Annotated in this window: 87 protein-coding genes, 2 tRNA genes, 2 pseudogenes and 1 riboswitch (2 of these 92 only partly in view); of the genes and pseudogenes, 54 read left to right on the top strand and 37 right to left on the bottom strand. The window is 66.7% G+C overall.

The window, feature by feature from the left end; genetic code table 11:
- Positions 1-757: pseudogene (locus NIBR502772_RS08775) on the bottom strand (DUF2867 domain-containing protein) (it extends 973 nt beyond the left edge of the window).
- Between NIBR502772_RS08775 and mfd the strand changes: the two are divergent.
- Together mfd and NIBR502772_RS08785 are read left to right on the top strand one after the other, a co-directional pair.
- A complete protein-coding gene (mfd, locus tag NIBR502772_RS08780) occupies positions 756-4448 on the top strand; it encodes a transcription-repair coupling factor (RefSeq protein ID WP_141139896.1) in 3693 nt (1230 codons plus the stop codon). The pseudogene NIBR502772_RS08775 and the gene mfd sit on opposite strands and share 2 nt — an antisense overlap.
- A gap of 6 nt (positions 4449-4454) precedes the next feature.
- Entirely contained in the window at positions 4455-5276 is an 822-nt protein-coding gene (locus NIBR502772_RS08785; RefSeq protein ID WP_141139897.1) for a metal-dependent hydrolase, read from the top strand.
- A 96-nt stretch (positions 5277-5372) separates the two neighbouring features.
- Here the strand turns inward: NIBR502772_RS08785 and NIBR502772_RS08790 are convergent, their stop codons facing one another.
- From NIBR502772_RS08790 to nirB, 6 genes are all read right to left on the bottom strand, one after another.
- Positions 5373-5618, bottom strand: a complete 246-nt coding sequence (locus NIBR502772_RS08790) for a hypothetical protein (protein ID WP_104061027.1) — start codon at positions 5616-5618, stop codon at positions 5373-5375.
- 52 nt (positions 5619-5670) lie between these two features.
- On the bottom strand, positions 5671-6396 hold the full coding sequence (gene deoC / locus NIBR502772_RS08795) for a deoxyribose-phosphate aldolase (protein ID WP_141139898.1): 726 nt from the start codon (positions 6394-6396) through the stop codon (positions 5671-5673).
- Between the two features lie 101 nt (positions 6397-6497).
- The gene (locus NIBR502772_RS08800; protein WP_141139899.1) at positions 6498-7406 is read right to left on the bottom strand and encodes an FAD-dependent oxidoreductase; all 909 of its coding nucleotides are present in this window, start codon (positions 7404-7406) and stop codon (positions 6498-6500) included.
- Between the two features lie 206 nt (positions 7407-7612).
- Positions 7613-8767, bottom strand: coding sequence for a uroporphyrinogen-III synthase (locus NIBR502772_RS08805; RefSeq protein ID WP_141139900.1), 1155 nt, complete (start codon positions 8765-8767; stop codon positions 7613-7615).
- 14 nt (positions 8768-8781) lie between these two features.
- A complete protein-coding gene (cobA, locus tag NIBR502772_RS08810; RefSeq protein ID WP_058929605.1) occupies positions 8782-9816 on the bottom strand; it encodes a uroporphyrinogen-III C-methyltransferase in 1035 nt (344 codons plus the stop codon).
- A 2-nt stretch (positions 9817-9818) separates the two neighbouring features.
- Positions 9819-12449, bottom strand: a complete 2631-nt coding sequence (gene nirB / locus NIBR502772_RS08815) for a nitrite reductase large subunit NirB (protein WP_141139901.1) — start codon at positions 12447-12449, stop codon at positions 9819-9821.
- 262 nt (positions 12450-12711) lie between these two features.
- Here nirB and nirD point away from each other — a divergent pair, with 262 nt between their 5' ends.
- Positions 12712-13074 (top strand): nitrite reductase small subunit NirD, encoded by a 363-nt coding sequence (gene nirD, locus NIBR502772_RS08820; RefSeq protein ID WP_104061033.1) that lies wholly within the window; start codon positions 12712-12714, stop codon positions 13072-13074.
- Positions 13075-13081: 7 nt separating this feature from the next.
- Here nirD and NIBR502772_RS08825 read toward each other — a convergent pair whose 3' ends face one another.
- A complete protein-coding gene (locus tag NIBR502772_RS08825; RefSeq protein ID WP_141139902.1) occupies positions 13082-14848 on the bottom strand; it encodes a phospho-sugar mutase in 1767 nt (588 codons plus the stop codon).
- A 111-nt stretch (positions 14849-14959) separates the two neighbouring features.
- Here NIBR502772_RS08825 and NIBR502772_RS08830 point away from each other — a divergent pair, with 111 nt between their 5' ends.
- The gene (locus tag NIBR502772_RS08830) at positions 14960-15445 is read left to right on the top strand and encodes an Rrf2 family transcriptional regulator (RefSeq protein ID WP_141139903.1); all 486 of its coding nucleotides are present in this window, start codon (positions 14960-14962) and stop codon (positions 15443-15445) included.
- A gap of 77 nt (positions 15446-15522) precedes the next feature.
- Here NIBR502772_RS08830 and NIBR502772_RS08835 read toward each other — a convergent pair whose 3' ends face one another.
- Positions 15523-16341, bottom strand: a complete 819-nt coding sequence (locus NIBR502772_RS08835; protein WP_141139904.1) for a purine-nucleoside phosphorylase — start codon at positions 16339-16341, stop codon at positions 15523-15525.
- A 128-nt stretch (positions 16342-16469) separates the two neighbouring features.
- On the opposite strand from NIBR502772_RS08835, the gene NIBR502772_RS08840 reads away from it, so the two are divergent.
- Entirely contained in the window at positions 16470-17885 is a 1416-nt protein-coding gene (locus tag NIBR502772_RS08840; RefSeq protein ID WP_141139905.1) for an NAD(P)H-quinone dehydrogenase, read from the top strand.
- Positions 17886-17908: 23 nt separating this feature from the next.
- Entirely contained in the window at positions 17909-18094 is a 186-nt protein-coding gene (locus NIBR502772_RS08845; protein WP_056348113.1) for a PspC domain-containing protein, read from the top strand.
- Positions 18095-18122: 28 nt separating this feature from the next.
- On the opposite strand, the gene NIBR502772_RS08850 is transcribed toward NIBR502772_RS08845, so the two are convergent.
- From NIBR502772_RS08850 to NIBR502772_RS08865, 4 genes are all read right to left on the bottom strand, one after another.
- Positions 18123-18818, bottom strand: coding sequence for a hypothetical protein (locus NIBR502772_RS08850; RefSeq protein WP_141139906.1), 696 nt, complete (start codon positions 18816-18818; stop codon positions 18123-18125).
- An 81-nt stretch (positions 18819-18899) separates the two neighbouring features.
- Positions 18900-20462: an FAD-dependent oxidoreductase gene (locus NIBR502772_RS08855; RefSeq protein WP_141139907.1), complete on the bottom strand. Its 1563-nt coding sequence runs from the start codon at positions 20460-20462 to the stop codon at positions 18900-18902.
- Complete coding sequence (locus NIBR502772_RS08860) at positions 20459-22684, bottom strand: molybdopterin oxidoreductase family protein (RefSeq protein ID WP_141139908.1); 2226 nt, start codon at positions 22682-22684, stop codon at positions 20459-20461. The genes NIBR502772_RS08855 and NIBR502772_RS08860 overlap by 4 nt, the downstream gene beginning before the upstream one ends.
- Position 22685: 1 nt before the next feature.
- Positions 22686-24158 carry an MFS transporter gene (locus NIBR502772_RS08865; RefSeq protein WP_141139909.1) on the bottom strand — a complete coding sequence of 491 codons (1473 nt, stop codon included), beginning with the start codon at positions 24156-24158 and terminating at the stop codon, positions 22686-22688.
- 270 nt (positions 24159-24428) lie between these two features.
- Between NIBR502772_RS08865 and NIBR502772_RS08870 the strand changes: the two genes are divergently transcribed.
- Positions 24429-25841, top strand: a complete 1413-nt coding sequence (locus tag NIBR502772_RS08870) for an MFS transporter (RefSeq protein ID WP_141139910.1) — start codon at positions 24429-24431, stop codon at positions 25839-25841.
- Positions 25842-26003: 162 nt separating this feature from the next.
- On the opposite strand, the gene NIBR502772_RS08875 is transcribed toward NIBR502772_RS08870, so the two are convergent.
- From NIBR502772_RS08875 to NIBR502772_RS08900, 6 genes are all read right to left on the bottom strand, one after another.
- Positions 26004-26735: a glutamine amidotransferase gene (locus NIBR502772_RS08875; RefSeq protein ID WP_141139911.1), complete on the bottom strand. Its 732-nt coding sequence runs from the start codon at positions 26733-26735 to the stop codon at positions 26004-26006.
- Positions 26736-26837: 102 nt separating this feature from the next.
- On the bottom strand, positions 26838-27278 hold the full coding sequence (locus tag NIBR502772_RS08880) for a nuclear transport factor 2 family protein (protein ID WP_141139912.1): 441 nt from the start codon (positions 27276-27278) through the stop codon (positions 26838-26840).
- 19 nt (positions 27279-27297) lie between these two features.
- On the bottom strand, positions 27298-29112 hold the full coding sequence (locus NIBR502772_RS08885) for a biotin carboxylase N-terminal domain-containing protein (protein ID WP_141139913.1): 1815 nt from the start codon (positions 29110-29112) through the stop codon (positions 27298-27300).
- 129 nt (positions 29113-29241) lie between these two features.
- Entirely contained in the window at positions 29242-29928 is a 687-nt protein-coding gene (locus NIBR502772_RS08890; RefSeq protein ID WP_141139914.1) for a nucleoside triphosphate pyrophosphatase, read from the bottom strand.
- A gap of 9 nt (positions 29929-29937) precedes the next feature.
- Positions 29938-32463 carry an MMPL family transporter gene (locus NIBR502772_RS08895; RefSeq protein WP_141139915.1) on the bottom strand — a complete coding sequence of 842 codons (2526 nt, stop codon included), beginning with the start codon at positions 32461-32463 and terminating at the stop codon, positions 29938-29940.
- Position 32464: 1 nt separating this feature from the next.
- The gene (locus NIBR502772_RS08900; RefSeq protein ID WP_141139916.1) at positions 32465-33154 is read right to left on the bottom strand and encodes a TetR/AcrR family transcriptional regulator; all 690 of its coding nucleotides are present in this window, start codon (positions 33152-33154) and stop codon (positions 32465-32467) included.
- Between the two features lie 160 nt (positions 33155-33314).
- Between NIBR502772_RS08900 and NIBR502772_RS08905 the strand changes: the two genes are divergently transcribed.
- Complete coding sequence (locus NIBR502772_RS08905; protein WP_141139917.1) at positions 33315-33884, top strand: hypothetical protein; 570 nt, start codon at positions 33315-33317, stop codon at positions 33882-33884.
- Between the two features lie 95 nt (positions 33885-33979).
- Here NIBR502772_RS08905 and NIBR502772_RS08910 read toward each other — a convergent pair whose 3' ends face one another.
- From NIBR502772_RS08910 to NIBR502772_RS08925, 4 genes are all read right to left on the bottom strand, one after another.
- Positions 33980-35443: a dicarboxylate/amino acid:cation symporter gene (locus NIBR502772_RS08910; RefSeq protein WP_141139918.1), complete on the bottom strand. Its 1464-nt coding sequence runs from the start codon at positions 35441-35443 to the stop codon at positions 33980-33982.
- A gap of 187 nt (positions 35444-35630) precedes the next feature.
- Positions 35631-37316, bottom strand: coding sequence for a DUF885 domain-containing protein (locus NIBR502772_RS08915; protein ID WP_141139919.1), 1686 nt, complete (start codon positions 37314-37316; stop codon positions 35631-35633).
- 9 nt (positions 37317-37325) lie between these two features.
- On the bottom strand, positions 37326-37589 hold the full coding sequence (locus NIBR502772_RS08920) for an acyl-CoA carboxylase subunit epsilon (RefSeq protein ID WP_371706826.1): 264 nt from the start codon (positions 37587-37589) through the stop codon (positions 37326-37328).
- Positions 37586-39169 (bottom strand): acyl-CoA carboxylase subunit beta, encoded by a 1584-nt coding sequence (locus tag NIBR502772_RS08925; protein ID WP_141139920.1) that lies wholly within the window; start codon positions 39167-39169, stop codon positions 37586-37588. The genes NIBR502772_RS08920 and NIBR502772_RS08925 overlap by 4 nt, the downstream gene beginning before the upstream one ends.
- A 235-nt stretch (positions 39170-39404) precedes the next feature.
- On the opposite strand from NIBR502772_RS08925, the gene NIBR502772_RS08930 reads away from it, so the two are divergent.
- The 20 genes from NIBR502772_RS08930 to NIBR502772_RS09025 all read left to right on the top strand — a co-directional run bounded on the left by NIBR502772_RS08930 (position 39405) and on the right by NIBR502772_RS09025 (position 76640).
- The gene (locus tag NIBR502772_RS08930; protein ID WP_141139921.1) at positions 39405-40292 is read left to right on the top strand and encodes an NAD(P)-dependent oxidoreductase; all 888 of its coding nucleotides are present in this window, start codon (positions 39405-39407) and stop codon (positions 40290-40292) included.
- A gap of 68 nt (positions 40293-40360) precedes the next feature.
- On the top strand, positions 40361-41269 hold the full coding sequence (locus tag NIBR502772_RS08935; RefSeq protein ID WP_141139922.1) for a biotin--[acetyl-CoA-carboxylase] ligase: 909 nt from the start codon (positions 40361-40363) through the stop codon (positions 41267-41269).
- Positions 41262-41861: a PH domain-containing protein gene (locus NIBR502772_RS08940; protein ID WP_141139923.1), complete on the top strand. Its 600-nt coding sequence runs from the start codon at positions 41262-41264 to the stop codon at positions 41859-41861. Before NIBR502772_RS08935 ends, NIBR502772_RS08940 begins: the two co-directional genes overlap by 8 nt.
- A complete protein-coding gene (locus NIBR502772_RS08945) occupies positions 41851-42975 on the top strand; it encodes an adenylate/guanylate cyclase domain-containing protein (RefSeq protein WP_141139924.1) in 1125 nt (374 codons plus the stop codon). The genes NIBR502772_RS08940 and NIBR502772_RS08945 overlap by 11 nt, the downstream gene beginning before the upstream one ends.
- A gap of 119 nt (positions 42976-43094) precedes the next feature.
- The gene (locus NIBR502772_RS08950; RefSeq protein ID WP_141139925.1) at positions 43095-49289 is read left to right on the top strand and encodes an Ig-like domain-containing protein; all 6195 of its coding nucleotides are present in this window, start codon (positions 43095-43097) and stop codon (positions 49287-49289) included.
- Between the two features lie 157 nt (positions 49290-49446).
- Positions 49447-55578 (top strand): Ig-like domain-containing protein, encoded by a 6132-nt coding sequence (locus NIBR502772_RS08955; protein WP_141139926.1) that lies wholly within the window; start codon positions 49447-49449, stop codon positions 55576-55578.
- 64 nt (positions 55579-55642) lie between these two features.
- Positions 55643-56614 carry a MoxR family ATPase gene (locus NIBR502772_RS08960; RefSeq protein WP_141139927.1) on the top strand — a complete coding sequence of 324 codons (972 nt, stop codon included), beginning with the start codon at positions 55643-55645 and terminating at the stop codon, positions 56612-56614.
- A 53-nt stretch (positions 56615-56667) separates the two neighbouring features.
- Positions 56668-57999: a DUF58 domain-containing protein gene (locus tag NIBR502772_RS08965; protein ID WP_141139928.1), complete on the top strand. Its 1332-nt coding sequence runs from the start codon at positions 56668-56670 to the stop codon at positions 57997-57999.
- On the top strand, positions 57996-60614 hold the full coding sequence (locus NIBR502772_RS08970) for a transglutaminase-like domain-containing protein (RefSeq protein WP_141139929.1): 2619 nt from the start codon (positions 57996-57998) through the stop codon (positions 60612-60614). The genes NIBR502772_RS08965 and NIBR502772_RS08970 overlap by 4 nt, the downstream gene beginning before the upstream one ends.
- Positions 60611-62086 carry an RDD family protein gene (locus NIBR502772_RS08975; protein ID WP_168223509.1) on the top strand — a complete coding sequence of 492 codons (1476 nt, stop codon included), beginning with the start codon at positions 60611-60613 and terminating at the stop codon, positions 62084-62086. Before NIBR502772_RS08970 ends, NIBR502772_RS08975 begins: the two co-directional genes overlap by 4 nt.
- Entirely contained in the window at positions 62083-62982 is a 900-nt protein-coding gene (locus tag NIBR502772_RS08980) for a PP2C family serine/threonine-protein phosphatase (RefSeq protein ID WP_141139930.1), read from the top strand. The genes NIBR502772_RS08975 and NIBR502772_RS08980 overlap by 4 nt, the downstream gene beginning before the upstream one ends.
- A 1-nt stretch (position 62983) precedes the next feature.
- Positions 62984-64726, top strand: a complete 1743-nt coding sequence (locus NIBR502772_RS08985; protein WP_141139931.1) for an FHA domain-containing protein — start codon at positions 62984-62986, stop codon at positions 64724-64726.
- Positions 64723-66519 (top strand): serine/threonine-protein kinase, encoded by a 1797-nt coding sequence (locus NIBR502772_RS08990; RefSeq protein ID WP_141139932.1) that lies wholly within the window; start codon positions 64723-64725, stop codon positions 66517-66519. Before NIBR502772_RS08985 ends, NIBR502772_RS08990 begins: the two co-directional genes overlap by 4 nt.
- A 61-nt stretch (positions 66520-66580) precedes the next feature.
- Positions 66581-67285 (top strand): hypothetical protein, encoded by a 705-nt coding sequence (locus NIBR502772_RS08995; protein ID WP_104061062.1) that lies wholly within the window; start codon positions 66581-66583, stop codon positions 67283-67285.
- Positions 67282-71727 carry an FtsK/SpoIIIE domain-containing protein gene (locus tag NIBR502772_RS09000; protein ID WP_141139933.1) on the top strand — a complete coding sequence of 1482 codons (4446 nt, stop codon included), beginning with the start codon at positions 67282-67284 and terminating at the stop codon, positions 71725-71727. Before NIBR502772_RS08995 ends, NIBR502772_RS09000 begins: the two co-directional genes overlap by 4 nt.
- A 121-nt stretch (positions 71728-71848) precedes the next feature.
- Positions 71849-72415: a hypothetical protein gene (locus tag NIBR502772_RS09005; protein WP_141139934.1), complete on the top strand. Its 567-nt coding sequence runs from the start codon at positions 71849-71851 to the stop codon at positions 72413-72415.
- A 178-nt stretch (positions 72416-72593) separates the two neighbouring features.
- Entirely contained in the window at positions 72594-74864 is a 2271-nt protein-coding gene (ligA, locus tag NIBR502772_RS09010; protein WP_141139935.1) for an NAD-dependent DNA ligase LigA, read from the top strand.
- Positions 74861-75679 (top strand): inositol monophosphatase family protein, encoded by an 819-nt coding sequence (locus tag NIBR502772_RS09015; protein WP_141139936.1) that lies wholly within the window; start codon positions 74861-74863, stop codon positions 75677-75679. Before ligA ends, NIBR502772_RS09015 begins: the two co-directional genes overlap by 4 nt.
- Positions 75680-75705: 26 nt before the next feature.
- The gene (locus NIBR502772_RS09020; RefSeq protein ID WP_056348181.1) at positions 75706-76218 is read left to right on the top strand and encodes a GNAT family N-acetyltransferase; all 513 of its coding nucleotides are present in this window, start codon (positions 75706-75708) and stop codon (positions 76216-76218) included.
- Positions 76219-76256: 38 nt separating this feature from the next.
- On the top strand, positions 76257-76640 hold the full coding sequence (locus NIBR502772_RS09025) for a RidA family protein (protein WP_141139937.1): 384 nt from the start codon (positions 76257-76259) through the stop codon (positions 76638-76640).
- A 29-nt stretch (positions 76641-76669) separates the two neighbouring features.
- Here the strand turns inward: NIBR502772_RS09025 and NIBR502772_RS09030 are convergent, their stop codons facing one another.
- Together NIBR502772_RS09030 and NIBR502772_RS09035 are read right to left on the bottom strand one after the other, a co-directional pair.
- Positions 76670-77332 carry a response regulator gene (locus NIBR502772_RS09030; protein WP_141139938.1) on the bottom strand — a complete coding sequence of 221 codons (663 nt, stop codon included), beginning with the start codon at positions 77330-77332 and terminating at the stop codon, positions 76670-76672.
- Positions 77325-79109, bottom strand: a complete 1785-nt coding sequence (locus tag NIBR502772_RS09035) for an ATP-binding protein (RefSeq protein ID WP_210412413.1) — start codon at positions 79107-79109, stop codon at positions 77325-77327. The genes NIBR502772_RS09030 and NIBR502772_RS09035 overlap by 8 nt, the downstream gene beginning before the upstream one ends.
- 163 nt (positions 79110-79272) lie before the next feature.
- On the opposite strand from NIBR502772_RS09035, the gene NIBR502772_RS09040 reads away from it, so the two are divergent.
- The 5 genes from NIBR502772_RS09040 to NIBR502772_RS09060 all read left to right on the top strand — a co-directional run bounded on the left by NIBR502772_RS09040 (position 79273) and on the right by NIBR502772_RS09060 (position 85128).
- On the top strand, positions 79273-80775 hold the full coding sequence (locus NIBR502772_RS09040) for a CitMHS family transporter (protein ID WP_141139939.1): 1503 nt from the start codon (positions 79273-79275) through the stop codon (positions 80773-80775).
- A 145-nt stretch (positions 80776-80920) separates the two neighbouring features.
- Positions 80921-81217: an Asp-tRNA(Asn)/Glu-tRNA(Gln) amidotransferase subunit GatC gene (gene gatC / locus NIBR502772_RS09045; protein WP_141139940.1), complete on the top strand. Its 297-nt coding sequence runs from the start codon at positions 80921-80923 to the stop codon at positions 81215-81217.
- A gap of 2 nt (positions 81218-81219) precedes the next feature.
- Complete coding sequence (gene gatA / locus NIBR502772_RS09050; RefSeq protein ID WP_141139941.1) at positions 81220-82779, top strand: Asp-tRNA(Asn)/Glu-tRNA(Gln) amidotransferase subunit GatA; 1560 nt, start codon at positions 81220-81222, stop codon at positions 82777-82779.
- Positions 82779-84287: an Asp-tRNA(Asn)/Glu-tRNA(Gln) amidotransferase subunit GatB gene (gene gatB / locus NIBR502772_RS09055; RefSeq protein WP_141139942.1), complete on the top strand. Its 1509-nt coding sequence runs from the start codon at positions 82779-82781 to the stop codon at positions 84285-84287. Before gatA ends, gatB begins: the two co-directional genes overlap by 1 nt.
- 214 nt (positions 84288-84501) lie before the next feature.
- Positions 84502-85128, top strand: coding sequence for a hypothetical protein (locus NIBR502772_RS09060; RefSeq protein ID WP_141139943.1), 627 nt, complete (start codon positions 84502-84504; stop codon positions 85126-85128).
- Between the two features lie 58 nt (positions 85129-85186).
- On the opposite strand, the gene NIBR502772_RS09065 is transcribed toward NIBR502772_RS09060, so the two are convergent.
- A complete protein-coding gene (locus NIBR502772_RS09065; protein WP_141139944.1) occupies positions 85187-86101 on the bottom strand; it encodes a LysR family transcriptional regulator in 915 nt (304 codons plus the stop codon).
- Positions 86102-86237: 136 nt separating this feature from the next.
- Between NIBR502772_RS09065 and tdh the strand changes: the two genes are divergently transcribed.
- From tdh to NIBR502772_RS09090, 5 genes are all read left to right on the top strand, one after another.
- Positions 86238-87284 (top strand): L-threonine 3-dehydrogenase, encoded by a 1047-nt coding sequence (gene tdh / locus NIBR502772_RS09070; RefSeq protein ID WP_141139945.1) that lies wholly within the window; start codon positions 86238-86240, stop codon positions 87282-87284.
- A gap of 8 nt (positions 87285-87292) precedes the next feature.
- Positions 87293-88489 (top strand): glycine C-acetyltransferase, encoded by a 1197-nt coding sequence (locus NIBR502772_RS09075; protein ID WP_141139946.1) that lies wholly within the window; start codon positions 87293-87295, stop codon positions 88487-88489.
- Between the two features lie 83 nt (positions 88490-88572).
- Positions 88573-89694 carry an FAD-binding oxidoreductase gene (locus NIBR502772_RS09080; RefSeq protein WP_141139947.1) on the top strand — a complete coding sequence of 374 codons (1122 nt, stop codon included), beginning with the start codon at positions 88573-88575 and terminating at the stop codon, positions 89692-89694.
- Between the two features lie 12 nt (positions 89695-89706).
- Positions 89707-90918, top strand: a complete 1212-nt coding sequence (gene hutI / locus NIBR502772_RS09085; protein WP_141139948.1) for an imidazolonepropionase — start codon at positions 89707-89709, stop codon at positions 90916-90918.
- Between the two features lie 97 nt (positions 90919-91015).
- Positions 91016-91804, top strand: a complete 789-nt coding sequence (locus tag NIBR502772_RS09090; RefSeq protein ID WP_141139949.1) for a DeoR/GlpR family DNA-binding transcription regulator — start codon at positions 91016-91018, stop codon at positions 91802-91804.
- Between the two features lie 17 nt (positions 91805-91821).
- Here NIBR502772_RS09090 and NIBR502772_RS09095 read toward each other — a convergent pair whose 3' ends face one another.
- Positions 91822-92478 carry a histidine phosphatase family protein gene (locus NIBR502772_RS09095; protein ID WP_210412414.1) on the bottom strand — a complete coding sequence of 219 codons (657 nt, stop codon included), beginning with the start codon at positions 92476-92478 and terminating at the stop codon, positions 91822-91824.
- A gap of 168 nt (positions 92479-92646) precedes the next feature.
- Between NIBR502772_RS09095 and NIBR502772_RS09100 the strand changes: the two genes are divergently transcribed.
- Complete coding sequence (locus NIBR502772_RS09100; RefSeq protein ID WP_141139951.1) at positions 92647-93426, top strand: CPBP family intramembrane glutamic endopeptidase; 780 nt, start codon at positions 92647-92649, stop codon at positions 93424-93426.
- Positions 93427-93551: 125 nt separating this feature from the next.
- Here NIBR502772_RS09100 and NIBR502772_RS09105 read toward each other — a convergent pair whose 3' ends face one another.
- Entirely contained in the window at positions 93552-94190 is a 639-nt protein-coding gene (locus NIBR502772_RS09105; RefSeq protein WP_141139952.1) for a VOC family protein, read from the bottom strand.
- A gap of 237 nt (positions 94191-94427) precedes the next feature.
- On the opposite strand from NIBR502772_RS09105, the pseudogene NIBR502772_RS09110 reads away from it, so the two are divergent.
- Together NIBR502772_RS09110 and NIBR502772_RS09115 are read left to right on the top strand one after the other, a co-directional pair.
- Positions 94428-94601 (top strand): annotated as a pseudogene (locus tag NIBR502772_RS09110) (O-acetylhomoserine aminocarboxypropyltransferase); the annotation flags it as partial.
- An 89-nt stretch (positions 94602-94690) separates the two neighbouring features.
- A riboswitch (SAM riboswitch) is annotated at positions 94691-94805 on the top strand.
- Positions 94806-94817: 12 nt separating this feature from the next.
- Complete coding sequence (locus NIBR502772_RS09115; RefSeq protein WP_210412415.1) at positions 94818-95933, top strand: homoserine O-acetyltransferase; 1116 nt, start codon at positions 94818-94820, stop codon at positions 95931-95933.
- Between the two features lie 97 nt (positions 95934-96030).
- Here the strand turns inward: NIBR502772_RS09115 and NIBR502772_RS09120 are convergent, their stop codons facing one another.
- The 3 genes from NIBR502772_RS09120 to NIBR502772_RS09130 are packed head-to-tail and all read right to left on the bottom strand — an operon-like array spanning position 96031 to position 98686.
- Positions 96031-96576 (bottom strand): hypothetical protein, encoded by a 546-nt coding sequence (locus tag NIBR502772_RS09120; RefSeq protein ID WP_141139953.1) that lies wholly within the window; start codon positions 96574-96576, stop codon positions 96031-96033.
- Between the two features lie 13 nt (positions 96577-96589).
- Positions 96590-97825 (bottom strand): winged helix DNA-binding domain-containing protein, encoded by a 1236-nt coding sequence (locus NIBR502772_RS09125; RefSeq protein ID WP_371706827.1) that lies wholly within the window; start codon positions 97823-97825, stop codon positions 96590-96592.
- Between the two features lie 12 nt (positions 97826-97837).
- The gene (locus tag NIBR502772_RS09130; protein ID WP_141142009.1) at positions 97838-98686 is read right to left on the bottom strand and encodes an SGNH/GDSL hydrolase family protein; all 849 of its coding nucleotides are present in this window, start codon (positions 98684-98686) and stop codon (positions 97838-97840) included.
- Positions 98687-98781: 95 nt separating this feature from the next.
- Here NIBR502772_RS09130 and NIBR502772_RS09135 point away from each other — a divergent pair, with 95 nt between their 5' ends.
- The gene (locus NIBR502772_RS09135) at positions 98782-99432 is read left to right on the top strand and encodes an alpha/beta hydrolase (RefSeq protein WP_141139954.1); all 651 of its coding nucleotides are present in this window, start codon (positions 98782-98784) and stop codon (positions 99430-99432) included.
- An 82-nt stretch (positions 99433-99514) separates the two neighbouring features.
- Here NIBR502772_RS09135 and NIBR502772_RS09140 read toward each other — a convergent pair whose 3' ends face one another.
- Entirely contained in the window at positions 99515-99748 is a 234-nt protein-coding gene (locus NIBR502772_RS09140) for an RNA-binding S4 domain-containing protein (protein ID WP_104063054.1), read from the bottom strand.
- 33 nt (positions 99749-99781) lie between these two features.
- Between NIBR502772_RS09140 and NIBR502772_RS09145 the strand changes: the two genes are divergently transcribed.
- The 3 genes from NIBR502772_RS09145 to NIBR502772_RS09155 all read left to right on the top strand — a co-directional run bounded on the left by NIBR502772_RS09145 (position 99782) and on the right by NIBR502772_RS09155 (position 103340).
- Positions 99782-100795, top strand: coding sequence for a DMT family transporter (locus NIBR502772_RS09145; protein ID WP_141139955.1), 1014 nt, complete (start codon positions 99782-99784; stop codon positions 100793-100795).
- Positions 100796-100923: 128 nt separating this feature from the next.
- Complete coding sequence (locus tag NIBR502772_RS09150) at positions 100924-102309, top strand: glycine--tRNA ligase (protein WP_141139956.1); 1386 nt, start codon at positions 100924-100926, stop codon at positions 102307-102309.
- A 2-nt stretch (positions 102310-102311) separates the two neighbouring features.
- Positions 102312-103340, top strand: coding sequence for a GNAT family N-acetyltransferase (locus NIBR502772_RS09155; RefSeq protein ID WP_141139957.1), 1029 nt, complete (start codon positions 102312-102314; stop codon positions 103338-103340).
- Positions 103341-103426: 86 nt separating this feature from the next.
- Here the strand turns inward: NIBR502772_RS09155 and NIBR502772_RS09160 are convergent, their stop codons facing one another.
- Positions 103427-104227, bottom strand: a complete 801-nt coding sequence (locus tag NIBR502772_RS09160; RefSeq protein WP_141139958.1) for a DUF1295 domain-containing protein — start codon at positions 104225-104227, stop codon at positions 103427-103429.
- Positions 104224-104964, bottom strand: a complete 741-nt coding sequence (locus NIBR502772_RS09165; RefSeq protein WP_141139959.1) for an alpha/beta hydrolase — start codon at positions 104962-104964, stop codon at positions 104224-104226. Before NIBR502772_RS09165 ends, NIBR502772_RS09160 begins: the two co-directional genes overlap by 4 nt.
- A gap of 80 nt (positions 104965-105044) precedes the next feature.
- On the opposite strand from NIBR502772_RS09165, the gene NIBR502772_RS09170 reads away from it, so the two are divergent.
- The 6 genes from NIBR502772_RS09170 (at position 105045) to NIBR502772_RS09195 (ending at position 111376) form a co-directional block, all read left to right on the top strand.
- Entirely contained in the window at positions 105045-106508 is a 1464-nt protein-coding gene (locus NIBR502772_RS09170; protein ID WP_141139960.1) for a YibE/F family protein, read from the top strand.
- 76 nt (positions 106509-106584) lie between these two features.
- Positions 106585-107763, top strand: coding sequence for a tRNA dihydrouridine synthase DusB (dusB, locus tag NIBR502772_RS09175; protein WP_141139961.1), 1179 nt, complete (start codon positions 106585-106587; stop codon positions 107761-107763).
- Entirely contained in the window at positions 107747-109045 is a 1299-nt protein-coding gene (locus tag NIBR502772_RS09180) for a deoxyguanosinetriphosphate triphosphohydrolase (RefSeq protein WP_141139962.1), read from the top strand. Before dusB ends, NIBR502772_RS09180 begins: the two co-directional genes overlap by 17 nt.
- Positions 109046-109097: 52 nt before the next feature.
- Positions 109098-111038 (top strand): DNA primase, encoded by a 1941-nt coding sequence (gene dnaG, locus NIBR502772_RS09185; RefSeq protein WP_141139963.1) that lies wholly within the window; start codon positions 109098-109100, stop codon positions 111036-111038.
- A gap of 67 nt (positions 111039-111105) precedes the next feature.
- Positions 111106-111178: transfer RNA gene (locus NIBR502772_RS09190), tRNA-Asn, on the top strand.
- A gap of 125 nt (positions 111179-111303) precedes the next feature.
- Positions 111304-111376: transfer RNA gene (locus NIBR502772_RS09195), tRNA-Asn, on the top strand.
- Positions 111377-111428: 52 nt separating this feature from the next.
- On the opposite strand, the gene NIBR502772_RS09200 is transcribed toward NIBR502772_RS09195, so the two are convergent.
- The 3 genes from NIBR502772_RS09200 to NIBR502772_RS09210 form a co-directional block, all read right to left on the bottom strand.
- Entirely contained in the window at positions 111429-111836 is a 408-nt protein-coding gene (locus NIBR502772_RS09200; protein WP_056348253.1) for a hypothetical protein, read from the bottom strand.
- A gap of 87 nt (positions 111837-111923) precedes the next feature.
- The gene (locus tag NIBR502772_RS09205; RefSeq protein ID WP_371706828.1) at positions 111924-112115 is read right to left on the bottom strand and encodes a hypothetical protein; all 192 of its coding nucleotides are present in this window, start codon (positions 112113-112115) and stop codon (positions 111924-111926) included.
- A 13-nt stretch (positions 112116-112128) separates the two neighbouring features.
- The gene (locus NIBR502772_RS09210) at positions 112129-113352 is read right to left on the bottom strand and encodes a multidrug effflux MFS transporter (RefSeq protein WP_210412416.1); all 1224 of its coding nucleotides are present in this window, start codon (positions 113350-113352) and stop codon (positions 112129-112131) included.
- A 189-nt stretch (positions 113353-113541) separates the two neighbouring features.
- On the opposite strand from NIBR502772_RS09210, the gene NIBR502772_RS09215 reads away from it, so the two are divergent.
- The 3 genes in view from NIBR502772_RS09215 to NIBR502772_RS09225 are tightly spaced (at most 60 nt apart) and all read left to right on the top strand, a layout consistent with a single transcriptional unit that may run on beyond the window.
- Entirely contained in the window at positions 113542-114396 is an 855-nt protein-coding gene (locus NIBR502772_RS09215; RefSeq protein WP_141139964.1) for a phage holin family protein, read from the top strand.
- Between the two features lie 60 nt (positions 114397-114456).
- Positions 114457-115080 (top strand): CDP-alcohol phosphatidyltransferase family protein, encoded by a 624-nt coding sequence (locus NIBR502772_RS09220; RefSeq protein ID WP_141139965.1) that lies wholly within the window; start codon positions 114457-114459, stop codon positions 115078-115080.
- Positions 115080-115343, top strand: partial view of a DMT family transporter gene (locus NIBR502772_RS09225; protein WP_141139966.1) — the start only. Its footprint extends 645 nt past the window's final position; 264 of the gene's 909 nt are visible here — the first part of the coding sequence; its start codon is at positions 115080-115082; its stop codon lies off the right edge, out of view. Before NIBR502772_RS09220 ends, NIBR502772_RS09225 begins: the two co-directional genes overlap by 1 nt.

Consider the following 115343-nt stretch of genomic DNA (forward strand, 5'->3'; position numbering starts at 1 on the left):
GCACCCAGCTCGGGGCCGGCATCAGCGGAAGCGTTTCGGACAGGTGGCGGATCATTTCGAAGGACGCGGACCCGGAGCCGATCACCACCCCGGCCTGGAAGACCACCGAGTCCACCGCGCCGTCCAGGAACACCTCTCCCACGGCTTCCCGGGACCGCATGTGGGTGGACAGTTCCACGTTGGCCGGGTGCAGGCCGCCCAGGTAGACGATCCGGCCTACGCCGGCCGCGGCGGCTGTGGCGGCCGTTTCCGCCATGGACTTTTCCTTGGACTCGAAGCCGGCGCCGGAAGCCATGGAGTGGACGAGGTAGTAGAGCACGTCGACGCCGGCCAGCGCCTGCTCCAGGGCTCCGCCGTCGTCGAGACTGCTCTCGATGACCTCAACCTTGCCCAGCCACGGCACGCCGGCGATCTTTGCCGGGGTTCTGACCAGGACCTTGACGGTGTGCCCGGCCTCCAGCAGCCGGGGGACCAGGCGGCCGCCGATGTAGCCGGTGGCGCCGGTCACCAGGACGGTTCGCGCCGTCCCCGGTGCCACGGTGGGGGGAGTGTCGCTCGGGCTGTTGCCATCGCTCACTGAAAGCTCCTCAGGCCGGCAGGCGGAGGCGCGCAACAGGCGCGCTTCCTCAGCAAGCTTAGCAACGGGGTGCCCGCCGGGCCCCGGGGCAGGGGTAGGCTGGGATGACCCGGGATTCGAAGTGAATTTCGGGCTTTCGTGTTGCCTGCGATCCCATGAACCCACAGGAGTTTCCGCCATGAGCCCCACTGGCCCGTCCCATCCTGGCCCGTCCATCGGTGGTCCCTCGCTGACCGGACTGCGCCGTGTCCTGGCAGAAGACCAGACGTTCGCGCGGGTCCAGGCGGAGGCGGCCAGGGGTTTTGACGTCCGGGGCCAGGACTACCAGATCAGCGCGCCGGCCGGACTCCGCGCCGTCCTGCTGGCGGAAATGGCAGACGGCCTGGACGCCGGCGCCGACGAAGGAACTCCCGACGGCGGGCTCCCTCCTGTGGTGCTGGCGGTCACCGCGACAGGACGCGAAGCAGAGGATCTGACAGCGGCCCTGCGCGCTTACCTGCCGGCCGATTCAGTGGCCGAGTTCCCCAGTTGGGAAACCTTGCCACACGAACGGCTCTCGCCCCGCTCCGACACGGTGGGCCGCCGGCTGTCCGTCCTGCGCCGCCTGGCGCACCCGGAAAGTTCGACGGCGGGCCGGCTGCGTGTGGTGGTGGCACCGGTGCGCGCGGTGGTCCAGCCGATCGTCGCCGGGCTGGGTGACCTGGTTCCGGTCACCCTGAAGGTGGGACAGGACATGCCGTTTTCCAGCGTGGTGCGGAGCCTTGCCGATGCCGCCTACGCACGCGTGGACATGGTCACCCGCCGTGGCGAGTTTGCCGTCCGCGGCGGCATCATCGACGTCTTCCCGCCCACCGAGGACCATCCCATCCGGGTGGAGTTCTTCGGCGACGAGGTGGACCAGATGCGCTGGTTCGCGGTGGCCGACCAGCGCTCGCTGTCGGCGCCCGGGGTGCACCACCCCGCCGAGCTCCACGCCCCGCCCTGCCGCGAAATCCTCATCACGCCGTCGGTGATGTCGCGCGCAGCCACCCTGAAGGCGCAGCTTCCCGCGGCCGCGGACATGCTGGAGAAGATCGCCGGCGGCATCGCGGTGGAAGGGATGGAATCCCTGGCCCCGGTGCTGGTGGACGCCATGGTCCCGTTCGTGGAGCAGCTGCCCGCCGGGTCCATCTCGGTGATCATTGAACCGGAAAAGGTCCGCCGGCGCGCACATGATCTTGCGGCCACCAATGAGGAGTTCCTGGAAGCAGCCTGGTCCACGGCCTCGGATGGCGGCACGGCTCCGCTGGACCTCAGTTCGCAGGCGTCGGCAGCGTTGCACTCAGCCAGCTTCCGTTCCCTGGCCGAAACGCGGAGCTTCTCGCTGGAGCACGAGGTGTCCTGGTGGTCCATCACGTCGCTGGCCACTGACGAGGAGCTGCTGCCCGAGATTGACGTCCTGAACCTCCGCGCCCGCGAACCGCGCGGGTACCAGGGTGATGTGGCCGAGATGATGGACTTCATCGGCTCCCACGTCCGGGACCAGTGGCGGATCGTGGTGGCCACGGAGGGTCCCGGCCCGGCGCAGCGCCTGGCGGAACTGTTCCACGACGCCGACATCCCCTGCGCCCGCGTGGACACCCTTGAGAAGGAGCCGCAGGCGGGCATCATCGAGGTGACCACTGCCGCCGTCGGACGCGGTTTTGTCCTGGACAGCCTCAAGCTGGGGCTGCTCACGGAAGCGGACCTGTTGGGACGGACGTCCGCGGGCTCCACCAAGGACATGCGGCGCATGCCGTCCAAGCGGCGGAACGCCGTTGACCCGCTGCAGCTGGTCAACGGCGATTCCGTGGTGCACGAACAGCACGGCATTGGCCGCTTCATCGAACTGATCCAGCGCAAGGTGGCCGGCGGCGGAGACGGCGTCCGCGAGTACCTGGTCCTGGAATACGCCCCGTCTAAGCGCGGCGCCCCCGGGGACCGCCTGTTTGTCCCGACCGACCAGCTGGACCAGGTGACCCGCTATGTCGGCGGCGATACCCCGGTGCTCAGCAAGATGGGCGGCTCCGACTGGGCCAGCACCAAGTCCAAGGCACGCAAGGCCGTCAAGGAGATCGCCGGCGAGCTCATCCGGCTGTACTCCGCGCGGATGGCCTCAAAGGGCCATGCCTTCGGGCCGGACACTCCGTGGCAGCGTGAGCTGGAGGAGGCCTTCCCGTACGTGGAGACGCCGGACCAGCTGACCACCATCAATGAGGTCAAGGCGGACATGGAGCGCGAGATCCCCATGGACCGCCTGGTGTCCGGCGACGTGGGCTACGGCAAAACCGAGATCGCCGTCCGGGCCGCGTTCAAGGCGGTCCAGGACGGGAAGCAGGTGGCGATCCTGGTGCCCACCACCCTGCTCGCCCAGCAGCACTTCGAAACGTTCACCGAGCGCTTCTCCGGCTTCCCCCTGCGGGTCAAGGCCCTGTCGCGGTTCCAGGGGGCCAAGGAAACCAAAGAGACCGTGGAGGGCGTCAAGAGCGGCTCCGTTGACGTCGTCATCGGCACCCACCGGCTGCTGTCGAAGGACTTCGCGTTCAAGGACCTGGGCCTGGTGATCGTGGACGAGGAGCAGCGCTTCGGTGTGGAGCACAAGGAAGCATTGAAGAAAATGCGGACCAACGTGGACGTGCTGGCCATGAGCGCCACCCCGATCCCGCGTACGCTGGAGATGTCGTTGACCGGCATCCGGGAAACCTCCACGCTGGCCACGCCGCCGGAAGAACGCCATCCCGTGCTGACATATGTGGGACCGTACACGGACAAGCAGACCTCGGCGGCCATCCGGCGTGAGCTGATGCGCGAAGGCCAGATGTTCTTTGTGCACAACCGGGTGTCCACCATCGACCGGACGGCCGCGAAGATCCGTGAACTGGTTCCGGAAGCACGTGTTGAGGTGGCGCACGGGCAGATGTCCGAGAGCCGGCTGGAACAGATCATTGTGGACTTCTGGGAAAAGCGGTTCGACGTCCTGGTATGCACCACCATCATCGAGACCGGCCTGGACATCTCCAACGCCAACACCCTGATCGTGGACGGGGCGGACAAGTACGGCCTCTCCCAGCTGCACCAGCTCCGCGGCCGGGTGGGCCGCGGCCGTGAACGCGCCTATGCCTACTTCCTGTACCCGTCCGAGAAGCCCCTGGGCGAGGTGGCCCTGGAACGCCTCAAGGCCGTGGCCACCCACAACGAGCTCGGAGCCGGCATGCAGCTGGCCATGAAGGACCTCGAAATCCGCGGCGCCGGCAACCTGCTGGGCGGCGAGCAGTCCGGCCACATCCAGGGCGTCGGCTTCGACCTTTACATCCGCCTGGTGGGTGAGGCGGTGGCCGACTTCCGCGGTGACGCCGAGGAAAAGGCCGCCGAAATGAAGATCGAGCTGCCGGTCAACGCCCACCTCCCGCACGATTATGTGCCGGGGGAGCGGCTCCGCCTGGAGGCCTACCGGAAGCTTGCCTCCGCATTGACGTACGAGGCCATCGAGGAGGTCCTGGCCGAGCTTGTGGACCGTTACGGCGAACCGCCGCTGCCGGTCCAGAACCTCATCGCCGTGGCCCGCTTCCGGGTGGGGGCCCGCGAAGCCGGCCTGTCCGACGTCGCGCTGCAGGGGAACTTCATCAAGTTCTCCCCGGCGCAGCTGCCGGAGTCGAAACTGATGCGGCTGACCCGGATGTACCCGGGTTCCCAGTCCAAGCCGGCCCTTGACGCGGTGCTGATTCCGAAGCCCAAGACGGCGAGGATCGGCGGCCGCGACCTGCAGGACGCCGAGATCCTGGAGTGGGCCAACGGGGTTATCCGCAACATCTTCTCCGACGCGCCGCTCGCCGCTCCGGCAGTAAGAGGTTAGACCTTGATGGGAGGACATCACGCCGCGTCGGGGGCCGCGGCGTGGGTAGCCATTGCCTCAACAGGGCCGTACACGCTGGGCTGGTATCCGCTGGACGCTACGGGGATCCTCATCGGCGGGATGGCGACGGCGGGGACGGCGCTCGTGTGCGACTGGGACCACCGCCACAGCACGGTGGCCAACTCGCTGCCGCCGCTGTCCAACCTGATTGCCGTGGGGATTGAGAACGCCAGCGGCGGGCACCGTCAAGGCACCCACTCGGTGCTCGGGGCGGCGTGCTTTGTGCTGCTGGCCATGATGGCCGGGCAGTTCCAGCTGCAGACGGACTGGGGCCTGCTGTCCGTGGGTGCAGGCCTGCTGTGCATGTTCATGATCAACATTGCGGCCAAGGCACTGAAGCTGTTTCCCAAGTCCGGATTCATCAGCAACTGGATTTTTGCCCTGACCATGGCCGGACTGGTGACCTGGTTCGCGCCGGAACAGTGGACCTGGCTGCCTGTCTCGATGCTGACCGGGGTGGTAGTGCACATTGTGGGGGACATGATCACCACCGGGGGCGTGCCGCTGCTCTGGCCGATCGTCATCAAGCCACCGAAGTTCCTCCGGAAGCTGCCGGTGCTCAACGACGTCTGGAAAGCCAACGGCGCCTTTTCCCTGCCGCTGCTGGGCCGCGCCGGTTCCAAGCGCGAGTGGCTGGTCCTGATCCCGGTCAGCGCCTACGCGATGGTGGGCATGTGCGTAGCGGCGTGGTCGTTGGCAAAGGCACATTTCCCCGCCGCCATGGCGATCGGAAAGACCGCGGTCAGCCGCCTGCTTGGCGCGGGCTGACACGGGCTGTGCTTGAGCGGCCAGTCCAGTTCATGACTTAAAAGGCTGCGGCCCCGGAATATCCGGGGCCGCAGCCTTTTAAGTTACCGAGGGTTCTTACTTGCCGCCGGCTGAATCGGAGCGGCCCATGATGGTCTGCGGGATCCAGAACGCCAGGAAGAACATGCCCAGGCAGGCGGCCATCGGCCACGGGTTGCCGAGCGTCAGGAAGGACAGGGAGTAGATGGAGCCCAGGAACAGCGCCATCATGGGTACAAACAGAAGGACGCTGCCCAGAAGGCTGTTCTCGTTCTGTGGGGTCTGTACCGTGGTGTTGCCGGACTCGGTGGTCTTGCTGGACATTGTTTCCTCCTTGGCCCCGCGGGGCTCAAACTGTGGCGGCTCCGGGCCCGCGTCAGTAGCTGGCTGAACCCTGTTCACCGTTGACGATGGCGATGCCGGAGCTGGCACCAATACGTGTTGCACCTGCAGCAATCATAGCCTGCGCGTCGGCAAGGGAACGTACGCCGCCGGACGCCTTGACGCCGAGATCGGGGCCGACGGTGCGGCGCATCAGGGCGATGTCCTCGGCCGTGGCGCCCCCGCCATTGAACCCCGTGGACGTCTTGACGAAGTCCGCCCCGGCTTCAACGGACGCCTGGCAGGCAAGAACCTTCTGGTCATCATTGAGCAATGCGGTTTCGATGATGACCTTCAGGATGGCGCCGCTGGCGTGCACCGCTTCCGCGACTGAGGCGATGTCCTCGACCAGGGCGCCTTTGTCGCCGGCACGGGCAGCGGCGATGTTGATGACCATGTCGACCTCGTCGGCGCCGTCCAGGACGGCTCCGCGGGCTTCAAAGGTCTTGACATCGGTGGGAATCGCCCCCAGCGGGAACCCGACCACTGAGCACGTCAGAACGCCGGACCCCTTGAGGGCGGTCTTGACGGTCTTGACCCAGATGGGGTTAACGCAGACTGACTTGAAGTGGTATTCGGCGGCCTCGGCACACACTTTGAGGATCTCTGCTTCGCTGGCCTCAGGCTTGAGCAGCGTGTGGTCAATGTAGGAAGCAATGTTGCCCGACGCTGAGACCGTACCGGCTCCAGTTTGGTCGGTAGGAGTGGCTGAGTTGCTCATGATGGTCCTTTCCATGTGGCCTTGTGGGCCGCCGGAGCCACGCGGTGCGTGGCTGTTCAGGTGACCATCTTGTCACAGCGGGTGTCGCGGCGGGCGGACGCTTACGCGGCCGCAGGCACACGCTCCGCCACACCCGCGGCCACGCCTTCCACAGCGTGGGCTGCCAGGCTTTCCGCCGCTGATGTAGCCGTCATCAGCTGCGCGGCGCAGGCTCCGGCGGCAGAAGCCGCGGCGACCAGCAGTCCCAGCCGGACGCCGTCGAACGCTGCGGCGTCACCAATCGCCCAGATGCCGGAGACCGATGTCCTGAAGTCCTTGCTGATGGCGATTCCGCCGTTGGGGGCGGTGGCGAGTCCGGCGCTGGCGGCGAGTCCATCGCGGGCAACCCGCTCTTCGGCCAGGACAACCAGATCCCCGTTCATGCTGCTGCCGTCCTCGAAAACAACGCCGGAGGCGGTCAGGCCTGAGCCGTGGATGGAGTGCACCACGGCGGCCGGCCGGACCGTTGTGCGGATGGGCCTGACGCCGCGGGCCCGCAGCACCGCTTCGGCCTGGCCCGCCGCCGCGCCGGTTCCCACGAGGATTCCCAGTGGCCGCCGGCCCAGTTCCCGCGTCACTTCCTTGACGGCGTCGCCGATCCGGGCGGCGTCGTCGATCGTGGAGTAGCTCAGGCAGCGGCCGGCGCCCGCCACGGGGGACGCGACGGGCGCTGATCCGGTGGCGATGACCAGTTCGTCGTAGCCCAGTTCCATGCCGTCGGCGGTGGTGACGGAGCGGTTCCCCGCGTCAATGAAGCTCGCTGGCTGGCCTAAGCGGACGGATACCTGTGGCAGCTCTGCGAGCTCCAGGAGTTCGGCGGGAGCGTCGTCCCGGTTGCTGAGGACGGTGACGGTGCCGCGGAAGCGGGCACCGTCCAACTGGCGGACCAGCGCCTGTGCGGCGGGCCCTGCCCCGGCGATGACGATGCGCGGAGCCGGGGAAACTGAGGTGGACGGTGCCGGAGCGGACATGTGCTGGCCCTTTCGCTGGCGGCCGCTGGAGCGGCCGGGACTTCGTGATGAATCCCAGCGTAGGCGGCGGGCTTTTCAGGCGTGTTTCCCCGCTGTTGCTGGGAAAACACCCTTTGTTCGCCAGCGTTTACCGGCCGGTAACAAAACCCGTGACGGACCTCTCCCTGCGCTCCGGACTGACACAAAGGCGGCCTGGGCCCGCGTCCCTAGACGCGGATCCGGTAACCCCTCTTGACCACCGTCTCCACCAGGCGGCCGTCCGGCAGTGATGACCGCAGGCGGCTGACAGTCATGTCCAGGGCGTGGACTGAGCCCTTCAGCTCGAGCAGCTCCGACAGCGATTCCCGGGAAAGCACGGCCCCACCGGCCCCCAGGAGGGCACGCAGCAGCAGCAGCGGCGCAGGGGCCAGCTCAACCTGCGCCCCGTCGACCCGCAGGCTGCGGCCGCGCAGCTCAAGGTTGCCGGACGCGGTGTCCAGCCGCCGCACATGGTTCAGGGCGAGGTGCTCGCACACCAGCCGGATGAGGGCGCCCATCCGGAACCGTTCCGGAACGAGCGGCGAGATACCGGCGTCGAGCAGGGGCTGGGCCGTGACGGGCCCCACCACCGCCGTGGTGACGTTGGTTTTCAGGCTTTCGATGAGCTGCTTGTAGACGCCCATTTCGTGGGCGGTGCTCCACACGGCATCGACGGCGGGGGCGCTCGTGAAGGTGAGCACATCCAGATTGCCGCTGCACACAGCCTCGATGAGGCGTGGAAGCCGGTCTTCGCCGTCGGGCTTTACCCAGCGGTAAGGGGTGACCGTCAGGACCGTGGCGCCGGACATGCGTAGCCGTTCCAGCTGCCGGACGTCCGTGTAGCCGTGCAGCTGCACGGCCACGGTCTTGCCCCGCACGCCTTCGGCGAGCAGCATGTCCACCAGCGTTGCGGTGGTTTCGTCGCTGCTGATTCCGACGTCGGCGAGTCCGGCCGCGCGGACGGCGCCGCGGGCTTTGGGGCCCCGGACGAACATCCGGCACGCCCCAAGTGTTTCCAGGAGCTGTTCACCGATCCCAAACGAATCAGCAGCTTCGCACCAGCGGCGCATGCCGTACGCCGTAGTGGCGATGCACAGGTCCGGGCGTGCGTCGATGATGGCCTTGGTGTCCTCGATGAGGCGGATGTCCTCCTGCACCGGGGCGATCTTGAGGGCCGGCGCGTGCAGTACTTCCGCGCCGCGGCGTTCCAGTGCCTCGATGAGGTCCCGGGAGCGCCGGTGCGAGGTGACTCCAATGCGGAAGCCCTCCAGCGGGGAGTCCGCAGCCTCCGGCCCGGACGTCGCGTCAAGCTGGGCAGGTTCAGCTGGTGCCAGTGCGTTCATGGGGGTCAATCCTTTCATGAACCGAGCAGCGAGGCCGCCAGCCGGTCGAGGTCGGCGGCGGCCTCAGCATGCCCGCGGTTGGCTTCTGCCACGCGAACCACCTCGCCAATGACCAGCACGGCGGGATTGCTGCACCCGGCAGCGGCGGAGGTGATGGTGCCCAGGTCCGCGATGGTGGTGCGCTGGCCGGGGCGGTAACCGCGTTCGACGACGGCCATGGGCATGTCCGGGCGCATGCCGGCTTTGCGGAGTCCGGCCGCGAGCTGGTGCAGTGTGCCGATGCCCATCAGGACCACAATGGTGCCTCCCAGGCCGGCCAGGTGCGTGTGTTCCTTTTCGGTCAGCGGCGCGTGGCCGGAGACCACGGTGAACATGTGGCTGACCTCGCGGTGGGTGACCGGAATGCCGGCGGCCGCCGGCACGGAGATCGCGCTGGTGACACCCGAGATGACACGGACGGGCACACCCGCCGCCACACAGGAAGCCACTTCCTCGCCGCCACGGCCGAAGACGTAGGGGTCGCCTCCCTTGAGGCGGACCACGTTGTTGCCGGCGAGAGCGCTCTCAACCATCAGCTTTTCGATGTCGGCCTGGCCCACCTTGTGGTGGCCGGGCTTCTTGCCCACATCCACCAGTTCGGCGGAGGTCAGGTCCGGCAGGTCCTGGCAGGGAGCCAGCCGGTCGAAGAACACCACGTCCGCATCGCGGAGGGCCTTCACGGCGGCGACGGTCAGCAGCTCGGTGGTGCCGGGTCCGCCGCCCACCAGGGTGACGTGGCCGACCGGTCCGGCGGCCGGCTCGGCCGCCACCGGGATGCCGGTGGCGGCGCAGCGCTCGAGCAGGGACTCCCAGCCGGGCTGGCCGTCGTCGACCGCCGCGACCAGGAACGGACGCTCGGGGAGCGGGCCGTCATGCGCTGCACCTGCCGGGGTGCTGAGGCGGTAGACGACGGCGCCCGCGGCCGCGTAGCGGCGGACCGCCTGGCGGGCGGCGTGGTCGGATCCGGTGACCAGGACTTCGCGGCCGGTGAGATCAATGCTGAGCTGCATGGCTATACCTCGTTCTCGGCGCGGGGCCGCATGGGGATGGAGGCGCCGATCAGGACCTTGCCTTTTTCCTCCGCAGTGGCAGGGCGCATCTGGCCACGCTCGTCGGAAACGAAGGTGATGGAGTCATCCTTCTGGTCAGGCGCGTTGACGAAGGAACGGAACCGGCGCAGACGCTCGGGGTCCTTCAGCGTGTCTGCCCATTCGTCCACGTAGGTGTCAACGTGCTTGGCCATGGCGGCTTCAAGTTCCTCGGCGATGCCCAGGGTGTCCTTGACCACCACGTCCTCGACGTGCTTGATGCCGCCGTCGAGCTCTTCCTGCCAGCGCGCGGTGCGCTGCAGGCGGTCCGCCGTGCGGATGTAGTACATGAAGTAGCGGTCGATGTACTTGATCAGGGTTTCGTCGTCGAGGTCCTTGGCCAGCAGCTGGGCGTGGGCCGGGGTGGCGCCGCCGTTACCGCCGACGTACAGGTTCCAGCCGTCGGCCGTGGCGATAACGCCGACGTCCTTGCCGCGGGCCTCGGCACATTCGCGGGCGCAGCCGGAGACGCCCATCTTGAGCTTGTGCGGGCTGCGGAGGCCGCGGTACCGGAGCTCGAGCTGGATGGCCATGGCCACCGAGTCCTGGACACCGAAGCGGCACCAGGTGGAACCAACACAGGACTTCACGGTGCGCAGGCTCTTGCCGTATGCCTGGCCGGACTCGAAGCCGGCGTCCACCAGTTCCTTCCAGATTTCCGGCAGCTCTTCCAGCCGGGCACCGAACATGTCGATCCGCTGGCCGCCGGTGATCTTGGTGTACAGGTTGTACTTCTCGGCCACGGCGGCGATGACGCCGAGCTTCTTGGGGGTGATTTCGCCGCCGGCGATGCGGGGGACCACCGAGTAGGTGCCGTCCTTCTGCATGTTGGCGAGGGCGCGGTCGTTGGTGTCCTGCAGCGTGCCGCGGCCGGCGTCCAGGACGTAGGCGCTGTTCTGGCTGGCCAGGATGTTGGCGATGGTGGGCTTGCAGATGTCGCAGCCGGCGCCGGTGCCGTACTTGGCCATGATCTCCTCGAAGGAGGTCAGTTCCAGGACGCGGATGGCGTCGAAGAGTTCCTGGCGTGACAGTTCGATGTGCTCGCAGAGGGCCTTGGAGACCTCGACGCCGGACTTGGTGAGTTCGGTTTCCAGCAGCTTCTTGAGCATCGGGACGCAGGATCCGCAGCTGGTTCCGGCGCGGGTGCAGCCCTTGAGTTCGCCAAGTTCCTGGACGGGGGCGTTGCCGTCGCAGGCGCCGCAGCCGTTGACGGTGTCGCGGATGGTTCCGGCGGAGACGTTGTTGCAGGAACACAGGATGGCGTCGTCCGGCAGTTCGGTGTCCGGGGCGTCGCCGCCGCCGGCCGCCGAGAGGTACGCGCCGGGCTCGGCGCTAAGTTCGCGGCCCAGGAGCGGGCGGAGGCTGGTGTAGGGGCTGGCGTCGCCCACAAAGATGCCGCCCAGGAGGGTCTTGGCATCGTCGGTGGTGACGATTTTTTGGTAGACACCGCGGGCGGGGTCGGCGTAAACGATTTCGAGCGAGTGCTCGGTCTTGGCGAAGCCGTCGCCGAAGCTGGCTACGTCCACACCGGAGAGCTTCAGCTTGGTGGCGGTGTCGAAACCGGGGAAGGTGGCCCCGCCGCCGTGCAGGCGGTCGGCCACGATCTCTGCCATGGTGTTGGCAGGGGCAACCAGGCCCAGGCACATGCCTTCGAAGTTGGCCACCTCGCCGATTGCCCAGATTCCGTCGACCTCGGTGGCGCAGGAGTCGTCGATGACCACACCGCCACGCTGGCCCAGGCTGAACACCTGTTCGTCGCCCTCGGCGGCGCGGAAGAGTTCGTCGCGGGGCCGGACGCCGATGGCTACGATCACCATGTCTGCTTCGATGATGCGGCCGTCGGCCATAAGGACACCCGTCACCTGGCCCTCGTCGTCGGACAGGACTTCCGAGGGGAAGACACCGCCGTGGACTGCAAAGCCCTTGGCCTTGATGAGCCGGCCCATTGCCTGGCCCGCGCCTTCATCCAGCTGGGTGGCCATCAGCCACTGCGAACCGTCGATAACGATCGGGTTGGCGCCGAGCTGCTCCGTGCCGGCGGCCGATTCGAGCCCCAGGAGGCCGCCACCGATGGTGACGGCATTAACCTTGCGACCGAGCTTTTCCGTGAGCTCGGTGATGGACTTGTTGATGGCCCAGACGTCTTCGAGCGTGCGGTAGACGTGGGTGAGCTCGTTGCCGGGGATGGGCAGGCGGGCGGCATTCGAGCCGGTTGCGACCACCAGGTCGTCGTATTCGAAGGTGTTGCCGGCGGCGGTTTCCACCGTCTTGGCTTCGGCGTTGATCTTCACCACGCGCTCGCCGGTCTTCAGTTCAAGGGAAGCGTGGTCCCACATCGACGCGGACCCCAGCGTCAGGTCGACACCGGTGTCCGTGAGGGCCTTGGAGAGCGCTACCCGGTCATAGGGCAGGTGGGCTTCCTCCGTGAGGACCGTGACGTGCCAGCCTTCGAGGCCACGGGAATGCATGGCATCGGCGAAGCGGTGGGCGGCGGGGCCGCCACCGGCGACGACGATGCGGCGCGTGTTCTCTGAGCTTGAAGTCTGTTCGGTCACTGTGGGCCTTTCGCATGGGCCGCAGACGGAATTCTGCGACCTTCTCTGACGAGGTATGCATTCAGACTAGGTAGTCGCAGTTTCGCTTCAGTTTCCCTTATGTTTCGTAGGCTTAACTTCTGCATCACGAACGCGTTTCCGATCGGGTGAGGTCTCTTTTACGCGCCGGACACATTCACTGCACGCCTTTGAAACACCCGTTGCCTAAATTGTTTGGTACGGCCATAAAGGTGGCCAATCAAGCACGGGGAGAGGAGCCGACATGACGGCAACACTGGAACTTGGGGCGCTCGCCGCCGACACCGCGACGTGGCACCGGGTCTGCGCCGTGGACGAGCTTGAGCTTGCCTGGGGCGAAGCAGCCCTCATTGAAGGCCGCCAGGTGGCACTCTTCCGGACCGGCCCCAGTGAGGTTTTTGCCGTGGCCCACGAAGATCCGGCCACCGGCGCCCACGTGATGGCCCGCGGCATTCTGGGTTCACGCGGCACCCGTCCCACCATCGCTTCGCCGCTGCACAAAGAGGTCTACGACCTGGAGACCGGCGAATGCTTCGGAACCGCCGCGGTGCGCCTGGAAACGTTCAGCACCCGCATTTCCGACGGTTTCATCGAGGTCGCGGTCTAACGACCCGTCAGAGCCCGAGGGCCTCGCGGACATCGTCGAGCACATTGTCCAGGGCTGTCCGGGCTGCCTGCCGGGCTTCCGGCAGCTCGGCCGCTGACTCAACCGGGAGGATGACTTCCAGGTAGCACTTGAGCTTGGGCTCGGTGCCGCTGGGCCGGATGATGACCCGGGTCTCGTCCCGGGTCAGATACAGCAGGCCATCGGTGGGCGGCAGGTGCTCGCTCCCTTCGGCCAGGTCTACGAAAGTCTCAACAGCGGACGAACCGAACGAATCGGGCGGGCTCACCCGGAGCCGGTTCATCATCGCGTCCAGCAGGCCCAGATCAGCCACCCGGATGCTCAGTTGGTCGCTGGCGTGAAGCCCGTGCTGAAGGTAGAGCTCGTCCAGGGTGTCGAAGATGGTTTTCCCGTCCGCCTTGGCGGCGGCAGCCATTTCCGCGATGAGGACAGCGGCGGAGATCCCGTCCTTGTCCCGGACCAGTTCAGGTGCAACGCAATAGCCCAGGGCTTCCTCGTAGCCGTAGACCAGCCCGGGCACCCGGGAAATCCACTTAAACCCGGTCAGCGTTTCCTCGTGCGCGTAGCCTGCCGCGGCGGCGATGCGGGAGAGCAGGCGCGAGGACACAATCGAATTGGCGAAGACGCCGGCCCCTTCGTCGCTGGCTGCTTCAACCGTACTGGTGGTTTCGTCGGAGCCGGCCGCCAGCCGGGCCACAATGTGTGCCCCCAGCAGCGCGCCCACCTCGTCGCCGCGCAGCATGCGCCACGCGCCGGTGTCAGGATCCTTCGCCGCCACTGCAACGCGGTCAGCATCCGGATCGTTGGCCAGGACAATATCGGCCTCGACACGGGCGGCGGTCTCCAATGCCAGGTCCAGGGCGCCGGGTTCCTCCGGATTCGGAAAGTTCACCGTGGGAAAGTCGGGATCCGGCTCAGCCTGTTCGGCCACCAGCGTGACATCGGCAAAGCCGGCAGCATTCAGCACCGCCACGGCAGTCTCGCCGCCGACGCCGTGCATGGGCGTCAGGACAATCCGCAGGTCGCGGGACGGGAAGCGGGCCGCATCGGCGAGTCCCGCCGTCGCGCGTTCATACTCCGCCGCAACCGACGGGTCCAGGACCGTCCAGCCGTCCGCGGCAAGGGTGATGGATTCCAGTGCGCCCACGGCATCGATCCGCGCGGCGATCCGGGCGTCGTGGGGCGCCACGATCTGCGCTCCGCGGCCGCTGCCCTCCACGGCATGGCGGCCCAGGTATACCTTGTATCCGTTGTCCTGCGGGGGATTGTGGCTTGCCGTCACCATTACACCGCCATCGCAATCGAGGGACCGGACGGCGAAAGCGAGCAGCGGGGTGGGCAGTGCGGACGGCATCAGGAAGGTTTCAATCCCGGCGGCGGTGAAGATGGCCGCCGTTTCCTCGGCGAAGATGTCCGAGCTATGGCGGGCGTCATAGCCGACGACGGCGCGTGGCCGGGTCCTGGGGGCAGCCTCACCCACCGCATCAACCAGGAAGTCGGCGAGGCCGGCGGCGGCGCGGCGCACCACCACGCGGTTCATCCGGTTCGGCCCGGCGCCCAGGGCGGCACGGAGGCCTGCGGTGCCGAACTGCAGCGTGCCGCTGAAGCTGTCGGCCAGTTCCTGCAACGCTGCCGGTGAGCCCTCTTCCGCGAGTTGCAGCAGTTCGGTGAGCTCTGCGGCTGTGGTGGGATCCGGATCTTTGGCCGCCCATTCGCGGGCGTGGCGGAACAAGGAGGCGGCATCGGAGGACGTCATGCGGTCAACGCTATCGTCATTGCTTCAGGAACGGCGCCTGAACACTCGCCTGTGATAGCGGAAGCAGCGAAATCCTTGCAGTAAATTTTCTGGACAAGTAATGTCGCGAATATGAAACTGGGGCAGGGTGTTGAGTGGGGGCTGCATAGCTGCGTCAACATGTCCTGGACCCCGCCGGGGGAGGCCGTCAGCAGCGCACGGCTGGCCGAGTTCTACAAGCTTCCCGCCGCATATCTGAACAAACAGCTCCAGGCCCTGGTGCGGGCCGGGATCCTGACCTCCGTATCCGGCCCGCGCGGCGGCTTCTCGCTGGCCCGGCGTCCGGACCGGATTTCCGTCCTTGATGTGGTCCTGGCCATCGAAGGAAACGACCATGCCTTCCGGTGCGAAGGCATCGCCAAGGACGCCCCGGGTGCGAGCATGGACGCCGACTACGCGCGCACCTGCCTTATCTCGCAGACGATGCGCCACGCCGAAGTCACCTGGCGGACTGAGCTGTCCCGGCAGAGCATTGCCGGGATCGCCCAGTCCATCGAGCGCCGCTTTCCCGATGCCCGGGAGTCCACCGTCCTGCAGCTGGTCGGTCCGCGAACCTGACCCGCCCTACAGCAACGCGGGGTCACTAGACGCCCATGGGAAAGCCTCCATTGGGCGCTTAGTGACCCCGCGTTGGCCTAAAGCTTGGCGATGATCCCAGCCAGCAGTTTGGAAATCCGCGGTCCGGCGGCCTGGCCGGACTCGATGACTTCCTGGTGGCTGAGCGGCATGGCGCTGATCCCGGCTGCGAGGTTGGTGACCAGCGAAATTCCGAACACTTCCATGCCTGCGTGCCGGCCGGCGATCGCTTCCAACGCGGTGGACATGCCCACCAGGTCCGCGCCGATCCGCTTGGCGTACTGGACTTCGGCCGGCGTTTCGTAATGCGGTCCGCTGAACTGGGCATAGACGCCTTCCTCCAGCGAGGAGTCCACTTCACGGGCGAGGGCACGGATGCGCGAGCTGTACAGATCCGTCAGATCAACAAACGTTGCGCCTTCCAGCGGGGACGTGGCGGTGAGGTTGATGTGATCTTTGATGAGGACCGGAGTGCCCGGCGTCCAGCTTTCGTTCAGCCCTCCGCATCCGTTGGTGAGGACCAGGGTTTTGCAGCCGGCAGCGGCAGCGGTGCGGATGCCGTGGACCACGGCGCGGACGCCTTTGCCCTCGTAGTAGTGCGTCCGTGCGCCCAGGACCAGCGCGCGTTTGCCCTCTTTGGTCAGGACCGAGCAGATGGTGCCCACATGTCCTTCCACGGCCGGGGCGTGGAAGCCCGGGACAGTGTCGGCGGTCAGGGTGGCCGTGGTCTCGCCGATGAGGTCGGCGGCTTCAGCCCAGCCTGAGCCCAGGACGAGCGCGACGTCGTGATTGTCCACCCCGGTCTCCTGCGCGATGTACTCAGCGGCGGAGCGCGCCGCGGCGAAAGGGTCCGTGTTCTGGAAGTCTGTATTACTCACTGGTACAAGTTATCGTGCCGGTGCCGCTGTGCACAGTGGCAACAGCGTCGCGCCGGGCCGCAGACGGCACCGTGACGGGCCACTCTTTTATTGGTGGTCCCTGCGCAGATGCGCGAGAATGGTTGATTGTGACTACGCACCCTGATTTCAGCTCCCCCCGGATCGCAATCCTCGGAGGTGGCCCCGGCGGATACGAAGCCGCTATGGTCGCTGCCTCGCTGGGAGCGCAGGTCACCATCATCGAACGCGCGGGCATGGGCGGCTCGGCCGTGCTGACCGACGTCGTGCCTTCGAAGACCCTGATCGCGACGGCGGACCTGATGACCCGCGTCGGGGAGGCGGGCGAGCTGGGCGTGAAGTTCGACGTCGACGGTGGCGACTTTGTGCCGGCGATGCGCGCCGACCTCAAACACATTAACGACCGACTGCTGGGCCTTGCCCGCCAGCAGTCCACCGACATCTCCACTGGGCTGGAGCACCAGAACGTCCGCATCCTGCTGGGTTCGGGCAAGCTCCTGGACAGCCACACCATCGAGGTCCTGACCGCTGACGGCACCGAAATCGTGGAAGCGGACACCATTCTGCTGGCCGTCGGCGCGCACCCCCGCGAGCTGCCCACCGCGCGGCCGGACGGGGAACGCATCCTGAACTGGGCGCAGATCTACAACCTTGACGAGCTTCCCGAGGAACTGATTGTGGTGGGCTCCGGTGTGACCGGTGCCGAGTTCGCCTCCGCCTACAACGGCCTGGGCTCCAAAGTCACCCTGATCTCCAGCCGCGACAGGGTGCTCCCCGGTTCGGACACGGACGCCGCGGAGGTGCTGGAGGAAGTCTTCGAGCGCCGCGGTGTGCGCGTGCTGTCCCGCGCCCGTGCCGAAACCGTCGAGCGGACCGACGACGGCGTGGTGGTCACCCTCGGTGACGGATCAAAAGTCACCGGCAGCCACTGCCTGGTCTGCGTGGGTTCCATCCCGAACACCGCCGGCATAGGCCTCGAAGAGGCCGGCGTGGCCCTCACCGAGAGCGGCCATATAAAGGTCGACGGCGTCTCCCGCACCACGGCGCCGAACATCTACGCAGCGGGAGACTGCACCGGCGTGCTGGCTTTGGCCTCGGTGGCCGCAATGCAGGGCCGGATCGCGATCGCCCATTTCCTGGGCGACAGCGTTATGCCGCTCAAACTGCACCAGGTGGCGTCCAACATCTTCACGTCACCCGAGATCGCGAATGTGGGGGTCTCCGAGGCCGAGATCCAGTCCGGCAAATACCAGGGCGACATCATCAAACTCTCGCTCAAGAGCAATGCCCGCGCCAAAATGCGCAACCACAAGGACGGCTTCGTCAAGATCTTCGCGCGTAAGGGCTCCGGCACCGTGATTGGCGGTGTTGTGGTGGGGCCGAACGCTTCCGAGCTGATCTTCGCCATCTCCCTTGCAGTCACCCAGAAGCTCCACGTCGACGACGTCGCCAACACTTTCACCGTCTACCCGTCGCTGAGCGGGTCCATCTCCGAAGCGGCCCGGCGCCTGCACGTCCACATGTAAGTGAGTTGCGGTAGCGTGGCCGCATGACTACAGCACTGGAGCGGCCACGCCGCGGAAAAATCATCGGCGGCGTCTGCGCCGCCCTTTCAGCCCGATTCGGGATCCCGAAGTTCCTGGTCAGGCTCGGCTTTGTGATCTTTGGCTTGGTGGGGATCGGCGAACTGGTCTACATCGCCCTGTGGATCATGATCCCCAAGGCTCCGGCCTAAAGACCGCCCGGATTCCCGGCCTCGACGCCTAGGCCAGGGCGTAGGGCGGCACGGTGCTGCCGGAAGTAAAGGGGGTGAACCAGCCCTCGATACTCAGCTTCCCGGCGTCGATCTCCGGAATGCCGGGGCTGTCCGAGTAGAGGGCTGGACTCTCCGCCTCCTCCAACAGGACTTCCTCGACCTGTGCACGCCAGTCTTCCGGGAGGCCGAGTTCATAGATGTCCTCGGTGATTTCCGCCTGATCGAGCAGGCAGCGGACGGCGAGTTCGGCTGCGAGGCATCCGGGGGCTGTCCAGCCGCGGACCAGAGATGCCGTCACATCGGAAGCGACGACGATGAACTTCCGGGTAAACGTCGCGTCGTAGCTGGCGGCGAACTGAGGCGGCAGCGAGGACAGCACAGCGGAACCGGCGACGTCAGACGGAGTAACCGCATCCAGTGCGGTCAGGGTCCCCAGATCGCGGAAGAGCTGGTCAACGAGAACGCCCGACGAGTTCCAGAGAAGGCCTGCCAGCAGGCGGGTCTGGGTCACAGCCGTTTTCCGGTCTTCCGGCGAGACAGCCGCCATTTCGTCCAGGTCTTCCGGCTCGAACTGCAGCCGCTGTTCCGGCGTCATGTCATCCGGGTGCGGATCAAGGCCCAAGAGTTCCAGGCTCAGTCCGGTCAGCTTCCCGGCGTCGGCCAGCAGTTCTTCGGTGATGTCGTCTTCTTCGTCGGCATTCATGGCCCCGATGCTACCGCCCGCCCGCCGTCGAGTCCGATTCCGTGACGCGGACATGTCCGGGCTCGCCGGCTTCAGTTCACATCAGGCGGCGGGAGCCGCCTGGAAGTGTTTTTCGATGAGCCCCTTGATGTCCTCGTGGCAGCCGCCGCAGCCGGTACCGGCGCGGGTTGCCTTGGACACCTCGGCCACGGTGGAGCAGCCTTCCGCCACGGCGCCCTGGATCTTGGCGCCGCTGACTCCGGCGCAGCGGCATACGGTGCCAGCCGGATCGGCGGGACCGGACGCGGCCAGCTGGTCCGGGCCATCGAGCCGGAGCAGCAGTGACCTGTCGGCCGGCAGTTCCCCACCGCGTTCGAAGAGTCCCACGAGCTCGGCTGCGGTCCGCGGCATGCCCACGGCCACCAGGCCTTCCAGCACTCCGCCGCGGGTAGTCATCTTCACGTAGCGGCCGTGTTCGGGATCGGCCCACTGGGCGATCTGCAGCCGCGGCCGGCCGTTCACGGCGCCGGCGGTGAGCACGTCTTCGTCCCACGGCTCGGCACCGTTGTCGCCCGCCACAGCCATGTTCATGCCGCGGGCCTTCAGCACAATGACGCCGGCCTGCTCCTGGGGCAGCTCCTGCAGCGTGTCGGCGTCCTCCTGCGTGCCGGTGGCCAGCATGGTCAGGTATTCGGCCAGCCATTCGGCCTGCCGCCACCCGGGACCCACCAGGCCGGATGGGCCCTTCGCCGTGCGGCATTCGCCGCAGGCCGGATCCGGGCAGCGGACCTCGGCGCAGTCGCCGATCGCGAAGATGTGCGGCTCGTGGTGGGCACGGAGCCGATGGTCCACCAGGATGCCAGCACCAACCGACAGGCCGCAGCCTTCGGCCAGCTCGGTCCGGGGACGGACACCGCACGAGATGACCAGGAGGTCGCCGTCGATCGCCGAACCGTCATTGAGCAGCAATGCCGAGAATCCGCCGTCGGGCGCGTTGTGCTCCACCCCGGTGGACCGGGCGTTGCCGGCCATCCGCACGCCGCAACGGCGCAGGCTGGCCGCCAGGACCGCGCCGCCGCCCCGGTCGATGTTGCGTCCCAGCGGGTGCGGCCCGTTGTGCACCACCGTGACCGTGGCGCCTTCCTCGGCAGCCGCGAGGGCTGTCTCGAGGCCCAGGACGCCGCCGCCCAGCACCACAACACGCTTGCCGCCGTCGACCGCTGCGCGCAATACCGAAGCGTCGCGGAGATCCCGGAGCGCCGTGACGCCGGAGGGAAGGACGGGGGAAGCGGGATCCGGGTTGATGCCGGTCAGGTTGGGGATGACGGGCCGGGAACCCGTGGCGAAGACGAGCCGCTCATAGTGGGCGGAGGTGCCGTCTGTAAGGATCACCTGCTGGCGGGCGCGGTCCACGCGGCGGACCCGCACGCCGAGCCGGACGTCCACGCCATCCGCGGCCAGGGCTGCGGCATCGGAGAGGGCCAGGGCATCGGCAGTAGTGCGTCCGACGCCCAGATCGGCCACCAGCACACGGTTGTACGCGGCCTCGGCTTCCTCGCCCACGACAGTGAGGCTGACGTGCCCATCGCGGACCGCGGGCAGCAGTTCATCGATCAGGCGGGCAGCCACCGGACCGAAACCAACAACGACAATCTGCTCACTCATGAGGCCTCCGATGTCTGAAGAACACTGTTCTGAAGTCCGTTTGCGACCGCACGGACCCACACCTTGTTGAACTTGAATTCGGGCATCCCGGAAATGGGATCCGTTGCCGCCTCGGTGAGGCGGTTGGCGCTTTCAAGCTCCGGGAAATGGAACGGCAGGAAGACTGTCTCGGGCCGGATCGCGGTGCTGAGTTCCGCACGGCAGACCACCTCGCCGCGTTCATTGGCCACCGAGACAAAAGCCCCTTCGGTGATGCCCATGGCGGCCGCTGCGGCGGGGTGGATCTGCATTTTTGCTTCGGGCTGGGTGGCCAGCAGCTCGGACACCCGCCGGGTTTGCGTCCCGGACTGGTAGTGCTCCAGGAGGCGGCCGGTGATGAGGGTCATGGTTTTCGCGGCCGGGTCCGGGTTGGCGGCCGGCGTACGACGACGGCGGGGCGTCACCGGGGTCATGACCGCCTTGCCGCCGGCGTGGGCGAACGTATCCAGGAATAGCCGGGGCGTGCCGGTGCTGCCTGCGGGGTACGGCCAGTAGGCGGCCTCACCGCGGTCCAGCATGGCGTAATCAATGCCGGAGTAGTCGGCATGCCCGCCGGCCGAGGCCAGCCGCAGCTCCTCGAAGACCGTTTCCGGATCTTCGCTGTACGTGGACGGGGCCTCAAGCGCTTCTGCCAGCCGGGCCATGATCCACAGTTCGCTGCGTGCGCCAGCCGGCGGCTGCAGGGCCTGGCGGCGGCGGAGGACGCGCCCCTCGAGGTTGGTGAGCGTGCCCTCCTCCTCGGCCCACTGCAGGACCGGGAGGATGAGGTCGGATTCGGCGGCGGTCTCGGACATAAAGAAGTCGCAGACCACCAGGAAGTCCAGGCTGCGGAGCCCGGCGATGACGGCGTTTGCATCGGGGGAGGCCACCGCGATGTTGGAGGCGTGCACAAAAAGGCACCGGACGCCGTCGGGCTGTCCCAGCGACTTCAGCAACTGGACGGCGGGCAATCCCGGCCCGGGAATGGTTTCCTCCGGGACGCCCCAGACGCCGGCCATGTGGGCGCGGGCGGCGGGGTCGGTGATCTTCCGGTAGCCGGGGAGCTGGTCGGCCTTCTGGCCGTGCTCGCGGCCGCCCTGGCCGTTGCCCTGGCCGGTGAGGGTGCCGTAGCCGCTGCGGCGCGAGCCGGGCAGGCCCAGCAGGAGGCTGAGGTTGATCGCGGCGGTGGCGGTGTCCGTGCCGTCCACGTGCTGTTCCACACCGCGTCCGGTAAGGATGTAGCTGCCGCCCTTGCCCGCGCCGTCGGCGAGCCTGCGGGCGGTTTCCCGGATGAGCTCCGCGGGGACGCCGGTGAGGGACTGGACGCGTTCGGGCCAGAACGAGTTGACGCTGCGGACCACGGCCTCGTAGCCGGTGGTGCGTGCCGCGATGAAGTCGTCGTCTGCCAGGCCTTCGTGGATGATCACGTGCGAGAGGCCCAGCAGGAGGGTGAGGTCGGTGCCCGGCAGGGGCTGGAGGTGAAGGCCGCCGCCGTCGGATGTGAACCTTGCCGTGGCTGAACGGCGCGGATCCACCACGATCAGCCCGCCGGCGTCGCGGGCTCCCTGGAGGTGCTGCACAAACGGCGGCATGGTTTCTGCCACGTTGGAGCCGAGCATCATGATGGTGCTGGCCGAGTCCAGGTCTGCCAGCGGAAACGGGAGGCCGCGGTCCAGGCCGAAGGCGCGCATCCCGGCGGCCGCGGCGGAGGACATGCAGAAGCGGCCGTTGTAGTCGATGCGTGAGGTGCCCAGGGCCAGGCGGGCGAACTTGCCCAGCATGTAGGCCTTCTCGTTGGTGAGGCCACCGCCGCCGAAAACCCCGACGGCGTCCTTCCCGTAGCGTGCCTGTGCGTCCTTCACCGCGGTGGTGACCAGCGCGAGGGCCTGGTCCCAGCCGATGGGGCGATGGACGCCGTCGGCGCCCTTGAGCAGGGGTTCGGTGACCCGTCCGGGGTGGTTGAGGAGCGTGGCTGAGGTCCAGCCCTTGCGGCAGAGGCCGCCCCGGTTGGTGGGGAAGTCCCGGCCGCTTACTTCGAGGAGGGGGGCCTTCAGGGCGGCGTCCGCAGCGGCCAGCGCAGCGGATTCAGCCGGCACGGGGACTGACCCCGGCTCGGAAGCCGGGGTCAGTTCCGCTGGTGACGTGAGCGTCATGGCGCACTGCAGGGCGCAGTAAGGGCAGTGCGTGTCGGCGCTTTTGGTCATGTTAGACGTGTCCCATCGCATTTCGGTTGGCGTTGCGGATGTAGAAGAACCAGCAGACCGCCAGCATTACTACGTAGGCTCCGACAAAACCGTAGAAGGCCGGGGTGTAGGACCCGCTGGCCGTGTTGGAGGCGTTCAGCACCTGCGGGATAACGAAGCCGCCGTAGGCACCGATGGCCGAGATGAGGCCGAGGGCCGAGGACGCGAGCCGCTGGGTTTGGACCGTGCTGGCACCGGACATCGCTGCCCGGCTGGACGTGGCGAAGATGATGGGGATCATCCGGTAGGTTGCGCCGTTGCCGAAGCCGCTGGCGGTGAAGAGCATCAGGAAGAGGACCAGGAACAGCCAGAAGTTCTTCAGCGGCAGGGTCCAGATCATGGTCAGGGTGATGACGGCCATGGCGGCGAATGCTGCCACGGTCATCCGTGCCCCGCCCATACGGTCAGCCATGCGTCCGCCGTAGGGGCGGGCCAGTGAACCGACTAGCGGGCCGAGGAAGGCCAGCGAGAGTGCCACGGTGCCGACTCCGATGGAGGAGAACGCCGGGAAGTAGTCCTTGATGAGCTTGGGGAACACGCCTGCGAAGCCGATGAACGAACCGAAGGTGCCGATGTACAGCAGTGCCATGATCCACAGGTGCGGTTCCTTCAGTGCTGCGACCGAACCGGCCACATCACCCTTGGCGCTGGTGAGGTTGTCCATGTACTTCCAGGCACCGAAGGCGGCGATCAGGATGAAGGGGATCCACATCCAGCCGGCCATGGGCAGGTTGACGCTGCCGACGGCCACCAAGGTGATCACAATCGGGACGGCGAGCTGTGCAACGGCTGCACCCATGTTGCCGCCGGCGGCGTTCAGGCCCAGGGCCCAGCCCTTCTCGCGTGCCGGGTAGAAGAACGTGATGTTGGCCATGGAGCTGGCGAAGTTGCCGCCGCCGAAGCCTGCAAGAGCTGCCACGAACAGCATGACACCGAACGGGGTTTCCGGGTTGGAGACGCAGAGTCCCAGGCCGACGGAGGGAATCAGGAGGAGGAGCGCGGACACGATGGTCCAGTTCCTGCCGCCGAAGCGGGGAATCATAAAGGTGTAGGGGATGCGGAGCGTGGCGCCTACCAGGCTGGGCATCGAGATCAGCCAGAAGATTTCCGAGGTGGTGAATGTGAAGCCGGCTGCCGGGAGCTGGACCACCACGATGGACCAGAGCTGCCAGACCACAAAGCCGAGGAACTCGGCGAAGATGGACCAGTTCAGGTTGCGGCGGGCGATGGCCCGGCCGGCGGACTCCCACTGCTCTTTGTTCTCGGCGTTCCAGTTGGCGATCCAGCGGCCGGGACGGAATTCAAGGGCGGGGGCGTCGGTTGTGCCGGTGGAGGGCTGTGCGCTGGCGGATGAGGACACGCCTCCGTGCAGCGGGTCGGTGTCTATATCTACGGAATTGCCGGTGCCGGCATCTGCGCTGCGGTCAACAGTCACGGTGGACCTCCTCTTGGGGGATGTTGTTCTTCCACGGTAGAGAACGCGCGTTTCACGGACAGTCGCCGTTTGTTAACGCGCTGTGACATTTGCCTATCGGCAACCGACGGGCGACGTGAGGAGAGTTAAGGACCGAAGGATGAGACATGTGCCACTAGTCCATATGGTGGACCTTTTGTCCATTGACTGGACGGCTGGAACTAGTATCGAACTCTAACTACTGCGCGCCGGGTCTCACCAGGCCCGGCCGGTTCTCAGGAAAGTGTTCATATGTCATCTACGCAAACCACCGCGGAGCAAGGATCCCCCAAGGCGGTGAACTCACGCGGCCGCGTGATTGTGGCCAGCCTGATCGGCACCACCGTTGAGTTCTACGATTTCTACGTCTACGCCACCGCCGCCGTACTGGTCTTCCCGTCACTGTTCTTCCCCAACCAGAACGAGACCACCCAGCTGCTCAGCTCCTTCGCTGTCTTCGGGGTGGCCTTCGTGGCCCGCCCGCTGGGATCCATCGTCTTTGGCCACTTCGGCGACAAGTTCGGCCGCAAGGGCACCCTGGTGGCCTCGCTGCTGACCATGGGCATCGCCACGTTCCTGATCGGCTGCCTGCCCACGGCGCTTGTCCCGGGCTGGCAATTCTGGGCCCCGGCACTGCTGGTGGTCATGCGCTTCGCCCAGGGCCTGGCCCTTGGCGGCGAATGGAGCGGCGCGGCCCTGCTGGCCACCGAGAACGCTCCGGCCAACAAGCGCGCCATCTACGGCACGTTCCCGCAGCTGGGCGCGCCCATCGGCTTCATCATCGCCAACGTGATCTTCCTGGTGGCCAGTTACGCGCTGACGCCGGCCGACTTCCTGGCCTGGGGCTGGCGCGTGCCGTTCCTGCTCAGCGCGGTCATGGTGATCATCGGCCTGTACGTCCGCCTCAAGCTGATCGAAACGCCTGCCTTCACCAAGGTCCTCGAATCCAATGAGGTGGCCAAGCTGCCCCTGGCCCGGGTCTTCAAGACCAGCTGGCGTCCGCTCATCCTGGGCACGTTCATCATGCTCGCCACCTACGTGCTCTTCTACCTGATGACCACGTTCACTCTGACCTACGGCACCCGCGCGTCCACCCTGGATGCCGCCAAGGCTGCCGCCGAGAAGGCCGGCAAACCGATGTCCGAGGCCGCCGCGGCAGCGTTTGTTCCCGGCCTGGGCTTCACCCGCAACGACTTCCTCTGGATGCTGATTGCCGGCGTTGTCTTCTTCGGCATCTTCACCCTGGTTTCCGGACCGCTGGCGGAGAAGTACGGCCGCCGCAAGATGCTGCTGGCCGTCACGGGTGGCATCTTCGTCTTCGGCCTCCTGTTCGTCCCGCTGTTCAGCGGCGGCTTCGTGGGCACTATGGCCCTGCTGGTCATCGGCTTCTCCCTGATGGGCCTCACGTTCGGCCCCATGGGTGCGCTGCTGCCGGAACTGTTCCCCACCAATGTGCGCTACACGGGATCCGCCGTCAGCTACAACGTGTCCAGCATCCTGGGTGCTGCCGTGGCTCCGTTCATCGCCGTCGCGCTCTGGGAGCTGGCCGACGGCAGCCCGGTCCTGGTGGGTGTCTACCTGACCGCGATGTCGGTGCTAACGCTGATTGCGCTGTTCGTGAGCAAGGAAACCCGCGACCTGGACTACGAGAACAACGTAGCCTGACGCCCCGCCGTCGGGCGTTCCAGCCCGGTTGCTGACAGAAATGCCCGGCGTGTTCCCCGTTATTGCGGGGAGCGCGCCGGGCATTTCTGTGTGCGGGGCAGGCGCACCTGCGCAAGACACAGAGGAACGAACGACGGCGGCGCTCGCCACCCGTCCGCAGGCTCAGTTGGCGTAGCGGTCCACGAAGTTGCGGAGGATCTTCATGGGCTCGGTGGCGGTGTACGTCCGCGCGTCCGCCATGAGTTCCTCGGCGGATTCCGGTGGGAAGTAGCCGGCGTGGCGGTAGATGTCGATCCGTGTGACCAGGCCCTCCGCGTCCAGTTCCGGGTGGAACTGTGTGGCGTACAGGTTCTGTTTGATGCGGAACATGTGGACGGGGCAGGCCTGGGAGGATGCCAGCAGCACCGCGTGGGAGGGCAATCTGGTGCAAGCCTCCTTATGCCCGGTGAAGGCGGTGAAACGCCGTGGCATCCCGTGCAGGAGCGGATCCGCGAGCCCGGCCTCCGTCAGCTCGATTTCCACCCCGCCCAGCTGTTCGCCGAAGGTCCTGTCGATCACGGCGCCCTGGTGCCTGCCCAGAGTCCCCACCCCGTAGCACGCGCCCAGGAACGGAAAGTCCTGGGCCACGATCCGGTCCAGCAGCCCGGCCAGTTCCCGCTCCACCCGGTGCTGGGTTTCGCTCTTGTGGTCTGCCGGATCGCTGGACGTGAAGGGACTGCCGCCCACAATCACCGCTGAGTAATCGTTCAGGTCCAGTTGCGGCAGGGGAGCGGCCTCAAGCCGGACACGCCTCAGCTGCGAAGGGGTCAGCCCGCCATACGTCAGGTACGCCTCATACTCTTCCTCGGCGGCGGCGTCTTCAGCTCGGGAGGCAAGGAGGAGGAAAGGCTTCACACGCTAAGTGTGCCTTCCGCCCCAGCTCAACGCCAGAGGACGCAGCGCCAGCCTGCGGTTGGCGCCGGAGCATAGCCCCGGCGCCGAAGGCACGAACTGCTGTCAGTGGTTGGCAGGCTGCGCGAAGGATCGCCGGGACTGCGGCTGCGCGGCCGGGTCTGCGTGGCGGTGGACCAGCTTCCAGTAGCCTTCTTCGCGCCGGAAGATGCTGGTCACACGGAGCGCGAATTCCTCTGGCGCTGCGGCGCTCTCCAGCCGGGCACGGAAGTGTTCCGTTTCCACCAGGTAGGCCGTGTCGCGTGCGGTGTAGGACGTGATGGTGTCGAACCCCAGCATCTCGCCGTCCTGGAACTGCCGGGACGCCTGGTCCAGCCGGGCCTCCACCTGGGCCCAGCCACGTGCGATGCCGCCGAACGGGTTGGCCAGCGTGACGTCGTCGAGCCTGGAATACAGGTCCTTGACGGCACCGGGATTCCCGCGGGTGATTTCCGGAACCGCCAGGTGGTAGCGGTCTACTTCTTCTTCAAAACTGGGTGCGAGCATGGGGTGCCTCCGGCAGGGTCTAGTCTTCGATCGTGGCGATGACGGCGCCGGCCGAAACCGTCGCACCGGCCACTGCGCTGAGTCCGATGATGATGCCGGAACGGTGCGCGGTCAGGGGCTGTTCCATCTTCATCGCTTCGAGAACCACCACCAGGTCACCCTCGGACACAACGTCGCCGTTGGCCACGGCAACCTTGACGATGGTGCCCTGCATTGGGGAGGTCAGCGCGTCGCCCCCGGCGGCCGCAGCCGCTCCGCCTGAACGGAGGCGTTTCTTGGACTTGTTGGACTTCGCGCCGGCGGCCGAACCCGCCCCGATCGAACCAAGGGAGGCCGGCAGGACAACCTCGAGGCGCTTGCCCCCCACTTCAACCACCACGCGCTGGCGTTCACCGGCGTCGCCACTGGCTTCAGCGGTTCCGTCCGGTGTCCAGGCGGGAATGTTGTTGACGAATTCGGTTTCAATCCAGCGGGTGTGGATGCTGAAAGGCCCTTCCGCGGGCGCAAAGGCGGGGTCCGAAACAACGGCGAGGTCGAACGGGATAACAGTGGGGATGCCCCCTACTACCATTTCCTCCAGGGCGCGCCGCGAACGCTGCAGGGCCTGGGCCCGGGTGGCGCCGGTGACGATCAGCTTGGAGAGCATCGAGTCGAAGTTGCCGCTGATGACATCGCCCTCCTCCACGCCGGAATCGATCCGGATGCCGGGGCCTGTGGGGTTCTTCAGGGTGGTGATGGTGCCGGGGGCGGGCATGAAGTTGCGGCCCGGGTCCTCGCCGGTGATGCGGAATTCGAAGGAGTGGCCACGGACCTCGGGGTCGCCGTAGCCGAGCTCCTCGCCGCGCGCCAGCCGGAACTGTTCGCGGACCAGGTCGATACCCGTGACCTCTTCGGAGACGCAGTGCTCCACCTGGAGGCGGGTGTTGACCTCGAGGAAGGAGATGGTGCCGTCCTGGCCCACCAGGAACTCGCAGGTTCCGGCGCCGAGGTAACCGGCTTCCTTCAGGATCGCCTTGGAGGATTCATAGAGGCGGCGGTTCTGCTCTTCGGTGAGGAACGGGGCAGGTGCTTCTTCAACGAGCTTCTGGTTGCGGCGCTGCAGCGAGCAGTCACGCGTGGAGATGACAACGACGTTGCCGTGGGCGTCCGCGAGGCACTGCGTTTCGACGTGGCGCGGGGCGTCCAGGAAGCGTTCGATGAAGCACTCGCCGCGGCCGAAGGCTGCAGTGGCCTCACGGACGGCAGACTCGAAGAGCTCCGGGATTTCTTCGCGGGTGCGGGCCACCTTGATGCCGCGGCCGCCGCCGCCGAAGGCTGCCTTAATGGCCACTGGCAGGCCGAACTTGTCCACGAACTCGAGGATTTCCTCGGCGGACTGCACAGGATCGGCGGTGCCGGGGACCTGGGGTGCGCCCACTTTCTCCGCGATGTGGCGGGCCTGCACCTTGTCGCCGAGGGCCGAGATGGCCTCGGGGGACGGGCCGATCCAGGTGATGCCGGCCGCGATGACCTTGGCGGCAAACTCGGCGTTTTCGGCGAGGAAGCCGTAACCGGGATGGATGCCGTCGGCACCGGACTGGCGGGCCACGTCAATGATCTTGTCCATCACCAGGTAGGACTCCGCGGCGGTGTTGCCACCGAGGGAGTAGGCCTCGTCGGCCAGCCTGGCATGGAGCGCGTCGCGGTCCGGATCGGCATAGACAGCCACGGAGGCAATGCCCTCGTCGCGTGCCGCGCGGATGATGCGCACTGCGATTTCGCCTCGGTTTGCGATCAGCACCTTGGTGAGGTTCGACTGCACGGGACTAGCGGACTGCTCCAAATTTGCTGACAAGGCGTCTCCTTCTTTCCTTCAGGGAGCCTAGCGCGATTTTGTGGGTTCCGCCGATATTACTTGCGGTTTCCGCGTGTAAACGGGCGCGGCTTTGTAGGGAACCTACAATTGGTCGGAAAATCGCCGCAATTATTCGGCGGACCACAGGTCGGTGATGCGTACGTTGGCATACCCGAGGAGACCGCGCAGCGTGGAGACTGACAGCCCGACGACGGCGTGCGGGTCCCCGTCCACCTTCCGGATGAACGCCCCGCCCAGGCCGTCGATCGTAAACGAGCCGGCGCAGTGCAGCGGTTCGCCCGTGGCGATGTACGCGTCGATCTCTTCCGGATCCATCTCCGTGAAGTGGACCTCGGCGGAGGCGACCGCCCCGAGCGTGGCGCCGGATCCCGGTGCCGTGCTGCCGCCGTCGGCCGCTGCGTCGGTGCCTATCCTGGCAGGCTCTTCATCGGCTGCCGTCGCGCGGCAGTCCACCAGCCAGTGCCCGGTGTGCAGGACACCGCTGTTGCCGCTCATCCGCAGCATCCGTTCGCGGGCGACGGCGGCCGTGTACGGTTTGCCGTGCGCCTCGCCGTCGAACTCGAAGACGGAGTCGCAGCCAATGACCAGCGCGCCCTCCGCTTCCGGCAACGCGGCTACCGCCTCGGCCTTGGCGCGGGCCAGCAGCAGCGCGGTATCGTGCGGATCCGTGACGCCGTAGCGCGCCTGGACCGCGTCCTCGTCCACGTCGGAGACCAGCACGGAGTGCCGGATACCGGCGTCGGCCAGGAGCTTGGTGCGGGCGGGGGACTGGGAGGCGAGGATGAGGCGGGTCACCGTTTAAGCCTAGTGGACGGGCTCGGTCAGCTTCTGCGGCTCGTTTTCGCGGCGTTCCAGCCGGGCGCCCTCCACGTCCACGTCCGGCAGGATCCGGTCCAGCCACTTGGGCAGCCACCAGGTCTTTTCGCCCAGCAGGTACATCACGGCCGGCACGATGGTCATGCGGACCACAAACGCGTCCAGCAGCACACCGAAGGCCATGGCGAAGCCCAGCGGCCGGACCATGGTCAGGTGGCTGAAGATGAAGCCGGCGAACACGCTGACCATAATGATCGCGGCGGCGGTCACCACGGCGCCGGCATGGCTGAAGCCGATGCGTACGGCCTTTTTGGCCGGGGCGCCATGCATATAGGACTCACGCATGCCGGACGCGATGAATACCTGGTAGTCCATCGCCAGGCCGAACAGCACACCGATCAGGATGATCGGCAGGAAGCTCAGGACAGCGCCGGGATTGGCGACGTCGAACACGCCACCCAGCCAGCCCCACTGGTAGACGGCCACCACCAGGCCGAACGCGGCGGCCAGGGACAGCAGGAAACCGCCGGTTGCCAGGAGGGGAACCACAATGGAGCGGAATACCAGCAGCAGCAGGATAAGGGAAAGCCCGACGACGATCGCCAGGTACGGCGGCAGGGCGTCACCGAGTTTTGTGGAGACGTCGATGTTGCCAGCGGTCTGCCCGGTCAGCCCGATGGTGACGCCTGTTTCGGCCTGGATCCGGGAGCCGCGTTCGCGGAGTTCACCCACCACCTGCACCGTGCCGGCCTTGGCGGGCCCCTCTTCCGGGATGACCTGGAATACCGCGGTGCGGCGGTCTTCACTCAGTGCCACGGGCACTGTTGCCACCACGTTGTCCACGCCCCGGATCAGGTCCGCGACGTCATACTGCAGTTCCTGGGCCCGGGCTTCGTCAAGACCCGCCGGGAACTCGCCCACCACCACAATGGGGCCGGTGACGCCTTCGCCGAAGCTGCGGGCCGTGATGTCATAGGCCTGGAAGGCCTCGGAGTCCACCGGTTCGGAGCCGCCGTCGGGCAGTGCCAACTGGAGCTGCGCGGCGGGCAGGGCCAGCGTTCCCAGCAGGAGTACGCCGGCGACAAGCGCGACGACGGGGTGCCTGGTAACGAGTCCGCCCCAGCCCCGGGTGCTCTTTTCCTCATCCTTGGCCTGGTCGGCAACCTCGTGGCCGGCCTCGGCATTGTGGGCCTCGGCCTTGGCCCAGGCCCGCCGGGAAATGATGCGCCGGCCGATCAGGGACAGCAGGGCCGGGGTCAGGGTGAGCGCCACCATGACGGCCACCGCGACGGTGCCTGCCGCTGCCAGGCCCATCACGCTCAGGAACGGCAACCCGGGCACCACCAGGGCGGCCAGGGCAATGATGACCGTCAGGCCGGCAAAAAGCACGGCGTTGCCGGACGTTCCGGTGGCACGGGCCACGGATTCCTCGGGATCCATGCCCGCGAGCAACTGGGTCCGATGCCGGTTGACGATGAACAGGGAGTAGTCAATGCCCACGGCGAGGCCAAGCATCAGCGCGAGCATGGGGGAGATGGAGCTCATCTCGAAGGCGCCGGACAGGGCGAACGTGATGCCCACCCCGACGCCAACGCCGATGACGGCCATCAGCAGCGGCAGGCCTGCGGCGATGAGCGTGCCGAGCATCAGGATCAGGACCAGGGCCGCCACCCCGATGCCGATGATTTCGGCCGTGCCGAAGAGTTCTGAAATGTCTTCGGTGATTTCCTTGCTGGCCAGCGCCGTCACGCCTACGGACGAAGTCTCATGCGCGATGTCCTGCACCTGCTGGCGCACCGCCGGGGTGAGGGCGTTGATGGAGGTGTTGAACTGCACCTGGGCCACGGCAGCCTGGCCGTCCGCCGAGACGAAGCGGATCCCGCCGGATGCCTCCGCCTGCCGCTTGCCCAGATCGAGCTTGGCCTTGGCGGCCTCCCATTCCTGTGTGCCGGCGTCGAGCTGGGCCTGGCCCTGTGCCAGGGCGGCCTTCTGTGCTCCGAGCCGGGCCTCGATCATGGTCGGGGTGGCGCCGCCGGCGGCGAGCTGCTGCTCCGCGCCGTTCAGCTGCGCTGTCCCGGCGTCGAGCTCGGCACGTGAGGCATCCAGGCGGGCCTTGCCCGCGGCAAGCTGCTGCTCGCCGTCGGCGGTGGCCTGCCCGGCCTGGTCCAGCTGGGCCTGCGTGGCGAACGGATCCACCGTGGCCTTGACGTCAGGCAGGTCACCAAGCTTGGTCAGGGCAGCCGTGACGGCGGCGCGGCTGCCGTCAGTAAAGCCGCCTTCCGGGGCTTCAAAGACGATCGTGGCAGAGCCGCCCGACGCTGCCGGCAGTTCCTGCTTCAGCTTGTCCGCGATCCGCTGCGTCTCGGTGCCCGGAATCTGGAAGTTGTTGGACAGTGTGCCGTGGAAGGCCGCGGCGGAGCCGCCGACGGCCACGAGCGCCGCGAGCCAGAGCGAAATGACCAGCCAGCGGTGGCGGTAGGAAAACTTGCCGAGGCGGTAGAGCAGCAGGGCCATGTCAGAGCCGTTCTCTGTTGAGGTGGGTGGTGGCGGTTGTGGACGTCGCGGAGGGGCTGGCCGCCGGAACGGGGCCGCCGAAGCCGGAGCCGAGGTGGCCCATGGCGTCAATGAGCAGTTGCCGCAGGACAGCGAGCGATGCGGGGGAGAGATCGGCGCCGCATCGGGCGAACCATACGTCCATGGCCGCCTTCCCGCAGGAGATGACGGAGCCTGCGAGGGCGCGCAGGTACAGTTCATCGACGACGGCGCCCGGGGTTCCGGCGAAGCGCTCCCGGGCCGCGGTGATGATCTCTTCGGTGCAGTGGTCCCACGCCTCAAGTTCGGACCGGGACAGGACTGCGTTGTCCTGGGTGAGGGTGAAGAGTTCAGCCAGGGGCGCCACCGTCATGGGGTCGGCCAGCTGCATCAGGGCCGCGCGCGCCGATTCGAGGATGGGCTCGTCGGCGGGCCGCTGCCGGAACTGCTGAAGGGCGATGTCCAGGAACCCGTGCGTCATGGAGGCCAGCGCGGCCTCGGTGCTGCTGAAGTAGTTGAAGAAGGTGCGCCGCGAGATCCCGGCAGATTCGGCGATGTCTTCCACCGTGAAATTCCCGGGTCCGTGGGCGCGCAGCAGGGCCAAAGCCGCATCGGTGATGGCCTGGCGGGTGGCGGCTTTGTTCAGCTCACGGCGCGAGAGAAGTTCGGGCATGAAATTACACTACGTGCAAGTTTGCACGCCGCGCAAGTTGATTCACAGGAAGATGAAAGGTTCCCGACAGCTGAGCCTGAACCTGCCGCCGAAGACTGGAAGTGTCCCGCCTGGGACATCTTCACCAGCCGTCACCGGACGGCAGATCCAGGAGACAAGAATGGTACGCACAAAGAGAATTGCCCTTGGCCTCACGGCCACCGCGCTGGCCCTTGGCGCCGGGATCGGCGTCGCCGGCATGGCGTCCGCAACCACGACGCCGACGCCCACCCCCAGCGCCAGCTCAAGCGCCTCAGCCGACGGGAGCACCGGCACTGCCCCAGCTGAAGGGAAGGGCATGCGGGGTGGCCATGGCCACGGCGGGTTCCGCGGCGTGGACGCCGCGGCACTGGCTACCAAGCTCGGGGTGGACGAGGCCAAGGTGACGGACGCGCTGAAGGCATTCCGTGACGCCAACAAGCCAACCACCCCGCCGGCTGAAGGAACCAGGCCGGACCCCGCCGCGAAGCAGGCCGAACTCGCGAAGTCCCTCGCGGCGACGCTCGGCATCGACGAGGCCAAGGTCACGGCTGCGCTTGAAGAGCTGCGCACCGCCGAACAGGCAGATCGCGCCGCGGCTCTGAAGACGCGCCTGGACCAGGCCGTCACCGACGGCAAGCTGACCCAGGCCGAGGCCGACGCCGTGACCAAGGCGGTCCAGAATGGAGTCATCGGAGGTGGCGGCCGCTAACAAGAGGCCGGGCTGAGCGAATCCCGGCACAGAAAAGGAGAAGTCCCCGGGAGCACTTCCCGGGGACTTCTCCTGTTTGCTGTTCGAGCTGTGGGTCAGGCCTTTGCGTCGGCCAGTTCGCGTCCGGCTTCCGGAGAGTCAGTACCTCCTGCGATGGCGGAAGGATCCGCGGCGGAGGAGTCGGCGTCGTCGTCCACAAACGGAGTGCCGTTGCGGGGTGCGTTGTAGAGCGCCTCGTCGAGCATGCCCTGCCGTTTGGCCACGATGGTGGGGACCAGTGCCTGGCCCGCGACGTTGACCGCGGTGCGGCCCATGTCCAGGATGGGATCGATCGCCAGCAGGAGTCCGACGCCGGCCAGGGGCAGCCCCAGCGTGGAGAGAGTCAGGGTGAGCATTACGACTGCGCCGGTGGTGCCGGCCGTTGCGGCGGAACCGAGGACCGAGACGAGGGCGATGAGCAGGTAGTGGCTGGCTTCCAGCTGGACGCCGAAGAACTGGGCCACAAAGATGGCGGAGATCGCGGGGTAGATCGCCGCGCAGCCGTCCATTTTCGTGGTGGCGCCCAGCGGTACGGCGAAGGAAGCGTAGGCGCGGGGAACGCCCAGGCTGCGCTCGGTGACGCGCTGGGTCAGCGGCAGGGTTCCGATCGAGGAGCGGGACACAAACGCGAGCTGCACGGCGGGCCATACGCCGGAGAAGTACTGCTTCACGGACAGGCCGTGCGAGCGGATCAGCGTCGGGTAAACCACAAACAGCACCAGGGCCAGGCCCACGTAGATGGCGAAGGTGAACTTGCCGAGCGCGCCGATGGTGTCCCAGCCGTACACGGCCGCGGCGTTGCCGATCAGGCCCACGGTGCCGAGCGGGGCGATGCGGATGATCCACCAGAGGACCTTCTGGATGACGGCCAGCGCCGAAGCGTTGAGGTTCAGGAACGGCTCGGCAGCCTTGCCGACCTTGAGGGCGGCGACGCCGACGGCGATGGCAATCACCAGGATCTGGAGCACGTTGAAGCTGATGGAGGTGCTGACTGTTGTGGCCGCGGTGGCGCTTTCAGTCACGGTGGAGCTGGCACCGAGGCCGAGGAAGTTCTTGGGGAACAGCCCGATCAGGAAGGACCACCAGTCACCGGACTTGCCGGCGTACTTGGCCTCCTGTGTGATGCCGGTGTTGGCGCCGGGCTGCAGGAGCACGCCGAGGCCGATGCCGATCACGACGGCGATCAGGGACGTGATGGCGAACCACAACAGGGTGTTCCAGGCCAGCTTGGCGGCGTTGGAGACTTGGCGCAGGTTCGAGATCGAGCTCACCACGGCGGTGAAGATCAGCGGAACCACCGCGGTCTGCAGCAGTGAAACGTAGCTGGAGCCGATGGTCTGCAACGTGGCGCCGAGGCCGTTGGGGGCCTCCTTGGTGCTGCCCGTGTACTTGGCCAGCAGGCCGAGGCCCAGGCCCACAATGAGGGCGGCGATGATCTGGAAACCGAACGAGCCGGCCCACTTGGGCAGCTGGAAGCCGGTTTTTCCTGCGGATTCGGGGGTGCGGGTTTGAGTGCTCACCAGAACACGCTAGGCCCGGGTTTCTTAGCACGGCGAACAGATGTTGAGAAATGTTACGCCGCCCCCGAGTCCTGGCGGCGCACAATCCCCGCAAATCCGGCGCCAATCAAGGCAATTGTGAAGTTATTCCCACCCCTGATGTGGCAAACGTCTCGCGCGGAGGGGATTTCGACAGGCCACGAGAGACCTACGAGAGCAGCGCCCGGCGGAGGGTATCGAGGCCTACGGAGCCGATGTTCAGCGCTCGTGTGTGGAAGGCCTTGAGGTCGAAGCCGGGCCGGGTTTCGAGGTCGGCCCGGATCTGTTCCCAGAGGCGCTGTCCCACTTTGTAGGACGGGGCCTGGCCGGGCCAGCCGAGGTAGCGGGTGAATTCGAATTTGAGCTGGCCTTCGCTGATGGGCAGGTTCTCCTTGAGGAAGTCGTAGCCCGCCTCCGGGGTCCATGTTCCGCTGCCCCAGCGTTCGGGGATCTCCAGTTCCAGGTGGACGCCGATGTCGAACACCACGCGGGCCGCCCGCATCCGCTGCATGTCCAGCATGCCCATGTGGTCGCCGGGATCGGCCAGGTAGCCGAGTTCCTGCATAAGCTTTTCGGCGTATAGGGCCCAGCCCTCGCCGTGGCCGGAGGTCCAGCAGATGTTCCGCCGCCACTTGTTCAGGAGTTCCCGCCGGTAGGTGGCGGTGGCTACCTGCAGGTGGTGGCCGGGGACGCCTTCATGGAAGACCGTGGTGGTTTCGGCCCAGGTGGTGAAGGTGTCTTCGCCGGCGGGAACCGACCACCACATCCGGCCGGGTCGGCTGAAGTCATCCGAGGGGCCTGTGTAGTAGATGCCGCCCTCGTCGGTCGGGGCGATGAGGCATTCGAGCTTCTTCATCACGTCCGGGATGTCGAAGTGCACGCCCGCAAGCTCGGCAACGGCCTTGTCCGAGAGTTCCTGCATCCACGCCTTGAGGGCCTCCGTGCCCTTGAGTTGGCAGGCAGGGTCGTTGTTGAGGACGTCCTTGGCCTCCTCGATGCTGGCCCCTTGCTTGATGGTGGACGCGACTTTTTCCTGCTCGGCGATGAGCCGGTCCAGTTCCTGGACTCCCCATGCATAGGTTTCTTCGAGGTCGACGGCGGCGCCCAGGAAGGAGCGCGAGGCCAGTGCGTAGCGTTCCCGGCCGACGGCGTCCTGCTGCGGGGCGGCAGGCAGCAGTTCCGTGCGGAGGAACTCCCCGAGCTCCCGGTAGGCACCCCGGGCGGCGGCAGCACTGGCGTCGAGCTTTCCCTGCGTTTCGCCCGGCAGGGGACCGTCCGCAGTCCGGGCCCCGGCGGCGAGCTTGGCGAAGAAGCCGTCTTCGGCGGCGTATTTGGCGGTCTGCTCGATGACGATTGAGACCTGGCGTTCGGCCGCGACCTTGCCCGCGTCCCGGGCCTGGCGCAGTGATTCGGTGTAGCCGCGGAGGGCGCCCCCGACGTTCAGCGCGCGGCCGGCGATGTGTTCCCAGTGCTCAGCGGTGTCTGTGGGCATCAGGTCGAAAATGGCCCGGATGTCCTGTGCGGGGGAGGCGATGTTGTTCAGCTCCGCCACGTCCCAGCCGGACTCGTGGATTTCCAGCTGGAGGCCCAGCCGTTCCCGCATCGCGTCGAGGGTGACGGCGTCAACGTCGTCCTGCGGCGTCAGGCCGTCCAGCGCAGCAAGGGTCTTTCGGGCTTCCGCTGCAAAGCCGGCGATGCCGGCGGGGGAGTAATCCGGGTACTCGGTCTCGTGCCCCGGCAGCCCCAGCGTGGTGGCAAGCGCCGGGTTCAGGCGGATAAGCGTGTCGGTATAGTCATCCGCCACGGCATCGATGGCGGAGTGCGGACGGGCGGCGGGGGCGGCTTCGGTAGTCACCCCACGAGCCTAACCCCGGCTCCGCCTCCAGGCGCCGGGACCCGGCGTCGGGGCGAGCCGCAGCTGCTGGCGGCGCACCCAGTCGCGGGCGGTGGGCTTTCCGTCGGCCACGGCGTCCACGCTGCCCAGGGAAAGCACGACGGCGGTCAGCGCCGCGAGTTCCTCGGCCGACGGTTGCCCTTTGACCACGGAAAACACGGGGACGTCGGCGGGCGCATTGGTTTCGGTAAGCTCAACCAGCGGGGCTCCGACCAGCGGATCTTTCGCGATCACAGCGGGATGTTCCCGTGCTTCTTGGTGGGCAGGCTCGCCCGCTTGTCGCGGAGGGCGCGGAGGCCCCTGATGATCTGGCCGCGGGTATCGGACGGTGCGATGACCGCGTCCACGTAGCCCAGCTGGGCGGCCTGGTAGGGGTTCAGTAACTCTTCTTCGTACTGGCGGATGACCTCGGCGCGCCGGGCCTCAACGTCCCCGCCGGCCTCGGCAACGGCGGCCAGGTCGCGGCGGTACAGGATGTTGACGGCGCCCTGGGCACCCATCACGCCGATCTGCGCCGTGGGCCACGCCAGGTTCAGGTCCGCGCCGAGCTTCTTGGAGCCCATCACGATGTACGCGCCGCCGTAAGCCTTGCGGGTGATGACCGTCAGCTTTGGGACGGTGGCTTCGGCGTAGGCGTACAGCAGCTTGGCGCCGCGGCGGATGATGCCCTGGAACTCCTGGTCCTTGCCGGGCAGGAAGCCGGGCACATCCACCAGGGTGATGATGGGGACGTTGAACGCATCGCAGTTCCGGACGAAGCGGGCGGCCTTCTCAGAGGCCGCAATGTCCAGCGTGCCGGCGAACTGCAGCGGCTGGTTGGCCACGATCCCCACAGTGTGTCCCTCAACCCGGCCGTAGCCGATGATGACGTTGGGGGCGTAAAGGGACTGCATCTCCAGGAAATGTGCGTCGTCAACGATCTGCTCGATGACTGTGCGCATGTCGTAAGGCTGGTTGGCAGAATCGGGGACCAGCGTGTCCAGGGCGAGGTCGTCGTCGTTGATCTCCAGCTCCTGCTGGTGCTCCAGCACCGGGGCCTCGGCGAGGTTGTTGGACGGCAGGAAATCCAGCAGCTCGCGGACGAACTCGATGGCATCGGCTTCGTCGGAGGCGAGGTACGTGGACGTGCCCGTGTTGGCATTGTGCTGGCGCGCGCCGCCGAGGGTTTCCATGTCCACGTCTTCGCCCGTGACGGTCTTGATGACGTCCGGTCCCGTGATGAACATGTGCGAGGTCTTGTCCACCATCACCACGTAGTCCGTGAGGGCGGGGGAGTAGGCCGCGCCGCCGGCGGACGGTCCCATGATGAGCGAGATCTGCGGGACGACGCCGGAAGCGTGGACGTTATTGCGGAAGATGTCGGCAAACATGGCCAGGGAGGCCACGCCTTCCTGGATGCGGGCACCGCCGCCGTCGAGGATGCCCACTACGGGGCAGCCGTTGCGCAGGGCGAATTCCTGGACCTTGACGATTTTCTCGCCGTTGACCTGGCTCAACGATCCGCCGTAGACCGAGAAGTCCTGGCTGTAGACGGCTACCGGACGCCCGTCCACGGTGCCGTAGCCCGAGACCAGCCCGTCGCCGAGCGGCTTCTTCTTTTCCATACCGAAGGCGGTGGAGCGGTGCACCGCCAGCGCGTCAAGCTCCACAAACGAACCTTCGTCCAGCAGCAGGTCCACGCGCTCGCGGGCGGTGTTCTTGCCGCGGGCGTGCTGCTTCTCGATGGCTTCGGGGCCGGAGGGTTGTTCTGCACGGGCCTGGCGGTCGCGGAAATCGGCGATCTTCCCCGCTGTCGTTGTCAGATCGTGGCTCATCAAGTGTCTCCGGCTCTGTAGCAGATTGGTGCTGTAACAATGTGGTGCTGCGTGCGGTGGTATCTGGCAGGTCAGGTGCGGGATTTAAGTAGATTCCACACAAAAGACGAACCCTGCTGGCTAGTCTAATGACGCATCTGCGTGGGACGACTGTAGAAAACCTACAATTTTCCGCACTTTCCAGCGGTCAGCCCTATGTTACCCGCCAGTAACATACCTCGGCTACAGTGGAGCCATGACTTCCAGCAACGACGCACGGTCCATTGCCGCAGGGCCCTACCAGGCCACCGGGTCCCTTCGGGGACGCACCATTCTGATGTCAGGCGGCAGCCGCGGCATCGGGCTGGCCATTGCCACCCGGGCGGCACAGGACGGTGCCAATATTGTCCTGATGGCCAAGACCGGCCAGCCCCACGCCAAGCTGGCAGGCACCGTCTTCAGCGCCGCCGAGCAGGTGGAGGCCGCCGGGGGCCACGCCCTGGCAATCGTCGGTGATGTGCGCAGCGACGAAGACGTCGCAGGAGCCGTGGCGGCCTCCGTCGAACGCTTCGGCGGGATCGACATCGTGCTCAACAATGCATCCGCGATCGATCTCTCCACCACCGACGAGGTGGACATGAAACGCTACGACCTGATGCAGGACATCAATGTCCGCGGCACGTTCCTGCTGTCCAAGCTGTCACTGCCCGCCCTGCGCAAATCGGCCCACGCACACATCCTGACGCTGTCGCCGCCATTGAACCTTGACCCCCACTGGGCAGGCAGGCACCTGGCCTACACCATGGCCAAATACGGGATGAGCCTCACCACGCTGGGCCTTGCCGAAGAACTCAAGGCCGACGGAATCAATGTCAACTCGCTCTGGCCGTGCACCCTCATCGATACCGCTGCCATCCGGAACATGCCCGGCGGCCAGGAGATCGTCCAGGCCGCGCGCGGACCACAGATCATGGCCGACGCAGCCCACGCCGTCCTGACCGGCGGCAACCTGGCCGGCGCCGGTGCACCCAGCGGAAACTTCTACACGGACGAACAGGTGCTCCGCGCGGCGGGTGTCACCGACTTCCGTCCGTACAGCCTCGGGGCCGCGGAGGATCGCCTGGTTCCGGACATATTCCTCTGAGCCGCGGGTTCCAGTCATGTGGCTGTGGGAACAGCCAGCGGCGGCGCCTGAGTCGATAGGATTCAACCATGGATGACTCACACACCCCAGGAAATCCGTTGGATCGTGGAGCCTTGGCGGACCAGGATTTCCTGGCGGCCACAGGCATCGCCAAGGTGGTGGTGGTGGACTCCACCGGTTCCACCAACGCGGACCTCCTGCGCTCGGTGACGGTTGAGCCAAAGGAGTGGCCGGACCTGTCGGTGCTGACGGCCGAGTACCAGACCGCTGCCCGCGGACGCCTGGACCGGCGGTGGGAAGCGCCGCCGCTGAGCTCCGTGTCGGTGTCCCTGGTCCTGCGGCCCGCCAATGCCGAAGGCAGGCCCCTGCCCACGCACACGTATTCGTGGCTGTCACTGCTGGGCGCGCTGGCGCTGCGGCAGACGCTTCTTGAGACCGCGGGCCTTCCGGCCGAGCTCAAGTGGCCCAATGACGTCCTGGTCCGTGGCCGCAAGATCGCCGGGATCCTGGCCCAGTTGGGGCCCATGGGGGACGGCTCTGTTCCTCCGGTCATTTTGGGGACCGGCCTGAACGTGACTTTGACCGCGTCGGAACTCCCTGTGCCCACAGCGACGTCGGTTGCCCTGGAAGAACCGCTGACTGTCGATCGGACCGTGCTGCTCAAGAGCTACCTCGCCCATTTCGCCGTGCTCTACCGCAGCTTCTGCAATGCCGACGGCGACCCCGCCGCCGGGATTGCCGGCGGCCCTTCGCTCCACAAACGGGTGGAGTCCGCCATGGCGACGCTGGGCAAGCAAGTGCGCGCGCAGCTGCCCGGTGACCACGAGATCATCGGGCACGCTTCGAGGCTGGACGAGTACGGCTCACTGCTGGTGGTGGACAAGGACCGCCGCGAGCATGTGGTCACCGCCGGCGACGTGGTCCACCTGCGCCCGTGGACCCCGCCAGGCCAGGGCGCTGAAAGCGGCTATGCGTAAAGGCCTCGTGCCGGGCGAGCAGGTTATTACGATGACCCGCCCGCAGCCGAGGAAGCTGGCCGGCCCGGCCGCAGCCTTCATTGCCGCACCGGCCGCTGCAGCTTTTGCCAGTGCCTGGACCGTGCGGGGCGAGGCTACCCGGCTGGTGCCGGTGGCTTCCGCTGACTGGACACCCTGGATCGTCCTGGCATGCGTCTTGGCCGCTGCGTGGATATGGTTGGCATATTGCCTGCCTCGGCTGCTGCGGTGGCAGGCAACCCGGTACATCCTCACGAGCCGGCGGATTGTTGCCCGCTACGGCATGATGCGGCGCCGGGACGAGCAGGTCAACCTCGCGTCGATCCGCAACGTGACGGTCCACCAGTCGGTGCTGCAGCGCATATTGCGCTCCGGGAATATATCCTTGGAAACCGGGTACCAGGGCGTGGTGAACATCCAGGACGTCCCGGAAGCAGTGCGGTTCCGGGACTTCGTGCTGGATGCGATTGACGAACTGCCTCCGGGCGGGGACCCGGGGACTGATGAGATATCGGATTACACAGACGCAGCGTTGCCGTGGGAGTTGAGAGAAGGTGGAGACGATGAACGATGAGGACCAGCGGGACGAAGCGGACCTGCCGGCTCCCGCCGTGCCCGAAACCGCCCACCCGGCGACAGGCACACTCTCTCCGGAACGGGTGGCTGCCAAGGCTCTCGAGGCCCGGCTGCTGGGCGGCGAACGGAAGCTGCGGCGCCGTGAGGTGGCCGCCGGTGCAGGGCTGTCCCTCCTTTCTGCCCGGAAGCTGTGGCGTGCCCTCGGCTTCCCGAACTTCGGCGACGAAGACGTCGCCTTCACCGAACGGGATCAGGCTGCGCTGTCCACCGTGGTTGATCTGGTCCGCACCGGGGTGCTGACCGAAGAAGCCGCCATCTCCGTGACCCGGTCCATCGGACAGATGACGGACCGCATGGTGGTCTGGCAGATCGAGGCCCTGGTGGAGGACATGGTCCACGAGCAGGGCGTCACGGACGCTGTGGCCCGCAAGCGGCTGGTGAAGGAACTGCCCTCCCTGCTGGACGCCCTGGAGGAGATGCTGGTCTATTCGTGGCGGCGGCAGCTCAATGCCGGCGTGCAACGCCTGGCCGTACGCGCCGAGGCCGGCCTGCAGGCCAGCGAAGAAGGCCGCGACGGCGATGAAGACGACGCCCCGCTGCCGCTGGCCCGTGCCGTCGGCTTTGCTGACCTGGTTTCGTATACGAGTCTCTCCCGCCGGATGAATGAAAAGACCCTCGCCCGGCTGGTCCAGCGCTTTGAGAACAAATGCGCCGAGATCATTTCCGTTGGCGGCGGGCGGCTGGTCAAGACGGTAGGCGACGAAGTCCTGTATATCGCGGAAACTCCGGCTGCCGGAGCCGAGATCTCGCTGGCCCTGGCACAGGCGTTCACCGAAGACGAGATCCTGCCGGAAGCTCGGGTGGCGATGGTCTGGGGCAGGATACTGTCCCGGCTGGGGGACATCTACGGACCCACGGTCAACCTCGCCGCCCGGCTCACCACGTTGGCGGATCCGGGAACGGTCCTGATCGACTCCATGACCGCGTCCGCGCTGGACCAGGACAAGCGCTTCATTCTCGTTCCGCAGCCTGCTGAAAATGTCCGCGGGTTCGGCGAAATCCATCCCGTGCTCCTGGCACGCGGACAAGGAAAAGGCCTGGTCCTCGACTAGTGCGCTAGACCCCCGCATATTTATCCATTTGATGGTGAATTCCGCTATAGTCGGTTGTGCCCGGCTGCAGCGGACCGTACATCGGCCCGGCCGGAGTCCTATCTGGGGAGATACCGGTCATGAAACTTCGCCGAACGGCGCGCGCCACAAATCTGCGTGCCACAAATCCGCGCGCAGGAAAGGGCGCGGGTTGGACCACCCGCCGCGGCATTCTCCACTCCCGCGGCGTTGCTGGCACGGCTCTTGCCGCTGCTGTGGTTGTCCTGGTGACCGGTGCGATCATCTATCCGGGGTTTAAGACCACTGAGGTGGAGTTGAACGACGGCGGCGTGTGGGTAGTCTCCAAGTCCAAGAATGCGGTGGGTCGGCTGAATTATCCGTCGCGGGTTTTGGATGGTGCGGTGACACCGGCGAGTACCACTTTCGATATTCTCCAGAGCGCTGGGGATGTGTTTGTGGATGATGAGACGGGTTCGACGTTGAACCAGGTTTCTCCTGCGAATATGCGTCTGGGCGGGGACAAGCAGTTGCCGGGTTCGGCGGATGTCAGCTTCGGTGCCAGCGTGATCTCGGTTACGGACGCGGGGAAGGGCAAGGTCTGGGCGCTTTCGCCGTCCAGCGTCAACAGTTTCGATGAGGAGTCATCGGAGCCGGTGCTGACTGCTTCGCAGGGCACGGTGTCTGCGGTTGGGGCCGATGACCGGATCTACAGTGCCGACCCCAAGACGGGTGCTGTCACCGTCACGACGGTCAACGCGGACGGTGAGCCAACCTCCACCGATTCGAGTACGTGGGGTGAGTTGAAGGGTGCCGGGGACCTGCAGATCACGGTGGTGGGGGATAAGCCGGTGGTGTTGGATGCTGCTGCGGGGAAGTTGTTCCTGCCGGGCGGTAAGCGGCTGCAGTTGGAGAATGCGCGGGATGCGAAGCTGCAGCAGGGCGGTCCGGCGAGTGATTTTGTGGCGGTGTCGACGCAGAAGGCGTTGTTGAAGCAGCCGCTGGATGGTTCCACGGCGAAGACGGTTACTTTTGATGGTGAGGGTGTGCCGGCGGCGCCGGTGCAGTTGGCCGGGTGTGTGCATGCTGCGTGGTCCGGGGCGAACAAGTATGTCCGTGACTGCACCAATGACGCTGATGATAAGAACGTTGACGTGCCAAAGGCGAGCGCATCGCCGTCGTACGTTTTCCGGGTGAACCGGGACCTGGTGGTCCTGAACGATGTGAATTCGGGGAATGTGTGGCTGGTGAACCAGAACATGCAGCTGGTGAACAACTGGGACGACGTCATCCCGCCGAAGGAAACCTCCGACGATGCGGACAAGGACTCCGCCGACGAAGTCCAGCAGACCGTGTTGCCGGACCGCACCAAACCCAACAGCGCACCCGTGGCCAAGCCTGACACGTTCGGGATACGGGCGGGACGGACCGCCATCCTCCCTGTGCTGGACAACGACACCGATCCCGACGGCGACATCCTCACCGTCCGCGCACCCGACCCGATCAAGTCCGGTCTCCTCGCCCCGATCTACGGTTCCACCGGCTTCCAGGTCAGCGTCCCAGCCGACAAAACCGGGTCCGAAACTTTCAAATACACGGTCGACGACGGCCGCGGCCTCACGGCCTCCTCCGACGTCACCCTCAACATCATCCCGCCGGGGGAGAACTCCGCCCCGCGGCAGAAGCCCAACCGCAACACCACCCTCGTGGTGCAGGCGGGCAAAATCGTCAGCCAGAACATCCTCACGGACTGGACGGACCCCGACGGCGACGACCTCTACGTGGTCAGCGCTACCGGGAGCGACCACCGTGACCAGGTCAAGGCCCGGCCGGACGGACTGCTCACTTTCCAGGACGCCGGCACGGAAACCGGCCGCAAAGTGGTCACCGTGACGGTCTCCGACGGCCAGTCGACCGCCGAAGGCAAAGTCACCGTGGATGTCCGCGCTCCGGGTGCGCTGCCGCCGATCGCCAACGCGGACCACGTCGTCGCCGTCGCCGGTGTGGACACTGTCATCGCACCGCTGAAGAACGATTCGGACCCCCAGGGCGGGGTTCTCCGCCTCGCCCAGATCACGCCTGACGGCAACTCCACCGCCGCCATGGGGGCGGACCAGCAGACCTTCACGTTCAACTCCACGGCCGAAGGCGCCCACTATGTGTCCTACCTCGTGACGAACGGTCCGGCCAGCGCCCAGCAGCTGGTCCGCGTCGACGTGGTTTCGGGTGACGGCGACGGCGCCCCCGTTGCTGTGCGGGACACGGCCTTGCTGCCGAGCGGCGGCAACGTTCTGGTCGACGTCCTGGGCAACGACTCGGACCCTTCCGGCGGCGTCCTGGTGGTCCAGTCCGTCACGGCGGCCGACGGCCTGCCGGTCACTGTTTCGGTGCTGGACCACTCGGTGGTCCGGATCACCGACATTCGGGCTGAGGGGCAGCTCAACGTCAAATACACGATCTCCAACGGCAAGTCCTCGGCCAGCGGCGACATCGCGGTGCTGGTGGTCCCGGCACCTGCCAAGCTCCAGGCGCCCCAGGCAAAACCGGACGAGGTCTCCGTCCGGGTCGGCGACGTCGTTACCATACCCGTTCTTGAGAACGACACCGACCCCAATGGTGGCAAGCTCACCTTGGAGCCGGTGCTTCCGCAGAAGCCCGACGACGCCGACGGCCGTCTCTTCCGCGCCGGCAACACGCTGCGCTTTATTGCCGGGGACCTGCCCAAGACGGCCTATGCGATCTACAAGGTCACCAACGAATCCGGACAGTCGGACTCCCAGCAGGTCACCATCCGCATCCGCGCACGCGATGACGAACGGAACACTCGTCCCGAGCCGAAAAACCTCACCGCCCGGGTGGTCTCCGGCATGGCAGTACGGATTCCCGTGCCTTTGGACGGCATCGATTCCGACGGCGACTCCGTACATCTGATCGGTGTGGACAAAGCGCCCGCCATGGGAACAGCAGTCGTCAAGGACGGCTACCTTGAGTTCACAGCGACCGGATCGGCTGCCGGCACGGACACGTTCACCTACCGTGTCCGGGACCGGATCGGCGCCGAGAACACCGGTACGGTCATTGTGGGCATTGCCCCGCCTGAGCCCAATAACCAGAAGCCCATTGCAGTTGACGATTCCGTCGATGTCCGGCCTGGACGCAAGATTGCCGTGGACGCCCTCAGCAACGACTCAGACCCGGACGGGGACCCCATCGGGCTTGTCGCCGACGCGTTCGAGGCCCGCCCTGAACTCGGCGTCGAGACCGCAGACGGTGGCAGGGTGTTGCTCACCGCGCCGGGCGCCGCCGGCAACGAGAGCGTCGGCTACAAGATCCAGGACGACAAAAAAGCCCAGGGCAGTGCCGTGATCCGCGTCCGGGTCAACCCGGACGCCACCCTCAAGGCCCCGATCGCCAAGGACGATGTCATCACGCCGGCCGAGACGCTGGGCAAATCCGCCGTGGACGCTCCGGTCCTGAAGAACGACTCCGACCCCGACGGTGTGGCCTCGGAACTCAAGGTCAGCCTGCCTGACGGAAACCCGAACGCCCGCGTTGGCGGTGACGGCAACGTAGTGGTCAGCCTTGTTCCGGCCGACCAGCTGGTCCCCTACACCGTCACCGACGTCGACGGCCAGACCGCCACTGCAGTCATCTGGGTGCCCGGCCAGGGCGAGGAGCACCCCACGCTGGCCCGTACCGACGTTGTGGAAGTGATGGCCGGCAAGGAAATCACCCTGGACCTCAACGAATACGTCCGCGTGCGGGAAGGCCGCACGCCGCAGATCACGCAGGCGGACAAAGTCCAGGTACAGGGTGCAGACCCCCAGAACATCATCGGCGGCAACGCCAGGACGCTGCGCTACGCTGCGCTCAAAGACTACGTTGGCCCCGGCTCTGTCACCTTCGAGGTGACAGACGGGTCCGGTCCGGAAGACCCGCAGGGGCTGAAGTCCACCCTGACCGTCATGACCAAGGTCATACCGGACCCGAACGCCAACCACGAGCCCACCTTCAGCGGAAGCGACCTGGAAGTGCCGAAGGCCGAAACAGCACGCCTGGAGCTGGGCAACCTTGCCAGGGATGTGGATGCCGGCGATCAGGAAAAACTCAAATTCGAGTTCGACGGGTCCCTGCCGGAGGGCTTCAAGGCAACGATAGAGGGGCAGACGCTGGCCGTGAGCTCCGAGCCGGGCATGGCCGCCGGCCGGAAGGGAAGCATCCCCTTGAAAGTGACGGACGGGCGGTCCGGACCCGTCAAAGCCTCGGTGACGGCCACCGTCGTTGCCTCCAACCGGCCGTTGCCCACCGCCAATGAAGACGTCGTTGAGAAGGCCAACGCCGGCCGGACCGAGACCATCAATGTCCTTGCCAACGACTTCAACCCGTTCAGTGACACCCCGCTGAAGATCGACTCCGTCGCCGTGGAAACCGGATCCGCTGCAGGGCAACCGCTCGTCAGCGGGGACTCCATCACGGTGACGCCCGCGGACGGATCCAAGGGCGTGATGGTGCTGCGCTACACGGTCTCGGACAAGACCGATGATCCGTCGCGCCAGGTGATTGGCCGGGTCCGCATCACGGTCCGGGACAAACCGGACGCCCCCTCGGCCCCCACGGCCACGGACGTGCGCAGCCGGACGGCTGTGCTCAAGTGGGCGCCGCCGTCGGACAACGGTGCCACCATCACCGGCTATACGGTCAAATCCAACACCGGCTTCGAACAAAAATGCGCCACCACCACCTGCACTCTCAGCGGGCTGACAAACGACGTGAAGTATGTCTTCACTGTGACCGCCACCAACGAGGTGGGAGACTCCCAGGCGTCAGCGCAGTCGAACGAAATCCGGCCGGACGAAAAGCCTTCTCCGCCGGAGGCGCCCACCGTTAAGGCGGGGGACAAGAACATGGTGATCAACTGGCTGCCGGCCAAGACTGAAGGCTCTGCCGTCAAGAGCTACAACCTCGAGATCTCCCCGCCGCCCGCCAGCGGGATCGCCGTAAAGAACGGGGTCACCGGACTTACCTACACTTGGCCCGGCCTGACCAACGGCGTCCGCTACAAGGTGCGCGCCCAGGCTCTCAACGAGCTCGGCCCGTCCGACTGGAGCATCTACTCCTCCGAAGACAACCCCGCCGGCGTGCCCGCTGCGCCAGCGGCACCGACCTCCGCCGTGGCATCTGCAGTGGGAACCACCAACCAGCTGCGGGTGAACTGGACAGAACCCGATACAAACGGCGACGCAATCAAGAACTACTACGTCACGATGAGCGGCGGCGGCGGCGCGCCGCAGACCCAGGCCATCGCCGGTACGGTGCGGACCGCCAACTTCACGGCGAACAACTCCGAAGCGGATTACACCTTTACGGTCCAGGCCGAAAACAAGGCAGGAAAGGGCGCCGTCAGTCCGGCGTCGGCCCCCCGCCGCGCCACAGGCAAACTCGGCCAGGTTTCAGGAGTCAGTGCCACCGCGGCCGACACCGGAGGAGCCGGACGGAAGGTGACGGTGGACTTCCGGCGGCTCACCGCGGCCGAACGCAATGGCTCGTCCGAGAGCGAAGTCAGCTACAGCTACAACGCGAGCAACGGGATGAGCGGCCCCATCAACCCCGGACAGACCATTGGAGGATTTGTCAACGGCACTCCGGTGAGCATCACGGTGGTCGCCAATTCCTCCGTTGCACCCAGCTCCAACGCCAGCACTCCCGCGTCCGCGACGCCGTACGGATCCCCTGGCACGCCCACAGCTTCCGGACAGAACGGCGGCCAGAACCAGAAGTCTTTGAGCTTCAGCTGGAGTTCTCCGTCCACGGCGACGAACGACGTCGCCCACACACAGATCAACATTGACGGCCGGGGCTGGGAAAGGGTCGCGGATTCGGGAAGCCGGACGGTGAACACCGGCGGCTTCGACGAACCGCACTCGATCCAGGTGCAAACCGTGAATTCTGTGGGGACCGGTGGCGCCATTGCCACTGCCACGGCGCAGTCCGGCCAGGCCAGGACTAACTGGGACGCCGCGGTCAACGGTTACCGCACCTGCACGGACGCGGCTGCCTCCGGGCAAACCTCGTGGCGGTCGCCGACGAACGCGGAACACACCTGCGGTGGTGTGACAAGTGGCTATCCGTGGATCTACGGCTCCGGCCCGTCCTTCACCGTCAACTGCTTCATATGGCGGACTGTGCCGGATGCCCGCGGCACCTACAAGTGGTACCGCATCAATTCGCATTCTGACGGCCGTTATGTGGGCCGGACCATTCAGGTCGGCAATACCACCCTGGGCGAGCCCGAGGGCCATGGGATCCCGCAATGCTGATGACGGTTGCAACCGCAGGAGGGGCGGTGGGGGAGCGCTCCCCATCGCGGCCGCTGCCAGGCTTCGGTAGGCTGGCGCGGGGAACAGAGAGCCCGGTACCGGGTCTTTGGAGGGGCTGCCCTGGGGGCTGCTGCACAATTGAGGGAATAGTAACGCTGTGACATCACTGCTGGGGAAGTTCGGTCTCAGGAAGCGCTACAACAAAATCGTCGTCGGCTCGGCTTTTGCCGCGGCCGGCGCCGTGCTGGTTGCCGGTGCGATCATCTATCCGGGGTTTAAGACCACTGAGGTGGAGTTGAACGACGGCGGCGTGTGGGTGGTTTCCAAGTCCAAGAATGCGGTGGGTCGGCTGAATTATCCGTCGCGGGTTTTGGATGGTGCGGTGACACCGGCGAGTACCACTTTCGATATTCTCCAGAGCGCTGGGGATGTGTTTGTGGATGATGAGTCGGGTTCGACGTTGAACCAGGTTTCTCCTGCGAATATGCGTCTGGGCGGGGACAAGCAGTTGCCGGGTTCGGCGGAAGTGAGCTTCGGTGCCAGCGTGATCTCGGTTACGGACGCCGCATCGGGGAAGGTCTGGGCGGTGTCGCCGTCCACCGTAAATGGTTTTGACCAGGAAGCCTCCGAACCTGTGATGGTTGGCTCCGAAGGCCTGGTCTCCGCAGTCGGTACCGATGACCGGATCTACAGTGCCGATCCCAAGTCGGGCGCGGTGACTGTCACGGAGGTGGACGCGAACGGCGAAGTGGTGTCCACCGATTCCAGTACCTGGGGTGACCTTAAGGGTGCAGGGGACCTGCAGATCACGGTGGTGGGGGATAAGCCGGTGGTGTTGGATGCTGCTGCAGGGAGGCTGTTCCTGCCGGGCGGTAAGCGGCTGCAGTTGGAGAATGCGCGGGATGCGAAGCTGCAGCAGGGCGGTCCGGCGAGTGATTTTGTGGCGGTTTCGACGCAGAAGGCGTTGTTGAAGCAGCCGCTGGACGGGTCAACGGCGAAGACGGTCACTTTTGATGGCGAGGGTGTGCCGGCGGCTCCGGTGCAGCTGGCCGGGTGTGTGCATGCGGCGTGGTCCGGGGCGAACAAGTATGTCCGGGACTGCACCAATGACGCTGATGATAAGAACGTTGACGTGCCAAAGGCGAGCGCATCGCCGTCGTACGTATTCCGGGTGAACCGGGACCTGGTGGTCCTGAACGACGTGAATTCGGGGAATGTGTGGCTGGTGAACCAGAACATGCAGCTCGTGAACAACTGGGACGACGTTGTTCCTCCGAAGAACGAATCCGACGAGCAGGACCAGGAATCGGCGGACAACAACACCATCAACGTCCTGCCGGACCGCACCAAACCGAACCGGCCGCCGGAAACCAAACCGGACACCCTGGGCGTTCGCCCCGGGCGGACCACTATCCTCAGCGTCCTGGACAACGATTCCGATCCTGACGGCGACGTCCTGACCGCCGCCGTCGGCGATTCAGGTCCCAAAGCCGGAACGCTGGAAAGCATCTACGGCGGCACCGCGTTCCAGATCTCCGTTCCCGCGGACGCCCAGCCCGGCGCCGAGACGTTCAGCTACAACGCAGCCGACGGCCGGGGACTCTCAGCCGGCGGACAGGTCACGCTCAACGTGGTGGCAGCCGATGAAAACAAGCCGCCCGCATTCAAGCGCGGCGGAGACTCCACCACCATGCTGGTGGAGCAGGGTAAAACCGTCAGCCAGAACATCCTCACCGACTGGGTGGATCCCGACGGCGACGACCTCGTCCTGCTGGACGCCAAGGCAGACAACGACCAGGACCAGGTCAAGGTCCGCCGTGACGGACTGCTCACCTTCCAGGACTCCGGAGCCACCGCCGGCAAGAAAAACGTGGAAGTCACCATCTGGGACGGCCGGGCAACGGTCACCGGAAAAGTCGTGGTGAACGTCCAGCCGCCGGGCGCCCTGGCGCCGGTGGTCAACGCCGATCACGTCACTGCCGTGGTGGGCCAGGACCTGGTGATCGCGCCGCTGAAAAACGACGTCGATCCCAACGGCGGCGCCCTCCGCCTCGCGCAGGTGGAGGCCAACGGTCCTGCCGAACTGGGCCCCGTCACCGACGGCGGTACCTTCACGTTCCGCAGCACCACTCCCGGTCCCGTCTACCTGACCTACATCGCCAGCAACGGCCCGCAGAGCAGCCAGGGCCTGATCCGGGTTGATGTGGAGTCCGGCAAGGACGCCGGTGACCCCGTGGCGGTCCATGACGTTGCGCTGATGCCCACCGGAGGCAGTGTGCTGCTGGACCCGCTGGCCAACGACTCGGATCCTTCCGGCGGCGTGCTGGTGCTGCAGTCCGTGAAACTCCCGGACAACACCACGGCCTCGGTCAGCGTGATCGACCACAGCGTCCTGCGCATCACCGACGTGCTGGGCACCAAGGACCCGTTCCTTTTTGAATACACCATGTCCAACGGCAGGAAATCAGCCACCGGCAGCGTCTCCGTGGTCCCCGTCCCGGCCCCCGCCGTCGTCGAGGCCCCCCAGCCCAAACCCGACGAAGTGAACGTCAGGGTCAACGACGTCGTCACCATACCGGTGCTGGACAACGACACGCACCCGCAGGGCCTGGAACTGAGCGTGGACCCCATCCTTCCGCAGTCCGTGGATGAACTGGACGGCAAGAGCTTCGTCTCGGAAAACACCCTGCGCTTCATCGCCGGGCCGCAGCCCAAGACGGTGCGCGCCATCTACAATGCCGCGGACCCGCAGGGGCAGAAGAGCGCCGCCGCCGTCACCATCCACATCCTTCCGCTGGAGGGGGCCGAGAATTCGAGGCCGCAGCCTCAGAATCTCACCGCCCGCGTGGTGGCCGCCGGAACAGTTCGCATTCCCGTCCCGCTGGACGGCATCGATCCCGACGGCGACTCCGTTCAGCTAACGGGTATCGACAGCACCCCGGCCATGGGAACCGCCACCGTGGGCAGCAACTTCATCGACTTCACCGCTGCCGGCGACGGCGCCGGGACTGATACGTTCCGCTACAAGGTGGTGGACCGCCAGGGCGCCGTCAACACCGGAACCGTGACGGTGGGCATCGCCCCCCGTGGCGAAACGAACCAGAACCCCACCCCCGTGGATGACGAAGTGAAGGTCCGGCCGGGACGGCAGATCGCCGTCGACGCCACCGGCAACGACACCGATCCCGACGGCGACATCATCCGTATCCTCACGGACGGTATCGAGGCCGACGACGCCCTCCAGGCCACCGTCAGCAAGACCAGCGGCCGCATCATCCTGACCGCTCCCGGCGCTGCCGGGACGGTCAACGTCCGGTACACCATCGCCGACGACCGCGACGCCACCGCCCAGGCCACCATCCGCGTGGTGGTGGACAATGAGGTCCCGCTCAAGGCGCCCATTGCCCGCGACGACCGGGTCACCTCCGCCCAGGCGATGGGCAAGACTGCCGTGGACGTGCCGGTCCTCAAGAACGATGAAGACCCCGACGGCGTCGGCGAGAACCTCAAGCTCAGCACCGAGTCCCTCACCGCCCGCCCGGGGCCTGACGGCACCATGATGGTAGACCTGACCGAACAGCCCCAGCTGATCCCATACACGGTCGAGGACGTGGACGGCCAAAAGTCCACAGCCATCATCTGGGCGCCGGGGCTGGGGCAGCAGGTTCCCACCCTCGCCAAAGACGAGGTTATTGAGGTCATCGCCGGACAATCCGTGAACGTTGACCTCAAGGAATGGGTCAAGGTCCGGGAGGGACGCTCACCGCGCCTGACGCAGACTGACCGGATCAAGCTCATCGGTTCGGACGGCGGCAACCCGGTATCCGGTGACGGAACGGCGCTGAAGTACACCGCCGGCGTCGACTACGTTGGCCCGGGCTCGCTGAGCTTTGAGGTTACCGACGGCACCGGGCCGGATGATCCTGCAGGGCTGAAGTCCACCCTGAGCATCCGCACCAAAGTGCTGCCTGACCCCAACCGCAACAACCCGCCGGAACTCCTGGGCGCGAACGTTGAAGTGCCGAAGGGCGAGTCTGCGGACCTGGCCCTGAGCCGGTTGACCTCCGACCCGGACAGGGATGACCTGGACAACATGAAGTACGAACTGGTGGGTGGCAGCCCGGCCAGCTTTAATGCCCGGATAGACGGCAAGATCCTCAAGACATCCGTGGACGGCGCCACTGCCACCGGCACCACCGGTGCGGTCCAGGTGAAGGCCAAGGACTCCCGCGGGCTGGAGGCAACGGCCACCTACCAGCTGGCTGTCACTGCCTCCAACCGGCCCAAACCAGTGGCAAACGACGACCTGGAGCCGAACGCGGCCGCCGGGAAGCCGGTCACCGTGAAGGTCCTGGCCAACGACGCGAACCCTTTCCCCGAAACCGCCTTGAAGATTATTTCCGCATCAACCGAGACGGGTCAGGGCAGCGCAACGGTGTCCGGCGACTCGGTGACAGTGACGCCGTCGTCCGGTTTCACCGGGACCATGGTGGTTGCCTACACCGTGGCAGACAAGACAGGAGACGATTCCCGCAACGCGACCGCGCGAATCCGGCTTACCGTCAAGGACAAGCCCCTGGCACCGACTACCCCGCAGGCGCAGAGCGTCGGCGATAAGACTGCCCTGCTCAACTGGTCTGCCCCGGCAGACCGCGGTGCGCCCATTACCAAGTACACGGTCTACGGCGAATCGGGCTTCAGGCAGGACTGTCCGGCGAACACCTGCACGTTGACCGGGCTGGTCAACAACACGAAGTACCACTTCGAGGTCACCGCTACTAACGAGTTCGGCGAATCTGAACGTTCCCCGGCCTCTGCCGAGGTACGCCCGGACGTCAAGCCGGACACGCCCCTGGCGCCGACCCTGAAGTTCGGTGACAAGCAGCTTTCCGTGAACTGGGTGGCACCGGCCAGCAAGGGATCACCCGTCAAAACCTACGATCTGGAAATCTCGCCGGCCCCGCCGGGGCAGAACGCCCAGATCCAGAACCTGGCAGCGGTGAGCTATGTCTGGAAGGGCCTCCAGAACGGCGTCTCCTACAAGGTCCGGGTCCTGGCCCGCAATGATGCCAAGGATCCGTCCGAGTGGAGCGCGTACTCCGCGGCTGAAGTCCCGGCCGGTGTGCCAGCCACCCCGGCCGCACCGACGGCGACCCAGGCGGGCCAGCTGGGATCCACAAGCCAGCTGAAGGTCAGCTGGACGGCGCCGAACAACAACGGCGACGCCGTCTCCTCCTACACGCTGACCACCCTGCAGGGCGGGGCCGTGGTTGCCACGCAGCCGGTACCTTCAGGTACCACCCAGAACGTCACGGTGGACAACTCCGAGTCCGACTACACCTTCACCGTTTCGGCCACCAACAAGGCGGGCACCAGCGGCACCAGCAACCCGTCGGCCCAGATCCGGGCAGCCGGCAAGCCAGGCCAGGTAAGCAGCGGAACCGTGGCGGATACCGGCTCCAGCGGACAGCTCAGGGTGACATTTACGCCGCTGACCCAGGCCCAGCGGAATGGCTCGACGGACACCGAAATCCAGTACACGTACAACGCAGACGGCAAGTCGGGAAGCATCCAGGCCGGCGGCGGAACCATCGGTGGCCTCACTAACGGCCGGGACATCACGGTCACCATCATCGCGACATCCACCAAGAACAACGTGTCCGGGGACGCCAAAGCCATCGGTACCGGCAACCCCTACGGTCCGCCGAACGCACCCAACGTCAACGGCATGACTTCGCCCAAGGGCGACGGCCAGGTGCATTGGTCCTGGAACAACCCCAACACCAACGGCCGCCCGCTCAACCGCTACGAAGTGAGCATGGACAGTGGCGGCTGGCAGAATGTGGGCCAGGCCACCAGCTTCGACGCCGGCGGCGGAGGCTGGGGCAAGAGCCATAACCTGCGTGTCCGTGCCGTGACCGTGGTGGACGGTGCTATTGGCGGACCCGCCACCTCCACGTCCGGGGCCGATCCCACCCCGCCGCCAGCACCCACCAGGGTTCGCGTCAAGCCCGGCGACAACAACAGCTGCCCGGGCAAGCCGGGGGTTCCGGACCGCTACAGCAACGTGGGCGGGGACGCACGGTGCGGTTCATCCGACGCGAACTGGGTGTCCACCTCGGACGGCTGGATTGACAGCGCCTGCTGGATGAACATTTACGGCTCCAGCGAATCGTCCAACCCGGCGTCCTACTACAAGTGGTACCGCATGGACGGCGGCCCCCACCCGGGCTGGTACGTCAAGCTCGCCACTATCGATATCAGCGGCGCGGACGTCGGCAGATGCTGACAGTTCACACGGCCCGTCCACCCAAGCTTCACCAGACCAGCACCTCAAGAAAAGGACTCACTTCATGACCATGACCACCGAGCAGGCCGAATGGTTTGCAGGCACTTTCGACAAGCTCGTTGCCAACGTGGGACAGGCGGTCCTGGGCAAGGACCACGTCATCCGGCTCACCTTCACCGCGATGCTGGCGGAGGGCCATGTGCTGTTTGAGGACGCCCCCGGCACCGGCAAGACCATGCTGGCCCGGGCGATGGCCGCAACCGTCCAGGGGTCCAATAACCGCATCCAGTTCACCCCCGACCTCCTGCCCTCGGACGTCACGGGTGTGACCATCTACGACCAGAAAACGCAGAAGTTCGAGTTCCACAAGGGACCGATCTTCAACAACATCGTCCTGGCCGATGAGATCAACCGTGCTTCGCCGAAGACGCAGTCGGCACTGCTGGAGGTCATGGAGGAATCCCGGGTCACCGTGGACGGCGTCACCTACGAGGCCGGCCGGCCGTTTATGGTGATGGCCACCCAGAACCCGATCGAGCAGGCCGGTACGTACCGCCTGCCCGAGGCGCAGCTGGACCGCTTCCTGATCAAGACCTCCATCGGCTATCCGGACCACGCGTCCACGGTCCAGCTGCTCGGCGGCTCGAACCTGAAGGACCGCTCCAAGGAGATCTCCGCAGTTATTACCACGCAGGCCGTGGCGGACATGGCGGACCTCGCTGCCACCGTGCACGTGGACACGGCGGTCCTCGAATACATCTCCCGGCTCTGCGAAGAGACCCGCAGCGCGCCTGAGACCCGGCTGGGCGTTTCCGTGCGTGGCGCCATCGCCATGGTCCGCGCCGCCAAGGTCTGGGCCGCGGGGCAGGGACGGAACTTCGTCCTGCCTGACGACATCAAGGAACTGGCCGCCGTTGTGTGGACGCACCGGTTTGTGATGGACCCGGAGGCCGAGTTCTCCGGCGCCACCCCCGAGGCCGTCCTGGCCCGGGTCCTGTCCGACGTCGCGGCACCGCAGCAGCGCGCCGCCGTCTGACGCTCCCTCGGAGCTCCAGACCACCACTGACCAGCGCGAACAAAGGCACATTTATGTCCAGCAGCACTCCGTTGACCCGGCTTGCTGAACGTCTCCGGCAACCCTTCCACCGGAACGGCAGACCCACCAGGCTGCATCCCTCATCCGTGTGGGCCGAGGCCACCAGCACCGCCGGCCTCGCCCTCACACCCGCGTGGGAGAAGGTCCGCGGCCTGTGGCTGCGCTACGTGTGGCCTGTCCTGTCGGTGGTCAGTGTCCTGGGCTGGTCGGTTCTGGCCGCGTCCATCCTGCTGTGGACTGCCGGTCAGGCCTTCGGCTGGCAGGAGGCCAAAGCGGCGGCCATCGCGGCGTTTGTCCTTTTCCTGATCGCCATTGGGTTCATCCTGGGCCGGTCCTCCTACGGTGTGATCCTGGACCTTGCCCGGACCCGTGTGGCCGTGGGGGACAGTGCGGTCGGAAGCATCGCCGTCTCCAACACCTCGGCCAGGCCCCTGCTGCCGGCCGCCCTGGAACTGCCGGTGGGCATTGCCACCGCCGTCTTCCACCTGCCCAGGATGAAGCCCGCGCAGGTGCACGAGGACCTTTTCACCATTCCAACCGCCCGCCGCGCCGTCATCGTGGTGGGACCTGTCCGCTCGGTCCGGGCCGACCCCCTGCACCTCCTCCGCCGCCAGGTGCTGTGGACCGAGCCGGAGGACCTGTTTGTGCACCCGAAGACAGTGGCCCTGGCCGGTTCCGCGGCGGGATTCATCCGCGACCTCGAGGGCATGCCCACCACCGACCTGTCCAGCGCGGACGTGTCCTTCCATGCCCTGCGGGACTACGTGCCGGGCGATGACCGGCGGCACATCCACTGGAAGACCACCGCGCGGACCAACAAGCTGATGGTGCGCCAGTTCGAGGAGACGCGGCGCGCCCACCTGGCCATCTCGCTGTCGATCAACACGGACGAGTACGCCTCGGAGCAGGAATTCGAAATGGCCATCTCAGCGGCTGCCTCGATCGGCCGGCAGGCCATCCGCGAGCAGCGCGAGCTGGACGTCCTGACGCAAAAGGGGCCGCTGCGCTGTGAAACCGGGCGGAACATGCTGGATGACATGACACGGATCGCCGGGGCACCCATGCGCCGGACCGCCGTCGACCTCGCCCGGACACTGGCAGACACCGTCCCCAACGCGTCGGTGGTCTTTTTTGTGGTGGGCAGCAACGTGACACCCTCCCAGCTCCGATCGGCCGCGGCCTCCGTGCCGCTCGGCGTCAGGAGCCTGGCCGTGCGCCTCCAAATCGGGGCTGCACCGGGCCGCGCCAACATCGCAGACCTGACAGTGCTGACCCTCGGCGACCTCGCTGACCTCGCCATCGTCCTCAGAAAGGCGGCCGCATGAGCTCCGCCCCGGGCCTCCGGCCACGCCCGCAGCAGCGGCAGTACGAATCATCGTTCGCCGACGGCCAGCCGCTCTGGCATTTTGTGCTCGACGCCGGCGCCCTCGCCGTCCTGCTGGGGTTGGGCCTGCTGGGCTTCAGCCTCAGCTTCGGCGGAGACCCGTACTATCTGGTCTCGGGCTTCGGAGGCATCCTCCTGGGCCTCGGCATCGCCGCCGCCAACGCGCACCTGCGCCTGGGTTTGTTGATCACTTCAGCCCTCGCACTTGGGGCCTACCTGGTGTTCGGCACGCTCCTCGCAGTCCCGGACGCTGCGATTGCCGGCTTTGTTCCCAGCCTTGACTCCTTGCGGACGCTGCTCCCTGGGGTTGTGTTCGCCTGGAAGGACATGCTCACGGTGGGCGTTCCGGTAGGGTCTGCCGGCGGCGTCCTGATCGTCCCGTTCCTGAGTTCGCTGCTCGCCGCCTTGGTTGCCGGCATCCTCACCTGGCGGCTGAAAACCCCGTACTGGCCACTGCTTCCCGTGCTGGTGCTTTTCGTCACGGGCATAGCTTTCAGCACCAACGCTGCCTTCCTCACCGTGGAGCGCGGCATCGGACTCACCGTCATGGCGATTGCCTGGGCCACCTTCCGCCGTGACGCGCTGCGGCGCAGCGACACGCGAAAAGTCTCAGTCAACCGTCCGCAGACCGATGCGGCCACAGCCCAGCGGGCCAAGCTCCGCCGGCTGGGCACGGCCGCTGCCGTGATCGCCGCAAGCGTCGCCATTACCGCGGTGGCGGCACCCCTGGTCACCGCCAGCGGTGACCGCAAGGTCCTGCGCAACGTGGTGGTTCCGCCGTTCGATCCCAAGGACTACGTCACGCCCCTGGCAAGCTTCCGGACGTTCGTCAAGGACAAGAAAGACGACACGCTGTTCGTGGTCAAAGGACTGCCCCGGGACGGCCGCGTCCGACTGGGGGCTTTGGATGCCTTCAACGGCACCAACTACAACATGGATCCCAACGGCTCCGGCAGCTTCAGCAAGGTGGGCGACACCGAGTCCATCAACACCCTGGCCGACACCTCGGGCATCGTCCCCTCGAATGACTACTCCATCGACATCACCATCGAGGATTACCAGGGCTACTTTGTCCCGGGAGGCCGGAAGACCACCGGCCTGAGCTTTGACCAGAGTGCCTCCGCCGCGGCGTCGGGCCTGTATTTCAACGCGGGCACAGACACGGCCGTGACCACGCGGGGCCTGTCCAAGGGCGATTCCTACAGCGTCCAGGTGTCCGATCCCGTGAAGCTCGAACACGGTCAGTTGACGCAGTACGACTTCGCGAAGATTACGCTGCCGGACGCCGTCGAGGTCCCGCCGGTGGTGGGGTCACAGGCCAACGACCTCTCGGCCGATGCGCCCACCGCGATTGACCGGGTCCGCCAGATCGAGGCGCATTTCCAAAAGACGGGCGCCTTCAGCAACGGCCTCGTCGCTGACGGCCAGCTGCCCAGCGTTTCCGGCCACAGCTCGTCGCGGATCAGGAACCTGCTGACCGCCAAGCAGATGCTCGGCGACGACGAACAGTATGCCGTGTCCATGTCGCTGATGCTCCGCCACCTGGGCATCCCGTCACGCGTGGTCATGGGCTTCTACCCCGATCCAACCAGCCCGGAGAACGGCGCCGGCGAGGTAAAGGTCACGGGAAAGGATGTCCACGCCTGGGTTGAGGTGGCCTTCGACCGGGTGGGCTGGGTCAGTTTCGACCCCACACCGCCCAAGGACAACGTCCCCATCCCGCCGGACCCCGAAAACAAGTCCAAACCCAAGCCCCAGGTGCTGCAGCCGCCGCCCCCGCCGCAGGAACCGGCCGATCTGCCGCCGGATTCCTCGCCGGACGCCCTGGACGCCGACGAGAAGAAAAACAATCCGTGGCTCTTCTGGGGTGCCCTGCTCGGGGCCCTGGGCATTGCCCTGATCCCGCTGTCCATCCTTGCCCTGCCGCTGCTGCTGATCGCGCTCCTTAAATCACGACGCCGGAAGGCCCGCCTCACGGAGGGGCACCCGGCCCAGCGTGTGGGCGGCGGCTGGAACGAGGTGGTGAGCCTCGCCACTGATTTGGGCGCCGGCATCGACAGCCGTGCAACCCGGCGCGAAAGCGCAGTGGTGCTTGCCGACTCGTTCCCGGCCACCGGGCAGACCACCACCATGCTGGCGCACCGTGCGGACGCCTCCATCTTCGGCGTTGGCCAGCCCAGCGAGGAGGAGGTCCGGGAATACTGGACCATCGTGGACGGCTCGCTGAGGGAGATGACCGGGACGTTGGGGTTCTGGCGACGCCAGCGGGCCCGCTTCTCGCCCCGGTCGCTGCTGGCTGATGGCCGCAACGCCCTTAAGCTGCGCGGCGCAAAGCCGCGTGGCGCAAGGCTCGGGCTGGGCCCGCTTCTGCGTCCGTCCGGCGAGGGTTCCCCCGGATGGCGGTCCGCCACCGGTATGGTGGGGACCGGCCCGGCCGCTGCCGGAACCCCGAATCCGGCAGTTCAGGACAGCGGACCCGGAACGGCGGCGGCTTCCGAGCCTGATGAGTCCACCGTTCTGCGGAACCCTGGCAGGAAGAACCCCACTGAATCATGATGAACGAGGCCGAACGCTGCCAGCAGTGCCAGCAACTGATCCGGCGCGGCGCCACGTTCTGCCCGGCGTGCGGTGCTCCGCTGCCCAACAGGGCGGCACGCAGCGGACGCAACGTGGACCATGCACAGCGGGCCATGATGGAGCGTGCGGCGGCGCACGCCAGCCAGAATCCCGGTACTATCCCGGTAGTACAAACGGCTCCAGGGGGAGGAACGGGAATGGCAGCCAATCTTGAGCTTGTTCCGGCCACGGCGGGGAAACGGCTCGGCGCGGCAGTGCTCGACTGGCTGGCCCCCGTTGCGGTCCTGGTGGTGACTTTCGCCATCGGGTTCGCGGGAATCACCCGCACCCAAAGCGGCGGCTTCATCATCTATGACACCGGTTCGCTGGTCCTGTTCGGCAGCGTCGGCCTGGGACTGACGCTGGTCTACCTGGCGGTTCTGGTGGGCATGGAAGGCCGCTCCGGGAAGACCCTCGGCAACCATGTCATGGGCATCCGCAGCGCTGACAAGGATGGTTACGCCCCCGGCACCGGGGGAGTGTTCCTGCGCGGCCTCATCACCGGCGCAGGCATCATCCTGACGCTCCTGGCCGCCGTTGCCATCGTCATTTTCAAATGGTTCGATGTGGCCGTCTTCGTCCTCGGCCCGTTGCTTATTGCCAGTGCGGTATGGGCCGTGCTGGTGGTGGTTTCCAACACCTGGGACCGCAACGGCAGGCTCCGCGGATGGCACGACACCGCGGCCAAAACGCTGGTGTTCGACGTCAACGACGGCCGGAACCCCGTCACCTCCGGCGGCATCCAGGGCCCGTACAGTTTCGCGCCCCTGGACCTCCCGCCTGTCCAGCCGGTCGCGTCGCCCGTGGTCGGGGCCGCAAAACCGCCCCAGGTTGTGCCCGCCCAACAGCCGCTGGTCCAACAACCCGTGAACCCGTACGCTCCGCAGCCGGATGCGGCTCAACCGTCAGCCGCGCCGCCGCCGTTCGCACCCCAGCCGGACGCGCCGCCGTCGTCCACTCCTTTCCAGCCGCATGTCCCGTACGCGGCCCCAGCCGTTCCCGCGCCGGGCGCCCAGTTCCATCCGGATGACGACCTCGACCGCACACAGATGCGTGGTGGGGCAGCGTATGCAGCGCCCGTCGCCGTGCTGCGGATAAAGCTCGACGACGGCCGGGACTTCCAGCTCGACCGCAACGTCCTGTTGGGCAGGAACCCCCTTGGCCAGGCGGGGGAGCAGCAGGCCCAGCTCCTGGCGGTCAGTGATCCCGGCCGCTCGATCTCCAAGACGCACCTCCACCTGTTGACCGACGGTGCCGGCGTTTGGGTGACGGACCGGAACTCCACCAACGGCAGCGCCGTCACTACACCGGACGGACGGCGCACCTCACTGCAGCCGGGCGTGCCCGCTTTTGTCAGCCCGGGATCCACTGTCCACTTTGGTGACCGTTCCTTCCACCTAGGACAGGCATGAACTCACAGCCCGCCAGTGACCCAGCTGACGCAGACCACGGAACCGGCCTCAGCCTGAGTTACGGCTACGGAACGGACCGCGGGCTGCGCCGGGAATTGAACGAGGATTCCTTCATCGCTTCCGACCCCGTCTTCGCCGTGGCAGACGGCATGGGCGGACACGAAGCCGGCGAGATTGCCAGCGGTATGTGCGTCCGCGCCCTCGCTGCCATGCCACAGCTCGCCACCGGGGAGCGCAGCGTCACGGCGGCAGTGCTCCAGCAATACCTGCTCCGCGCCGACAGTTCCATCCGGGAGGTGACCGGTGCCCGCGCCGGCACCACACTCACTGGAGCCGTTGTGGTGGAACAGATGGGAATGCCGTACTGGCTGGTCATGAACATCGGGGATTCCCGCACGTACCGGCTGAGCCAAGGGCACTTCGAGCAGGTCAGTGTGGACCATTCGGAGGTCCAGGAACTCGTGGATGCCGGTGAAATCACGCCTGAGCAGGCCACCGTCCATCCCCGCCGCCACGTTGTCACGAGGGCGCTGGGCACGGGGGACGAGACCGAGGCTGATTACTGGCTCCTGCCCGTGGAGGAAGGCGACCGGATCATGGTCTGCTCGGACGGGCTCAATGCCGAGCTGACGGATGAGCACATGTTCCGGATCCTGAGCACAGTGGGCCACCCGCAGGACGCGGTGGATGCCCTGATCCAGGCCGCGCTCCGTAACGGCGGAAGGGACAACGTCACCGTCATTGTGGTGGACGCCAGGAACGTGATGAACGACGGCGGCATCGCCACCACGGCGCCCCGCCCCGCCGCCGATGCCGCAGAGGTCACGCTGCCCCGGGCGCGGATTGTTGACGCCAGCCAGCCGGCCGGCCAGGACGACGGAAGAGGGGAACGCTGAGATGGCCACCGCAACATACGTCGCCGGCACCTGGCTCGGTGTTGTCCGGGCCAACACTGTGGTCCTCCTGGGGCCCGGGACCTCGCCCGCCCTGGTCCAGTCCCTGTGGGAACTGCTGGAGCACGCCCCGGAAGTCCACGAAGTGCTCCACGCCGTCACCAGCAGTTTCGGCGTTTCCCTGGCGCAAATACCGTCGTTCGGGATAGTCGATTCCGGTGACGCGCTCCGGATCTTCCTCCGTGGCGACCTGGACCTGACCGTGCGGCTGCCCGGCGGCCCCGTGGACCTGAACGGGCGGGACGTCACCACCTGGACGGAGCGCCGCCTGGACACCCCCGAGTGGTACCGCCTCACTGTGGCGGGAGACGGCCAGCCCCGACCCGCGTTGCCGCTCAGCGAAGGCGTGGTCCTGCTGGAGTCGCTGACAGTGTCGCTCACCGGAACTCCGGCGGACGAGGTGGCCGCTCCGGCTGCCACGCCCGCTGAGGTCGAGGCACCCACCGCTGTCGGCGGCGTCGTTCTCGTAGCGGACGCTGAACCGGTCACTGCAACGGTAGCGGAGCCCTCAGCTGGACCGAAGCCGGAACCCGGACCGGTGCCGGCAGCTGAGCCGGAACCTGAAATTGCACCTGAACCTGCGTCTGAACCCGCGCCGGAACATGACCGGGAGGTTTCGGCAGAAACGGTGATGGGGCTCCTGGACGACGACTCCAATTTTGCTGCCGAAGCCCCGGAAGCCGAGCCGGACGTGGAGCCCGCCCCCGAGCGCGCCGCCCATCCTGACCAGGTCCCGGCCCACGAAATGACCGGCAGCTACGACCACCTCTGGGAACGGACTGTTGTCCGCCGCATCGAGGACGCAGCGGTCCGGGACGAACCCGAGGAAGATCACGGCGCACCTGCGGCACCTGTTGGCGCGGCTCCGGCACCGCCTGCAGCCGCCCCGCCTGCAGCCGCCCCGCCTGCGGCCGCAGCGGCCGCCCGGATGATCGGCGGGCTCATCGACTCGGTCCCGTGGCGGACCGGCGGGAGCACACCTGCTGCCCAGGCCGCGCCGCCGTCCAGTCTCCCGCCGTTGATTCTGCCGCCGTTGATTCTGCCGCCGTCGAACCTGTCCCCGTTGAATCAGCCCCCGGCGGACGTCCCGGCAGAACTGCACGCAGGGCAGCCGGCAGCAGACCCGGACGCCTTCGACGGTGACCACGACGGCCACACGATCATGAAGGGCGACCTCGCCGGAATGGCCGCGCATCCCGCCCCGGTTCCGGAGCCGGATTCGGCCGCAGGCCCCCTGGTGCTGGCCCGGGTCTGCGGTCGGGGACACGCCAATCCGCCCACCCAGGCGCAATGCGCTGCCTGCGGCTCGCCGCTGCCCGCCGACGCCGTACAGGTGGCCCGGCCCCGGCTGGGCCGGATGCGGGTCTCTACGGGTGCACTGGTTGACCTTGACCAGTCGCTGGTCATTGGGCGTCAGCCGTCCGTTTCCCGGGTGCAGGGTGGTGTTATGCCGCGGCTGGTCCAGGTGGCCAGCCCCAGCGGCGACATCTCGCGCTCGCACGTCGAAGTGCGGCTGGAAGGCTGGCACGTGATGCTCTGCGATCTCAAGGCCACCAACGGTACGGTCCTGGTCCGCGAGGGCCAGCCGCCGCGCCGCCTGGCCCAGAACGAGATGGCCATCCTGCTCGACGGCGACATCGCCGAATTGGGTGACGACATCTCACTGCGTTTTGAGGAGATTCTTTGAGTTCCAAACGGCCGGTTGCGCCGCCGCCCCACATTCCGGGGTTTACCTACATCAGCCTGCTTGGCTCCGGCGGGTTCTCGGACGTCTATCTCTACGAGCAGGACCGGCCACGCCGGAAGGTGGCGGTCAAGGTCCTTTTGTCGGATCTGAAGACCGAGGGTGCCCGGCGCAGGTTCGAGTCCGAGGCCAACCTGATGGCCCAGCTCTCCTCGCACCCGTACATCGTGACCATCTTCGAGGCGGAGGTGACCGAGGCAGGTCACTCCTACCTGGCCATGGAGTACTGCTCGAGGCCCAGCCTGGACGTCCGGTACCGCCGTCAGCGCTTCAGCGTTGATGAGGTGCTGGCGGTCGGCATCCAGGTGGCCTCCGCTGTCGAGACCGCACACCGGGCCGGCATCGCCCACCGGGACATCAAGCCCGCCAACATCCTGGTGACGGACTACAACCGGCCGGCCCTGACGGACTTCGGGATCTCGGGGACGCTGGGCGGCGACGCCGACGAGGACGCCGGGATGTCCATTCCGTGGTCGCCGCCGGAACAGTTCGCGGACGGCCCCGTGGACGGCGTGATGGTGGATGTCTGGGCGCTGGGCGCCACGCTGTACACACTGCTGGCCGGCAGGTCGCCGTTTGTGATGCCCGGTACGGACAATTCCCAGCGCGAACTGATCTCGCGGATCACCAGCGCGGCACTGCCGCGCCTGGGCCGGGCCGACGTTCCGGAGTCACTGGAGCGGGCGCTGTCCACGGCCATGGCCAAATCCGCGGCGTCCCGCTACTCCTCAGCCCACGCGTTTGCCCTCGCCCTGCAGCGGATCCAGGCCGAACTGAACCTTTCGGTCACGCCCTTCGAGGTACTCGAAGAGCAGCAACTGGAAGAGAACCACCCGGATGACGGCTTCGAGGAAACCCGCGTCCGGAACATCGCGGCCATCGATCCGGAGCGGACCGGCAGCGCCCCCACTTTCCCGGCACGCACCCGGCCGCAACGCCGCGGAACCGGTGCGCCGCCGTCGGGCCTTCCGGCCGGCGAATTTCCCCCGGCCGCTGCGGCCACGGCAGCACCCCGGCCCCAGGTTCCGGGCAACCTCTTTGCGGGCCAGCAGGACGGTAAGCAGGACGGCGGCACGCAGGCTGGCGGCAACTCCGCAGGCGAGTGGGCCCATGCCACGATGCTCCGCGGAAGTGCACCGGCCGCCGAGTACGGCTCCGCGCCGGACGCAACCGTCCAGCGTCCCGGGCCTCTTCCCGCCCAAGCCGGCGCGCCCGGCCACCGGGCAGGGCGCGCCGATCCGGAGATCGACGCGACGATCAGCCGGCAGGCCGCGCTCACGGAAACCGCCCCCGAAGCGGCGCCCGACCACGGCAAGCGCAACGTGTGGCTCGCCGCCGCGGGCGGAACGCTGCTGGTCCTCGCCATCATCGTAGGGATTGTGGTGGCGTCCTCGGCCCCGGCGCCCAAGGTCGAAGAGACCGGCCAGGTCAGCAAACCCCCGGCGGATGCCCTGGACAACGGGACAGTTCCCGACGTCGCGGATCTGGCAGGGACTGTGGACGCCGCCGGCAAGGCGACCTTCACCTGGACCAATCCGCAGCCGAAGTCGGGCGACGCCTACAAGTGGCGGGTCTACGCGTTGGGCAACCACGGCGAGTACCAGTCCACTGCCGAGCCAGCCGCCCAGGTTGCGTTGAATCCGACGGAACCCACGTGTGTCCAGGTGATGATCGTCCGGAGTGACGGCGCGTTCTCACCGTTGGAAGAAGACTCAATCGCCTGCATCCGCAAGTGACGGCAGAGCAGACCGGAACCGTTAGTGAACGCGGGCAGAGCCCGACGAGGAGGCACGGAAAATGGGGGATCTAGCAATAGATTTCTGTGGTGAATGGTACGAACCGTCCGATGAGGAAATCTTCAACATCGGCCGCGAAGGCGACCTTGAAGTGGACGACAACCCGTACCTTCACCGCCAGTTCCTGCAGGTGGCCCGCTACGACGGGATCTGGTGGCTGAGCAACGTGGGCGGGATGCTGTCCGCCACCGTCGCCGACGGCTCAGGCGGGATGCAGGCCTGGCTGTCGCCGGGGGCGCGCATCCCGCTGGTGTTCAGCCACACGAACGTCATTTTCACCGCCGGGCCCACCACGTATGAGTTCGCCGTCCACCTCAAGACGCCGTCCTTCCGCCAGGAATCACGGGAGGACGACAGTAACGGCGACACCACCATCGGCCCCGTGGTCTTCACCGACTCGCAGAGGGCCCTCATTGTGGCCCTGGCCGAACCCATGCTGCGGCGCGAAGGGACCGGATTCAGCGCCATCCCGTCCTCGGCAGCAGCGGCCAAGACCCTGGGCTGGGCACTCACCCGGTTCAACCGGAAACTCGACAACGTCTGCGACAAACTTGACCGCGTGGGCGTGGTGGGCCTCCGCGGCGGCGGCGGGAAACTGGCCACCAACCGGCGCGCGAGGCTCGTCGAACACGCCGTCACGTCGCACCTGGTCACCCCCGACGATTTGTACTTACTGGAAAAGATGAGGGGCGTGGACGAAGGATGAGGATCCGGCTGACACTCCGCCGGGACCCGGCGGAAACCAAGGACCTGGCCGTCACCGTAGACGGCCTGGCCACGGTGGCGGATATCGCCACGCAGCTCTGGGTCGCGGACCCCGACCGAAAAGGATCGCCGGCACCGGAAAACCTTTCGCTCCGCATCGACGAGGCCTTTGTGGGCGGCGGCATGCGCGGCAGCGTCCTGACCCGCACGGACAACCTCCTGGAATCGGGCCTGCGCCCCGGCTCCGTGGTGTCCCTGACCGAGGTCAGCGAACTCTTCAACGCGCCAGGCGCCAGCCGCGGACCCGCCGCAGCCACGCTGCGGATCCTTTCCGGGCCCGACGCCGGCCAGGAGTTTTCGTTGCCTTCCGGCACCAGCTACATCGGCCGGGACCGGGACGTGGACATCCGGCTCACGGACCCTCTGACCTCCAAACGCCACGCCCGCATCACCGTGGGCGAGGGCGTGGAGATCGTGGACACGAACTCCGCCAACGGCCTCCTGATGGACGGACTGCCGGTCACCCGGGCCACCCTGAACTCCTCGGACACGGTGACGCTGGGGGAGACCACCGTCACCGTGGTGCCGCTGGGCCACAACCAGGCGGCAGCACCGACGTCGCCCCTTGTCGATTTCAACCGCTCCCCGCGGGTGGTTCCCCGCTTTGAGGCGCCCAAGCGCGTGCCACCGGCCGGACCCAAGCGTCCGGACCACCAGCCGTTCCCGTACATCATGCTGATGGCGCCGCTGCTGATGGGCGGCATCATGTTCGCGGTCACGCGGAACATCCTCTCGGTGGTGTTCATGATGATGATGCCGCTGTTCATCGTGGGTCACTACGTGGACCACAAGATGCAGACCAGGCGCCAGCAGAAGGAACAGCTCAAACAGTTCCGGGAGTCCATGGCGGCGTTCCGGCAGGACATCACCGAACTGCAGCACGTGGAACACGCGGTCCGCCTGCAGGAAGCACCGTCGGTCAGCGACACCGTGGATTCCATCTACAAACTCGGTCCGCTGCTGTGGACCCACCGCCCCGAGCACACCGGTTTCCTGGGCCTGCGGTTCGGGCTCGGCACCGGTACATCACGCATCCTGTTCGAGGAACCCCACAGCAACGACACCGAAGCTGAATTCATGCGCGAGATCCAGGACTGCCTGAAGCAGTTCAGGGACATCGAGGGTGTCCCCGTGGTCTCCCAGCTGCGCACGGCCGGGTCCTTCGGCGTGGCCGGAGCCCGGGGCCTGGTGGACGACGTTGCCCGCGGCATGGTCCTGCAGTTCGTGGGCCTGCACTCGCCGGCCGAGGCCGTGGTGACAGCCATAACGTCGGCGCAATCCCGGCAGCGCTGGGACTGGCTGCAGTGGCTGCCCCACGTGGGCTCCGGCCACAGCCCCCTCAACGGCGACCACCTGGCTGCCGGTTCAGCCAGCGGCTCCTCCCTCGTGGCCAGGCTCGAGGACCTGCTCGACGCACGCGAAGCCCTGGCCAAGCGCTCCGCCCCGGAACACCGGGGATCCGTGGACCCTGCCAAGGACGAGGTCCCGGCGCCTGTGCTGCCGGCGGTCCTGGTCATCGTCGAGGACGACGCGCCTGTGGACCGGGGCAGGCTGACCCGACTCGCCGAGCGCGGACCGGACTCCGGCGTCCACGTGATGTGGGTGGCCACCGACATCCAGGCGCTTCCGGCTGCCTGCCGGGACTTTATGGTGGTGGACGGCGAAAACGGCACCACCACCGGGCAGGTGCGGCTGGGACGGCACACGTACCCCGTGAGCTGCGAAAGCCTCGACGCCGACCTGGCCGCGCAGCTGGCCCGGATGCTGGCGCCCGTGGTGGACGTGGGCAAGCCCGTCAGCGACGACTCCGACCTGCCGCGTGCGGTGTCCTACGCCACCCTGATCGGCAAGGACTTCCTGGACAACCCGCAGGCCGTGGCGGAGCGCTGGGTGGAGAACAATTCAGTCCATGCCTCCGCGGTTCCGAACCGGAAGGACAACGGGACCCTCCGGGCGCTGGTGGGTTCCAAGGGCATCGAGCCGCTTTACCTGGACCTGAAGAACGAGGGCCCGCACGCGCTGGTGGGCGGCACCACCGGCGCCGGCAAATCGGAGTTCCTGCAGTCCTGGGTCATGGGCATGGCTGCCGCCTACAGCCCGGACCGGGTGAGCTTCCTGTTTGTGGACTACAAGGGCGGCGCGGCGTTCGCCGAGTGCCTCAGCCTGCCCCACACCGTGGGCCTGGTCACCGACCTCTCCCAGCACCTGGTCCGCCGTGCCCTGACCTCCCTCCGTGCGGAGCTGCACTACCGCGAGCATCTGCTGAACCGGAAGAAGGCCAAGGACCTGCTCGGGCTCCAGCGCCAAGCCGACCCGGAGGCACCGCCGTACCTGATCATCGTGGTGGACGAATTCGCGGCGCTGGCTACCGAGGTTCCCGAATTTGTGGACGGCGTGGTGGATGTTGCAGCCCGTGGGCGGTCCCTGGGCCTGCACCTGATCCTGGCCACGCAGCGTCCCGCCGGTGTCATCAAGGACAGCCTGCGCGCCAACACGAACCTGCGGGTTGCCCTTCGTATGGCGGATGAGGATGACGCCACCGACATCCTGGGCGTGCCTGATGCGGCGTACTTCGACCCGTCCATCCCGGGCCGCGGCGCCGCCAAGACCGGGCCCGGCCGTATCCAGGGGTTCCAGACCGGCTATGCCGGCGGCTGGACCACGGAGAAGCCCCAGCGTCCGCAGATCGACATCGTGGAAATGGCCTTCGGGTCAGGGCCCAGCTGGGAGGCGCCCGCCCCGGAGAAGCCCGTCAAGGAAGCTCCGCCCGGCCCCAACGACATCGCCAGGATGACCACCAACATCGTCCGGGCCGCGGAATCGCTGGCAATCCGGCCGCCGCGCAAACCGTGGCTGGACGAGCTGGCCAAGACGTACGACTTTTCCAAGCTCCCGAACCCCCGGACGGACGAACGGCTGCTGCTGGGTGTGGCGGATGATCCTGCCCGCCAGGAACAGCCCACGGTGTTTTACGAGCCGGACCAGGACGGCAACATGGCCATCTACGGCACAGGCGGCTCCGGAAAATCCGCTGCCCTGCGCGGCATTGCGATTGCCGCCGCCGTCACACCCCGCGGCGGGCCCGTGCACATTTACGGGATCGATTGCGGCTCCTCCGGGCTGAAGATGCTTGAAGAGCTGCCGCACGTCGGCGAGATCATCAACGGTGACGACGTCGAACGCGTCGGCCGGCTGCTCCGCCTGCTCCGGGACATCGCCGACGAAAGGTCAGCCCGGTTCGCCGAGGTCAGGGCCTCCACCATCGTCGAATACCGGACCCTGGCCAACCGCCCGGACGAGAAGCGGATCTTCGTGCTGCTGGACGGCATATCGGCGTTCCGCGAAACGTACGAATTCAGCCGCCTGTCCGCACTCTGGGACGTCTTCCTGCAGCTGGCCACCGACGGCCGTCCCCTGGGGATCCACTTGGTGGTCACCGGTGACCGGCCGAACGCCATACCGGCGTCGTTGCTGGCTTCCATCCAGCGACGGCTGGTGCTGCGGCTGACGTCCGAGGACGACTACATGTCCATGGACGTGGCGAAGGACGTCCTCACCGTCTCCTCACCGCCGGGGCGCGGCATGCTGGGCGGCTACGAGGTCCAGCTGGCCGTCCTGGGCGGCAACTCGAACCTGGCGCTGCAGGCCCGCGAAGTCCACAAGCTCAGCCAGGCGATGCTGCGCCAGGGGCTGGAATCGGCACCGAAAATCCAGCGGCTTCCCGAACTGGTGGATTTGGACGTGCTGCCTCCCGGCAGCCCGGACCTGCCCGTCATCGGCGTCGACGACGAAACCCTGCAGCCGGCCGAGATCATGGCCCAGGGACCGCTGCTTCTGGCAGGTCCGCCAGGGGCGGGCAGGACGGTGGCGCTGGTGACCCTGGCCTACGCGTTGCGCCGGTCCAACCCGGACACGGAGCTGGTGTACATCGGCTCCCGCCGGTCCGCGGTGGCGTCGCTGCCGCTCTGGAACCGTTCCGTAGTGGGTGCCGATGACCTGGCCGTGATCATCGAGGACCTCACGGAGCACTCTTCCGGGAACCCCGGGAAGCTGGCGATCTTCATCGAGGGCCTGACCGAGTTCACGGATACCGTGGCGGAAGCGGGCGTTTCGCAGCTCGTGACGGTGTCCATCAAGGCCGATCAGTGGGTCATCGGGGAATCGGAAACGTCAACCTGGTCCTCCGCCTGGTCGCTGTCCCAGCCCTTCAAATCCGGACGCCGGGGCCTGCTCATCAACCCGGGCGACATCGAAGGGGACAGCCTGCTCAACACGTCGCTGGGCCGGGTCAGCCCGGAGTTCATACCGGGCCGCGGCTACATCGTGGGACGCGGCAAGGCACGGAAACTGCAGATCGCGCTGCCGCCGGAAAACAGGGGCTGAGCCGTCGCCTCCGGCGGGCCCGTGAATCTAATGGATTTGCGGGCCCGTGGCGCGTGTAGGAGACTACCGGAAACACTGTTCGCTGCGGCAAGGGGGTGCCGCGCTGTCGAAAAGGTAAACCATGATCCGATCCTCATCCGTGCTCCGCGACGTGTCCGCTGCTGCGGCCGCTGCGGTGCTGGCGCTCCTGGTTGGCCTTTCGGCGGCGGTCCCGGCGCAGGCCGAAGACGGTGAACCCACGCCGCAGTTGTGCCTGCTGAACTGTGAAACGGCCAGCACTGAGCCTAAGGATCCGGGCAAGGGCAAACCTGAAGTGCCGCCGGTAGTCCCGTCCCCAGTCGTCCCAACCCAGCCGGCGGCACCACCGCCCGCGGCGCCAGCACCGGTAACGGTTCCCACCCTCGCCCCGGAACCGAGCGCTTCGCCGACTGAGGAATCGCCGTCGGCCGCGCCCAGCACCACCATCGCCAGCCCGCCGTCGTCCGCAACCCCATCCACGGAACCGAACTGGAACAAGCCAGTCACCAAGTCGGCCAAGCCCACACAGGCCGCCGCCGTTTCCCGGAACGACGGCTCCGGGCTCTTCGGCGGCCCCGGCCTGCTGGCCATCATGGCGGGCGTGCTGCTGGTGGGAGTCGCCGGCCTCGCCTTCGCCTGGTGGAGCCGGAACCGCCTCTCCTCACACTGACCTTGGTTGTCCGGTGATCGAGCGTGTCGCCAGCCCCGACGTTCCCAACTAGGTAGTTGCTGCTACCTACGTGGGAGGCGTTCCGTGCCCACCGGTCCCCGCGGCACTTATCGGCAGGGGCACGGCGGCGCAGTGGGCGTTTGGGCGCAATGTCGGGGCGGTAAGGCAAGATAGGTCTGTGAGCACAGCACGGGTCCCCGCAGAGGAAACAGCAAAGAGCACTGAGGAACCAACCGAGCCGGACGCCGTCCCCGCCGGGTCAGTGCGCGACGAATATGAGAACCTGACGGACCTGGTCAGGAAGTACCGGTTTGCGTATTACCAGGAGGACGAACCTCTGGTCTCCGACGCCGAATTCGACGAACTGTTCCGGCGCCTGGAGGAGATCGAGGCCCTGCATCCGGAGCTGGTAGCCAATGATTCGCCCACGCAGGAGGTTGGCGGGGAAGCCTCAGCCGCGTTCGCCGCCGTCGAACATCTGCAGCGGATGTACAGCCTCGAGGACGTCTTTTCCCTGGAGGAGCTGGAGGCCTGGATCACCAAGGCCGAGGCCAGCGTCAGCAAGCTGGGGGACACGGCTCAGCTGGCATGGCTCACGGAACTGAAGATTGACGGCCTCGCCGTCAACCTGTTGTACCGCGACGGGAAACTGGTCCGGGCGGCCACCAGGGGTGACGGAACCACGGGTGAAGACATCACCCACAACGTCCTGACCATCAAGGAAATCCCAACCGAACTTACGGGCACCGGATTTCCCCCGGAGGTGGAAATCCGGGGCGAGGTCTTTATCCCTTCCAAGGCTTTTGCGGAATTCAATGAGGCACTGATCGAAGCCGGCAAGGCGCCGTTGGCCAACCCCAGGAATGCCGCCGCCGGTTCGATCAGGCAAAAGGATCCGGCGGAAACCGCCAAGCGTCCGTTGCGGATGTTTGTCCATGGCATTGGCGCCCGCGAAGGGCTGGAAACCCTGAGCCAGTCCCAGACCTACGCCGTGCTGGAACAGTGGGGCCTTCCCGTCAGCCCGTACTTCGAGGTGCTCGGGGGCCTGCCGGAGATCCTTGCCTTCATCAAGCGCTACGGCGAGCAACGGCACAACCTGATGCACGAAATCGACGGCATTGTGGTCAAGGTCGACGATCTCGCCACGCAGCGTGCCTTGGGCTACACCACCCGGGTGCCGCGGTGGGCCGTCGCGTACAAGTACCCGCCGGAAGAAGTCCACACCAAACTGCTGGACATCCAGGTCCAGGTGGGCCGTACCGGTCGCGTGACCCCGTTCGGAGTGCTGGAACCGGTGAAGGTGGCCGGTTCCACTGTGGCCCGCGCCACGCTCCACAACCAGAACGTGGTCAAGGCCAAGGGCGTGCTGATCGGCGACATCGTTGTCCTGCGGAAGGCCGGAGACGTCATCCCGGAGATCGTCGGCCCCGTGCTGGCGCTGCGCAAAGGCCGTGAGGGCGAACTGCGTGACTTCGTGATGCCCACACAATGCCCCTCCTGTGGCACGGAGCTCGCCCCCTCCAAGGAGGGCGACATCGACATCCGCTGTCCCAATTCCAGATCCTGCCCCATCCAGCTGACGGAGCGCGTCGCGCACCTGGCCGGCCGCGGTGCCTTCGACATCGAGGCCCTCGGCGGGGAAGCAGCCGTGGCACTTACTGATCCGGCCGAGCCCAAGCCCGGCCCGCTGGTGAGCGAAGCGGATCTCTTCTCCCTTACCGCGGAGGACCTGAAAGATGTGCGGATCCTGCGCGAGAAGCGTGCCAAGGGCGTTGGCACCGGCGTCTTCGAACTGGTCCCGTACTTCTGGACAAAGGCAACCGCCAAGACACCGTCCAAGCCCACGGCGACCACCACGAAGCTCTTCGTGGAGCTGGAGAAGGCGAAAACCCAGCCGCTGTGGCGGGTGCTTGTTGCCCTGTCCATCCGGCACGTTGGCCCGCGCGCCTCACGCGCCCTGGCCACCGCGTTCGGCACCATGGACGGCATCCGGAACGCCTCCGAGGAGGACCTGGCCCATGTGGACGGCGTGGGGCCCACCATCGCGGCCGCGCTGAAGGAATGGTTCGCCGAGGACTGGCACGTGGAAATCGTTGACCGCTGGGCCGCGGCCGGGGTCCGCATGGCCGATGAGCGCGACGAATCCACGCCGCGCACGCTGGAAGGTCTGACGATTGTGGTTACCGGCTCCCTGCCGAACTTCAGCAGGGACGAGGCGAAGGAAGCGATCCTCATCCGCGGCGGCAAAGCGGCGGGCTCGGTCTCGAAAAACACCAGCTACGTCGTCGCCGGCGAAAGCGCCGGCACCAAACTGGACAAAGCCGAACAGCTCGGAATTCCGGTCCTGGACGAGGACGGCTTCCGGGAGCTCCTTGCGAACGGCCCGGCCCCCGCTGCAGAAGTCACACCCGCACCGACGCCCACAGAATCAGAAGAGGCAGCCGAATGAGCCATCCGGATCTCAACACCGAATTGCTTGCGGTGGCCCGGCAAGCAGCCGCCGCCGGCGCCGCCGTGCTGGCTTCCCGCAACGGGGAGACGCTTGACGTCAGCAACAAGGGCGACGCCGGCGACTGGGTTACGGCCTTTGATGTCGCCGCGGAGAATGCCGTCCGGGATGCCATCACGGCCGCCCGTCCACAGGACACCATCACGGGGGAGGAGCATGGGACCACCCGGCCCGCGGCCCCCACCGGTTATCGCTGGTCCATCGACCCGCTGGACGGTACCACCAACTTCATCCGGAACATCGTCTACTACGCCACCTCCGTGGCAGTGGCGGATGCCGACGGCGTCTGGCTGGCCGGCGTCGTCAACGCCCCGGCGCTGGGCCGCGTCTACTACGCTGCCCGCGGCAAGGGTGCGTGGCTGGAAGAAGGCGGCCGGGTGACCCAGCTCCAGGGCCCGGCGCCGGACCGCGCCGGGCAGATCCTCGCCACCGGCTTCAGTTACGACCCCGCCATCCGCGCCGAGCAGGCGGCACTGCTGGGCAGTCTCATGGATGGATTCGCCGACGTCCGGCGGCTGGGCTCCGCGGCGCTGGACCTCTGCTTGGTGGCTGACGGGACCCACGACGCCTACGGCGAACGCGGGCTCAACGAACATGACTTCTCCGCCGGTGCGCTGATTGCCGAGGAAGCCGGCTGCTGGGTCCGGCGTCCCCGGCTTGCCAGTCCGCTGGACGGCGGACCTGCCGACGAGGACAGGCTGGCCGCCTGGACCTGCGCCGGGACCTTGGCGCTGTCCGGCAAGTTTCCGCTGTGACGGTGCAGCGCCACTAACATTGTCAGGTGCAATCGCAAATAACCATCCGACCGGCCGTTGAGGCAGACTTCCAGGCCATCGCCAGGATCACCGTGGACTCGTACCTGGCAGCAGGGTATTTCGACAGCGCGGACCATCCCTATATGCAGCAGATCCAGGATGTTGCCGCCCGTGCGGCGAAGGCCACGATCTGGGTTGCCGAGCGTGACCGGCAGGTGGTGGGTTCCGTGACGCTGGCACTGGCAGGTGAACCGTTCGCCGACATCGCCCTCCCTGATGAGCTGGAGTTCCGGATGCTGGTGGTGGATCCCGCGGTGCAGCGCAGCGGCGCAGGCAAGGCCATGGTGGAAGCCATCATTGCGCATGCGAAATCGCTGGAGGGGATCACGGGCGTGGCCCTCACCACCGGCGGGACCTGGGAGAGCGCGCATGGCCTCTACCGGAAGACGGGCTTCAAACGAGTCCCGGAGCGTGACTGGCTGATTCCGGGCACCGACATAAAGCTGCTGGTTTACCGGCTTGACGTCCAGCCAACCTAAAGTGGTGCCGACTCATTTTCGGCACTGAAAGGCCCACCATGCGCAAAACATTCGGCACCGGCTCCGTCTGGGAGCAGACCCTCGGCTACTCCCGCGCCGTCCAGGTGGACAACACGCTCTACATCTCCGCCACGGCCGCCAGCGGCGAGGACGGCATCGTGGGCGAGGACTTCTACACGCAGACCCAGTACATCCTGCAGAAGCTCGGCGTGGTCCTGGCCGATGCCGGCTTCAGCTTCGAAGACGTGGTCCAGTCCAAGCTGTACCTGACGGACATCAGCAAATGGGAAGAGGCCGGCCGCGCCCACGGCGAAGTCTTCGGCGAGATCCGCCCCACGCTGTCCCTCGTGCATGTCCTGCCGTTCCTTGACCCGAAGATGCTCGTCGAAATCGAGCTCGTGGCACAGCGGAGCGCCAGCTAGCACCCCTCCCGCGCTCAAGGGATGGGGCCTCAGGCCGGCGGGAGGCTGTAGCGGTGTTCCGGGCGTCCGGTGGTTCCGTAGCGCAGTTGGATGTCGACGGCGCCGTCGTCGGCCAGCGATGACAGGTACCGTTGCGCCGTGGCCCGGGAAACCCCCACTCGGGTGGCCACTTCCACCGCCGAATACTGTTCGCCGGCAACCAGCGATTCCAGCACCGCGGCCTCGGTGGCGGAGCGGGGTTTGGCCGCCGGCGTCACGTCCCCGGGGATAAGCGCCCGTTTGGCCCGCTCCACGGAGCCCTGGTCCAGGGCCCCGGGCTGGCCCAGCAGCCTGCGGTACCGGGCATACGAACGTAGCTGCTGCGAGAGCGACTCGGCGGTAAAGGGCTTCAACAGGTACCCGAGGGCGCCGCGGCGGAACGCTTTCCGCAGCGACTCGGCGTCCGATGCGGCACTGAGGATCATGGTGTCCACATCCAGCTGCTGCAGCAGGTCGAGACCTGAGGCGTCCGGCAGGTAGACATCCAGCAACACCAGGTCCGGGCGGAGGCTGTGGATCGCCTGCAGCGCCAGGGATGCCGACCCCACCGGCGCCAGCGCCAGGAATCCCGCCACCGAATCCACATACGTCGCGTGCAGCTTGGCCACGTGGAAATCGTCGTCCACAATCAGCACCCTGAAATCCTCAGGCATCATTGTCCTTTCCAGCTAAATCCTGGGTCCCCGCAAGTGTCCCGGCGGTGGTCCCGGCCGTTGTGCGTGGAAGGGAAGCCATAAACACAGCGCCGGGTCCGCCCGGTGTCCCCGGCTCCAGCAAGCGGACGTCCCCGCCGCGGCGCCGGGCCAGCTTCCGGGCCAGGGCCAGGCCCAACCCCTGTCCGCCACTCTTGCCGCCACTCCGTCCACCGGCAGCCGCCGGAGCCGGCACTACTGGGCCAGCCGCCGTCGTAAATCCCTCGGCGAAGACCGCTTCCGCATTCGTCCCGGCGGCCAGCCCGTCGCCGGAATCGGCGACGACGATGTGCAGCGTCCCGCCGTCGTCGTGCGGTTCATCCAGCACCTCCAGCTCCACCCAGCGATCCGGGGAGGAGCCGGCGACGGCGGCGTTCACCGCGTTGTCGATCAGGTTGCCCAGTACGGTGGTCACGTCCTGCGGCTCGGTGACCTGGCCGCGGACCAGGGTTTCGGGCCCGATCCGCAGCGTGACGCCGCGCTCATCGGCCTCCACGCCCTTGGCACCCACAAAGGCCTGCAGGTACGGGTCCTGCAACAGTTCCGCCTGGTCCACCGGGAACTTCAGCGGCCCCGTGGCGGCCAGCCCGGCCAGGTAACTGCGGGCCTGTTGGTGCTGCCCGATGCTCATCAGGCCGGCGATGGTGTGCAGCTGGTTGGCGAATTCGTGGCGCTGGGCGCGCAGGGCCGCGGACATGGTGCCCACGGCGTCGAGCTGCCGGGTGAGCTGCTGGAGTTCGGTGCGGTCCCGGAGCATCACCACCCAGCCCAGGTCCTCGCTTCGATGCAGGGCCTTGCGCGCGCTGGCCACCAGGACACTGCCGCCGGCTACGAGTTCGATGGCGTCCGCCTCCGCAGCGTCCGGCCGCGTCAGCGTCCTGAGCTGCTCGGGCACAGGAGCGTCGGCCCACGGCGTCCCGGAAAGGTCCGGCTGCTCCAGAAGGCGCTGCGCGGCTGCGTTGAACACGCTGATCCTGCCGTCGGCCGAAACGCCGATGACGCCGTCGTCCACGCCCTGCAGCACAGCCACCTGGTCGTGCACCAGCGTGCTGATTTCCTCAGGCTCCAGGCCAAGCGTCAGTCGCTGGAGCCGGCGCCGCAGCAGGAACGAGGCCAGCACCCCTGCCAACAGCGCACCTGCGGCGGTCAGCCCCACCGGGCCGATGTCGCGCGCAACGCTTTGGCCCACGCTCTCCATGGAGTATCCAACGCTGACCTCGCCCACAACAGTCCCACCGCCGGTGCCGGTTCCGGTGCCGGGCGCGTAAACGGGGACCTTCGCGCCGGCAGAGGGCCCCAGTGTCCCGGTGTTCCGCGTGGTGACCTCCTGACCGGCGAGGGCCTCGGACGGATCGGTGCTGACTTTCTCGCCCAGCCGGTCCGGGTCCGGGTGTGCCAGGCGCAGGCCGGTTTCGTCGGTGATCACCACAAACAGTGCCCCGGTCCGGGTCCGGACCGCCTCGGCGGCAGCCATCAGCGGTCCGGCGCGGAGCACAGCGGGCGGGGGAGTGCCCGCGCCCTCGCTGATGGCCAGAACATTGGCCTGCACTGAAGGATCCGCGGCGACGGCGCGGGCCAGCGTCAGGGCCTGGTTTTCTGCCTCGCGGCCCACGCGGTCGTAGGTCAGCCAGGCGTGGACGGCGGCGCTGAGGAGCACCACCAGCAGGACCACGCCCAGCTGGAGGAAGAGCGTCTGCGTGGAGAACCGCAACGGCGGTGTGCGTGGCGAACGCGGCATGGTCCTCCCTTCTTCGGGCCTGGTGTGAGCACAATGCGCAAAATGCTCCGAACAAGCAGTATGCCAATCAATTGAGCCAAAGGCACTGCCGTGACGTCCGCCACCCTAATGTCTGTAGCACGCGTCACACTGCGGTGGCGTTGTTCACATGAAGGAGCCGGCCGTGCTGGTATTACTTGGATTCGCAATGATCGCGGTATTCATGGTGCTGATCATGACAAAGAAGTTGACGCCAGTACTGGCGCTGATCATCGTCCCCACCGTTTTTGGCCTGATCGCAGGTGCCGGACTGGGCATCGGGGACATGGTCCTGGAGTCAATGAAGTCCATGACGTCCACGGCGGCACTCCTGATGTTCGCCATCATCTACTTCGGCCTGATGATCGACGTCGGGCTGTTCGACTCCCTGGTGAAGTTCATCCTCCGCAAGCTCGGCAATGACCCCGCCAAGGTGGTGCTCGGCACCGCGATCCTGGCGGCCGCAGTCTCACTGGACGGCGACGGCTCCACGACCTTCATCCTCACCACCGCTGCCATGCTGCCGGTGTACCTGCGCCTGAAGATGAGCCCCGTTGTCCTCACCTGCGTGGCCGGCCTGGCCAACGGCACCATGAACATCCTGCCGTGGGGCGGTCCCACTGCCCGCGCCGCCACCGCGCTCCACCTGGACGTCAACGACGTTTTTGTCCCGATGATCCCGTCCCTCATCGCCGGCCTGGTAGTGGTCTTTGGCTTCGCCTGGCTCCTGGGCCTGCAGGAACGCAACCGCCTCCGCGCCACTGCACCGGAAATCTGGGGAACTCCGGACACGGTAGAACCATTCACTGCTGAAAAGTTCGACGGCGGCGCTTCCGACGGCGGCACCGCCGCTGCCTCCGCCGGTACCGGCCGCAGTGGGTCGCGTTCCCCCGGAACCGGAAGTCCCGCCGTCGGCGGCTACACTCCGGAAGGTTCTTCAGTTGCTGTCCTGGAACGCACCGAAACTCTGGTGGATGAAAGGGATTCCGCCATGGCCGATACCGCGCTGGACCCGAACCGCAGGACGCTGCGCCCCAAGCTGTTCTGGTTCAACTTCGGACTGACGGTCGCCGTCATGGTGGTGCTCGTGGCCAACATCGTGCCACTGCCGTTTGTCTTCATGGTGGGCTCCGCCATCGCACTGCTGGTGAACTTCCCGAAGGTCAAGGAACAAGGCGAGCAGCTGATCGCCCACGCACCGTCCATCGTGGCCGTGGTCAGCATGGTGATGGCCGCGGCTGTCCTCACCGGCGTCCTGAAGGGCACCGGCATGGTCGAGGCCATGTCCGCGTGGCTGGTCCAGATCATCCCCTCCAGCATGGGCCCGTTCATGGCCGTCATCACCGGCGTCCTCAGCATCCCCATGACGTTCTTCATGAGCAACGACGCCTTCTACTTCGGCGTCCTGCCGGTGCTCAGCGAGACCGCCGCACACTACGGAATCAGCGCCGCGGAGATGGCGCGTGCCTCCATCACCGGACAGCCGTTCCACCTGCAGAGCCCGCTGGTTCCGGCCATCCTCCTGCTGGTTTCGCTGGCCAAGGTGGACCTCGGCGACCACCACAAAAAGGTCCTATGGCGCACCGCGGTGGTTTCGCTCGTCATGTTGGGTGTGGGGATGCTGACGGGAGCCATCGGGATCGGTTAGTCTGTAGCTGCCTGTGGCCGGTCCCCGTGACCGGGACCACGGCACCGAGGTGCCCGTCTGACGCCCGCTGGGGGTCGTCAGACGGGCACTGACGTTTCCCCACTAGACTGGTTCGGAAAACAATCCGAACCTGCAGGGGAGATCCATGGCTGCGATCAACCGTGACGATGTTGCGCACCTCGCGCAGCTCGCTCACATCGAGATGAGTGCTGAAGAGCTGGACAGGATGGCCGGCGAACTCGCCGTCATCGTTGAATCAGTGAAGTCCGTGAGTGAAGCCGCCGGTGATGACGTCCCGGCAACCTCCCATCCGATCCCGCTGACCAACGTGTTCCGCGAGGACGTTGTGGGCCACACCTTCACCGCGGAGCAGGCACTCTCGGGAGCTCCGGATTCCGATGAGAACCGTTTCAAGGTCCCGGCAATCCTGGATGAGGCATAACCATGACTGACACCAACGAACTCATCCGCCTCTCGGCCGCGCAGCTGGCCGCCAAGCTGGCCGCCCGCGAGGTCACCTCCGTCGAGGTCACCCAGGCGTACCTCGACCGCATCGCAGCTGTCGACGGCGGCGAACGCGGCGTGAACGCGTTCCTGCACGTGAACACGGCAGAAGCGCTCGCCGTCGCTGCCGAGGTGGACGCCATCCGTGCCGCCGGCGGTGCCGCGGCCGAGGAACTCCACGTCCTCGCCGGCGTGCCGATCGCCGTCAAGGACCTCATCGTCACCATCGGCCAGCCCACCACTGCGGGCTCCAAGATCCTCGAGGGCTGGCACAGCCCCTACGACGCCACGGTGGTCAAGCGCCTCCGCGCCGCCAAAATGCCCATCCTGGGCAAAACCAACCTGGACGAATTCGCCATGGGTTCCTCCACCGAGCACTCCGCGTACGGTCCCACCCGCAACCCGTGGGACCTGGACCGGATCCCCGGCGGTTCCGGCGGCGGCTCGGCTGCGGCCGTTGCTGCGTTTGAGGCCCCGCTGGCGCTCGGCACGGACACCGGCGGATCCATCCGCCAGCCCGGCGCCGTCACCGGCACCGTGGGAGTCAAGCCCACCTACGGCGGCGTTTCCCGCTACGGTGCCATCGCGATGGCTTCCTCGCTGGACCAGATCGGCCCGGTTTCCCGCACCGTCCTGGACTCGGCGCTGCTGCACCAGGTCATCGGCGGGCATGACCCCTTTGACTCCACGTCCCTGCCCGACCCCCTGGCAGACCTCGTCGCTGCCGCCCGCGTGGGCAACGTCGAAGGCATGCGGATCGGCATCATCAAGGAACTCCACGGCGAGGGCTATCAGGCCGGCGTCGAAAACCGCTTCAACGAATCCCTGGAACTGCTCAAGCAGGCCGGTGCGGAAATCGTCGAGGTCTCCTGCCCCAACTTCCAGTACGCCCTCGGCGCCTACTACCTGATCATGCCGTCGGAGGCCTCCTCCAACCTGGCAAAGTTCGACGGCGTCCGGTACGGCCTGCGTGTCCTCCCCGAGGACGGACCCATGACCATCGAACGCGTGATGGGTGCCACCCGCGCCGCCGGCTTCGGCGCCGAGGTCAAGCGCCGCATCATCCTGGGCACTTATGCCCTGAGCGCCGGCTACTACGACGCGTACTACGGTTCGGCCCAGAAGGTCCGCACCCTGGTCCAGCGCGACTTCGAGGCCGCGTTCGCGCAGGCCGACGTCCTGATCTCTCCCACGGCGCCCACCACGGCGTTCAAGCTCGGGGAGAAACTGAATGATCCGCTGGCGATGTACCTCAACGACGTCGCCACCATCCCCGCCAACCTGGCCGGCGTGCCCGGACTTACCCTGCCCGGCGGCCTGGCTGACGAAGACGGCCTTCCCGTCGGCATCCAGCTGCTGGCTCCGGCCCGCGAGGATGCCCGGCTCTACCGGGTGGGTGCTGTCCTGGAATCCCTCCTGGAGGCACAGTGGGGCGGCCCGCTCCTGGACCAGGCGCCGCCGTTGGTTGAGACCCTTGTTGACGCCAAGGAGGCAAAATAATGAGCACGGACGCAACCCTGAGCTTCGAAGAGGCCATGGAGAAATACGATCCCGTCCTGGGTTTTGAGGTCCACGTGGAGCTCAACACCAAGTCCAAGATGTTCTCCTCCGCGCCCAACGTCTTCGGCGACGAGCCGAACACCAACGTCAACGAGGTGGACCTGGGCATGCCCGGTGTGCTGCCGGTCGTGAACAGGGTCGCGATCGAGTCCTCGATCAAGATCGGCCTTGCCCTGAACTGCAAGATCGCTGAATCCTGCACGTTCGCCCGGAAGCAGTACTTCTATCCGGACACTCCCAAAAACTTCCAGACGTCACAGTACGAGGACCCCATCGCGTACGACGGCTACCTGGACATCGAACTGTCGGACGGGACCATCTTCCGCGTGGAGATCGAGCGCGCCCACATGGAAGAGGACGCCGGAAAGCTGACGCACATGGGCGGGGCCACCGGCCGCATCCAGGGTGCCGACTTCTCGCTGGTGGACTACAACCGCTCCGGCGTTCCGCTCGTGGAGATTGTCACCAAACCCATCGAGGGTGCCGGTTCCCGCGCCCCCGAGCTGGCCAAGGCGTACGTGGCCGCCGTCCGGGAGATCGTCAAGAACCTTGGTGTATCGGACGCGAAGATGGAACGCGGCAACGTGCGCTGCGACGCGAACGTTTCGCTGCGCCCGCACGGCCGCGAACGCTTCGGCATCCGCTCCGAAACGAAGAACGTCAACTCGCTGCGCGCCGTCGAACACGCCGTCCGCTACGAGATCCAGCGGCACGCAGCCGTCCTGGATGCCGGCAACCCGATCATCCAGGAAACCCGCCACTGGCACGAGGACACGCGCACCACCACCTCGGGCCGGCCCAAGTCGGACGCCGATGACTACCGCTACTTCCCGGAGCCCGACCTGGTTCCGATCGTTGCGTCCCGCGAATGGGTGGAGGAACTCCGCGCCACGCTGCCCGAGCCGCCGGCGGCCCGCCGCAAGCGGCTGCAGTCGGACTGGGGCTACTCGGACCTGGAATTCCGCGACGTCGTCAACGCAGGCGTTATGGATGAGATCGAGGAAACCATCGCCGCAGGCGCCACCCCCACGGTGGCCCGCAAATGGTGGATGGGCGAGATCGTTGGCCGTGCCAAGAACGCCGACGTCGACCCCGGCCAGCTGGGCGTCCAGCCCGCCACCATCGTGGAGCTGAACCGGATGGTCGAGGACGGCAAGATCAACAACAAGATGGCCACCGAGGTCCTGGACGGCGTGCTCGCGGGCGAAGGCACCCCGGCGGAGATCGTGGAGAAGCGCGGCCTCGCCGTCGTTTCCGACGACGGCCCCCTCCTGGAAGCCATCGACGCCGCGCTCGCCGCGCAGCCCGACGTCGCGGACAAGATCCGCGCCGGCAAACTCCAGGCGATCGGCGCGATCGTCGGCGGCGTTATGAAGGCGACCCGCGGGCAGGCCGACGCCGGCCGCGTCAAGGAGCTGATCCTCGCGAAGCTTGGAGTTGAGGGCTGAGCGTAGGCCACGCCAGGTGCTAAGCCACCTGTTTTAACCCAACTGGGTCGCAGTTAACGTCGTTATGAGCGCTCATGACGACGTCTACTGCCACCCAGTTTGGTTTAAGTACTCACTTCCCGCCCGCAAAGTACGCGTATTCAGCGGGGCCTGCCGGTTCTAGACTGAAGATCCAGGGCGCCGGAGCCCTGCCCGTGCTGTGGGAGGAATGGCCATGTCGGTCCAAGAACCGTTGAGATTCCGCAAGGCCCTGCTGGCGGGCGTCATTGCTCTGGCGCTGACCGGCACGGGTGTCGCCATCGCCTGGTCCGCCACAGATACGCCGTCGCCGTCACCGTCGGCCTCCGCGCCGGGGAAATCGGACAAGGCTAAGGGCCAGGAGAAGCCGGCCAAGGCCCAGCGCCCGCAGCACCTGCACAGTGAAAGTGTGGTGAAGAAGGCGGACGGGACGTTCGAAACCGTGCTGACCCAGCAGGGCACCGTGGAGGCCGTCAGCGAAACCTCGCTCACCGTCAAGAGCGAGGACGGTTTCACCCAGGCCTACGCCGTCAACGCGGAGACCAGGATCATCAAGTTCCCTGCCCCGGCCGCGGACGGTTCGCCGGCAACGGGCGACGACGGCAAACGGCTGAAGCGGTCAGAGGTCACCATCGCGGAAATCGCCACGGGTGAGGCCGTCAGGGTCTCCGGCGTGAAGAACGGTGACAACGCCACCGCCCGGCAGATCGTGGAGGGCGCCGGCACCGGTCCGGGACTGGGTCTCGGGAAAGGCATGGGCAAGGGCCACGGCCTCGGACTCGGCAAGGGCCTCGGCCACGCCAAGCGGCTGGCCCCCAAGTAGCTGGCAGTTAACGTCGTCAAAACGCGGAATGGCGACGTTTACTGCGACCCAGTTGGGGTTAGCCGCCCTGCTCCACCAGCCCGGTCATGATCGCCTGCAGCGCCTCGCACACAACCATCACCGAGCGGCGCTTCAGGTTCTCCGGCCGGGCCAGGATGTCGATCCGCCGCCGGGTGCTGATGCCCTCCAGCGGCCGCAGCACAATGCCCGGGTTGAGCACGGGCCGCGCCGTATGCCGCGGCAGCAGGCCCACCACACCGCCCGCCGCCACCAGCGCGGCCACGGTGGAGTAGTCGTTGATCCGGTGGACGATGTTCAGTTCCTTGCTGGAGACGGCCGCGACGGCGGACAGGACGTCGGCGGGGGAGTATCCGGTGTGGCTGGTCACCCAAGGTTCGCCCACGACGTCGGCCGCGGTGAGCGTGCCCTGACGGGCCAGGCGATGGTCAGCCGGCAACGCAACATCCAGCGGTTCGTGCGCCAGCGGAATCACCGCAACACGCTCCTCCGGCCAGCGCGGGCTGTGGTCCATCCGGTGCGCCAGCACCAGGTCGTACCGCGCCGTCAGCGCCGGGAAGTCCTGCTGCGCCACGTCCTCGTCGGAAAGCTGGATCCGCGGCTGGCCGGGCGCGTCCAGCATGTGCGCGAGCGGCGCGAACAGCGCCTGCCCCGCGCTGTGGAAACCGCTGATGGTCACGGTGCCCACCGGCGAGCCGTGATAGGCGCCGATGGCTGTCCGGGCGTCCGCCATGGCACTGACGACGGCGGCACCCGCGTCGGCGAGCACCTGCCCGGCCTCGGTCAGCACCAGGTTGCGGCCCTCCTTCCGGGTCAGCGGAACCTCAACATTGCGCTGCAGCAGTGCCAGTTGCTGGGACACCGCGGAGGGCGTGACCATCAGCGTCTCCGCCACCGCCTTCACGCTGCCCAGGGCTCCGAGTTCGCGGAGGATTTCCAGCTGATGAATTTCCATCCGCCCAGTCTATGCATTAGTGAACACTTCATCGTCGATTGAGAGAATTCTGCTTGTGCTAATGCTTCGAAGTGGCTCTAATAAAGGGAGACCACACCCGCAGGCCCGCGGGTCGCTGCCAACAGTCAGGAAGCCAATGAAGGCACTCTACAAGTCCGGTGCACACGCCGGGTTCGAGCTGGTTGACCGGCCCGAGCCCGAGGCCGGCCCCAGCGACGTCAAGATCCGGGTCATGACCACCGGGATCTGCGGCACGGACCTGCACATCCAGTCCTGGGACGCCTGGGCACAGGGCATGATCGAGGCACCCCTCATCGCCGGCCATGAGTTCTACGGTGAAGTAGTGGAAATCGGCGACGGCGTCCGCGACGTCAAGGTGGGGGACCGGGTATCCGGCGAAGGCCACGTGGTCTGCGGGATCTGCCGGAACTGCCGCGCAGGCCGCCGCCAGATGTGCATCCACACCGTCAGCGTCGGCGTCCAGCGGGACGGCGCCTTCGCCGAGTACGTGGTCATCCCCGAGACCAACGTCTGGGTCCACCATGACCCCTCCATCACCCCGGAACTCGGCGCGATTTTCGATCCGTTCGGCAACGCCGTCCACACCGCCCTCAGCTTCCCGCTGGTGGGTGAGGACGTGCTGATCACCGGGGCAGGACCCATCGGGCTGATGGCCATCGCGGTGGCCCGCCACGCCGGGGCGCGCAAGATCGCCATCACCGATGTCTCCCAGCCGCGGCTCGAGCTGGCACGCCAGCTCGGCGTGGACCTGGCCATCGACGTCTCCACCACGCGCGTCAAGGATGCCCAGCGTGAACTCGGGATGCGTGAGGGCTTCGACATCGGCATGGAAATGTCCGGCCACCCCACCGCCCTGCCTGAGCTGATCGACAACATGAACCACGGCGGCCGCATTGCCATGCTCGGCCTGCCCAGCCAGGACATCACCATCGACTGGGGCAAGGTGGTCACGCACATGCTGACGCTGAAGGGCATCTACGGCCGCGAAATGTATGAGACGTGGTACGCCATGAGCGCCATGCTCTCCTCCAACCCCGTGCTGCACGCCGGCATCTCAGCGGTAGTGACGGACAAGCTGCCCGCCGCAGAATGGGAAAAAGGCTTCGCCACCGCCCGCGCCGGCGTCGGCGGAAAAGTTGTCCTCGACTGGACCGAACTCTAAGGAGCACCATGTACACCTCCATCAAGGACCAACTGCAGGCTGAGCTGGACGACATCCGCGCCGCCGGGCTCTTCAAAACCGAACGCAGCATCAACTCCCCGCAGTCCAGCCACATCACGGCAGGGCAGATCGGCCAGCCCGGCGCCACCGTCCTGAACTTCTGCGCCAACAACTACCTGGGCCTCGCGGACCACCCGGACATCATCGCCGCGGCCAAAGAGGCCATGGACTCACGGGGCTTCGGCATGGCCAGCGTCCGCTTCATCTGCGGCACCCAGGACCTGCACCTGGAACTGGAAGCCAGGGTCTCCAGGTTCCTCGGCACGGAGGACACCATCCTGTTCTCCAGCTGCTTTGATGCCAACGGCGGCGTCTTCGAATCCCTCTTCGGCCCCGAGGACGCCATCATCTCCGATGCCCTCAACCACGCCTCCATCATCGACGGCATCCGGCTCTGCAAGGCCCAGCGGTTCCGCTACGCCAACCAGGACATGGCGGAGCTCGAGGCCAAGCTCGTCGAAGCGAAGGATGCGCGGCGCAAGATCATCGTCACCGACGGCGTGTTCTCCATGGACGGCTACCTGGCACCGCTGGCGGCCATCTGCGACCTCGCCGAGAAGCACGACGCCCTGGTGATGGTGGACGATTCCCACGCCGTCGGCTTTATGGGTGCCACCGGTGCCGGAACCCCCGAGCACGCAGGCGTGTCCCAGCGCGTGGACATCTACACCGGAACGTTCGGCAAGGCCCTGGGCGGCGCGTCCGGCGGCTATGTGTCCGGGCGCCGTGAAGTGGTGGCCATGCTCCGCCAGAAAGCGCGCCCGTACCTGTTCTCCAATTCCCTGGCCCCCGCGATCGTCGCCGCCACCATCAGGGCCCTTGACCTGGTGGAGAATTCCGGTGACCTGCGCACCCGGCTGTTCGAGAATGCCAGCCTGTTCCGCCGCCGGATGACGGAGGAGGGCTTTGAACTCCTGGACGGCGAACACGCGATTGTCCCCGTGATGTTCGGGGATGCCGTCATGGCTGCCAAGGTGGCGGACCAGATGCTCCAGCACGGCGTCTTCGTCACCGCCTTCAGCTTCCCGGTGGTCCCGCGCGGCGCCGCCCGGATCCGCGTGCAGCTGTCAGCATCGCACTCAGCGGACGACGTCGAAGCGTGCGTGGGTGCGTTCGTCGCCAGCCGTGCGGCGGTGGCAGGCTAGCCCGGCTGGGTTAACCCAGCCGGGCTAAAACCTGACAGAGCAGGACCGGCGCGGCCGCAGGGCAACTCTGCAAGGATGGAGCCATGGCAGCACACTACGACGTCCTGATTGTGGGAGGCGGCATCGCCGGCCTGTCCCTGGCGTCCGCGCTCGCGGGCAGCTGCAGCGTGGCGCTGGTCGAGGCGGAGCAGGAGCTGGGGTACCACACGTCCTCCCGCTCTGCCCGCCAGCTCATTCCGAGCTACGGCCCGGACGCGGTCAGGGAGCTCACGGTCCGGACCCTGGAACTGATCGCGGCCCGGGACACCCAACTGCCCGAACCTGTCCTGACACCGCGGAGCTTTATGCTCATTGGCACCGAGGAATCCGTCCGCGCCGAAGCCAGCGGCCACATGAATGCCATCACGCATGAACGGGCACTGGAGCTGTGCCCTGCGTTGGTTCCCGGGGCTTTCTCCGCAGCAGGCCTGGACACCGGATCCTTTGGCTGCAACGCCCCGTTGCTGCTGGCCGACCATCGGCGGCGGGCGGTGGCCGCCGGGGCCGACATCATCACCGGGGCCCGTGTGCATTCCGCGCAGCGGCTGGGCTCGGGCTGGGAGATCGGCGCCGGGCAGGAAGCTTTCGAAGCCGGTGTGCTGGTCAATGCGGCCGGCGCCTGGGCTGATGAAATCGCCGTGATCAGCGGTGTGGAGAAGCTCGGGCTGCAGCCGTACCGGCGCACTGCGGCGATTGTCGACGTCGAACATCCCCTTCCCGAACAGAGCCCCATGGTGGCCGCAGCAGACCACACCTTCTATTTCCGCCGGGAGGGCACCGAGGTGCTGATCTCGCCGTCGGAAACGGTACCCAGCGGACCCGAGGACGCCCGGCCGCGGCCCGGCGATGTGGAGCGGCTGATCGTGAAGCTGAACGAGCTGACTACGTTGGGAATCCGTGGAGTCCGAACCGCGTGGACGGGGCTCCGGACCGAGGCAGCCGACGGCGTCCCGGTAGCCGGTTTCGATGCCGAGGCACCCGGGTTCTACTGGCTGGCCGGTCAGGGAGGCTACGGTTTCCAGACGTCATCGGCCATGGCTGAGCTCGCCGCCGCGCAGATCCTGGCCGGACAGGGCACCGGGCACCGGGCCGCCGCTCCGGCCCACGATCCGGCATCCCGGACAGTGGAGGCGCTGGCCGCCACACGCTGGTCCGTCCGGCGCTGAACAATGGAACCCATGAGCACCCTGATCACCAACATCGCCGAGCTGATGACCCAGGACCTGGAACACCGCGTCCTGAAGAATGCCGCCGTGGTGATCGAGGGCGAACGGATCGCCTGGGTCGGTTCCGCCGCGGATGCGCCGGCGGCCGACGACGCCGTGGACGCCGGCGGCCGGGCCGTATTGCCGGGCTGGGTGGATTCGCACACGCACCTGGTCTTCGCCGGCGACCGCACGGCGGAGTTCGAGGCGCGGATGGCAGGGGAGTCGTATTCGGCCGGGGGCATCGCCGTCACCATGGACGCCACCCGGCGCGCGTCCGATTTCGACCTCACCCGGCTGGCGATGGCACGTGTGTCCGAGGCCGTGTCGCAGGGCACCACCTACCTCGAAACCAAGACGGGCTACGGGCTGGATATTGAGCACGAGGCCCGGAGTGCCCGGATCGCCTCGACTGTCGTGGACGAGGTCACCTACCTGGGTGCCCACCTTGTCCCCGCGGGCACCGATGCGGAGGCCTACACCGATCTCGTCTGCGGGCCCATGCTTGACGCCGTCCGGCCGTACGTCCGGTGGGCGGACGTCTTCTGCGAGGAAGGCGCCTTCACGGCGGAGCAGTCCCGCCGTGTGCTGGAGGCGTGCCGGGCCGTCGGACTGGGGATCCGCGTCCACGGGAACCAGCTCGGCGAGGGTCCCGGCGTGCAGCTGGCGGTGGAACTCGGGGCAGCCAGCGTGGACCACGTGAACTACCTGTCGGCCCGTGATGTGGCGGTCCTGGCGGAAAGCTGGTCGGGCTGGAACCCGGGAACCGGCACTGGTGCCCGCGGCACCGTGGCAACGTGCCTCCCCGCGTGCGATCTCTCCACCCGGCAGCCGCTGGCCCCGGGGCGTGAACTGTTGGACGCAGGCGTGCAGGTGGCGCTGGCTTCCAATTGCAATCCGGGTACCTCCTACACCAGTTCCATGGCGTTCAACGTGGCGACGGCCGTGCTGCAGATGCGCCTGAGCGTCCATGAAGCGGTGCGCGCCGCAACGTATGGCGGCGCGCTGGCGCTACACCGGGAGGCAGGGCACGACGCCGACGGCGAACGGGCGGTGGGTTCGCTCGCCGTCGGGCATCGTGCGGACCTGCACATGCTGAACGCCCCCTCAGCAACGCATCTCGCTTACCGCCCGGGCATGCCGCTCACGTACGCCGTGTGGCGGGCCGGTGTACGGGCACGCTAAGTACAGACGCACTTAGTGATTGCGAGGTGATCATTTGTGCCTGTTATGATCAGATAACGTCATATATTGGTGACTGTTTGATCGCTGAGAGGCCCCCATGACCCGCACCGACCGCCTGACGGCCATCCTGGACATTCTCGCCAAGACCGGCCAGGTGGAGGTCGAGGAGATTGTCTCCCAGCTTGCGGTCTCGCCGGCCACGGCGCGGCGGGACCTGGACAGCCTGGCCAAGCGTCGGCTGCTGACCCGGACCCGGGGCGGGGCCACCACCGGCGCCCTGGCCTACGACCTCCCCGGGCGGTACAACCGTGACGACCACGCCGAAGCCAAGGAGCAGATCGCCCAGGCCGCCTCGGCGCTGATTTATCCTGGCGCGGTGATCGGTCTCTGCGGCGGCACCACCAGCACGGCCCTGGCTCAGATCCTGGCCACGCGCGAGGACCTCAACGCTCCCGGCCACCAGTCCACCCTGACGGTGGTCACCAACGCCATCAACATCGCTGCGCAGTTGGCTGTCCGCCCCAACATCAAAGTCATGGTGACCGGCGGCATCCTGAACCCCCGTTCGTATGAACTGGTGGGCCCGTACACCGACATCATCATGCAGAAGGTGGTCATGGACATCGCCTTCATCGGCGTGAATGGCATCGACCCCGAGGTCGGTCCCACCAATACGGGGGAGGGCGAAGCGTCAGTGAATGCCCTGCTGGCCAGCCGGGCCCGGATCTCGTACGTGCTGGCCGACTCCTCCAAGGTGGGCGTCAGAGCCTTCGCCACCATGGACGGTTACGCGTTCACCCGCCTGATCACGGACTCCGGGATCTCCGCCGAGGATAAGGCAGCGTTCGAAGCCAATGGCACCGAAGTGATCGTGGCCCCACACTAGGCGAGCAGCAACAACCCCTAGAAGATCACCGGCGGCGCATTCAGGACGGTCTCGTCCACCCGGCGGTCCACCCATTGGCTGAACGGAATGTCGAGTTCGTACTTGCCCAGGTCGGTGCGCAGGAGGGTCCGCACCGCGGCATTGTCCGGGTTGTTGAGCGATTCGAAATACTCCACCGACCAGTGGAACCAGCGCATGCAGAACAGGCGCATGGTGAGCCCGTGGGTCACCAGCATGGTGTTGGGGGCGTAGTCCGGTTTGGACCAGTGCCGGTACAGCGTCTCCATAAAGGATGAGATCCGGTCGTAGACGTCCGAGCCGGATTCGCCTTCCCTGAACCGGTAGAAGAAATGGCCGTAGGCGTTGCGGAGTTCCTTCTGGTCCTCGATGTCGCCGGTGATCTGGAAGTTGGCCCAGTCCTGCTCACGGAGGCGCGGCTCTTCGATCACCCGCTCCGTGAGATTGCCGAGGTTGAGTGCCTCCAGGGTCTGGTGAGCCCGCAGGTACGGGGAGACGTAGACGCAAACCTGCCGGCCGTCCAGCTCGCGGCGGATCCGTTCGCCGGCCGCCGTGGCCTGCGCCAGGCCCAGGGGTGTCAACGGAATCCGGTAGTCCGGGACCCTGTTGTAGATGGACGTATCGACATTGGCCGCGGACTGGCCGTGCCGGATCATGAAGATTTTCCCTGGCGCGCTCATAAGCCCCAAGCATAGGTGCCGCCCGAAGGACGCTCCCTCACTTTTGGTGCGTTTTCGGAGGACGCTCTCTCGCTTTGGTCAGCCCCGGCGAGCTGGCCACCCCCGAATCAGCGAAGAACCAGAAACTACAGGCAAGATGGAACCATGTTGGTTCCCTCCCGCCGTCGGCTGCGGATTGAAGTCTGGATTGTGCTGGGTCTGTCCCTGGGGCAGTCCGCCGTCTACTCGGTGGTGCAGCTGCTGGACAAGATGACGCGTGCACCGCTGGCCGAGGGTACGGCCACGCTGAACCGGTCACAGAGCCCCCGCGAATACTTCGACCTCACCTACCAGCTGCTGGACATCATTTTCGCCCTTGTGCCCGTGCTGCTGGTCATCTACTTCCTCACGGACCAGCGGCAATCCGGCGCCGGAGTGAGCCCCCAAGGCTGGTCCGCCTTCCGGAAGCTGGGGTTCAACTTCGCCCGGCCGGGCCGTGACCTGCTGCAGGGCTTTGGCCTCGCGGCGCTGATCGGGATCCCGTCGCTGGGCCTCTACGCAGCGGGACGTGCCCTGGGGATCACCACCGCCATCATCCCCAGCGCGCTCGACTCGTATTGGTGGACGGTTCCCGTCCTGATCCTGTCAGCGCTGCGGCACGCCGTCGTGGAAGAAGTCATTGTGGTGGGCTACCTCCTGGACCGCTTCGGCAAGTTCGGCTGGAGCATGCCCCTGGCCATCTTCACCAGCTCGATGCTCCGCGGCAGCTACCACCTTTATCAAGGCTTCGGGCCGTTCATCGGCAACGCAGTGATGGGCGTGGTCTTCGCCTGGCTCTACACAAAGACCAAGCGGGTGATGCCGCTGGTTGTCGCACACGCGCTGCTGGACATCGTTGCCTTCGTTGGCTTCAGCCTCTTTGGCAGGGCTGTGGGCCTGGGGTAAGGCGGCCGTGGTTCCCGTGCCGCACAGGTGAACTGAACCGGGTCCGGCCTTAAAGGATTCGGCCACCATCGGTGGGTGGCATCATTGGCACCCGCTGATGGCGGCCGAAGCTATTGAACGTGCAATCAGATGGTGACTGCTCCGGTAGCGGTTTCGAAGGTTACGGACAGGATGCCCGGGGTTCCATGCGGAGCCACCCAGTCAACGGCCACATCCTCCAGCGGCTTCTCGACAGGTTCGCCCAGCCATTCCGTCACGCGTTCGGCGGAACCGGCTATGGTCAGGCAGCTCATCTTGACGTTGCTCTCATAGGCGTTGGACGGGTGCAGGGCGGGGTCACCCTCCCACTTGAGCATGTACGGGACCTGGGGGTCCGCGATCAGGCCCAGGATGCCGATCTGCTTCCAGACCAGCTCGCGGCCGTCCGGGAACTTGCGGTTGCCGTTGACGGCGGCGCGGCCCAGGCGGTTTTCGAACGGAGCGAGGTCGTCCACTTCGACGCACCAGCCCATCCAGCCGCCGCCGGCCTCGGACCGGGCCCGGACAGCCTGCCCGAAGGGAGCCTTGTCCGATGCCGGGTGGTTCAGGACCTCCACGACTTCCAGGTATTTATGGCCCGCGAGGGGAATAATCATGTTCCGGGTTCCAAACCGGGGGTGCACTCCACCCTTCACGGCTTCAACGCCGAGGGCGGACGAAATACGTTCGGTGGTGGCAACGAGGCCATCTTGTTCACAGGCGTAAGAGACGTGATCCATGCGCATGCCATCATCTTGGCACTTTGTGATCCGGCTCTCAGCTAAGGGTAGCCTTACCGGAATCCTGATGCGTCACGAGTGGACATTCCGCCGGGAAGCAGGAGAATAAACGGCCCGCTGACCACGTCCATCACAATCCTGTTCGCGTCAGGCAAGGCTTCCCGCACTGAACGCAACCGAGCAGCGCCACACCACATCAAGGAGCCTTGAACGTCGAACGGATGGTCTTTAGAAACCCGCCAGATCCACGCTGGCCAGGAGCCGGACAGCGCCACCGGCGCACGGCGCTCCAACCCCATGCAGGATGCCGTGGAGCAGAGGATTGCCAGCCGGGAGGGCGGACTCGCGGGGCCGCTGCTGAGCTCGGGACAGGCCGCTGGAACCTTTGTCATCCTGAACATCTCCCCCCGCAAGGACGCGGCCGGCCAGCCGCAGTAGGCCTCCCGCGAAGTCATAACCAGTCACACGCTTAGCAATAGACCGGGGCTGTTCGTACACTCAAAGCAGGTCATGAGTGCCAGCGACAGCCCCGGCTTGCTGGCCGGCAACCCTCTTTTGCGGTGGGGTGCCCCGGGTGAGGACCTGGCCTGCCGGTCAATTGACGGTGGGCAAGCGCATAGAAAAGGTCCTTCCATGACGATTACGATTTCCCGTACTGCAGCACCCGGAAACGGGGTGGTCCGTTACGCCAGCATCGGCGGACTCGAGCTCGAAGCCGGCGGTTACCTCCCGGAAGTCACCCTCGGTTATGAAACGTGGGGAACCCTCAACGCGGACGGCTCCAACGCCGTCCTGATTGAGCACGCCCTGACCGGAAGCACGCACGTGACCCGCGGCGACAGTGACGAGCCCGGCTGGTGGGAACAGCTGGCCGGACCCGGTGCGCCGGTGGACACTGACAGGTTTTTTGTGGTCTCCATCAACATCGTGGGCGGCTGCTACGGCTCCACCGGGCCGTCCTCGGTTGCCCCGGACGGCAAGCCGTGGGGGTCCCGGTTCCCTTTGGTAACGCTGCGGGACACCACCGCGGCCGAGGCCAGGCTGGCTGACCAGCTGGGAATCCCGAGCTGGTACGCCGTGCTGGGCGGTTCCATGGGCGGCGCGCGGGCCCTGGAATGGGCGGTCACCTACCCGGAACGGGTTCAGCGGTGCGCCGTCATCTCGATCGGTGCCGCCAGCACGGCCGAACAGATCGCATTCGCCCAGGCGCAGACGCTCGCCATCCGCCAGGACAGCAATTTTAACGACGGCGACTACTACGGCGGTCCGCTGCCGGAGGACGGACTGGCCCTGGCACGGCGCATCGCGCACATCACCTACCGCTCCGCCGAGGAATTCCATGGCCGCTTCGGCCGGTCGGCCCAGCACCCCGAATCGCCGTTCCAGGCGGCAGCGCTGGGGGAGCGGGGCCGCTACCAGGTGGAAAGCTACCTGGACCACCAGGGCAAGAAGCTGGTGCGGCGCTTTGATGCCAACAGCTACATCGCCATCACCGACGCCCTGATGAGCCACGACGTCTGCCGCGGGCGGGGCTCGCTGAACGAGGCCTTGGGCCGGGCCACCGCCAGGTTCTTCGTGGCTGCGGTGAACAGTGACCGGCTGTACTTCCCGTCCCAGTCCCGTGAACTGGCTGACGCGCTCCCGGGCGACGTGGACGTGCACGTTATTGAGGCCCCGATCGGCCACGACGGCTTCCTGACCGAGATCGGCCAGCTCGGCGTTCAGCTCCGAGACACCTTCCTCATCTAAGCGACAGAGGACACTTGAGCCCCTGCCCTTAAACGCGAGAGGACACTTGAGGCCCTGGAATCAGTGCCTCAAGTGTCCTCTCGCGCTGACTAAGGGATTAGCCGTTCATGATGTCGGAGCGGCGCTTCATGTAGTCCTCCATGGCCAGCTCGCCGTTGCTGTACTGCTGGTCGAGTTCGGCCAGTTTCCGGGCACGGTATCCCTGCGGGCCCGACGGCGGCAGGGGAATGCCGGGGGCGGCAGGCTGCTGCGGTGCTTCCGCGCGCTGCTCCGGCATCCGCTGCTCCGGCACCGGCTGGCCGTTGGGTTGCGGCTGGCCGTACGGCGGGAACTGCTGATCCGCAGAAGGAATCGGCTGCATGGGCGGCAACGGCTGGCTCGGCGGCAGGGGCTCCGGGCTCATGATCTGCCGGAAGCCGCCACTCATGTAATCCTGCTGCGTGTAGCCGTCACGGGGCTGCTTGTTCTGCGGCCCCGGGTACTGATCGCTGCCCTGGTACTGCCCGCCGCCTGGAAACTGCTCGGGGTAGCGCCCGGAAAAGCTCTGCTCCTGGTTCCGTTTGTTCACGGATTTCCGGTACATCCGCATCGCCATCGGTATTACGAACGACAGAATGATGATCCAGAAAAACAAGCTGTTCACGGTGTAGCGCCTCTCATATGTGTCCTTCCAGCTTAACCCCGGAGCCCACACGGACGGCCGGGATGCCCAGGAAGGCCCCGTACCGGTCCACGGCGTCCTGCACGGCATCCTCCACAGCCGGCCCCGCGGCAGCGGACAGCCGGATATCCAGCTCACAGCGGCCGGGGAACATGGTGTGCCGCCAGCAGCCGGCCATCCGCCCGTCCAGCAGCACCACATGCATCGGATCCCCGGCGACCGGGAACGCCGGAGCGCTGCCGCCCAGGTAGTGCCGCGTTGCTGAATAGCCCATCACGTATTCGTCGTAGCACTGGATCAGGTCGATCCGGGGCCCGGCCGCGGCCGCGGCATTGCCGGGTTCCGAACCGCCCTCCGCGCGGGCGTCGAAATAATGCTCGACGCCGTCAATCACCGACGTTGCCAGCGTTTCGGGAGCAGCCGCCAGGGTCTGTTGGAGGCCGAGCCGCACGTCGGCCATGGTGAGCCCGGACCAATCGGCGCAGTCCTTGACCGTGGCCGGCCCGCGGCTGGTGAAGTAGCGCCGGACGAGCTCGCTGAGCGCTTCGGCCCGGGTGGGCGGCATGGCCGGACCGGCAGGTACACGCTCGTCAAAAAGGGCGTAGGTCTGCTTCAGGGCCCCGCCCCGACTGCGCACTGGCGACCCGCTGGTCAGGATCCCGCTGATCTCGGCGTGCATGATCAGGTAGGCCAGCCCGAAGCCGGTGGCTGCGAACCCTTCGTCCTGCAGCCGCGCAGCCAGCTGTTCGCGGGTCAGGTGTGGCCCGCCCCGGACGGCTTCGGCCAGGACCTGTCCGCTCCGGCCAGCGGCGGCGGCATCAATCCCGGACTGCCTGTACATGCCCGCGTTGCCCTGGTGAAGCCGCGGCGCGGACAAGGCCGTCAGCCAGCGAAGATCCTCGCGGTGCACAAAATGCCAGGTGGGCCGCAGGATATGGGTGCGCAGGATGCGCCCGTCGGACACCGCCTCCTCCACCTCCGGGGCTGTGGCCACCGCAGCCTCCGAAGCACCACGACGAGACGGGGCCCCGCCGGCAGGTCCAAGACTGCCGGTCCTTTGCGCCAGGCTCCAGCGGGCGTAAGGAAACTCCTGCGCCTGGACAGCCAGCAAGTGCCGGACGGCGTCCTCCGGGGCGCCCAGGCCGGGCCCCCGCAGCCGTTGGGCGTGAAGCCGCCGCCGCACCACCTCGTCCGGATCCATGGCTGTCCGGGAGAGCTGTCCCTGGCTCACGCCGGGCCGCCGCTAGTGCCGGGCGTCGGTGGTGCCCAGCGGCCCCTCGCCGGATCCCAACGGAACGCCCGGGCCGAACACGGGTCCCGGCGTCGGGCGTTTTGCGGTGATTCCGTCGCCGGAGGAGCGGTGGCGCAGCCGCCGCACCACCCACGGGACAAAGTACTCGCGGGCCCACACCAGGTCCTCGGAGCGGGCTGCCCGCCACGTGCGGGCGGGCAGGGGCTTGGGCCGGAGCGGCTCAAGCGTGTGGTCCACGTTCAGCGATTCCAGCACCATGGCGGCGATGGTGTGGTGTCCCAGCGGCGAAAAATGCAGGCGGTCCTCGTCCCACATCTGCGGATCGTTCAGCTGCTTAAGCGACCACATGTCGGCGATGATGGCGTCATGGCGGGCGGCCACGGTGCGGAGGTTCTCGTTGTAAATGGCCACCTTGCTGCGGATCCGTCCCAGAACCGAGGAACCGGTATCCGGACCGTTGAACAGCACCACCGTGGCGCCGCCCATGGCCAGGATCTGGACCACGGAATCAAGTTTTTCGGCGAGGGCGTCGGGGTCGCCGCCGGGCCTGATGAGATCGTTGCCGCCGGCGGAAAGGGTTATCAGGTCCGGCTTCAGCGCCAGGCACGGAGCAAGCTGCTGGTCCACGATCTGCTGCAGCAGCCGGCCGCGGACGGCCAGGTTGGCATAGGCGAAGTCGGCCTGGCCCCTGCCCAGTTCCTCGGCCACCCGGTCCGCCCAGCCGCGGAAGCCGCCGGGGCTTGTGGGGTCGGGGTCGCCGATGCCCTCGGTGAACGAATCCCCCATCGCCACATAGCGGCTCCAGGGGTGGGCTTCCGTGGCCCTGGGCGGGCTCTGCATGGCTTTTGCTTCATTCACGGTCCTATCCTGCCTCCTTGCTCACAAGCTACGCCACCGTAGGTAGTTACCGCTGGGTAACTGTAAGAATGGAAACCATGACTGACGCCCAAGTATTTCCCGCCCCCGTTGTTCTGTGGTCCCGGCCGGAGGACCAGCGCTCCGGAAAGCCACTGCTGGTGCTGCTCCACGGCTACGGCGCCAACGAACAGGACCTGCTGAGCCTGGCGGATTTGCTTCCCGAAGACTTTGTTGTTGCCTCACTCCGGGCGCCACTGGCCACGGGCCCCGGGTTTATGTGGTTCCCCCTGACGGCCTCCATCGAGTACACGCTCGACGCCGTCAAGGCTGGAGCCGGTTACGTACAGCACTGGATCGACACCGTCAAAGCCGACCACCCGTCGGTGACGCTGCTCGGCTTCTCCATGGGAATGGCGATGGCCACCACGCTGCTCCGGCAGCGCCCCGCTGACTACGCCGCCGTCGTCGGGCTTTCCGGTTTTGTGGTCAACGCGGACGGGGACCCCACGTTCAAGGATGGCGAGCTGGACGGTACAGTGCCGCTCTTCTGGGGCCGCGACCAGCAGGACCCCGTGATCACGCCCGACAAGATCGAGTACACCATGGGCTGGGTGCGCGGACACGTCAAGCTCACCAAGGTGCTCTACACGGGCATGTGGCACGGCATCAACCAGCAGGAAATCGGGCACGTCTCCGAGTTCCTGACGCACGAGGTGCTGAACAAATAAACGTACGACGGCGGCCGGCGGCACAGTGCCGCCGGCCGCTTACGCTGTCCTCACCGTCTGAGGCTGAGCCAGGCCTGTTAAATCAGGCTTCCGGTGCCACAACCTGCACGGTCTGCCCGTTGACGGTGACGGTGTCGCCGTTGTGCAGCTGGCGTCCGCGGCGGTCCTCGATCTCGCCGTTGACCTTAACGAGTCCGTTCTTGATCAGCTCGGCGGCTTCCACACCGTCCTCCACCAGGCTGGCGAGCTTCAGGAGCTGGCCAAGACGGATCATGCTGTCGCGGATGGGGATCTCTTGAATGTCCTGGTTGCTCATACAAGCAATAATGCCTGACGTAAGGTGAATCCAATGACCCCCACCCCACGGCTGCCGCGCTTCGCGGGGCTCCCGCTGGCCGTCGGCGCGGGACTGGCCATTCCCGTCCAGGGCCGGATCAACGGGGCCCTCGGGGTACGGCTCAACGACGGCATCGCCTCGGCCGTGGTGGGTTTCAGCACCGGACTGGTGGTGATGATCCTGATCTCCCTGATCCTGCCCAGCGGCCGCGCCGGCCTGGCCAGGATCCTGCCGGCGGTCCGGACCCGGGCTTTCCCGCCCGTGTATGTGCTTGCCGGCGGCATCGGTGCCCTATTTGTCTTCGCGCAGTCCTTCACCGTGGGCATCCTGGGCGTGGCACTGTTTACCGTGGCCGCCGTGACCGGGCAGACCCTGAGCGGGCTGCTGGTGGACCGGCTGGGCATCGGACCGGCCGGCAAGAGGGCCGTGACTCCCATGCGGATCATCGGCTGCGTGCTGACGGTCGCCGCCGTGGCGTGGGCGGTTTCGCCGCGGCTGGCTGTCTCGCCGGGCTCCCCGGGCGCTCCTGCGGACGGAGCAGGCGGACTGGAAACCTTGATTCTGCCGTTGATCCTCCCTGTCCTGGCCGGGTTCCTGATGAGCTTCCAACAGGCCATGAACGGGACCGCCACGGTCCACTACGGTTCGCCCGTCGCCGCCACGCTGGTGAACTTCGTGGCCGGCTCCGTGTTCCTGTGGATTGCCTTGGCCGTCAAGGTGGCTGTATTTGGGCCGGGCAATCCGTTGCCGGCCGAGTGGTGGTACTATCTGGGCGGGCCCATGGGCTGTGTGTTCATCGGCCTGGGTGCGCTGCTGGTCCGCAGCCTGGGAGTGCTGGTGACCGGGCTCGGCATGATCGCCGGACAGCTCCTTGGCTCCCTGGGGCTGGACCTCCTGGTGCCGGCCCCGGGAAGCATCGTGGCCCCGGCCACCGTCCTGGGCACACTGCTGACGCTGGCCGCCATCATCCTGGCCACACTGCCGTGGCCGAGGGGCGCCTTCCGGAGGCAGTGGCCGGTAGGCTAGGACACGCAGTTCTCTGCATCTCGTTCCTTCGCCCGCCCCGCCCGCACCCAGCGGTGATGCACCCACGTGCAGCGGGGCCAGATACCCGCGGACCGCACCCAGCGGCCCTGTAGAAATTGGAGTCCACCATGGCAGCAAAATCCGTACTCGACCAGGTCATTTCCCTTTCCAAGCGAAGGGGTTTTGTGTTCCAGGCCGGTGAAATCTACGGAGGCTCGCGCTCTGCCTGGGACTACGGACCCCTCGGCGCCGAACTGAAGGAAAACATCAAGCGCCAGTGGTGGCAGTCCATGGTCCGCGGCCGCGAGGACGTGGTGGGCCTGGATTCCTCCGTCATCCTGCCCCGCCAGGTATGGGAAGCCTCCGGCCACGTTGATGTCTTCTCGGACCCGCTCGTGGAGTGCCTCTCCTGCCACAAGCGCTACCGTGCCGACCACCTCGAGGAAGAGTACGAGGAAAAGAAGGGCCGCCCCGCCGAGAACGGCCTGAAGGACATTGCCTGCGTCAACTGCGGCACGCGCGGCGAATGGACCGAACCCCAGGAGTTCTCCGGCCTGCTTAAGACCTTCCTCGGCCCGGTGGCCAGCGACGAAGGCATGCACTACCTGCGCCCCGAAACGGCCCAGGGCATTTTTGTGAACTTCAGCAACGTCCTGACCACCTCCCGCAAGAAGCCGCCCTTCGGCATCGGCCAGATCGGCAAGTCCTTCCGCAACGAGATCACACCGGGCAACTTCATCTTCCGCACCCGTGAGTTCGAGCAGATGGAAATGGAGTTCTTCGTCGAGCCCGGCACGGACGAAGAGTGGCACCAGTACTGGATGAAAGAGCGCATGTCCTGGTACACCGGCCTGGGCATCCGGGAAGAGAACCTGCGCTTCTTCGAGCACCCGCTGGACAAGCTCAGCCACTACTCCAAGGGCACCACGGACATCGAATACCGCTTCGGCTTCCAGGGCTCCGAATGGGGCGAGCTCGAAGGCATCGCCAACCGCACCGACTTCGACCTCACCACGCACTCCAAGGCCTCCGGCCAGGACCTGAGCTACTTCAACCAGGCCACCAACGAGCGCTACACCCCGTACGTGATCGAGCCGGCCGCGGGCCTCACACGCTCTTTCATGGCGTTCCTGGTGGACGCGTACACCGAGGACGAGGCACCCAATGCCAAGGGCGGCGTCGACGTCCGTACCGTCCTGCGCCTTGACCCGCGCCTGGCCCCCGTCAAGGCCGCGGTGCTGCCGCTGAGCCGCAACGAGGACCTCTCGCCGAAGGCCAAGGACCTGGGCGCGCAGCTGCGTAAGAACTGGAACATCGACTTCGATGACGCCGGCGCGATCGGCCGCCGCTACCGCCGCCAGGATGAGATCGGCACCCCGTTCTGCATCACCGTGGACTTCGACACCCTCGAGGACCAGGCCGTGACCATCCGTGAACGCGACTCCATGAGCCAGGAACGCGTCTCGCTGGACAAGGTGGAAGGCTACCTGGCCGCCCGCCTGATCGGTGCCTGAGCATGGCCATCGAATACCGCGAATGGCTTGAGGGCGATGACCTGACGCTGCTGGAAGTCTGGGGCGGCCCGGAGACCGAGCAGGCCCGGCAGTTCCGCGGTGCCCTGGCCGTCTCCTCGGCCGGCACGGACGGCACCCCGTGGCGCCGCTGCATCGTGGCCGAGGACGTCATTGACGGCATTGGCATTCCGGTGGCGGCGGGCGTTGTCTACGAGGCCTCGCTGCACCCGGAGCGGCTGTGGACCTACATCGAGGTGGCGCGCGATCACCGCCGCGCCGGCATCGGTGCCACGCTCCTGACCATGCTGCGCCGTGAAGCCGAGCAGGCGCCGTCGGGCGTTACCAGGCTGCGCGCGAAAGTGCAGCCGGGCAGTCCGGGCGCCGCGTTCGCCGAGGCGTTCGGGCTCGCGCCCATCCAGCGTTCCCGGCTGGTGGTAGTGGAGCCGGGTGCCCTGAAGCTGCCCGTGTTCCCTGCGAAGAACGACGGCGGCGGGCTGGCCAACGACGAAAACGCCGGTTCCGACGTCGTGATGGACCTCGCCACCGGCTCGGTTGAGCTGACCGACGTCGTGGGGCGGTATTACACGTCGATCCACGGCTGGGATTCGCCGGGGGTGCTGTCGGTGGGGCAGGTGCAGAAGCTGTTCCTGGATGATCTCACCGGCGCCCACGGTGCGCTGGTGCTGCGCGCCGAACCGGGATCCGCCTTTGGCGCCGGGGTTTCCCCCAGCAAGAAGGGCCGGATCCGCGCCTTTGCGGTGAGCTACGCGGAGGCAGCCCAGGACCCGACGGCGGATGCGTCGGCCCAGGGCGCGAAGGCCACGGATGTGTTTGTGGGCCACGAGCCCGCGCTTGAGGCGGACGACGCCGCAGCCGCCGTCCGTGACCTGCTCTCGCTCCTCGCGTACCAGCACCCGGTCATGCTGGAACTGGACGATTCGATGACAGCGCTGCGCGCCGCCGTCGAGCCCTTGCTGGAAACCGGCAAGGCGCGCCAGGCCGGTGCCGAAACGCTGATCGTCTCGGACTGACCCCACCACCCCCAACTGGGTCGCAGCAGGTGTCGTTATGAGCCGTCATAACGACACCTGCTGCGACCTAGTTTTGCTTGGGGAGGTCACCGGCGTTTGGGCAGCCACGGGATGAAGCCGCTGGTCCCCTCAACATATTCCCGGTAACCGGGCCGTCCGGACATCGCCTTTTCCGTCAGGGGCTTCCCGGTCTTCCCGGCGAGCGTCCACACCATCAGTGCCGGGGACAGGATGGTCAGGGTGCCCGGCCAGGAGTCTGCGGCAATGAGGAAAAGCCCCGTCCAGATGGCCGCATCGCCGAAATAGTTGGGATGCCGGGTGTACCGCCACAAACCGGTATCCAGCACTGTGCCGCGGCGGGACGGATCCTTCTTGAACCGGGCCAGCTGCCAGTCGCCCACGGTCTCGAACACAAACCCCGTGACCCACAGCAGGACGCCGAGCACGGCCACCCACCCCACAGGCCCGGTGGCGAACATCCCCACCTGCAGCGTCAGGGACACAAAAAACATAACCACGCCCTGCGGCAGGTAGACACGGCGGAGCGCAAACGCGTTCCTGGATCCGGGCGGCGGGTCCAGCAGGGCCTTGTAGCGCGGGTCTTCATGCCCGTCGCGCGCCCGCCAGCCAATATGGCCGCCCAGCCGCAACCCCCAGACCGCCGTCAACAGAAGCAACAAGGCTCGGCGGGTGTCATCGCCCGATCCGGCCGACAGGAACCAGGACACCACGGCCACCGCAACGAAGCCGGGGCCCCACGCGACGTCCATCACCGAGTGCCGGCCTTGCCGGACGGCCACGCCGAACGTCAGCGCCAGGACCGCCAGGACTGCCAGTGCTGTCCAGGGTAATGACGCGGCGAATGCCGCCCAGGGAAAAGGGCTCATAGGGCCACTTCGGCGGCGGACCCGGGCACCAGTTCAGCCAGCGTGCGAGCGGCCTGGTGCGTGAATCCGGTGCGCTCGGCGAAGGCCTTCATCACAAAACCGGTGGCCAACGCGTGCCACAGCCGGCCGCGGCGCACCATAAAATGCCCGGCACCGCGCAGCGAAACATACTGCATGGAAGCTGCTGTCCCGCTGGCCCGGCGCGCAAACGCCAAGGACTGGGACGGGCTGGTCATATGGTCTCCGGCACCGTGGACAATCAGGACCTTGCGTCCGGCGAGCGGGGTGGCGGGTGTCTCCTGGCTGAGCCACGGGGCCAGCGCCACCACGGCGTCCACCTGCGGATGGTCCGCGGCGGTCACGGCGGTGAGGCCGCCCATGGAATGCCCCACCAGATACACGGGAACCCCAGGGTGCTCCGCACTGATTTGCTGGAGGGCCCATCGGGCATCCTGCAGTGCGGACCTGTCCGGCCCGTTCCAGCCACGCACGCTGTTCCGCAGGGACCACACCGCCAGCCCGTGGTCCTTCCCGGCACGGTGCAGGTGACGGGCGAACGTGACCATGCGCAGCGGGCTCAGGTGGCGTGCCTCCACGGGCTCAAAGCTGTGTGCCTTGCCCCCGTGCAGGACCAGGGCCACGCCCCGCGTTGTCCCGGGGGCCGCCAGCACAGTGAGTGCCGCCTCCCGCCTCGCAGCAGGTCCGTTGGTGTGGAATGCAGTGCTGCGGTCCGTCACGCGTGGTTCCTCCCGGTTCCTGCCATTTACCAACCCTAAGGCGCCGGACGTAGAGTTCAAGGTATGAGGTTCAACTGCTGATGGGCTCCGGTCACACCCACGTTTCAACAGATCATTCGGAGCCGACGGCCCAGGCGATTGCTGCACGCCGGAAGGCAAACCGCATCCTGGCCGCGGTGCTGGTGCCGCTGACGCTTCTGACCCTGGCGGGCATGGCCATGCTGTGGCCGTCCGGGTCCAAGGACGGCATCTCCCTCGCCAACCCCTATTCGGCGGCGCCCGGCGTCACGTTCGATACGGGCAAGGTCCAGAGTGTCGTGGAAGAAAGCTGCATGCAGGGCTCCACCGCCCCCGGCCAATCCTCGGACACCAGCGGCCAGCCCGCCCCCGCCGGTTCCGACTGCATGTTTGCCTTTACGGAACCGGACCAGGGCGGCAGCCCCGTCAAAGTGGTGGTCAACCCGGAAGTGGCACAATCCCATGGCGTGAAGCCGGGGGACCAGATCAGGTACCTGAACCTTTCCAACGCCCAGGGCGCCGCGGCGTCGCAGGGGTCCCCGGCCTACATCTTCGTTGACTTCGTCCGTACCCTCCCCATCGTGATCCTGGCGCTCCTCTATGCCCTGGTGGTCATCGCGGTGGCGCGCTGGCGCGGACTCCGGGCACTGCTGGGGCTGGTGGGCGCGTATTTCGTCCTTGCCAGCTTTATGTTGCCCGGGCTCGTGGAGGGCAAACCTCCGCTGCTGCTGGCCCTGGTGGGATCAACGGTGATCATGATCGGGGTCCTGTATTTTGCCCACGGATTCTCGGCCCGCACATCAACGGCGCTGCTGGGCACGATGTTCGGCCTGGCCATCACGGCGCTGTTGGCAGCCTGGGCCACCGACGCCGCCAACCTCGCCGGAGTGGGCAGCCATGACGCCACCACCCTGATCAATACCTCGGCCAACATCTCCATTTCCGGGGTGATCCTGTGCGGCCTCATCATCTCCGGCCTTGGTGTCCTGAACGACGTCACCATCACGCAATCGTCCGCCGTCTGGGAACTCTACGAATTGGCTCCCGGCACCAGCGCCCGCAAGCTCTTCACGTCCGCCATGCGGATCGGCCGGGACCACATCGCCTCCACGGTCTACACCATCGCGTTCGCCTACGCCGGCGCAGCCCTGCCCATCCTGATCATTGTGATGCTGTATGACCGGCCGCTGGGGGACACCCTGACCAGTGCCGAGCTGTCCGAAGAAGTCATCCGCACGCTCGTCGGCTCCATAGGCCTGGTCCTCGCCATCCCGGTGACCACCCTGATCGCCGTGCTGGTGGTCAAGGCCACCGGCGTCCGGACGGCCGGACAGTCCGCCATCGGCGTCCCGGACGAAGACCGCCGCCCCGACGGCACCTCGGGCGCCGCCGCCATCAACGCGGACGACGTCGACGATACCGGTGCGCTCGCGGCGGCCGCTTTCGAGAGGCGGTCACGGCAGTCCACGGAAGGTTCCGACGATCCCGCCACCACCCGGAGGGGACGCCGGGCAGACCGCGGCTGAACGGGCAGCTGAACGACGCCAGGGGACTCAAATGGGCCCGGCGCGCGGATTTGCCCGCCTTTGCGACAATGGACAAGTGACTGTTACCGCAACGCCTCCCGCCCCCAAGCTGGAACTCCCGCCCCTGAAGCTGGGCCCCATCACGGTGCACACCCCCGTGATCCTGGCTCCCATGGCGGGCATCACCAACTCCGCATTCCGTCGTTTGTGCCGTGAATACGGCGGCGGCCTGTACGTGGCGGAGATGGTCACCTCACGCGCCCTTGTTGAACGCACACCCGAATCACTGCGCATCATCTCGCACGACGACGACGAAAAAGTCCGCTCCGTCCAGCTGTACGGCGTGGACCCCGTTACGGTGGGCCAGGCAGTGCGCATGCTGGTCGAAGAGGACCGTGCGGACCACATCGACCTGAACTTCGGCTGCCCCGTTCCCAAGGTGACCCGGCGCGGCGGCGGGTCCGCCCTGCCCTGGAAGACCGACCTCTTCACGTCGATTGTCCAGACCGCGGTCAAGGAAGCGTCCAGGGGCAATGTCCCGCTCACCATCAAGATGCGCAAGGGCATCGACGATGACCACCTGACGTACCTCGACGCCGGCCGGATCGCCCGCGATGCCGGGGTCGCCGCCGTCGCGCTTCACGGCCGCACCGCGGCGCAGTTCTACTCCGGCCAGGCCGACTGGACCGCAATCGCCCGCCTGCGCGAGGCGCTGCCGGACATTCCCGTCCTGGGCAACGGCGACATCTGGTCCGCGGAAGATGCCGTCCGGATGGTCCGCGAAACCGGCGTCGACGGCGTGGTGGTGGGCCGCGGCTGCCAGGGACGCCCGTGGCTGTTCGGCGACCTCATGGCGGCCTTCGAGGGAAGCGATGTCCGCCACCAGCCGGACCTGGGCAAGGTGGCCGAGAGCGTCTACCGGCACGCTGAGCTGATGGTGGAAACCTTCGGTGATGAGGGCAAAGCCCTCCGCGAGATCCGCAAACACATGGCCTGGTACTTCAAGGGCTATGTGGTGGGCAGTGAACTGCGGACCAAACTGGCCATGGTGACCAGCCTGGAGGTGCTGCGCGACACGCTGGACCAGCTGGACCTGGGCTCGCCGTACCCCGGCGTGGATGCCGAAGGCCCGCGCGGCCGCGCAGGCTCGCCCAAAAAGCCGGCCCTGCCCAAGGACTGGCTGGAATCCCGTGCCCTGAACGCCGCGCAGTCCCAGGACATCTCCGCCGCGGAGCTGGATGTTTCCGGTGGCTGAGACGCGCACCACGGCACAGGCCCTGCCCGGCTACGGGGCCCACGATTCCGCCCGCTGGGTGGAGGAACCGCCCAAAAACAACTACCGCTCCGATTTTGAGCGGGACCGCGCCCGGGTGCTTCACTCTTCCGCCCTGCGCCGCCTCGGCGCGAAAACGCAGGTAGTTGCCCCGGACACCGACGACTTCGTCCGCACCCGGCTGACCCACAGCCTCGAGGTTGCCCAGGTGGGACGGGAGCTGGGCCGCGCCCTGGGCTGCGACCCGGACGTGGTGGACACCGCCTGCCTGAGCCATGACCTGGGGCACCCGCCGTTCGGGCACAACGGCGAGTCCGCCCTGAACGAGGTGGCACATGCCATCGGCGGCTTCGAAGGCAACGCCCAGACCCTCCGGCTGCTTACCCGGCTGGAGCCCAAGGTCCTGGCCACCGACGGGCGCCCGGCCGGCCTGAACCTCACGAGGGCCAGCCTGGATGCGGCGGCGAAATACCCCTGGTCCGCGCTGAACGCGCCGGTCATCCATGGCCAGCGCACCAGCAAGTTCGGCGCCTACGAGGATGATCTTCCCATCTTCAACTGGATCCGGGAGGGTGCGCCGGAACGCCGCTCGTGCCTGGAGGCGCAGGTTATGGACCTGGCCGACGACATTTCCTATTCCGTGCACGACGTCGAGGACGCGATCGTGGCCGGGCACTTCCAGCTGCGCTGGATGGACAACCCGGACCACCGGGCCCGTGTGGTGGGCTACGCCAAGCAGTGGTACCTCCCACACAACGACCCCGCGGCGATCGATGCCGCCCTGGCCCGGTTGGAAGCCACCGACGTGTGGGTCCGCGAGGCCGACGGCAGCCGCAAGTCCATGGCCGCCCTGAAGGACATGACCAGCCAGCTGATCGGCCGGTTCTGCCAGAGCGCCCTGGAGGCCACCCGCGCCGTCTACGGCCCGGAAAACCTCACCCGGTACAGCGCTGAGCTGATGGTCCCGGACGAGACGGTCATGGAGATCGCGGTCATGAAGGGCCTGGCCACCACGTTTGTGATGACCACCGAACACCGCCAGCCCATCTACGAGCGCCAGCGCGAGGTGCTGCACGCGCTGGTCACCGCCCTGAGCGCCACGGGGGACCGCCACCTGGAGCCCATGTTCGCGGCTGACTGGCGGGACGCGCCCGACGACGGCGCACGGCTCAGGGTGGTCATCGACCAGGTGGCGTCGCTGACAGACGGCTCGGCGCTGGCTATGTACGAACGGCTCGTGGGGAGCCTTCCCTCGCTGTGGTGACAGATGCCATAGCGACGCGTCCGCTGTCGGACCCCGGGACTAGGATGGCTCTGTGGCTGGCCTGATCAAACGTGAAGACATAGACGAAGTACGCCAGCGCACGGACATCAAGGAAGTGGTTGACGGCTACGTCACGCTCAAGGGTGCCGGGCTGGGAACCTACAAGGGCCTGTGCCCCTTCCACGACGAACGGTCGCCGTCGTTCACCGTGCGCCCCCAGGTGGGCAGGTACCACTGCTTCGGGTGCGGCGAAGACGGGGACGTCATCGCCTTTGTGCAGAAACAGGACCACACCTCATTCCACGAGGCCGTGGAAAAGCTGGCTGCCCGCATCGGGTACGAACTGCGCTACGAAGACGGCGGCACCGGCCCCAACCGTGAGGAAGTGGGCAAGCGCCAGCGCCTCCTGGATGCCCACAAAATCGCCGATGAGTTCTTCCGCGCCCAGCTGCTGACGCCCGGGGCCGCCGAAGGCCGGAACTTCCTGTTCGGCCGCGGCTTCGACCGCGCCGCCTCGGAGCAGTTCGGCGTGGGCTACGCGCCGCAGGGCTGGGACGCGCTGCTGAAGCACCTCCGCGGCCGTGGCTTCACGGACCAGGAGCTGAAGCTGACGGGCATGTTCTCCGAAGGCAACCGGGGCATCTATGACCGGTTCCGTGGCAGGCTCATCTGGCCTATCCGCGACATCGCCGGCGACACCATCGGCTTCGGCGCCCGCAAACTCTACGAGGACGACCAAGGCCCCAAATACCTTAACACTCCCGAAACCACGCTCTACAAGAAGTCCCAGGTGCTCTACGGGATCGACCTCGCCAAGCGCAGCATCGCCAAAGACCGCCAGCTCGTGGTGGTGGAGGGATACACCGACGTGATGGCCTGCCACCTGGCGGGAATTCCGACGGCGGTGGCCACCTGCGGCACGGCATTCGGCACCGAGCACATCAAGATCGCCCGCCGCCTGCTGTCCGACGACGGCAGCGGGGGAGAGGTCATCTTCACCTTCGACGGTGACGCCGCCGGGCAGAAGGCGGCACTGCGCGCCTTCGAGGAAGACCAGCGCTTTACCGCCCAGACCTATGTGGCGGTGGAGCCCACCGGCGCCGACCCCTGCGACCTGCGCCAAAGCAGGGGCGACGCCGCCGTGCGGGACCTGATCGCCACGCGCCGGCCGCTGTTCGAGTTTGCCATCAAAGCCACGCTCAGGCGCCACAACCTGGACACCGTCGAGGGCCGGGTGGCCGCGCTGCGGGAATCCGCTCCGGTGGTGGCCCAGATCCGCGACGCAGCCATCAGGCCCGAGTATGCCCGGGAACTGGCCGGCTGGCTCGGCATCTCGGTTGAAGACGTCAGTCGGGCTGTGGGCGTCGCCATGAAGCGTGCCGCCCCGGGCGGGCCGGCTGCACCGGGGACGTCCGCCGGTGCCCCGGGTCAGATGGCGTCCGCTCCGGCGGGTTCCGCCCAGGCGGGCGGACCCGGCGTGGCTGCCGGGCCGACGTCGGGCGCTGTCCCTTCCTACCAGCGGCCCGACCCCCGGGACCCCGTGGCCTCCATGGAGCGGCAGGCGCTGGAAGTGGCGCTGCAGGAGTCCGCCCTCCTGGGCGGCGGCATCTGGGAGCGCTTCGCGGCCGCACGGTTCGTGACGCCGGCGTTCCAGGCTGTCCATGACGCCATGCGCGCCTCCGGTCCCGGATTGATCGGGGAGCCCCTGCGCTGGGTGGAGCAGGTGATGCACGAAGTCCCGGAACCCCTCCGGCCGCTGGTGTCCGAGCTTGCAGTGGTGCCGCTTCCCGCGAGCACTGCTGAAGCCGTCCAGAAGTACTGCAAGGACATTCTGTCCCGGCTGTTCGAGCTCCAGATCACGCGGGTCAAGGCGGACAAGATGGGCCAGCTGCAAAGGCTGGATCCGGCGGCGGACCCGGAGGATTTCCAGCGGCTCAACAGGGAACTGATGATGCTGGAAATGGAACGACGGGCACTGCGATCGGACGCCTGAAACGCGCCGATTTCACTCCTGATTTCGCTTCCAGCCGGTGTCTTTGCTAGGCTGGTACCCGCTTCATTCCTCCTTAGCTCAATTGGCAGAGCATTCGACTGTTAATCGAAGGGTTGCTGGTTCAAGTCCAGCAGGAGGAGCGCACAATCCCCGTTCCGGGTCCCCGGAACGGGGATTTTTTTATACCTGGGGAGGGTATTTCGTGGTGCGCCGCCGCCGATTTCACATTCCCGGGAAACCTTTGCTAATGTCATACTTGCTTCATTCCTCCTTAGCTCAATTGGCAGAGCATTCGACTGTTAATCGAAGGGTTGCTGGTTCAAGTCCAGCAGGAGGAGCAAACAAACAAAAATCCCCGTCCTCTTCTGTGAGGGCGGGGATTTCTTGCATTCACACAAAGTCCATTTCCACCTGCAGGAACCGCTCAGCCTCGGCAATGGCCGCACGGAAGGCGTCCTGCTCGGTGGGGTACTTGCGGGGCTCGCGCGGATGCCATTCATGGGGTGCTGAGTACACGCGGACGAAGCCGGAGGCCGGTGGTGCGTAGAAGATCCCGAAGCGCTGCACAGGCCACTCAGGCGAGGTCTCCGGGGCCACCAGGAGGGCGGCGTTGAAGGCGGCGTTGAACCACTGCGCGATGGGCCGCCGCCGGTCGTCCGTGAAGAGTCCGGCGGCATAGAGGGCTGCGGACTGCTGGCCGGTTTGGGCGCACAGCCGGTCCCACCACATGGGCAAGATGCCTGAGTCGCAACGTTGCCATGTGGCCGAGGGCGGCGAGTGGAACTGCCAGCTGGGCACGGATTTATTTTATCGTGGGAAAGCTCCCGGGCGGCAGGGGTGGGCCCCTCCCCGGTGGACCGGGATTTGGCGCCACGTTCCCAGCAGCTAGGGACGGTTCCAGGGGCCCGGGTTGACCCGGTACAGCAGGGCAGCGCCTGCCAGCGCGCCGAGGATGATGCCGATGGCGCCACTGCCGAACACGCGCCCAAGGAAGTAACCGGCGACGGCGCCCAGCACCGCCCCGAGGAACAGTCCCCGGGGGTTGCGGTGCGGCTTGCGTTTTATGGGTTTCGTCATTGGGTCGACGGGTTCAGTGGATCGAGGGCACGGTGCGGGGTCTGACGACCAGCCAGAGGCCCGCAATCGCCACCAGTATGCACGCGGCCTGCACGGCTCCCATGGGGGTGGAGCTGGTGATGCCCAACCACCCCGCCACCGGTGAAACCAGGCCGGCCATCAGGAAGGTCGCGGCGCCCAGGAGGGACGCGGCCGTCCCGGCCTGCGCGCCGTGGCTGCTCAGGGCCAGCACCTGCACGCAGGGGAATGTAAAGCCTGCACCCATGATGTAGAACCAGAGCGGAACCATCACGCCCCAGAGCCCCAGGCCGGCCTGGTCAAAGACCACGATCAGCAGGGCCATAAGGAACATCCAGGCCGTGGAACAGGCAAGGATCCATTGCGGCGGGACAGTACGGATGAGCCTGGAGCTGGTCTGGACGCCGGCCACAATGCCCAGGGAATTGATGCCGAACAGCAGGCCGTACTCCTGCGGCGAGAACCCGAAAATGTCCTGGAACAGGAACGGCGACGCGGACAGGTAGGTGAAGAGGCCAGCGAAGTTCATGCCGCCCACCACCAGCAGGCCCACGAAGATCCGGTCCGTAAAAAGAACCTTGTAGCGCTGGCCGGCGGTCATTCCGGTCAGGCCGCGCTTCTCCGGTGGCAGTGTTTCGCGGACCAAAACGAGCGCGGCGATGATCACCAGGGTGCCGTAGCCGGCCAGGAACACGAAGATTCCCGGCCAGGGCATCACCAGGAGCAGCTGCGATCCGATCACCGGGGCCAGGATCGGTGCCAGCCCGTTCACCAGGGCCATGCGCGAGAACATCCGGACCATGGCATAGCCGGAGAACAGGTCCCGCACCATTGCCATCGCCACCACGCCGCCGCCCGCAGCACCCACGCCCATGAGAACGCGGAAGAGGCCAAGCGTGGAGATATCAGTGGACAGGGCTGCTCCCACGGAGGAAGCGATGTGCAGGGCGGTGGCCAGGATCAGCGGGAGCCGCCGGCCGAACTTGTCGCTGAAGGGGCCCACCACCAGCTGGCCGAGGGCAAAGCCGACGGTGGTGCCGGCCAGGGTCAGCTGGACCTGGGCCTCGGTGACCCCAAGGCTCGCTTCCAGTGCCGGGAACGCAGGCAGGTACAGGTCGATCGTGAACGGACCCAACGCCGTGAGGGCGCCGAGGAGGAGGATGTACAACAGTTTCCGGCGGCGGGTCAGCGAATCGCCCGGATTCGAGGGAGTGGTCACGGAGATCAATCCTAGGCCCGGAAGTTCCAGCTTTCCGGGGTTGCAGGCGCGCCGTGCGGCCAACCCGGAAGTTTGCCCTGAACCTGAATGATAGTTTTGGGGGCGGGACCGTGCTGCCGCGGGCTCTCACAGCCCACGGCAGCCGAACCGACCAGGCAGCAGACCACGCAACAAGTTAGGCGGGAACCGATGAGCGGACGTCACACCGGGCGCACCAGCCAGGGATTGCGGATCACCGCGCTGCCCAGGACGCTGAAACTTCTTTTCCGTCTGGCCCCTCGCCAACTCAACGATGAAATCGCCTTCGCCAAGATCGAGCTCAAGCGCAAGGGCATCCAGGTAGGCGTCGCCGCCGCCTTCTTCGCCGTTGCGCTTGTTTTTGTGGCGTTCCTGGTGGTTGGCCTGATCGTGGCCGCCATTATGGGCCTGGCCACCATCATGCCGGCGTGGCTCGCCGCGCTGCTCGTCTGCGCCCTGTTCCTTGTCATTGCCCTCATTGGCGGCCTGATCGGCGTCCGCAAATTCAAGCAGGCCATGCCCCTGGTCCCGGCCGAGACCATCCGCGGCATCAAACACGATCTCGGCATCGTCAAGGAAGGCTCGGACTTCAACGCCGCGCTGCTCGATCCGGCCAGCCCGGAAGCCAAGGCCGCCAAGGCTGCCAAGGACGAGGCTGCCGCGAAGGCCAAGGCCGAGAAGGAAGCCAAGGCCGAGGCGCACAAAAAAGAGTACCCGCAGGCCTCTGAACCCGAGCTTCACCGCCGCCTGGAACAGCGCCGCCGCCACCTGGCCCAGGTCCGCGACGAACTGGATACCGAGCTCGACATCAAGCCGCAGGCCATGTTCCTGCTGGGCGCTGCCAGGGAAAAACTGGGGGAGGGCAAGGCTGCCGTTGAACATGGCGCTGCCAAGGCCAGCCAAAAATTCGCTGGCTTCTCCGGATCCCCGGACGGCGCCGGCCTCCGCTGGAAGCCACTTGCCGCGCTTGCAGCCTCCGCAACGATCTTTGTGGTGCTCCTGCGCAGGCTGCTGCGGAACCCCTAACAACACAACACGTCACACTGGGCCCTGAAGTCACACCGGGCTCTAAGGAAGGGGGACGGATTGAGGTTCATCGGCGCTGGTGCGCGGCCCGGCCGCCCCCAGGTTGACCACGACCGCGTCTTCACCATCCCCAACGCCCTGACAGTGCTGCGCTTTATGGGCGTACCACTTTTTGTCTGGCTCGTGCTGGCCCAGAAGGAATATGGGACCGCCGTTGTGGTCCTGGTGGTCATGGCGGGAACCGACTGGATTGACGGCTACGTTGCCCGCCGCTTCGACCAGGCGTCCAAGCTCGGCCGCGTCATGGATCCGCTGGCTGACCGGCTTGCCCTGATCGCGGTGGCGGTCACCCTGGTGATTGCCGGCGTCGTCCATTGGCTGTATCTGGCCGCACTCCTGGTGCCTGACGCCGTGCTCCTGGTGCTGACGCTCTCCTACTTCCGGGGCCATCCGGACCTGCCAGTGAGCCGTGTGGGAAAAGTCCGCACCGGACTCCTGCTCCTGGGCACACCCTTGCTGGTCATGTCGCGATTGGACACCCCGATTGCCGGGCCGCTGTACATTGCAGCCTGGATCGTGCTGGGACTTGGGCTCACCGGCCACTGGATCGCCGCGTACAACTATTTCTGGGCCATTCTGCGGAAGGGCCGTCAGCAGTCCCATCACGACGGCGGCACCGCCTGATGGTATGGGTGGCGGTCCTGCTGGCGGTGCTTGGCGCATTCTGCCTTGCCCTGGGTGCGCAGAAGCAGGGGAGCGCCGTCAAAGCCGACACCGGCGGGCTGGCGCTGAGTTCAAACGGCTTCCTCCGCCTGCTCCGCAATCCGCGCTGGGTGGTGGGACTTCTCCTGCTGTGCCTCGGGATGGGAATGAACGCGGTGGCCCTGGTCTCCGCGCCGCTGACGGTGGTGCAGCCGATCGGCGCCATTGCGCTGGTCATTACCACC

This window comes from Pseudarthrobacter sp. NIBRBAC000502772, from assembly GCF_006517235.1.
In the GTDB taxonomy this organism is placed as follows: Bacteria; Actinomycetota; Actinomycetes; order Actinomycetales; family Micrococcaceae; genus Arthrobacter.

What these genes read in the sequence shown, in the direction of transcription:
- NIBR502772_RS09180 (WP_141139962.1), top strand. Translation starts at nt 107,747, where the DNA reads ATGTTTCCGGTGGCTGAGACGCGCACCACGGCACAGGCCCTGCCCGGC.
- NIBR502772_RS08855 (WP_141139907.1), bottom strand. Translation starts at nt 20,462, where the DNA reads ATGAGTGAGCAGATTGTCGTTGTTGGTTTCGGTCCGGTGGCTGCCCGC.
- NIBR502772_RS09205 (WP_371706828.1), bottom strand. Translation starts at nt 112,115, where the DNA reads ATGACGAAACCCATAAAACGCAAGCCGCACCGCAACCCCCGGGGACTG.
- NIBR502772_RS08850 (WP_141139906.1), bottom strand. Translation starts at nt 18,818, where the DNA reads ATGAATGCCGACGAAGAAGACGACATCACCGAAGAACTGCTGGCCGAC.
- NIBR502772_RS08895 (WP_141139915.1), bottom strand. Translation starts at nt 32,463, where the DNA reads ATGGCCCTGCTGCTCTACCGCCTCGGCAAGTTTTCCTACCGCCACCGC.
- NIBR502772_RS09080 (WP_141139947.1), top strand. Translation starts at nt 88,573, where the DNA reads ATGGCAGCACACTACGACGTCCTGATTGTGGGAGGCGGCATCGCCGGC.
- NIBR502772_RS09025 (WP_141139937.1), top strand. Translation starts at nt 76,257, where the DNA reads ATGCGCAAAACATTCGGCACCGGCTCCGTCTGGGAGCAGACCCTCGGC.
- tdh (WP_141139945.1), top strand. Translation starts at nt 86,238, where the DNA reads ATGAAGGCACTCTACAAGTCCGGTGCACACGCCGGGTTCGAGCTGGTT.
- nirD (WP_104061033.1), top strand. Translation starts at nt 12,712, where the DNA reads ATGACGGCAACACTGGAACTTGGGGCGCTCGCCGCCGACACCGCGACG.
- NIBR502772_RS08970 (WP_141139929.1), top strand. Translation starts at nt 57,996, where the DNA reads ATGAGCTCCGCCCCGGGCCTCCGGCCACGCCCGCAGCAGCGGCAGTAC.
- NIBR502772_RS09140 (WP_104063054.1), bottom strand. Translation starts at nt 99,748, where the DNA reads ATGAGCAACCAGGACATTCAAGAGATCCCCATCCGCGACAGCATGATC.
- gatC (WP_141139940.1), top strand. Translation starts at nt 80,921, where the DNA reads ATGGCTGCGATCAACCGTGACGATGTTGCGCACCTCGCGCAGCTCGCT.
- NIBR502772_RS09075 (WP_141139946.1), top strand. Translation starts at nt 87,293, where the DNA reads ATGTACACCTCCATCAAGGACCAACTGCAGGCTGAGCTGGACGACATC.
- NIBR502772_RS09155 (WP_141139957.1), top strand. Translation starts at nt 102,312, where the DNA reads ATGGCCATCGAATACCGCGAATGGCTTGAGGGCGATGACCTGACGCTG.
- NIBR502772_RS08975 (WP_168223509.1), top strand. Translation starts at nt 60,611, where the DNA reads ATGATGAACGAGGCCGAACGCTGCCAGCAGTGCCAGCAACTGATCCGG.
- NIBR502772_RS09015 (WP_141139936.1), top strand. Translation starts at nt 74,861, where the DNA reads ATGAGCCATCCGGATCTCAACACCGAATTGCTTGCGGTGGCCCGGCAA.
- gatB (WP_141139942.1), top strand. Translation starts at nt 82,779, where the DNA reads ATGAGCACGGACGCAACCCTGAGCTTCGAAGAGGCCATGGAGAAATAC.
- NIBR502772_RS09095 (WP_210412414.1), bottom strand. Translation starts at nt 92,478, where the DNA reads ATGATCCGGCACGGCCAGTCCGCGGCCAATGTCGATACGTCCATCTAC.
- NIBR502772_RS08845 (WP_056348113.1), top strand. Translation starts at nt 17,909, where the DNA reads ATGACTACAGCACTGGAGCGGCCACGCCGCGGAAAAATCATCGGCGGC.
- NIBR502772_RS09145 (WP_141139955.1), top strand. Translation starts at nt 99,782, where the DNA reads ATGACCCCCACCCCACGGCTGCCGCGCTTCGCGGGGCTCCCGCTGGCC.
- NIBR502772_RS08870 (WP_141139910.1), top strand. Translation starts at nt 24,429, where the DNA reads ATGTCATCTACGCAAACCACCGCGGAGCAAGGATCCCCCAAGGCGGTG.
- NIBR502772_RS09115 (WP_210412415.1), top strand. Translation starts at nt 94,818, where the DNA reads ATGACGATTACGATTTCCCGTACTGCAGCACCCGGAAACGGGGTGGTC.
- NIBR502772_RS08905 (WP_141139917.1), top strand. Translation starts at nt 33,315, where the DNA reads ATGGTACGCACAAAGAGAATTGCCCTTGGCCTCACGGCCACCGCGCTG.
- NIBR502772_RS09030 (WP_141139938.1), bottom strand. Translation starts at nt 77,332, where the DNA reads ATGCCTGAGGATTTCAGGGTGCTGATTGTGGACGACGATTTCCACGTG.
- NIBR502772_RS09060 (WP_141139943.1), top strand. Translation starts at nt 84,502, where the DNA reads ATGTCGGTCCAAGAACCGTTGAGATTCCGCAAGGCCCTGCTGGCGGGC.
- NIBR502772_RS09170 (WP_141139960.1), top strand. Translation starts at nt 105,045, where the DNA reads ATGGGCTCCGGTCACACCCACGTTTCAACAGATCATTCGGAGCCGACG.
- NIBR502772_RS08950 (WP_141139925.1), top strand. Translation starts at nt 43,095, where the DNA reads ATGAAACTTCGCCGAACGGCGCGCGCCACAAATCTGCGTGCCACAAAT.
- NIBR502772_RS08830 (WP_141139903.1), top strand. Translation starts at nt 14,960, where the DNA reads ATGAAACTGGGGCAGGGTGTTGAGTGGGGGCTGCATAGCTGCGTCAAC.
- NIBR502772_RS08785 (WP_141139897.1), top strand. Translation starts at nt 4,455, where the DNA reads ATGGGAGGACATCACGCCGCGTCGGGGGCCGCGGCGTGGGTAGCCATT.
- NIBR502772_RS08980 (WP_141139930.1), top strand. Translation starts at nt 62,083, where the DNA reads ATGAACTCACAGCCCGCCAGTGACCCAGCTGACGCAGACCACGGAACC.
- NIBR502772_RS08880 (WP_141139912.1), bottom strand. Translation starts at nt 27,278, where the DNA reads ATGCTCGCACCCAGTTTTGAAGAAGAAGTAGACCGCTACCACCTGGCG.
- NIBR502772_RS09135 (WP_141139954.1), top strand. Translation starts at nt 98,782, where the DNA reads ATGACTGACGCCCAAGTATTTCCCGCCCCCGTTGTTCTGTGGTCCCGG.
- mfd (WP_141139896.1), top strand. Translation starts at nt 756, where the DNA reads ATGAGCCCCACTGGCCCGTCCCATCCTGGCCCGTCCATCGGTGGTCCC.
- hutI (WP_141139948.1), top strand. Translation starts at nt 89,707, where the DNA reads ATGAGCACCCTGATCACCAACATCGCCGAGCTGATGACCCAGGACCTG.
- NIBR502772_RS08900 (WP_141139916.1), bottom strand. Translation starts at nt 33,154, where the DNA reads ATGCCCGAACTTCTCTCGCGCCGTGAGCTGAACAAAGCCGCCACCCGC.
- NIBR502772_RS08825 (WP_141139902.1), bottom strand. Translation starts at nt 14,848, where the DNA reads ATGACGTCCTCCGATGCCGCCTCCTTGTTCCGCCACGCCCGCGAATGG.
- NIBR502772_RS09150 (WP_141139956.1), top strand. Translation starts at nt 100,924, where the DNA reads ATGGCAGCAAAATCCGTACTCGACCAGGTCATTTCCCTTTCCAAGCGA.
- NIBR502772_RS08960 (WP_141139927.1), top strand. Translation starts at nt 55,643, where the DNA reads ATGACCATGACCACCGAGCAGGCCGAATGGTTTGCAGGCACTTTCGAC.
- NIBR502772_RS09100 (WP_141139951.1), top strand. Translation starts at nt 92,647, where the DNA reads ATGTTGGTTCCCTCCCGCCGTCGGCTGCGGATTGAAGTCTGGATTGTG.
- NIBR502772_RS09160 (WP_141139958.1), bottom strand. Translation starts at nt 104,227, where the DNA reads ATGAGCCCTTTTCCCTGGGCGGCATTCGCCGCGTCATTACCCTGGACA.
- NIBR502772_RS09005 (WP_141139934.1), top strand. Translation starts at nt 71,849, where the DNA reads ATGATCCGATCCTCATCCGTGCTCCGCGACGTGTCCGCTGCTGCGGCC.
- NIBR502772_RS08805 (WP_141139900.1), bottom strand. Translation starts at nt 8,767, where the DNA reads ATGAACGCACTGGCACCAGCTGAACCTGCCCAGCTTGACGCGACGTCC.
- NIBR502772_RS08925 (WP_141139920.1), bottom strand. Translation starts at nt 39,169, where the DNA reads ATGAGCCACGATCTGACAACGACAGCGGGGAAGATCGCCGATTTCCGC.
- NIBR502772_RS09000 (WP_141139933.1), top strand. Translation starts at nt 67,282, where the DNA reads ATGAGGATCCGGCTGACACTCCGCCGGGACCCGGCGGAAACCAAGGAC.
- NIBR502772_RS08965 (WP_141139928.1), top strand. Translation starts at nt 56,668, where the DNA reads ATGTCCAGCAGCACTCCGTTGACCCGGCTTGCTGAACGTCTCCGGCAA.
- NIBR502772_RS08985 (WP_141139931.1), top strand. Translation starts at nt 62,984, where the DNA reads ATGGCCACCGCAACATACGTCGCCGGCACCTGGCTCGGTGTTGTCCGG.
- NIBR502772_RS08995 (WP_104061062.1), top strand. Translation starts at nt 66,581, where the DNA reads ATGGGGGATCTAGCAATAGATTTCTGTGGTGAATGGTACGAACCGTCC.
- NIBR502772_RS08940 (WP_141139923.1), top strand. Translation starts at nt 41,262, where the DNA reads ATGCGTAAAGGCCTCGTGCCGGGCGAGCAGGTTATTACGATGACCCGC.
- gatA (WP_141139941.1), top strand. Translation starts at nt 81,220, where the DNA reads ATGACTGACACCAACGAACTCATCCGCCTCTCGGCCGCGCAGCTGGCC.
- NIBR502772_RS09130 (WP_141142009.1), bottom strand. Translation starts at nt 98,686, where the DNA reads ATGCAGAGCCCGCCCAGGGCCACGGAAGCCCACCCCTGGAGCCGCTAT.
- NIBR502772_RS09035 (WP_210412413.1), bottom strand. Translation starts at nt 79,109, where the DNA reads ATGCCGCGTTCGCCACGCACACCGCCGTTGCGGTTCTCCACGCAGACG.
- NIBR502772_RS08935 (WP_141139922.1), top strand. Translation starts at nt 40,361, where the DNA reads ATGGATGACTCACACACCCCAGGAAATCCGTTGGATCGTGGAGCCTTG.
- NIBR502772_RS09065 (WP_141139944.1), bottom strand. Translation starts at nt 86,101, where the DNA reads ATGGAAATTCATCAGCTGGAAATCCTCCGCGAACTCGGAGCCCTGGGC.
- NIBR502772_RS09090 (WP_141139949.1), top strand. Translation starts at nt 91,016, where the DNA reads ATGACCCGCACCGACCGCCTGACGGCCATCCTGGACATTCTCGCCAAG.
- NIBR502772_RS08860 (WP_141139908.1), bottom strand. Translation starts at nt 22,684, where the DNA reads ATGACCAAAAGCGCCGACACGCACTGCCCTTACTGCGCCCTGCAGTGC.
- NIBR502772_RS09215 (WP_141139964.1), top strand. Translation starts at nt 113,542, where the DNA reads ATGAGCGGACGTCACACCGGGCGCACCAGCCAGGGATTGCGGATCACC.
- NIBR502772_RS08930 (WP_141139921.1), top strand. Translation starts at nt 39,405, where the DNA reads ATGACTTCCAGCAACGACGCACGGTCCATTGCCGCAGGGCCCTACCAG.
- NIBR502772_RS08945 (WP_141139924.1), top strand. Translation starts at nt 41,851, where the DNA reads ATGAACGATGAGGACCAGCGGGACGAAGCGGACCTGCCGGCTCCCGCC.
- deoC (WP_141139898.1), bottom strand. Translation starts at nt 6,396, where the DNA reads ATGAGCAACTCAGCCACTCCTACCGACCAAACTGGAGCCGGTACGGTC.
- cobA (WP_058929605.1), bottom strand. Translation starts at nt 9,816, where the DNA reads ATGCAGCTCAGCATTGATCTCACCGGCCGCGAAGTCCTGGTCACCGGA.
- NIBR502772_RS08790 (WP_104061027.1), bottom strand. Translation starts at nt 5,618, where the DNA reads ATGTCCAGCAAGACCACCGAGTCCGGCAACACCACGGTACAGACCCCA.
- NIBR502772_RS08800 (WP_141139899.1), bottom strand. Translation starts at nt 7,406, where the DNA reads ATGTCCGCTCCGGCACCGTCCACCTCAGTTTCCCCGGCTCCGCGCATC.
- NIBR502772_RS09105 (WP_141139952.1), bottom strand. Translation starts at nt 94,190, where the DNA reads ATGCGCATGGATCACGTCTCTTACGCCTGTGAACAAGATGGCCTCGTT.